Source organism: Acinetobacter sp. SM34 (assembly GCF_022012365.1).
In the GTDB taxonomy this organism is placed as follows: Bacteria; Pseudomonadota; Gammaproteobacteria; order Pseudomonadales; family Moraxellaceae; genus Acinetobacter.
On record NZ_JAKLTP010000003.1, the window covers coordinates 1 to 115,343 of the forward strand.

Consider the following 115,343-nt stretch of genomic DNA (forward strand, 5'->3'; position numbering starts at 1 on the left):
AATGCCTGGTGACAACGTTGAAATGTCAGTAGAATTGATCCACCCAATCGCAATGGACCCAGGTCTACGTTTTGCGATCCGTGAAGGTGGTCGTACAGTTGGTGCTGGTGTAGTTGCTAAAGTAACTGCATAATCGCTGATTGTGTGAAAAAAAAGCGTCCCTTTGGGGCGCTTTTTTTATGCGTGAGGATTTTTATATCTCGATTTCTTAGGTCATAATTGATTTCGCCATTGCAATTTACTTTTGCGTCGTAAAAATGATTTCATTCATCATTTTTCCCTTGCGTTGAAATAAAGCAGTACTTTATTCCCTTGCGTCGAAAAAGCATTGTTATTATTTATTTCTCTTGCGTCAAAAAAATAATTTCACTTATCATTATTTTTTCTCCTCATGTCCTTAACTGATATTTTCCTGACCTTATCTGCACTTATAGCCAATTTTTAAACAAGTAATATAACAATTAAGAAAAACAAAAGTGAATTTAGCAATTTCTTTGCTAGATAGGAGTAAAGCATCATGAATGCAAAGGTCAATATTAGTAATCGTGCAGGTGCAAGTTTTCCAGTTCGCCGGATGAATTTTGATTTTGAAAATGTTCCTGAATATTGGATGGATGGTTCAGCAGGCTTGACCCATTTTATGACTGCACTTTCTGCATTATTTCCAGCCGGTGAAAAGTTCTTTATTGATAGTGTGCGTGCTGTTCGCAATCATCCAGCGATTAAAGACAATCAGGCATTACAAAAAGAAATTAGTGCTTTTATTGGGCAAGAAGCCATGCATACTCAAGAGCATGTGGGCTTTAATGCTTCTGCACAAAAATATGGGCATGATGTTGCAACCTTGGATGCGAAGACTGATACGGTCATTCAAGCAGCACGTAAAGTATTTGCAAAAGTGGCTAAACCATGTGGAATTACTCAGGAAATGGTAGATTTAACCGCCACGACTGCACTGGAACATTTTACTGCCACCATCGCTTCTGAACTTCTGCGTAACCAGCATATTCAAGACTTGATGACAGACAAGACCATGGCAACCCTGTGGGCATGGCATGCAATAGAAGAAAATGAACACAAAGCTGTGGCTTATGATGTTTTTGAAGGCGTTTTTGGGCGCGGCATAAAAGCCTATGCATTACGTACCGGTTCATTAACACTGGCTATGGTCATTTTATTCATCACCCAATCTTATTTTTTGGCACGTTTATTAAATGAAGATAAACAGTTTAATCTTGAATCGTTAAAAGATATTTATAGCTATGCCTATAGTCCATCTAAAGGCATTATCACTGGCATGGGCAAGGAAATGCTGGCCTATTTTAGACCGGGTTTTCATCCTAATGATTTAGATACAGTCAGTTTGTTAGCAACCTGGAAAGACAAATTAGGTTTTTAAAAGCAGTTTGGCTCCTTGAGCAATTTCGATTGCCCATTTTTTTACTCGATTTTTTATGCAGACTTCATATAATGCGAAGTTTCTGTTATTTAAAAGATGAACGAAGATGATTCGTTTGATGCAGCATGCGGATGTGCAAACAGTCGCAAACATTGAAAAATTAGTACAAAGCCATCCGTGGACAGTAAAGCAGTTTGAAGAATCAATCGATTCTTATCACAGTACCGTGATTGAACAACAAGGACAGGTGGTCGGTTTTTGTATCTTGCAACCGGTTCTGGATGAAGCTAATTTATTACTGATGGCGGTTCATCCGAGTCAGCAAGGCAAAGGTTTAGGTTATCAACTGCTTGAAGCCTCAATTGCCCAGCTGAAGAATAATCCGCTACAAATATTTCTGGAAGTGCGAGAAAGTAATCAGGCTGCCATAGCTTTATATGAAAAATCCGGTTTTCATCAAATCGATTTACGCAAAAATTATTATCCCAAAGCCAATGGTTCGCGCGAGCATGCCATTATTATGGTGAAATCTTGTAGTGATGATTTTGCCCAGCTTTTTAAATCATAAGTACAACATTATTTAATAATTGGGTTATTCCATCCTGAGGGCAGAGTCGTCATGAGGGAATTGCCCAATTGCTGAATTTCTTCATGGTTCAGCAAGCGGTTTAAGCGTCGCCATTGCCCATCAATCAACAGTTCCAAAGGTACATATTGCGATTTATAGTTCATTTTATCGGAATGCGGAACCCAATAACCCAAATAGACATAAGGCAAAGCTAAAGCTTTGGCATGTTCAATCTGTTTGAGTACAGCAAATACCCCGAGTGAACGTCGATTCTCATCGGGATCAAAAAAAGTATAAACCGCAGAAACTCCATCATCCAAAGGGTCACAGCTTGAAACGCAAATCAGCTGGTCATCTTTCCAGAATTCAAGAAAAAAACTGTCGGTACAGCTATGCACCAAAAATTTTTCAAATTGATCGACGCTAGGGGGAAACATATCACCATCTGCATGGCGCTCGAAAATATAGCGTTCATACAATGCATAATGAACTGAGGTAGCATCTGCTGTACGGGTAATTTTAACAGTCAAATCCTGATTGCGTTTCCAGGCTTTTTTTTGCGAACTGTTCATCTGGAAGTCAGAAACAGGCACCCGGCAAGACAAACACTGGCGGCAGAGGTGGCATTCAGGGCGATAAACAAAATCGCCACTGCGACGAAATCCCAGACGTGAAAGTTCAGACAGGCTGACTACATCAATGCGATGTGCAGGATCTAAAAAGACCATCCGTGCTGATTTCTGTTCCAGATAACTACAGCTATGCGGCGGCGTAATGTAATACTGTAAATCATTGAGCAGGGACTTTGGGTGATACGAATTCATGGCAAGATCCCTCTTTTATTTTCATTCAATTAACCGCGCTTTTTGCGCTATTGTTTTACTTGAAAATACACCCTCTTGATATTTTTTCCAATCGATAGCAGGCTGTTTTACAACATCTTGTAACGAATTAAGATAGGCTTGGCGAGAAAGTGTACAGGCACCCAGGCTTAAAAGATGATCATTGACCAATTGGCAGTCAATCCAGGGCAGATGATTTTCCTGTCCGATCAGCATTAACGTATAAAATGCCATTTTTGAGACATCGGTTTGCGTGCTAAACATCGACTCACCAAAACAGCCATGTCCAATGGTCACGCCATATAAACCGCCCACCACTTTGCCTGCATCCCATACTTCAATACTATAGCCATAACCAGCTTCAAATAACTGGCAGTATCCATCAATAATGTCTTCAGAAATCCAGGTATCTTCAGCATAACTACGCGGCAGAGCACAAGATCGGATCACCCGTTCAAAGGCCTGGTTGATTGTAATTTTATAATCAAACTTTTTCATGTTGCGAATTAAGGATTTGCTGGGATGATAATCCTGTGGACGGATAATGCAGCGTGGCTCTGGACACCACCAGCAGATCGGCTCACCTTCAGAAAACCAGGGAAACAGACCATGGGTATAGGCTTCAAAAAGTGTGGAGGGGGAGAGGTCAGCACCTATGCAGATCAGCCCTTGCTGATCGGGATCAGCTTCGATGGGATCGGGAAAAATAAATTCTGAAGGTGCTAATGTATGCATAGGATTTAGCCTGAACTGGAAAATAACCGGTAATGAAAAGTTGGGTATTTTTATCATACAAAAAAAACCGCCCTAGATAGGACGGTTTTTATTGCAAGAAATGGATTTATTGCAATTAGTCACCTAAGGCATCAAGATATTTTTCAGCATCCAGTGCAGCCATACAGCCTGAACCTGCCGAAGTAATGGCTTGACGGTAAACACTGTCAGCAATATCACCCGCAGCAAATACACCCGCTACAGAGGCAGCAGTGGCATTACCTGCCGTACCGCTTTGTACTTGAATATAACCATCACGCAGGTTCAATTGACCTTCGAACATGCTGCTATTGGGTTTATGACCAATGGCAACAAATAAGCCAGTGACTTCTACATCTTGTTTAGAACCATCTTGGGTAGACTGCAGACGAACTGAAGTGACGCCTGACTTGCTGTCACCCAGAACTTCATCGACCTGATGATTCCAGATAATACTGATTTTGCCTTCTTTCTCTTTTTCGAACAGATGATCTTGCAAGATTTTTTCTGAACGTAATGAATCACGACGGTGAACCAGAGTCACATGCGAAGCAATATTGGAAAGATAAAGTGCTTCTTCAACCGCTGTGTTACCACCACCCACAACCATGACTTTCTGGTTTTTGTAGAAGAAACCATCACAAGTTGCACATGCACTTACGCCTTGACCCATAAATGCAGCTTCAGATTCAAGACCCAGGTATTGCGCGGTAGCACCAGTTGCAATGATGAGGGCATCACAGCTGAACTCTTCCATATCGCCTTTCAGCACAAATGGGCGAATGCTTAAATCAACTTCGTTGATATGGTCATAGACAATGTCGGTACCAAAACGTTCCGCATGCGCTTGCATGCGTTCCATCAGGGCAGGGCCGGTTAGACCTTCCGGATCACCTGGCCAGTTATCAACTTCAGTTGTGGTGGTCAATTGACCACCGAGCTGTAAACCGGCAATAAGGGTTGGCTTCAAGTTGGCACGTGCAGCATAAACTGCTGCGCTATAACCCGCAGGGCCTGAACCTAGAATAATCAAGCGTGAGTGACGAGCGCTCATTCGCAGCATCCTTTTTTTATTTAGAAATTTGTGGAATTATACGTGAAACTCTATAACAGTTGTGTGAGTTCGATGTCGATATTATTGATCATTCAAATCGATTTGAGCTATATACAACAACGGCGCTGTACTAGATACTCAATCCAGCGGATTTGTTAGCAGCAGCCACTACATAATATTGCATCTTTTTTCTTTTAACAGGTGCATAATACCGAGTTTATTGTGAAACTATTTTGTCTTAGTTTCTTACAAAAAACATGAATGAAAAATTGGTTACAGGACAGTATATGACTGCGGTGTCGAGTGTTTATGCACAGCGCTTAATAAAGACATTATTTTTAGTCTCATTTGGAATTTATTTATTCCTTGCAACAGTGACCTATACGCCTTTTGATCCGGGCTGGATGCACATTTCCAGTGATACCCTGCAGGTGTCGAATGCCAGCGGAGTTGCGGGTGCGTGGATCGCAGATTTACTGTTTGGTTTTCTAGGCTGGGCCAGCTTGCTCATCCCGATTTTTCTATTCGTGGAAGCCATTCAGGTATGGTGGCCTTATAGTTTTCTAAATAAGCCATTTCGCTATGCTGCACAATTCTTTATTTTGCTCGCGACAGCAAGTTTGCTGTATCTGTACTGGCAAGTGCCGGCAGATACCCTAGATAATTCATCTGGCGGTATTATTGGTTATGAATTGGGGCAAAGCCTTTCGCAAATTTTAACCATTTATGGTGCAACCATTTTTCTGCTGCTGTTCTGGTTCGTTTTATTCACATTCGCGTTTGGCGTGAAGTGGAACAAAACCTGGGACACACTCAAAGCAACACCTGCTTATTTACAAGACTTATTTTATAAGAATGTGCCTGAAACCGAGTCTGCATTTGATCGCACCACGCCTGAAGTTAAAAAATCACTTGTCGGTAGCAAACTAAAACCAGCTGCAGAAAAACTCAGCCCGGTCTCCGAACATAAACAAGTAGAATTGTCGCCTATCGTTCGTGATCCGGCAGCAGAACGCCTGTTTGATGATATGGTTGAAAAAGAACTATATGCGCAGCAACAGTTGGTGGATGATCAAGACGAGGCAGAATTCGAACAGGTTTTAGAAAAAGCCCATCGTCTGGAACAGAATACCCAGCGTGTAGTGGCAACAGGTGAAGTCTGGCGTGCACTCAACTCAGATGACAACCAGAACCATAATCAAGATATTGATGCCTTGCTCAAAGCGGCTGAAGAGTCTGAAAAACAGACACCGCATGAACATTTTCAGGCATTTGTTGATGAGCAGCCACCAACATCGACTCCCCAGACGGCTAAACAAAATCTGGATTGGGATGATGATGAAATTTTTGATGAATTGCTTGCCGCTGTGCCGAGTGGAAAAATCGCCACGGATGTGCATACCCCATTTAATCATGTCGATCCGGAACCTGCTGTAGTAAGCTTCCCTGAAGAAAAGATCGTGACGGCGGCATCTGTGAGTATGGCTGCATCACCGCTGCTCAACACTACACCCAAAAATACTGCGTTGGATGACGAGTTTGACGAGCTGGATGATTTGCTGGTAGATGAGTTATTGATAGAGGACATTGAGCCTGCTGCACCAGTACGTAGCACCAGCAGTTATGCCCAATCCTCGGCATTTGTACGTGCAGAAATTAATAGCCAGTTGCAGCAACAACCCAGCATTTCAGACGATGAAAAGGCGTTGATCGCGTCAAATAAAGATGTATTTCGTGAAGTTTGGCAGGAAACAGCAGGCAAGCCTGTTGCTGAAGTTGAGCTTGATGAAGATGATTTTGATCTGGATGCGCCTTTAACCGATGCAATGGGACGACCGATGTCACGTGCCATGCAAGTGGCACAAAAGCGTCGTGACTTACCTACTTTACCCGGATTGGAACTGCTGGATAAGGTTGATCCTAATAAGAAAGTGAATTTCACTGCTGAACAACTGGCACGTTTATCCGAGTTACTTGAAATTAAGCTGCAAGAATTTAATGTCAAAGCGCAAGTGGTTGAAGCACAACCGGGACCTGTGGTGACTCGTTTTGAACTTGATTTGGCACCGGGTGTAAAAGCATCGAAGGTGACTAACATTTCCCGAGATTTGGCACGTTCTATGTCGATGGCATCGGTACGTGTGGTTGAGGTTATTCCGGGCAAGCCCTATATCGGCATTGAAGTACCGAATAGTGCTCGTGAAATGGTGCGTCTAATCGAGTTATTGACCATTCCTGCTTTTACCGATCCAAACAGTATTCTCTCTATGGCAATGGGTAAGGATATTTCGGGAAATCCCGTGATTGCGGATTTGGGTAAAGCACCGCATATGCTGGTTGCAGGTACAACAGGTTCCGGTAAATCGGTTGCGGTAAACTCAATGATTCTATCGATGCTGTTGAAATATACTCCCGATCAATTGCGTTTAATCTTGATTGACCCGAAACAGCTGGAACTGGCCAATTATAATGATATTCCACATTTGCTTACCCCAGTCGTGACAGACATGAAAGATGCTGTCAATGCATTGAACTGGTGTGTCAATGAAATGGAACGCCGCTATAAGCTGATGTCTTATTTAAAGATTCGTAAACTCAGTGACTATAACCGCAAGGTCGAAGAAGCCATGGCCAATGGTGAGGACCTGATTGATCCAACCTGGAAAGCCAGCGATTCAGTGGTAGGAGAGCGTGCACCACGTTTAACGCCTTTACCATCCATTGTGATTGTGGCTGACGAATTTGCCGACATGATTATGCAGGTGGGTAAAAAAGCTGAAGAAATGATTACCCGTTTAGCACAAAAATCACGTGCTGCCGGTATTCACTTGCTGCTTGCGACCCAACGTCCATCGGTGGATGTGATTACCGGTTTGATTAAAGCCAATATTCCAACCCGTGTGGCTTTACGGGTAAACAGTAAAATTGACTCGCGTACCATTTTGGATGCAGGTGGGGCAGAAGACCTGTTGGGTCATGGTGATATGCTGTTCCTTGGGCCTGGCAAGATTGAGCCGGAACGTGTGCATGGCGCATTTATTTCCGATGATGAAGTAAACAATATCTGTGATGCTTGGCGCGAACGTGGTGAGCCTAACTACGTGGATGAAATCCTGACACCTTATGATGAAGAACCCACTTCGCGTGGCTTTGAAGATGGTGATGGCGGCTCAGACCGCGATGCACTTTACGACCAATGCGTATCCTTTGTCTTGGAAACACGCAAAGCATCGACCTCATCGCTACAGCGTAAGTTTAGTCTGGGTTATAACCGGGCTGCACGCATTATTGACCAGATGGAAGAAAATGGCATTGTCAGCGGCATGGGTGCCAATGGTAAGCGAGATATTCTGGTTTAAAGCAAGAAAAAAGCCTGCTTCATGCAGGCTTTTTTTATTTCTTTATTTATTGAAATAAAACATGTCCTGAACCAGTTCAATCAAGGCTTTTGTGGCAGGACTCATAAATTTCTTATTCGCCACAGCCAGCCCAATATGGCGCTGGGTATTGGGTGTAAGCGGTCTTTTTACCACATTGGGATGTAATGCTAACAGCTCGGGGGTAATAGCCATATCCGCGACTATAGACACGCCTTCGTTGATATTGACCATATTTAAAATGGTCAGTAGTTGTGATAACTGGTATTTAATGGTGGGCTGAATTAGATGCAATTTGAAAAAAAGTTCTACATGCGTCTGGCTACCGGCTTTGGTTAATATAAATGGATAATCCGCCAATTCTGCAATACTGACTTTAGTTTTGCAGGCAATTGGATAACTTTTGGGAATAAGGGCAACAAAAATGTCCTGAATCACAGGGAATGTATCTAGCTCTTGTCGTGGTAACACGGCAAAACCGACATCGACCTGTTTAGCCAAAATCCACTGCGAAACCTGTTCATCGGTACCTTCATCCACATAAATTTCAATATTGGGGTAGCGTTGCCGATATGCAGTTAATATTTCCGGTAATAAATGGATGGATGCTGAGGCTCCAAAAGAACCAATTCTTAAAGTGCCTTGATGCACGCCATGAGCAGCCGCAGCTTCCTGTTGCATGCTTTGCGCTGTATTTAAAATACTTTGCGCATGTCGTAACAGCTGTGTGCCAATTGTGGTTAGTTCAATTTTGTGCTGATTGCGTGAAAATAAGCATACTTTCCAATGCTGTTCCAGACTCTTTAGCGCATGTGAAACTGCAGACTGGGTAATGCCGAGTTGTTTGGCAGTTAGGGTAAAACTCTGGTTTTCTGCAACCAAAATAAAAATTTCAAGCTGGCTAAACGTCATGAGCAATATGAGTAAAAACTCATTTTATGATGAGGTTGAATGAGGATTATATTATCAGCCTGATGAAAGTTAAAGTGCAGTTAAGCTGCTGAAAATAGATAGTTATGGATATTCTGATCGCCTTATTTCCACTGATCGTCATGATTGCTATGGGTTATCTACTCAAACGTAGTCAGTATCTTGCAACGGATTTTTGGGCTGGAGCAGAGAAATTCAACTATTTCATTTTATTTCCAACCCTTTTATTTACCAATCTGGCTTATATAGAGCTGGATCTGGATGCGGTCAAACTGGTGTTGGCGACCTTGTTTATCATCATTATTATTGTCAGCCTGTTGCTTTGGTCATTCAAATTATGGCGTTACATTCCTGCAGCACGCTTTGGCGTTTATATGCAAAGTCATATTCGCTTTAATACCTATATGGGCTTGTCACTAATGACCCCATTATTTGGTGCCAAAGGCATGCAGTTATTTGCCATGATTATGGTGGTCTCGATTCCCTTGGTGAATATTATCTCAGTATTGTCTTTTTCACAGGGACAAGGGGTATCTTTTAAGAATACGCTGTTGTCAGTATTCAAAAATCCATTAATTTTAGGCTGTAGTGTAGGCATGCTGTTTAATTTGAGTGGATTAAAACTATTTATTGGAATTGAAAACGCACTGAAACTATTGGCCGGAATGAGTTTGCCTTTGGGCTTGATTTGTGTGGGTGCCGGCTTGCAGTTTTCAGCTTTAGGTCGTTCTTTACCGCGTCTAGCCATCAATACCGTAGGCCGCTTAGTGCTGATGCCACTTCTAGCATATGCCATTTGTTCTATGATGCCCCTAAGTCAGCTGGAAAAGGCTGTATTGGTTGTGTTTTTCGCCTTACCTACCGCAACGGCATCTTATATGTTGACCAAATTTTGTCAGGGTGACAGTGAACTTATGGCGGGGGTGATTAGCCTGCAAACCTTATGCTTTGCCTTAAGTTTTCCTGTGCTGATGTGGCTGTTGTTCTAATGCTCATCCCAGAAATTAAAAAGCCTGCAACAAGCAGGCTTTTTAATTAAATTGACTGCATTAAGCAAACTTGGCAAGAACTTCCAGGAATCCTTCACTTTGACGCGGGTACTGTGCAATCACGTCATGAATGCGTTGACCTTCAGAGTTGGTTGCATTGACATCTCGGCCATCGGCAACAAATTGAGTCAATAAGCGCTCATAATCATTGGGACGCATATGTTTGAATGCATGATAAAGTACGTGAAAATCAGCATTTACACCTGCAGGAGGAAGCTGGGTTAAGTAGGCAAATACACGCTCATCTGACCATTCTTCATTGAACGTTGCTGGCTGAGATAATGCCATCGCAATCTCCTTGATATACTGATTAAAAATAAAAAAGGCAAAATATGAGTGCGCAAGTGACAAAGCATTTTCCATGACTTTGCCAATAGGAAGCATCGCTTCTCGTCTTGCAGCCGGGTCATACGTTGTTGATCCAGTCCACTCGAAGCCTAGCTTCTCATCTTGCGACTGGGCAAAGCAGTGCTTTGCTGATCCAGTCTCATATTTTGCCTTGATTCAATTTGCTTGACTAATCAAAATTCAGATTATCGCTCTTCAGGCAAATTGATATTCATCTCTAACATTTCAATATTGGCTTCAGAACGTACCGACATTTGAATATGTTGTTCATCAACACCGCGGACATAACGGTTAACCACTTGCATGATTTCTTTTTTCATGAGGTCAATTTTGTCCTGGCTTAAGCGTTTACCTAAACCTTGTTCAGAAGCAACAATTACTTTTAAGCGGTCTTTAGCAGTTTGTGCGCTTGAAGGTTTATCCTCGTTGCTGAATAATTTACTCCAGAATCCTGCCATTTGTTACGCTCCAAATAATCGTGCTAACCAGCCCTTAGGTTTTACCGCAATGTGACGGTAAGGACGTTCTTCACCCAGAAAGCGCGCGACAAGGTCATCATAAGCCTGACCCGCTGACTCTTCAGTAAAGAGAATCACAGGTTTACCTTCATTTGATGCTTGCAATACGCTTGGACACTCAGGAATAACACCTAGTGTAGGTACACGTAAAATATCTTTAGAAATATCGTCAATCGTTAACATTTCCTGTTTATCAGCACGTTCTGGATTGAAGCGTGTAATACACAAATGTTTACGGATACGACCTTCGTTTTGTTCTACTTTTTTGGTTTTGCTGTCGAGCATTCCAATAATACGGTCAGAGTCACGTACAGAAGAAATTTCAGGATTGGTCACAATGATTGCTTCATCTGCATGATACATCGCCATGATTGCACCACGTTCGATCCCCGCAGGCGAGTCACAAATAATGTAATCGAATTCTTGCGAAAGTTCATCCATTACACGTGCAACACCTTCATCGGTCAAGGCATCTTTATCACGGGTTTGTGAAGCAGGCAAAATATATAGGTTTTCAATATCTTTATCACGAATGAGCGCTTGTTGAAGACGCGCTTCGTTATTCAATACATTCACAAAATCATAAACAACGCGACGTTCACAACCCATAATTAAATCTAGGTTACGTAAACCCACGTCAAAATCGATCACAACAGTTTTGTGACCGCGAAGGGCTAAACCTGTTGCAAAAGATGCACTAGTCGTAGTTTTACCTACACCACCTTTGCCTGATGTTACGACAACAATTTTCGCCACCGAATCCACTCCTGTTATGGTTCAAACCCCTTTTTAAATATGGGGCTTTTGGTGTTTATTTATACATTAAAATTCGAGAACTTCAAAGACAAGTTCTTGATGATCATTCAAGTAAATATGGACAGCCTTCTTCAGGACATGCGGGGGAATGTCATCCGCCACACAATATGTACCTGCAATTGATACCAATTCTGCTTCCAGAGAATGGCAGAAAATACGTGCTGCACCGTTCCCGCCTGCGCCGGCGATGACTCTACCACGTGCGCTACCATAAATATGTATATTTCCTGAAGCAATAACTTCAGAACCGCTATTAATACCGGCATTGAGAATAATATCGCCGTGATCCTGTACCAGGCATTGGCCAGTACGCAAAATTTCATCGTGATAAGAAGTCACATGACTGATGACCCGAGCTGGTTTTGCTACCACTTCTTCAGCATCTGGAGTTTGGGTGGTATCAACTTCAGGTTTGCTCTCAACCACTTGTTCTTTCGTGGCTTTAATGCGTTGTAAGGGTTTGTTGTCTGCTGGCAGAATAGGAAATTGAATTGCGCGGGCTTCAGCGGAAAGAATGCCGTCAATCACACCCAGAGGCTGTAAATCCAGACTGATCAATAGCTGAATCAGTGCAATCAATTCTTGTTCTACAGTACTGTCAATAATGACCAGCGTGCCATGAGAAGCAGTTTCTTGAAGCATTTGAGTCAATTGCTGGCGGATTGCGTTGTGATCATTGGTGTCAAAGGTTAATCGGGTAAAATTAACCATTCTGCCTGTAATCCGTATATCAGCCATAATTATTCCTTAAGACTTCTGACTCATTCATTTTATGTCGAAGTTATGTTGTAAATAGAGCAAATCCTAGAACAAATTGCAGCTTTTCTCTAGCAGCGATTTCAATATTTTAAATCTTATGTTCATTCTTTAACTTGATCATGCTGTTCCAGAATTTGTTGCCATTGTTTTATTTTCACTTGCTGGTGAATGGCTTCTAAACTTTCAAAAACTGCCGACTCAACCAGTTTTTCCACATGCGTATTATTTTCAAATTGTATTTGGCTGATTTTATTTGAAATTTCTAAATATGCCAGATTTTTTTCATTTTTATGATCGTGTGCAAAAGGTTCAATCAGTCCCAGAGTGATATTTTCTCCCAAGCGTTGGCCAATACTCTGGATCTGTTGCTCTATGCGGCCACCTACAATTGGAATCAGGCGTAACAACTGGGTCAGTTCAGGCGTATCTTCAATGGCGCGATTGACAATATCACCGACATTTTCGGCAATCATGATTTTTTGCGCTTGCAGCTCTTTGCCTAAAGATTCTTGCAAAATATCCGCCAGGGCAGTGGCAAACATTTCACGGTGGTGGGCAACCAGATCTTCAATCAGTTTTTTATGTGTGGTACTGGTGGATAGTTCATGTTTTATGCTGTCTAAAACCGTAATCACAATACGGCTGGTGAGTTCCTCTAATACCAGATGGTAATAAAAGTTCGCCCGTTGATACCAACTGATCGGAATGACTTTATAACCATGCTGATACAGGTTATAGGCGATAGAGCCGGCGCGCAATAGGCGTAAGAAACGCAGTTGCGGAATAATCGATAGAATTTCGTACCAGTGAATAAAAGGAAAGAAAAACCAGCGCTTATGATGTTGTCCAAGGATCGCAATGGCCCAGCGGACCAGCAATTCAATCACCAGAAAACTGGTAAACCAGCTTTCGGTAATGATGACCCAAGGGCGTAATGCGGTACGGTAAAACTGCAACAGTTCCGGAAGATGAATGAAGTTAAATAACCAGCCACCAAAATCACTCATCAGGAGTGCATTGCCACTTAAGCAGATTAAATTGATGATGATCAGAACCATCATGAAAATGTCATAGCCCAGTGCAACTTTCCATCCCCAAGTGCCTTTTTTTACAAAAGAAAAGGTCGGAGGTGTGATCTGGTCATTTTGCTTCATTTTTTTCCTTGCGTATTTTTAAGCTTTGGCAGCCAAATCTTGCTGCATGCGTTCAATCAGTTGGTCTTTTTCAGTCCACAGCTCATGAACCCATTGCTGGAATTTTTCACGATATTCGGCATCATCTTCATAATTACCGTCTAATACCCAGCTTGGAATTTCAATTTTACGCAAATTCACCGCAATGCGATTGACCTCACCTAGCCAGAAATCGCCATAACCGGGTGCACCATCCGGATAAACAATGGTCATATCGACCAGGGCATCAATTTTGTCGCCTAAAATATTTAAGGCTAAAGCTAAACCGCCTGCTTTAGGTTTTAATAAATGCTTATAAGGTGACTTCTGTTGGTCGTGTTTTTCTGGGGTAAAGCGCGTGCCTTCTAGATAGTTTAGCAAGGTAAAAGGTTGACTCAGCAGCTGTTCACAGGCTTTACGTGATTCTTCCATGTCACGGGTTTTCAATTCCGGATTTTTGGCAATCTGTTCTTTGGTATGCCGTTTCATCATCGGGAAACCTAAAATTTTAAAGGCTTGTCCCACGAAAGGAATAAAGATCAGTTCCCACTTGGTAAAGAAACGGGTCAGGGGCATGCGGGTTAAACCAAAATATTGATTTACCGTAGTATCTACCCAACTTTGATGGTTGCAGGTCATCAGGTAACGACCTTGCATACTGAGATCTAAACCTTCCTCAATACTGATATCCCACTTTAAGTTGGGCAATACATGGTCAATCAGCCAATTATTGACACTGAGCCAGCTGTTGGTAATCTGAATGTTGGTTTCATCTACTTTACGTGATTTTTTAATCAGTTTAGTCAATCCCAAGGCAAGTACAGGTGGACCATGAAAAAAAGTACTTCCGGTAATCACCGATCCGACAGTAAGCCCGCGAGATATTTTTTTTAATATCGGTTGCTTGGTATTTTGAGATGACATAATAAAAAACGGCCCTAAAAAGAAAATCATTAAATGTTTTTTTTCAGTATTTAATATAATTGCAGAATTTGAAATAAAAAAGTCTATTCGTACAACTATGAAGAAATTGTGCTTAAGTTATTCTTCACACTCATATAAAATATTACAAAATGTAACTAATGATTGGATTATTTACAAAAAATCAATGGTATGCCCATTTTTTTTAATTCATTATTCCACCATACGATAAAACACAACAAGGAGGCATGCAATGCGTGCATTAGTAATTTCAGCAGCTGTAGCAGGGGCATTGGCACTATCAGGCTGTCAAACAAGTGGCAACAATCTTGGCGGTATGGAATACGATAAAACAGCAATTGGCGCATTGGTTGGCGCAGCTGCTGGTTATGGTATTTCTAAGGGTAGTGCAAACTCAAGTGCACAAAATAACCGTGCAGCAGCAATTGGCGCTGTATTAGGAGGTGCAACTGGTGTGTATCTTGATAATAAAGAGAAAAAATTACGTCAACAAATGGCGGGTACTGGTGTAGACGTTACTCGTAATCCAGATGGTTCTGTTGGTTTGATTATGCCGGGTAACATTACATTTGATACCAACAAATCAAATATCAAACCTAATTTCTACACTACTTTGAATAAAGTTGCGCAAACTTTAACTGAAGATAACAAGAGCGGTATTCTTGTAACTGGTTATACAGACAGCACTGGTAATGACTCTATCAACATTCCATTGTCTCAAGCGCGTGCTCAGTCAGTAGCAAGCTACTTAGCTTCTAAAGGCGTTTCAACTTCACGTATTAATGCTCAAGGTCAAGGCGCTGCTAACCCAATCGCTGACAACAACACAGCGTCTGGTCGTGAACAAAACCGCCGTGTAGAAATCAGCATCTACGCAATTCAATAATTCAGTTATTGAATCAGAGAAAACCACCTTCGGGTGGTTTTTTTTTGAATGTCAAATCTGTATTTTAGGTTATGCAAGTTTGGCACAGATGACTATAATCGAGCTCCAATCAATACGAGGAAATACTATGTCGTCGGCAAGTCAACTCAATGACAAGCAACTTGAAGCCATGAAATACACTCAAGGGCCCTTGTTAGTACTTGCAGGGGCAGGTTCAGGTAAAACCTCGGTAATTACTCGAAAAGTCGCACATCTGGTTAAGAATTGTGGTATTCCGGCACATCGTATTACCGCCATGACCTTTACCAATAAGGCCGCACGTGAGATGAAAGAGCGTGTGGGCAAATTATTATCTCGTGAAGAAGCGAAAGGCTTGTCTGTTTCAACATTCCATACTTTTGGTTTGAATTTGCTGCGACTGGAACTGAAACATACACCGTTAAAGAATAATTTTTCTATTTTGGATGCCGATGATTGTAAGCGCATTCTGATGGATTTAATGCACCGCGATAATTTGTCGGGTGCGGAAAGTAAAGAGCTCATTGCCAAGGCAATGAAAATGATTTCGGACTGGAAAAATGACCTGATTCCACCGGAACAGGCTCACACCACCTGTGAAACAGCCGAAGATGTCCAGTTTGCGCATTTATATCAACTCTATGAGCGCAACTTGCGTGCCTATAATGCGGTGGACTTTGATGACCTGATTGTGATGCCAACCCGTTTACTACAAGAAAATGCCGAAGTCCGGGATAAGTGGCAAAATCGTGTTCGTTATCTGTTGGTCGACGAATATCAAGACACCAATACGGCACAGTATATTTTGGTGAAACTGCTGGTGGGCGTGATGGGACAATTTACGGCCGTAGGTGATGATGACCAATCCATTTATGCATGGCGTGGTGCAAAACCAGAAAACATGGCGCTGTTGAAAGAGGATTTTCCTAATTTAAAAGTGATTAAATTAGAGCAAAATTACCGTTCGACCAGTCGTATTTTGAAAGCTGCAAATACGGTCATTGGCAATAACCCGCATATTTTTGATAAAAAGCTCTGGTCCGATAAAGGCCACGGTGAGGTAATTCGGGTGATTACCTGCCGTAATGATGATGATGAATCAGAACGCGTGGTGAAGGATTTAATTACCCATAAGCTGATGAATGGTAAAAACTGGAAAGATTATGCGATTTTATATCGCGGTAATTTTCAGGCCCGTATTTTAGAAACACAGCTGCGTCAAATGCAGATTCCCTACAAGCTTTCTGGTGGTCAATCTTTCTTTGCTCGCGCAGAAATTAAAGACATCATGAGCTACTTGCGTTTAATTATTAACCCTGAAGATGACAGTGCATTTTTACGGATTATTAATACGCCTAAACGTGCCATTGGTCCGGTGACACTGGAAAAATTGGGCTTGTTCGCTCAAGAAAATCATTTGTCGCTACTATCGGCAGCTGGTGATCAGCGCTTGACCATGGTGATTCCTAAAAAAGCCACCACACAATTGGCTGAATTTGCCGATTTTATTGCCAACTTTACCCGTAATCTACTCGATGATGATGAGCCTGTGCCGATTATTCGCCAGATGATGCATGAAGCGGGCTATATTGATTATCTTAAAGAAAATGCAGCAACACCGGCACAGGAAAAAACCAAGCTGGATAATATTGAAGTGCTGTATAGCAGTATTCAAAGCCTGATTAACCGTGCTGAAGATATTGATGACAAAAATATTGAAAGCGTAATTCGTAAAATGGTGCTGCTGGATATGCTCGAGCAGCAGCAGGAAGCAGAAGATACCGACAAAGTCAATTTATTGACTTTACATGCGTCTAAAGGTCTTGAATTTCCCTATGTGTATTTGATTGGCCTGGAAGAAGAAATGCTTCCCCATAAAAACTCGATTGCAGCTGATACCGTCGAAGAAGAACGCCGTCTGATGTACGTGGGTATTACCCGGGCACGTCAAGGGTTGACCATTACTTTAGCCGAGCAGCGTAAAGCGGGTGGACAGATGAAACAGATGACCCCAAGCCGCTTCCTGGATGAATTGCCGCAAGATGAGCTGGAATGGCTGGGGCGCAAGAAGAAATTAGCGGGCAATATTGATCCAAAACTGCAAGCACAGCATTATCTAGAAAATTTACGTGCGCTGATTAAGCGTTAATTTACGATTTAAACCATGCAACATTTAAACCATGCAATTAGGAAAAAACAAATGAAAGTTCAGGTGAAAGTACTCGATACACGTTTAGGCAGCGAATGGCCTATGCCAACCTATGCGACTTCGGGTTCAGCAGGTTTGGACTTGCGTGCTTGTGTAGATGAAGCGACTGTCATTGAACCAGGACAAACTGTATTGGTTAAAACAGGTTTGGCCATTTATATTGAAGACACAAATTTTGCCGGTTTAATTTTACCGCGTTCAGGTCTGGGGCATAAACATGGGATTGTTCTAGGCAATCTGGTGGGCCTCATTGATTCAGATTATCAAGGTGAATTGATGGTATCGGTTTGGAACCGTAGCCAAACAGCATTTACTTTACAACCGGGTGAACGTTTAGCGCAGTATGTGCTGGTTCCTGTTGTTCAAGCGCAGTTTGATATTGTGAATGAATTCGAAGCGACTGAACGTGGTGCAGGCGGTTTTGGCCATACCGGTAAAGGTTAAGCCCTGATTTAGTTTTAAGATGGAGTACCTGATGAACAAGCAGCTATATTTTGTTTATCAGGTTTCATTTTAGAAATAATCTTATTTAAAATATTAATCACATTTATAATAAAATGAACTGCTTAGAATATTTTTTAATATTGTATTGATGGGGGTATTTCTTATACTTAATGTTATTTTTTCTATGTTTACTTAGGTAATTGGTTTTTAAATAGAATTTATTTTCATTCCTTTCTTTTAATTAATAATATATTTATATTTCAAATATATAGTTTATATTTGTATACGTATTTACTATATTTTTATCATTGATTAAAAAGATGAAATGCTTTTAGAATGTGAATGAACAATCTCCTCCCTGACATGATGGACTGGCAAATTTGGATCCACTTAAACCTTTCATAAATTTTTATTTCATAAATTATTGTAAATAGAAGAAATAATTATGAATTTACAAAATAAAAAATTCCCATCACAAATTTTTCGTGCCTATGATATTCGTGGACACATATCACTTTTGACGCCTGAACTTGTCAAAGCCATTGCCTATGGACTGGTGATGCAATATCAGAAGTTAGGGCAAACTCAACTGGCTATTGGTTACGATGCGCGCTTAACTAGTCCCCAATATGCAGAAATTATCAGACAAGTGTGTCAAGAAAAAGGGCTGCATGCCATAATTATTGGCTGTTGTTCGACTCCCTTACTGTATTTTATTGCACGTCAATTTGAGGGTAATGGCATTATGCTGACTGCCAGTCATAATGCCAAAACAGATAATGGCGTGAAATGGATTATTCAAGGCGAACCGCCGTGTCCGGATCAGATTCAACAGGTAGCTTTAGCGGCTTGCTCGATTTTTGCTCCAGAAGAAAAAATTCTGATTGAACCCATGCAGCATGAAATTGGGGTTAAATATTGTCTTGAATATCAGTATGCGCTATTGAAGGATATTCAGTTAAAAAGACCTTTTAAGGTGGTACTGGATGGTTTGAATGGTTCAGCAGGGCGCTGTGCCGTTTTAGTGCTAAAAAAAATGGGCTGCGACCTGACACTGATTCGTTGTGAAGCCAATGGTCATTTTCCCGATCATGCACCCGATCCTTCACAAGAAAAACATCTTGTTGAATTACGAAAAACCGTACTTGAACAACAAGCCGATATCGGTATTGCTCTGGATGGTGATGGTGATCGTCTGGTATTAATAAACGAAAATGGTACGACAATCTCCGCAGATCGGTTGCTGTCTTTATTTTCAGAAATATGCCTGAAGACCCATCCCGGTCATGAAGTGGTTTTTGATGTCAAATGTTCGACCATGGTGGCTAATACGGTTCGTCATTTAGGTGGACAGGCCAAAATGATCCGTACCGGAAGTTCTTTTTTACGCAGCTATATGGCGAAGTCACAAGGCAAAGCGGTGTTTGGCGGAGAATACGCCGGTCATTATGTGTTTAATGATGGGCGCGGTTTTGGCTATGATGATGGTTTGTATGCAGCCTTACGTGTTCTCGAATATTTAAGTCAACAACCAGATTTAACTCTATCAAAAGCATTGCTGGCTTATCCTGAACGCAGTTGTACTGAAGATCTCTACATTAGTACCCATAGTGAAGAACCAACAGCGGTATTACATGATGTTGAAATGAAAAGTCAGGATTTTGATGCACAATTAAGTAAAATTGATGGGGTACGACTTGATTTTGAAGATGGATTTGGCATTATTCGGGCATCGAATACCGGTGAATATTTTACAGTGCGTTTTGATGCGGATAATCCTGTAAGATTAAACGATATTCGACACACATTTGTTTCCATGTTAAGTGACCGATATCCTCAAATCGCTCAAGACATTTTAGATGCTCAATAAGGAGAGGCGAATGCCACATCAGCATACTGGCATCGACAAAGCACAAATTTTGACAGAAGCTTTGCCGTATATTCAACGTTTTGCAGGTAAGACGCTAGTAGTCAAGTATGGTGGCAACGCAATGACCGATCCGGAGCTTGAAAGCTCGTTCGCACGTGACATTGTATTGTTAAAAACTGTAGGTTTAAATCCAATCGTGGTGCATGGCGGTGGGCCTCAAGTCGATTCATTCTTGAAACAATTGGGACGTGAATCTGACCGTATTGATGGCATGCGCGTGACTGACCCTGCAACCATGGAAGTGGTTGAAATGGTGTTAGGTGGTAGCGTGAATAAATCCATCGTGAATCTGATTAACCAGCATGGTGGTCGTGCTATCGGTTTGACCGGTAAAGATGGCAACTTGCTACGTGCACAAAAGCTATTGATGGAAAAAACAGCTGCAGATGGTACTGTGCAACAGATTGATCTGGGTCTGGTTGGTGAAGTCGTTGGCGTAAAAACCGATGTTCTTGAAATGTTCACCCAAGGTGATTTTATTCCTGTGATTGCACCGTTAGGCGTAGATGAAGAAGGCAATACTTATAATATCAACGCCGATTTGGTAGCAGGTAAAGTCGCTGAAGCTTTAGGCGCAGAAAAACTGATTCTTCTGACCAATATTACCGGTGTACTGGATGAAAATAAAAATCTGCTGACAGGTTTAAGCACCCAGGAAGTCGACCGTTTAATTGAAACCGGTGTGATTTATGGTGGCATGATTCCTAAAGTGGGATGTGCACTGGATGCAGTCAAAGGTGGCGTAGTCAGTGCGCATATTGTGGATGGCCGTGTGCCTCATGCAACTTTGCTGGAAATCTTTACTGATCATGGCGTAGGTACCTTAATTACCAACCGTGCCAAGCATTAAAGCGTGATTTTAAAAAAGCCTCCTTGTGAGGCTTTTTTTGTGGTTGCTATTTAGGGGGATTAAGGAATTCAATAAAAAGGTGATAAGAATATTGTTTTTCAGCCTAATACATAAAATCGTGATAGCTATCGTGAATTGAGATTTACAATGCGCTATTGAGTATGCAAAATAGAAAAATCATGTATTTGTTGTTTGATTAAGATTATGTGCCAGTTGCTCGGAATGAATTGCGCTACGCCCACGGATGTGACTTTTTCGTTTCGGGGTTTTTCTCAACGTGCCGGCATTACCTCCGACCATTGTGATGGTTTTGGCATTGCTTTTTTTGAAGATAAAGCCTGCCGACTTTTTGTCGATAATCAGTCTGCAGTCGAATCACCTATTGCTGAACTGATTCGTAATTATCCGATTAAATCACGCAATGTGATTGCACATATTCGTAAAGCCACGCAAGGCAAAATTAATCTGGAAAATTCACATCCCTTTAGCCGTGAACTTTGGGGACGTCAGTGGATTTTTGCCCATAATGGCGATTTACATGACTTTAACCCGACTTTGTCGGGTCGTTTTACCCCGGTAGGCAATACCGATAGCGAACGTGCTTTTTGTTACTTGCTGGACCAACTGGTACTTAAGTTTGGTTACCATGAACCAAAGCTGGATCAAATTTTTGATTTGTTGGCAGACGTTTCTCCAAAAATTGCAGAACACGGTACATTCAATTTCTGTCTGTCGAATGGTCAGGCACTCTTTAGCTATGCCATCACCAAATTACATTGGCTGGTACGCGAATATCCTTTTAAACCTGCGCAATTGATTGATCTGGATGTAGAGGTTGATTTTAGTCAGGTGACCACGCCGGAAGATCGTGTCGCCGTCATTACTACCGAGCCTTTAACGCAAAATGAAACCTGGACAGCTTTTGTACCGGGAGAGATGATTTTATTTCAGGATGGCCGACCTGTGCGTAAACAGCAGACCCATGTCGAACGTTTAGAACGTGAACGCTTAAATCCGGCATTAAAACGAATCACCAAAGCTGATCAATATTGACTGCACAGTGCTTCAGATGAAACTTTAGTGTCAGATATTTATTAGATAAATATCTGACTTTATTATTTATGATCAGTTGAAATATTTTAAAATTTTATCATCAGATTTTAATTTTCGGGGATTTTTGATATTTTTATATCATCGTACTATATTTATTTAATATAATTAAAAAATGACTTCTAAAAAATATAGTTTATAAAATCATATTAACTCTTGAATAAAGCATGTTTTTTTAATGGGTCTGGTTAAAAAATACTTTATCTTTTTAGTAGGTATTTTATTATAATTAAATATATATCAATGAGTTATATCTATTTTATAAAAAAAACTGAAAGCCGACCGTTTTGGTTTATTTTTATTTGTTTAGAATCAATATATTATGAATTTATGTGATTAATCGTTTATATCTGATAGGTGGTCGTAATGAAAATGAAATGGATTCCAGAATATAATACTGGCATCGATGTGATTGACGATCAGCATAAACGGATTCTTGATTATATTAATGAAATTAATGACTTTTCTGAACATACTGATCGTGCCCGTATTAAACAGATTCTGGATAATATCATTGATTACACCCAGTCGCATTTTACTTTTGAAGAGTCATTGCAGGAAGAAGCAGGTTATAAATATCGGGTGCCGCATAAGCGTGTGCATGATTTATTTATTAAAAAGATTGAATCGTATCGTAGCCGCTTTGAAATGGGACAGACGATTGAAGCGGAATTACATGAAGTGCTTTCAAAATGGCTGATCAATCATATTCAGCATGATGACGCTGATTATGTGGGTGCGGTAAAAGAAAACATGATGGGCATCATTAAAGAGAAAGAACAGAAAAAAGGTAAAAACTGGTTTGCTCGTTTTTTCTCATAAAAGTTAAACGAGATAACAACAATTAAAAAAGATAATAATCTTGCGCGGCAAATCATCAGTTATGATGGTTTGCTTTTTCTTTTTGATTTTCACCTATGACAAAGGCAAAATAGCGACAGACTTTTTTTAGGAACGCATCATGCAGGACAATGCTATGACACGATGGCTATCACCGCTGATGGCATTTTGCTTATCTTTTATCATCATTGCCACCTTGGCACCGATTGTAGGGATTCAGCTTGATCGCCAACTTGATTTTTGGTTGTTGTGGATAGGTACTATGCTTATTTTGGCATTACCGATTTGCTACTTAGAAATTGCTTTGGCAAAACGCTCTAAAACGACAGCCTTAAATGCATTGTCCAGTTTGACACGTGATGCAGATGCTTCACAGAAATGGCGTATTGTCGGCTGGTTGGCAGTGGTCTTTATACCTTTCTTGGCAGGCGGCATGTTGTCTAATGCCAGTCAATTATTGGGACAGTTTGCCTTAAATGGCATTGCGCCCAACCTGCTCTTTATTGGTCTGGCAATTGTTGCTGTTTTACTTTCATTTGCACCGCGAAAAATTATTCTTGCTTTAAGCGTAGTGGGTGTTTTTGCTTCGTTGATTCTTTCAAATATCATGGGCGCAGCTTTACCGACTTGGCACGTGACCCCTGTAGAGTTTAGTGAGTGGGGCAGTGCAACCGTATTAGCACTGGTTGCAAGTGGTTTAGGTATGGGCTTGTATTGGCAAAGTAACTTAGCTGTGGTGAAACAGCAAGATATTGCAACTAAAACCGTATTGCCGATCTGGATTGCACAGTTACTCGCCGTAATTGCTTTTGGTTTCTTTGCTGCCAATGCTCAAATCCCGAGTTTGGCTTTTGTGGTTGCAGTGGTGAGTGCTGCGGCATTGTTATTGCAAATGGCGCGTGAACAGCTGTTACACCGTCAGTTGAATATCGTGATTCAATGGCTGCTTATTTTAGCTGCCGTATTTGTCTGGGCAATTCCAGCCATCACTCCAGTTTTCAATAGCCTGCTGATGCTTTGGGGTTTAGCAATCTGCCTGATCTATGCCATTTTTGCCGGATGGATCATGAAAATTAGCCATCTGCGTAAAGCGATGAATTTCAGCAATGAGTTATTTTATAATCTGTGGCGTATTGCCGTTCGTGTAGTGTTACCTGTTTCGATTATTTTGGCAATGATCGCAATCATTGGACAATTGTTCTAATGAGTGAGTTACAACAGGTTTGGGTCGCCTATGCAGCACCGGAGCAACAGTTTCATATTGCGGTGCCTTTTCAGCAAGGCATGACCGCTTTAGAGGCGATTGAACAAAGTGGTATTCGGGTGCAGGTTGATTTGGCAGAACCGCTTGCTCTGGGAATTTTTGGCGTGCGCCTGAAAGATTTGCACCATATTTTACAAGCCGGTGACCGTGTCGAGATTTATCGACCGCTAACTATCAATCCGAAGGATATTCGACGCAAACGTGCAGCAGCCAACCCGGTTGGGCGATATTGTCGTGGAAATCGCTTTAAACAATTGAAGTGATAAGAAAAACCCCTCAATGAGGGGTTTATTTTTATTTTAAAGCGTCTATAGTGGGGGCGCAGTTAAAATCGCTTCTTTTGAACCTGGTAAGCCGGGTTGAGATTCTGGAATAGTTTCTAGACCTTCAATCTTTTGCACCGTACCGGATTGATCGAAGTAAATTTTTAAATGTTGACCATGTGCTGCAGGAATCTTGGCTTTTTTAGCATAAGTTCCTGGGATGTAGTTGTAGATATAGTCCCAACGTAAAGGATTCATTGGATCTGTGACCGTTGGACTGCCTAGCAAAAAGCGAACTTGTTGGTGGCTCATACCGACTTGAATTTTTGATGCTTGTGCTTGAGTTAATGGTGTTCCTTGAGGAATATCAACTTTATAAACGCCCAAGGTCGAACAGCCTGCGAGCAGTGAAGTGACGAATAACGTCAACATGATTTTTTGCATTTTGCTACACTATCCCAAATTAATTATGATGCATTTGATCCACGGATAGATCATACTGCATCTTAACTTTGTTGCATATTCCAACTTTAAATTTGTTGAGAGACCCTTTTACATGCCTATTTCAAATCAAGATTTACGCAAAGCTGGACTTAAAGTTACGCTTCCACGAATAAAAATATTAGAATTATTAGAAAATTCAAGACAACATCATTTAAGCGCAGAAGATATTTATAAGACTTTACTTGAACAGGGTGAAGATGTCGGTTTAGCAACTGTGTATCGCGTGTTAACACAGTTTGAAGCTGCAGGTATTATCCAGCGTCATCATTTTGAAAATAATCATTCAGTTTTCGAAATTATGCAAGAAGATCATCACGATCATATTGTCTGCCAAAATTGCAATAAAGTGGTTGAATTTACCAACGACGTGATTGAGCATGAACAACATGACGTTGCCGAAAAATTTGGCTTTACTTTAACCGGTCATTCTTTGAATCTGTATGGTTATTGTGATGCAGCGGAATGCCAAGACGCATTACGTAAAAAATAATACTGATCTGGAATCAGTTCAAAGAAGACAGGCTTTATTTGAAGCCTGTTTTTTTTGAATCTTAATCTGAGCCTTAAGCCTGACCATCGAAAGTAATATTCGAACTGGCGCGCATTAAGCGATCGCCGCCTTCTTCCGACAACTTGATTTGCAAGCGCAGATCGTTAGGGGAATCCGCATGTTTCAATGCGTCTTTATAAGTAATCTGTTTGGCTTTGTAGAGGTCAAACAGGGCCTGGTCAAAGGTTTGCATTCCCAGCTCACGTGAACGTTTCATCAGGTCTTTAATTTCATGAACATCACCTTTACGGATCAGGTCTGAAATTAAAGGTGAGTTGATCAGGATTTCAATAGCGGCACGACGTGATTTACCATCTACGGTTGGAATCAGCTGCTGCGCCACGATCGCTCTTAAATTGAGGGATAAGTCCATAAACAGTTGATTGTGACGGTCTGCTTCAAAGAAGTGAATAATACGGTCAATGGCTTGGTTGGCATTGTTGGCGTGTAGGGTAGCAAATACCAGATGGCCGGTTTCAGCAAAGGCGATGGCATAATCCATGGTTTCACGTGAACGGATCTCACCAATCAAAATGACATCGGGTGCCTGACGTAAGGTATTTTTTAACGCGACTTCAAAGGTATCCGTATCAATCCCGACTTCACGCTGGGTAATGATGCAGCCTGCATGTTCATGAATAAATTCAATAGGGTCTTCAATGGTAATGATATGACCCTTTGAATTTTGATTACGGTAACCAATAATTGATGCCAAAGAGGTAGATTTACCAGTACCAGTCGCGCCGACAAAAATGATGATGCCGCGCTTGGTCATCGCCAATTCTTTTAAAATTGGCGGTAACTTGAGGTCATCCATGGTTGGAATCACGGTTTCAATACGACGTAAAACCATACCTGGTTGATCGCGCTGTTGAAATGCGCTGACACGGAAACGTGCGGTTTTGTCTCGGTTGTTGATGGCGAAGTTACATTCGCGTGTTTCGGCAAATTCTTTACGCTGTTTATCACTCATAATCGAGTTTAAAAGCTGTCCCACCACTTCGCCGGTTAGCTTGGTTTTTGCGATGGGCAGAATCTGGCCATTAATTTTCATGGATGGTTCAACATCAGCCGTAATAAACAAGTCAGATGCCTGTTGTTGAATCATCAAATTGAGTAAATCATTAAAATCCATAATAAGAACCCCAATCCGTTTTAAACTTATAGGAATGCTTCTGGCTGTTTCGCCATGGTGCGCGCAGTTTGCGGACTGATGATGCCTTTAGAGACCAAGGTTTTTAAACTTTGATCAAGCGTAGTCATGCCGTAGTTGGCACCGGTTTGAATGGCAGAATACATTTGTGCCACTTTGTTTTCACGGATCAGGTTACGAATTGCAGGAATACCAATCATGATTTCGTGTGCAGCGACACGGCCACCACCATTTTTCTTGAGTAGGGTTTGTGAAATTACAGCCTGTAAGGATTCAGACAACATGGCACGTACCATGTCTTTTTCTTCAGCCGGGAAGACGTCAATCACACGGTCAATGGTTTTTGCTGCAGAGGTGGTATGCAGTGTACCGAATACCAAGTGACCGGTTTCAGCGGCAGTCAATGCCAAACGGATGGTTTCAAGGTCACGCATCTCACCGACCAAAATAATATCCGGGTCTTCACGCAGGGCAGAACGTAATGCTTCGTTAAAGCCATGGGTATCACGATGCACTTCACGCTGGTTGACCAGACATTTTTTAGATTCGTGTACAAATTCGATCGGGTCTTCTACAGTCAGGATATGGTCATAACGCTGGTCGTTAATATAGTCGATCATCGCGGCAAGTGTGGTCGATTTACCCGAACCTGTAGGTCCGGTCACCAGTACAATACCGCGCGGGTAATTACAAATATCTTTAAAGATTTGACCCATGCCTAAATCTTCAATGGTGAGTACTTTTGAAGGAATGGTACGGAACACGGCACCTGCACCACGGTTCTGGTTAAATGCGTTCACACGGAAACGGGCTACGCCTGGCACTTCAAATGAAAAGTCAGTCTCTAACTTTTCTTCAAAATCACGACGCTGTTTATCATTCATAATGTCATACACAAGTTTGTGTACTTCTTTATGTTCCAAAGCCGGCAAGTTAATACGGCGAACTTCGCCATCGACACGGATCAGTGGCGGCATCCCGGCAGATAAGTGTAAATCTGATGCCCCGTTTTTAGCTGAAAATGCTAAAAGTTCAGTGATATCCATAATTTCCCCGAGTTCATTTAAATGTTATTTATTTTGATAGAATAATAAGGCTTTCCCCGAGCTTAACCAACAGTTAGTTGCAGGGGAAGGCAAAAAAAGATGAATGAAATGAGAACCTCGTCAATGAATAGTCTTCAACACCCACGAAATCAAGTTATACAGCAAATTGAAGAGGCCTGTAAACAAGCCCGGTGCAATGCGGGAAGCGTACAGTTACTGGCTGTTTCGAAGACACATCCTAGTGAGTCTTTACGGGAGATGTACCAGACCGGACAACGTGCATTTGGAGAAAATTATTTACAAGAGGCATTGGATAAAATTGAATCTTTAAGTGATCTGGATATTGAGTGGCATTTCATTGGTCATGTGCAACGCAACAAGACTAAACATTTGGCTGAAAAATTTGATTGGGTGCATGGCGTAGACCGTCTGATTATTGCCGAGCGTTTATCCAACCAGCGTGAAACAACACAAGCGCCGTTGAATATCTGTTTGCAAGTGAATATCGATGGACAGGATACTAAAGATGGTTGTCAGCCGAGTGAGGTTGCAGACCTGGTCAGACAAATCAGCCGGCTGCCCAATTTAAAGTTACGTGGTTTGATGGTGATTCCCGCACCGAATAATCATCAGGCATTTTTAGATGCTCGTGCATTATTTGAAAGTGTAAAAGCTGAGCATGCACAGCCTGAAGATTGGGATACCTTAAGTATGGGAATGTCGGGTGATATGCAGCAAGCGATTGCTGCGGGTTCGACCATGGTTCGTGTAGGAACGGCACTGTTTGGTGCACGGGATTATTCAAAATAAATCGCGAAAACATCAATGCTGATGATTTTGAAAACTGAACTTTAGGGTTCAGTTTTTGTTTTAAAAATTGAACTTTCCACTAAATTTGGGTACAAAAATAACAATCTAAAGGAATAATCTCAATAAGAAACCATTTATTCGACAGGAAAAATAGGGAAGTGTATGGCAGCATATTATCAACTGATTGAGCGAAATACGGATGCAACCGGGGAAGTCACCGCCCATTATCGCTCAACAATACTGGCACAAGGTGCATGGAATGAGCATGAGCAACACATGGCACCGGCCACAGGCATTATCTGTGCGGAATTAGACCGTTTCATGCCACGTCAAGATATGCGTATCGGCAGGATCAGTTTAGATATTTTAGGTCTGATTCCTGCCGGAGTGTTCAGTGTCAGCACCAAAGTAATTCGTCCCGGAAAAACCATTGAGTTGATTGAGTCGGAAATGAAGTCTCAGGGTAAAACCTGTATTGTGGCACGGACTTGGCGCATGATGACGCAACAAAGCCGGTCAGTGAAAGGTCTGGAAGATGCACATGCAACCGGGCCTGAAGCTGCACCGATCTGGGAAGGAATCCGCCAGTGGCCGGGTGGCTATATCCAGTCGATAGAAGCAAGAAGCCATGAACGTCGTGCAGGCAAGGGCATCGTTTGGTTACGAACTCAGCATGATATGGTTGAGGATGAGTCCACGAGCGATTTTGTGCGTTTAATGGGGATGGTGGATACCGCCAATGGCATTGTACCGCGCCAGGATTGGCCATTTAGCTGGGGTTTTCCTAATCTGGATTTGCAAATCCATATGCACCGTTTGCCACAGGGCCAGTGGCTGGGTCTGGAAACCATGCAGCAATATGGAGAAGATGGTATTGGCCTGAGCAGTTCTGTACTGCATGATGTGCATGGCCCCTTTGGGCGCAGTGAACAGATTTTGACATTGCGTCCCATCGCCTGACCGATGCTTGCCGGTTAAAAAAGCCTAGACGATGATCTAGGCTTTTTTATGCTTTTTTGGATGAGTTTTTAAATTTATCCCACAATCTCAATGGTACTTGCCCCAGCACCCAAAGGTTTAACCTGAATCTGCACGGGGATTCGTTCATGCATTTCCTGAATATGTGAGATCAGCACCACTTTACGGCCCTGATTTTGCAATTGATCCAGTGCATTCATGACCATGTGTAAAGAAGATGCATCCAGCGTGCCGAAGCCTTCATCAATAAATAAAGATTCAATTTTCATTGAACCTGAGGCCATATTGGCAATGGCAAGTGACAAGGCAAGGGCAGTCAGGAAGGATTCTCCACCTGAAAGTGAAGTAACCGAACGGGTTTCTCCATCCATGTCGTGATCAATAATGGCCAGACTTAATGAGTGCTCCAGGCGTTTGAGCGTATAACGCTGTGACAGCAGGGCCAGTTGCTGGTTGGCATGTTCAATTAAGATATCCAGATTGTATTGCTGGGCATAATCACGGAATTTTTTACCGCTGGCATCACCCATCAGTCCTGAAATTTTGCCCCAACGGTGTTCTTCGGTTTGAATTTGCTGAATACGCTCGGCGAACTGCTGTTGCTTGGCCAAATTGCGCTGATGCAGTTCTAGTTTGATATTGTGTGCATCACGTAAAGCCTGGGCATCTTTCAGTTGTTGCACCAGTTCATTAAGTTTTTGCTGTAATTGCTCAAAGTCAATTTCAGGTTGCTGAACAAGATGTTGCAGTTGCTGCTGCTGTAAGGTGTTGACTGCCGATTGCGCATCTGTCAGGCTGCGTTCAGAGGCCTGAACAACCTGACGGATATGTTGTTCTTGTTCATTGGAAATCTGCTTAAGCTGTTCCAGTACAGTCAGATTAAAATCGCTATGCTGAGCAAGCCAATGCTGGATTTCTAAATTTACAGTGGACTGTTGAGCTTCAAGTTGTGCCAGTTGCGTTTTGAATTGATCGAGCTGGCGTTGTTGTTCAATGAACTGCTGACGCACTTGATCATAACTTTGGCGGACTTGGTTAAATTGCAGCTGTAAATTTTTTCTCTGTGCATCGTATTCACTGAGCCAGTCATGAGGTTTTTCAACCTGTGTATGCGACATGTTGAAAATCAGTTGTAGTGCTTGTTCGGTATTTTCCTGTCCTTTACGTTGCAAATCTGCTTTGAGCACTTCAGTTGCAGCTATTTGCTCAACACTAAAATTGACTTTTTGATCAAGTGCATTGAGATGCTGCTGTTGTTCAGTTATCTGTCTAGCCAAACTTTCCAAGGCTTGTAGCAAATCTGCCCGTTGGCTTAATTGCTGTGCCAGTGCAGAAGCAGTGGCCAGGGTTTGAACTGACCAGGCCAGTTTTTGTTCTGCTGACAGCAAATCAATAATGTACTGAATATTTTGCTCAGCCTGATGCACACTCGAAAGCTGTTGCTGGATGTGCTGAATGTTTTGGATTAAAGCACGCTGCTCTTGTTGAGTGCGTTCTAATAGCAGCAGTTGTTGTTCAATCTTATCCACATTGACTTGTAGCGATTGTGCAGACTGAACAAGCTGTTGCTCAATCAGCTCCGATGATTGAGCAAAATTAAGTGTGATCTGCCCACTCTCCGCCAAGGATTGTAATTGTTGCTGAACATGAAGGGTTTCATGCGCTAATTGTTTTAATCGCTGCTGATGCTGTTCTAAAGCTGAACTTTGCTGCGTCAAACTGTGTTGCACTTTTTGCCATGCCTCAAAGCTTTCCTTTTCCAGCTGTATGGCTTGCTGTTCTTGTTGTTGCTGTAACTGCATTAATTCATCAGACAGGGTTTTATGGTCTTGTTTGTAAGGATGTTCCGTACTGCCACAGACCAGACAAGCTTCGCCGTCAATCAACTGTTCACGCAGCTTTTCGATATTTTCTGCATGCAATAAACGCTGTTGTTGTAGAACGCGTTGTAAAGTTTCGCGTTCTTGCTGTTGAGATTGATACTTCAGTTCAGCTTGCGTTACTTGTGTTTTTAAATCTGCAACTGATTGCGTAAGTTCCGTGTATCTTGCTTGGACTTGTTGCTGTTCCAGGTTGATCTGGACATATTGCTTAAACTGGCTTTGAACGAGACTGAGCTGATGACTCTGTTTGAGCTGGTTTTCACGACTTTGGCGTTGTGCCGAAAGCTGCGCACTGATCTGTTCATCCTGCCCAAATTGTTGTTGCAAGGAAGAGAGTTGTTGCTGCTTTTGCTCAAGTTGAGTGGCCGCAGACTGGACTGAACCATAGGCTTGTTCAAAATTTTGATATTGCTGGATAAAGCGTTGCAATGGGTTTAAATGCGCTTTTAAACCATCGTCCAGAGTTTTGAATTGCTCGGTTTGAATCAGTACATGGGCTTGCTGCTGGTGGTATTGCTTGAGCTGTTCAAGCTGTTGCTTGAGCTGGTTTTGCTGGTCGAGTAAATGCTGTTGCCCCTGTTTAAGCTGCAAAATTTTGCCATGTGCATCTTTGAACTGCTGACCAATATATTCACGTTCCTGAATGCATTGGCGAACCTGATCTATGGTTTGCTGATGGGTCTGTTCAAAAGTTTGCTGTGCTTTGAACTTCTCATCTACAGTTTGAAATTGCGATTTTTCTAGTTCATGGTGTTGTTGAATAGCAGCAAAGTGTTGTTCTGTAGTTTGCAGCTGTGGATGCAGTTTTTGCAGATCAGATTGAACCTTATGCTGTTGAATCACACTCGGGCGAATTGAAGCAAATACTTCAAGTTGTTTGAGTTGTTCGCGTTCACTCGCCAATTGCTGATATTGCTGTTGTTGTGCTGCAAGTTGCTGTTGGCGGGCCTGAATATCTTTTTCAAGTTGCAGCTTACGTTCAAACCATTGCTGTTGCTGATTCAGCTTGTGCTTTTCAGTTTCCAGTTGCGTGAGCTGTTGCTGTGCTGCGGCTAATTGTGCTTGATGATCAGAGACTTGCTCCTCGGAAAGCAGCTCAATATGTCCTAAGATATTTTCCAGTTCTTTACGCTGATTGGCAATTTGCTTGGTTTTTTCATAAGCTAGCTGGCCAATTTTGCCAAAGATATTGGAATTGGTCAGATATTCCAGTAATTCACCGCGTTCATTATCACGGGCTTTTAAAAATACCGTAACTTCCGACTGTGCCAATAATACGGCTCGGGTAAATTGCTCAAAACTGAGTTGGGTAATTTTGAGAATACTGGCATCGACCGCTTTGGCTTTATCGGCAATCACAACGCCGTCGGTCAGGCATGTTAAATAACGCTGTACACTTTGCAGTTTGCCATCGACTTTTTCACGTGAACGTTTCAGCTCCCAGCGCGCAAGATAGCGTTTCTGGTCCTGTGCGACAAAGCAGACTTCGGCAAAGCCATGCGCGGTGCCCCGGCGCAAAACCGTCAAAGGTGAGTTAGTCAATAACTCTGAACCATCTACATCGACCAGTTTTCCGTCGCTGTCTTTTAAACGTGGAATTTTATTAAAGAGTGCCAAACACATGGCATCTAAAATCGTGGATTTTCCGGCACCGGTTTTTCCTACCACGGCAATCAAACCTGCACTGGCTAAAGGTTCACTTTCAAAATCAATAAAATGTTCACCTGAAAGGGAGGCCAAATTTTTTATACGAATGGATAAAACTTTCATGAATTGCCCTTAACGGATCTGTTGTTCTTCTAGTGACTTTTGTGCTTCGTGAAGCAGGCTCATAAAATCTTTAAAAACATCTTCATCGTTGCTGTAGCCTTGCTTTTCCCAGATCTGCTGGAATAGTTTTTCCGGTGTTGGCGGTTCTAGGCAAATTTTGGCAATTGTGGAGCTGCCATTTTCTGCAGACAAATATTGCCGTGAAATGCGCACCAGACGATAACGGTTTTTAGGCAGTGCCTCTTCAAATTGTTGTCTTAAATTGGGCAGTGGAGGCGTCAGGGTATGATATTCGATATCAATATATTCACGTTGATCAATATTTTCAATTTCACCTTCGGGCAAGGCTTTGAGCTTTTGTATCACCTCATTCAATTCACCGCGAATTTTATGCAGCTGAATACTGCGCGGAATAGCAACGGCCTGGAACTGAAAGCGTGACTCATCTTCTAGTGCAGGATCAATATTCACTTCAACAATTTGATGTTTATAGTTGATTTCACTAAAAGAGAGGGGAATCGGGGAGCCACTGTAACGGATATGGGGGTGTTGGACTTTTTGCGGTTTATGCAAATGTCCCAGTGCGACATAATCAATGCTTTCATCAAATAATGCAGTGGATAAAGCTTCTTCATTACCAATAATAATCGGCCGTTCCGAATCAGACGTTTCACCGCCTTGCATATGCGCATGTGACATTAAAATCAGTGCCTGATCCGGTGTTTTGCGTTTTAGTGCTTCTGCAATCAGTTGCTGGTGCAAATAGGCAATCGCATTTTGGCTATTGGTAGTATGTTCATTAAAACCGGTAATTTCTGCTGGACGTAAAAAGGGCAGTGCTAAACACCAAGCCACAATATGTTTTTGTGCATCGTAAATGGGAACCAGTAAGCGCTCTAGGTCAATATGTCCGGCAGCATTTTTATGAATGACCCCGACCGTTTTAGCATTATATTTTTCCAGTAAAGGCTCAACCTGTTCAATACGGTAACCGGAGTCATGGTTCCCTGCAATCATCAGCGTTTGCATATGCGGGGCAATGGCATGTGCATCGGCTAAAAATTGATAGAGCTGCTTTTGCGCACTGGATGCAGGATTGATGACATCAAAAATATCGCCTGAAATTAATAAAGCATGTGGTTGTTTTTGTTTAATTTGTTCAATTAACCATGTTAAAAACTGTTCATGTTCATAATAGCGTGAATGGTTGTAAAAGAACTGTCCTAAATGCCAGTCTGATGTATGCAGAAAATGAACAGCCACGAATGCCCCAAATCACATTGGTTAAAATGAGCCTATAAATTACCATAAATAATGCAGCCTATTCTGCATTTCATCACAAGTGTATTCGCATAATTTATGATAATTCATTTAATTTTAAAGTTTTTTTATTGGGCATTTTCATCCGCTTCTACCAGACCAAAGGTATTGTGATCGAGGTCGAGAAAATATCCCTGCCAGCAACGTCCCGGGATGGCAAATTTGTCCATGGCAATTTGACCACCTGCGTTCAGAATTTTCTGTGCAACTTCATCGAAATTTTCAACCAGAACAGAGCAGGTATAAGCATTGGTACCATAATGTGTCGGCGGTATTTCAGCAGGGCGTTTAAGTAAGCCGCCAGACATGTTTTCAGTTTTGATCTGGTAATATTCAATAGGCAGATCTGCAACTTTGCTAAATTCCCAGCCAAAAACAGACTGGTAAAAATTAATGTCTCTGGTTGGATTGGAAGACTGGATTTCAAAGTAAACGATATTATTCATCATGTTATCTCAAGTGTTGTTTTGAAAATTTTAGAAAAATAGAGGGGTGTTGTTCCAAGTGCAGAACATACGGATTACTTCGAAAATAAATCAAATAGCTAGAAATATATGTTTCTTCTTTGAGAGAAATTGTAGAATAAATAATCATCTTGAAATGTAAAAATGTTCAGTGGTGAAAAAGCAGTTTTTATTGGGGAACCTGCTTCAAGCAGGTTAGTCATCAAGAGCGTATTGAAATGTCGTGTATGCTAAAACCAGAACATGCGAAGACATTTTTTTGCCCATTCAAATTAGAGTAGTTCTATGCCGAAAAATCCGTTTGATGAGCAGCAATTGTCGAATGACATGTTTTATAAAACATTATTAGAGTCGACTTTGGCCATACCTTGGAGCATAGACTGGGCCACCAAACAGTTTAGTTATATTGGTCCTCAAATTGAAAAGTTACTGGGCTGGGAACAGAGTTCCTGGAAGTCGGTGCAGGACTGGGCAGACCGTATGCACCGGGATGATCGTGATCATGTCCTGAATTATTGTGTATCTCAATCCATTGCCGGTATAGATCATGAAGCGGATTATCGTGCCTTAAAGGCAAGCGGTGGATATTGCTGGATTCGTGATGTGGTTCATGTGGTACGTAAGGAAAATGGTGAAGTTGAACGTTTAGTCGGCTTTATGTTTGATATTTCTGAACGTAAGAAAAAGGAAGAGGAATTAAAAGCGTTGCACCGCAAGCTGGAAGAATTTTCCTATAAAGACGGTTTAACTGAAATTGCCAACCGACGCTTATTTGATGATTTTTATTCACGTGAATGGAACAACGCAATACGTGAACAAAAGCCCCTGTCGGTCATTTTGATCGATATCGATTTCTTTAAACAATACAATGATTTTAATGGGCACATTATTGGCGATGCCTGTATCAAGCAGATTGCACAGATGCTGGAAAGCTGCTGTGTACGTCCACGTGACCTGGTGGCACGTTATGGGGGCGAGGAATTTGCGATCGTGTTGCCAGATACCCCTTTAGAGGGGGCAGTTCAAATTGCAGAAGATATACTTCGCATGATGGATCAGGCAAAACTACCCCATCGGGCCTCTCCCATTTCAGAAAATGTCAGTTTAAGTCTGGGGGTAAAATGTATTAGTCCGACAGAGAAAGATGACAAAATACACTTTTTAAATATGGTCGATAAAAACCTGTTTAAAGCTAAACAGACCGGACGTAAACGTTATATTGCCGATGAAACGAAAATCACGGTTTAGGGCACAGCAGTTCATTAAAAAAGTAAAATAATCCCCTTTATGAGGGGATTATTTTTATTTATTTTTTATTAATCCTTAAAATGTACCGGAATCCATTGGTAATGTTTTCCATCTGCTGAATAAATATGCCCAATGCCTGGGAACGGTAAATGTGGTGCAGCAATCTGCTGACCCTCTTTGGCATATTCGGCAAAGTGTTTTAAACGTGTCTGTACCGCTGCTTTGGGATCAGTATCAAACTCAATCGCGGTTTCAGGACGGTCAAACTGCAATGTATGGGAATGCACGATATCGCCAATAAACACGACTTCCTGACCATCAGCTTTGAGTTTAAAGCTGTAATGTCCCGGAGTATGACCAAAGGATGGCTTAAATTCGATGTTACCCAATGCCAATGATTTGTCCGAGAATACCTTCACTTTTTTGGCTTTTTCATATGGGGCTAAAGCTGCTTTAATTTTTTCAACTGTGCCTAAAAATGCAGCCTGTTTGTCTTTTGGCAGTTTCTTCACGGTATTGGGATTTAACCAGTAATCGTATTCTGTTTTGGCAATGTGCAGCGTGGCATTTGGATAATTGGCCACGCCCTTGTTGGAAATACCGCAGACATGATCCGGGTGTAAGTGAGTAAGAAAAATCTCGTTCACTTGCGTAGGTTGATAACCTGAAGCTTTGAGGTTGTTATAGATTGAACCCAGATGTGAGCCAAAGCAGCTGGCTGCACCACTGTCCACCATCAATAGTTGCTTGCCTGTATTAATCAAAAATGCATTCACAGAAGTTTGAATGCCTTGGGCTTGGTCGGCATAGTATTTTTTGAGAATGTCCATTTTTTCTGCATCACTTAAGCTTTTAAACATGGAAGGATTGAGGTAAAGCGTGCCATCAAGTAGGGCAGTGATTTGGGTATTGCCGAATTGGTGGTGGTAATAGCCTGCGACTTGTTTTTGAGCTGGAATGGTAGTGGGTTCAGCAGCTTGGGTGGTGATGGCTGCAGTGCTTAGAGTTAAAGCTAGGAAAAGTGGTTTTAAAGTCTTCATAGGTTTCTTATAAGTTTTAAAAGGATAGAATGTTTTTAGCATGTTTTAGGTGGTTTTGCATGTGCATAGATTATCGTTTAATGTTGTATTAAATAATTATTTTAAAAGTAGGTGCTTATGCCCGAAGAAGAATATTCAGGTAAAGATTTAGCTTATTTGGATCAAAATATTTTAGATAGCTTTTTAGATTGTATTGAAACTGATCCAAATTTTATTGAAGGATTTTTAGATCATGTACAAGTTGTTTATTCAGATGTTTCTTTTCAGGAAATTTATAGAGCCGGTCTGAAAAATAAAAAATATTCTGCTGCATTCTTAGATTTATTAGATAAGCTTAACGCAATTTATATAAAGCCGATTATGGATGAAAATTTTAAATTTACGGGGCAAATGAGGCTTATATCAGGTTCAGCCACTGAACTTTATGAAGAATATATTAGTGAAAGTTTGAAATATGATGAATTTCTAAATCCATTTCAGAAAACTATTTTTGCCATGTATGGCGGTATTAAAGACTATGAAAGTATGGCAGATTTACAAATTGAGGCACAATATAAGTTGTTAGAATTTCTTGAGCAGCAAATAAATATTTTAAAAAATGAGAAAATTAAACATTCACTCTTTGATATGCTTATTAAACAGAAAGAAAATCAACTAGATGGCTTGAGAATGCAAATGCCTGAGTTTGAGGGAACTGTACGAAAAAATGCTGATTTTATGAAGCAAGCTAACAGTGGAACTGATGCTCATTTAGCTTACAGAAAAGAATTAAAACTTAATATTGATGAGATTAATCAACTTCAATTTCCAAATGTTCTAATGAAAATTTGGAACATCCTTAAAGAAAATAATCCTTCATTAGATGAATTGGAGTTAGAGGATTTTTTACGAATTAGGAATGTGGAGCATAAGTTTGAAAAGATACATGCGATTTATAGTAATTTAAATTTAAGTGGATTTAGACCAGAAAAGAAAGTTAAAAATGAAAAAAAATTTGTAAGTGCACAAGCTGATATTTCACATGTAGCTTATGCGAGTTATTGCAATTACTTTATTACGAATGATGAACGGTTAGTAGATAAAAGTAATGTTATTTATGAATATTTAAAAATTAATACTGAGATATTAAGTATTCCACAATTTTTAACAAAGTAGAAATTAGAAAGATGTTTTGGCGACATGGATGTCGCCGTTCGCTTGTGATACATGGACGTATCATCAAGCGGACAAAAGATTTTTGTTACTTTTGATCTTTCAAAAGTAAGGCAATGCCTACGTAAAGAAACAATTTTTTATAAAGTCAAAATGGGGCTGTGATTCAATAAATCCTCTCCCTAACCCTCTCCTTTACAAAAGGAGAGGGAACTTATAAGCATAAAAAAGCCCCTACATCAGTAGAGGCTTTTTTTGATCTTAGATTTTAAATCTTAAGACACTTTATCACCCGGTTTAGCACCAGTTTCAGGTGAAATCACCCAAACACCTTCGCCATTACCAGCCGCAAGTACCATACCGTTTGAAATACCAAAACGCATCTTACGTGGAACAAGGTTCGCAACCATTACCACCAATTTACCTTTTAAGTCTTCAGGTTGGTAAAACTCACGAATACCGCTAAACACGTTACGTGGCTCAGCTTCACCCACATTTAAAGTCAATTGAAGAAGTTTGTCAGAACCTTCAACCGTAGCAGCTTCAAGAACTTCCGCTACACGTAGGTCAACTTTCATAAAGTCTTCGATACCGATGATTTCAGCTTCACCGACTTTAGCTTCAGCTTTCTTCTCTTTGGCTTTCTCTTTTTTCTTTTCCACTTTTGGTGCTTCAGCAGGGGCAGCTAAAGAATCTTTAGATGCATCCACCATTGCAGCAACCGCTTTCGGATCTACACGTTGCATTAACGGTTGGAACAACGCAATTTCGTGAGCAGTTAAAATTTCTGTACGAGAAGCAAAGTCGAAAGATGCCAATTTCAAGAAGTCTTGCACTTGAGCAGCCAATGTTGGAAGTACTGGAGCCAGGTACACAGCCAATTGACGGAACAGGTTAATACCTACAGAACATACATCATGAACTTGTTGTTCTTCGCCTTCAACTTTCGCCAGTGCCCAAGGCTTTTTCTCATCGATATATTGGTTCGCTTTATCTGCAAGTGCCATGATTTCACGAATCGCCGCAGAGAATTCACGCGCTTCATATTGAGATGCAATTGAAGCACCCGCATCAATAAAGCTTTGCACCAGTTCAGGCTCTGCACACGTTGCACTTAACTTGTTGTCAAACTTGGTATTGATGAATTTTGCACAACGACTTGCGATGTTGACCACTTTACCCACAAGGTCTGAATTCACTTTTTGTACAAAGTCATCCAGGTTTAAGTCAGAATCTTCAACTTTATCCGAAAGTTTAGACGCGAAGTAGTAACGCAGGTATTCAGGGTTCAAGTGCTGTAAATAGGTTTCAGCTTTAATGAAGGTACCGCGAGATTTCGACATCTTCTGACCATTTACAGTCAGGAAACCATTCACAAATAAGCCTGATGGCGTGCGGTAATTTGCACCTTCGAGCATTGCGGGCCAGAACAATGCATGGAAATAAACGATGTCTTTACCAATGAAGTGATAGACCTCATTTTTAGAATCTTTTTTCCAGTAATCATCAAAGCTTAGGTCAGGACGTTTGGTCTTGATGTAATTTTCAAAACTCGACATATAGCCAATTGGCGCATCAACCCAAACGTAGAAATATTTGTTCGGTGCATCTGGAATTTCAAAACCAAAATATGGCGCATCACGTGAAATATCCCAATCGTTTAAGCCATTGTCGAACCATTCATCTAACTTGTTCGCAATAGAAACTGGTAAACGACCTTCGTCACGGGTCCATTTTTGCAAGTATTCAGCAAAGTTAGGCAGTTTAAAGAAGTAATGATCTGAAGATTTTTCTACAGGCGCTGCACCGCTTAAAGTCGATTTTGGATTTAATAATTCAGTTGCGTTATAGGTTGTACCGCAAACTTCGCATGAATCGCCGTATTGATCTTCCGCTTTACATTTCGGGCATGTGCCTTTAATGAAACGGTCAGACAGGAACATGCCTTTTTCCGGGTCGAACAATTGAGTCACAGGGCGAACTGCAATATTGCCTGCTTCACGGTTTTTAATGTAGATCTCTTCCGAGCGTGCCTTGTTGGCATCGCTGTTAGTCGAGTCATAATGGTCAAAATGCACGCCGAAACCATCGAAGTCACGGATATGTTCTTTTTGCACATTGGCAATCTGTTGTTCCGGTGCAATACCATTGGCTTCAGCACGCAGCATGATTGCTGTACCGTGAGCATCATCCGCACATACATAAGTCACACTATGACCCATTGCACGCATGGCACGAACCCAGATATCTGCCTGGATATAACCGAGTAGGTGACCCATATGGATCGGGCCATTGGCGTAAGGAAGGGCATTGGTGACTAGGATTTTACGCACGGATTCACTCTCTCATTCGTATTCATTATGCAATGGGCCATAATTTTACATGATGCAGAGGGGATTACAAAGAAATGCTTTAGCTGAAGCGCAACCAATAAAGCGGCCTGAATATTCAAATACAAAATTCGATATCATCTGATGAGCGACGATTCAACAATTGATCGAGTTACGTTAGCGCTACTTCCTGCACTCAATAGCAACAACATGTACAGCCTTTGTTGCAGTTTACTTAATTCACCTACTTCGTTGCATGCTTTGTGCTAAAAAATTGTCTGATCATTTTATGACACCTCAGGAGGGTAATCATGACTCAGAATAACCAGACAAGTACTTCGAAGCAGAACCAAGATACAGAACAACATGCACGAGAACAGAATGATCAAATCGAAAAAGAGCAAAAGCAGAACCAGATCGATAAACAGCATAATCAAGCCTATCAGGAAGATCTAGAAGCCCAGAACAGCAATACTGATGAACAGTCTGAAGCTAAGCAAAGTGCTCAGCCAAATGATCAACATGCAGACCAAAAAGATCATTCTGATAATTCTAAAGAAGCTCAGTCAGGCAAGTCAGATAAAAAAACTGAAACCATTAAGATGGATGACTTAAAAGCGAAGGCAATCGCCATTGGTGAGGAACTACTGAAAAAAGGCGAAAAGATTCTGAATGAGCTAAAAAATAGCAAGTCAGACAGTCAGCAAAATGGTGAACAAAGTTCTGGTGACTCTAAACAGGCTAAAACGGATCAGAAATCTGAAGATAAATTGGCAAATCAGTCAGATCAGCAGGACCTTATAGCAAATTTAAAAGATGAGGCTCTGCATAAGTTTGAAGACACCAAACAGAAGATTACCGAGTTAGTGAGTGAAGCCAGTGTCAAACTGGGTGAGCTGAGACAGATGGCGACTGACACAATGAGTAAAATGAAAGGAGAAGATCAATCTCAGTCAGGTGAGTCGAAAAAGCACGATCAGGATTCTTCGTCCAAGGACAATAAGGACAAAGGCCAGAACTCAGATCAGAGCAATGACAAAGATGCCTCCAAAAAGGATCAAGATAAAACCGATCAATCTGAGCCAAACAAGACTGACCAAAATAAAAATCATAAATAATGCTTTCAACTTAAAAGCTCTTTCAGTCAGAGCATGACTGAAGGAGCTAGAAAGGCCGAAAAATTTAAGATCGTCCCGATACCCTCAAAACATGGGCCATCTGCATTGGGTAATGTCTAAATCAGGTGAACTATTATTCAGTGTTTATGACATCAAGTGAATCTCGATTGGGATTCAGTCATTTGTCATAGTATTTATCTTCTAGCGCTATATGCTGTATTGAATACCTGTGATAATAGCCACTTAAAGCAATGTGCCAAGAGTAAAGACCATGATTGACGAAGATGATTTTGATTATGACCAACCTGTAACGCGTATTCAGCAAAATCAGCATAATAAACCGCAACTTGGTAATCAAATCTTGAAGGAAGCGGAGCAGTATCTGGACGGGATTTCGGCAGGCGAACATGGCTTTCTAATTAAGACCTTACGCAAATTGGCGCAGCAAGAACCGTATTTTGAGGTGCTTGCCGATGAGCTGGATCAGCCGGTAGAAGCCAAGGTTGCCAACGATGCTTTAAACCTGATCTATTTCTGGCAAGCGCTACATCAATTTGAAGATAGGTCCGAGTTCAATTTGCTTGATGTGATTAATAGCGAAGATTTTCAAACCCAAATGCTAAAAGCCTTTGATGCACTTGAAATTGGTGAACATAAAACGCAGCGTCGTCTCGTGCTTCTGGAAGCATTCAAGTTATATAAATTAGGTTTTTATGCGGGTTGTATCCCGATGTTGTATGCACAACTTGAAGGGATCTTGACCGATGTACTGATAGAGGCTGGCTTTTTAAAGCACAGTGGAACCAAGTTTGTTGATGTTTATAAAATTGTTCCGGGCTTAAAGGGAAATGAAATTAAAAGCTTATGGCATAAAGCAAAAATTGCAGCAGAATTGAATCGCTATTTTGCCGAGCTTGCAGCTTATAAGATGGACAGCAGTTCAACCGTGAGCATGACCCGGCATAACATTCTGCATGGTACGGACCTGAATCATTTTAATCAGGAACGCAGCTTTGTGCTGTTTATCTGGCTGTTTTCAGCGTTAAGTTTTATGAGTATGCTTAAATACTAATAAAATTCATTCATCATCATAGGGTTAAATGGATTTTATTTAAGTTGGCTTAATCGTGAATAGATGAGAGAAATAGATGGAATTTTTACATTTAAAATGAATAAAGAATCTATCTGTTTTTTATCGCTTTGATCAGCAGCAGAGGCTTTAAAAGGAATTTTTAATTTCATGCAGGTTATTTAAAGGCTTTGATGTGAGCCAGTGTTATTTTTATCTTATCTATTATTGCGGGCGCATCAGAATTCTCAAACTTGAGTTTGCGGGGAAGTCATACTCAAGTTGAGGTCTCTAAATTACGCGTTTTAATCACTAGAAAAATCTAATGAAATTAGAGTTCACGCCAAACTTTATTTTCATCTTGCAAAGAAACAGTGAAATTGAAGTTTGAATCGTCTGATACAAGCAGACTAGTCGGTGTATGCATAACGACTTTTAAGATAGTCCCTTGTTCAAAAACGAGAGGATCGCAGTTCTCTTTTTGCAAGGTTACTGGTTTTAATAATTCGATGACTAATTTTTCCATGTTACTTCCCCTGTATGTTAGAAATTAGGTTAATAATATCATAAATTGCTAGATATTTAACCAATTTTATCAGTTTTGTTAATTAAATCAAAAACAAACGAATCAAATTTATCGTGTAATTTGTATACTGAATAAAAAATGAGAGGAGATTAAAATTTATATTTTGATTTATATTTTGTTTTTTAATATTTCCCTAAAATTTATACGGGTTTCACTGTTTGGTTATTTTTAAGAACATTTTAATTTACCCAATCTAAGCTGGGTCAAGATTTGACTAAAAGTCATTTGAGCATAACATTTTCGATTGTGGCAAATGCTGTAATGTTCAGAATAACGATTACAAAAGTGCTGTGTTGAATGAGAGTTCTCCAGAACTTTAAGCCAAATTGAAATGACAAAAACTTCATCAAAGGCTGAATAAACAATACAACTGGCTTATTGAAGGGTTACTCAAGGAAAATGATTTCACCTGAAAAAACATTTCACAAACAGTGTATAAGTTGCTACAAAGATGAAAAGACTAGAATAATAGCCGCTTCATCCATCCAGCTTAAATGGGCTGGGTTGTGGTGGATCGGCAAGTTTGAAACTAAAAATAAAGGAATAGCTCTAGCTAATGTTTAAATCTTTTTTTCCGAACCCGAAGTGGTTCTTTTCGTCATTGGTGCTGTGGTTTGTCATCAATATTGCCTTGTGGTATTCCGGTGGCAATACTTGGGGAACCTTTTTGGGCTTTGCACCCGGCTATGCCACGGCGGAATTACCTATTGGCGTAAGTCGCTTTTGGGCACCTTCATTTTTATGGTTTTATCTGTGGTTTCTGATCTCAACCGTTATTTTTGCCCTGTTCTGGCGGTTTAAATCCAGCAATCCATGGCAAGGTTGGTCGGTCTGGGGCTCGGCTTTTATTCTGTTTAATATCTGGTTTGCCGTACAGGTAAATGTGGTGGTCAATGCCTGGTACAGCCCGTTTTATGACCTGATTCAGAAAATGCTGAGCAGTGGTGGTGGCGATGTCAATTTACTTTACAACGAAACCTTAACTTTCCTGTATGTGGCAATGGTGTATGTGACCATTGCCGTGTTTAACCTGTTTTTTGTCAGTCATTATGTATTCCGCTGGCGTACTGCCATGAATGACTATTACACGGCTCATTGGGAACAGTTACGTTATATTGAAGGGGCATCGCAGCGTATTCAGGAAGATACCATGCGTTTTGCCAAAACCACCGAGAGTTTGGGGGTGAGTTTTATTCAAGCCTTAATGACGCTGATGGCATTTTTACCGGTGTTACTCCAGTTGTCATCGCATGTGAAACAGCTGCCTGTGGTGGGTGAAATTCCTTATGCTCTGGTTTGGGCGGCGATCAGTTGGGCTGTATTAGGTACCGTGGTGTTAATGGTCGTCGGTTATAAATTGCCGGGTCTGGAATTTAATAACCAGAAGGTTGAAGCTGCTTACCGTAAGGAATTGGTCTATGGTGAAGACTATGCTGACCGTGCCGATCCGCTGACCTTAAAAGAACTGTTCAGCCGCGTGCGTTTTAATTATTTCCGCCTGTATTTCCATTATGCCTATTTCAACATGGTACGGATCTGGTACATGCAGCTGGATAATCTGTATGGTTTATTTGTGCTGTTCCCAAGTATTGCCGCAGGGGCGATTACACTGGGTCTCATGATGCAGATCGCGAATGTATTTGGTAAGGTGCGCGAGTCATTCCAGTATTTAATTGAATCTTGGCCGACTATTATCGAATTGCTTTCGATTTATAAGCGTTTAAGAGCATTTGAATCGACTTTGCATAAGTAATGAAGATTTAAATTCAGCAATCAAACCCGCATCATGCGGGTTTTTTATGTCGTTTTATTTTAGGTTTATAAAAAATATCGAGATGTGCGCGACCAAATGAATCCAAGCTTATTTGAATGAACTAGCGATCTACGCATGAAAGCTAGGATAAATTTTCATCGGTTCGTGATAGAAATTGTCGAATAGCTTCATGAATTACTGAAGCTTCACCAATCATAAAAAGTTTTAAGATGGTTAAAAAATGTTATCCGGTTCAGATTTTAAGGTTAAAACTTTTAAGAAATTGGCAGTTATTTCCCATTTTTTATGCAAAAACACCTCATTTTCGTTCAAGAGAATTAATAATAAAATCAAAGTACTGTATTTGTGATTTTCCCAATTTTCATATATTTTTCAGTTACAACATCAGTGAGCATTAATACGTGAATTTCAAAACATTCATCTTGATTGGTGGGGTAGGCATCGCTTTACACGGCTGTACGAGTTTTAATGGTTCAAGCTCAGACAATTCTGTTAAAAATTTTGCCTCACCACAGGAAATGATTGCTCAAAAAAATATCAACCAACCCAATGGGCAGGCGAAAGAATATGTCTATTCTTGGGGATCAAATCAGAATGACAAAGAACCTCAATCTTTATATCCAAGAAAATATTTAAACAATTATTGTTCTGCCAAGAATGGCAAGTTTAGCCTGTTATATAAAAGTAGCCTATCACTGGTGAAGAATCAGTCGGATAAAAAGCTGCTTTTGGCATCTGGCAATGTTAAACAGGGCATAGGTGCCTATAAATGTGTGCAAAGTAATGGACATAGCTGGATTGTTTCGATTGAGCCGGTTTCAGAACATAAATCAGGTGATGGAAGCAATGCACGGGTGGTCAGTTTGCAAACCAGACTGATGTCGGCTGATGAAGCAAAACGCTTCTATAAAAATATGGTTGTTGCTTCGAATACAGCTGAAAAAAAATCTACTGCCAGTGAGCAGAACAATAAAAAAGTGCTGAATAAATCGACCTCTCAAAAAGAGCAGGAGCTTAAAAAAGACACTGAGGTGAAAAAAGAGTCCAAGCCTACAGCTGAATTGCCAACAGCACAGCCAGTAAAAGTGGTGGAAAGCCCGCAACAGCAACAGATGAAATTTTACGTCGCTGCACGTCGTGATTTAAATAGTGGTAAAAATCAGATCTCTGCCTGTAATAATGCCCAGCGGGCTTATAACTATGGCAAGTTGCAAGGAACTGAGGGAACCCGGGTCTATACTGAATCTGGGATGCTGGTCGCACGCTGCTTAACCAGTGTACCCAGCTATAGCAACCGCTTTTCTAATTCTAAAGCCCAAGCAACGCGAGTCTTGCAAAATTTAGCCGTGAACTATAATCACAGTGGGGCAAAAAATATGTTGCGGCAGATCAAGTAATTTGACTGCATGCATGTTGGATTTTAAAAAACTTGTCTAATCAGTGGGATGATCCCAATGATTGGACAGGGGATGATATCTAAGCCTTATCCTCTATAAATTCTTTTTGTTGGAGTCGATATTTTACTTGAATGGAAAACAGCATTTTTAGGGTTTGATTCAATTTTCGGTGAGTCCAGTTTACAGAGTCATAACAGGTAAAAACCTGAGCTTTATGATACAAAGACAATGATTTTTCACTGGAGTTCGCTTTATGTCTCGCAATGTTTTAACCACGGCTCGCCACAGCATTTCACGTATCGGTTTTTCTGCTTTAACGGCGGTTGCATTGTTGGGTTCCGCGCAACTGGCGACAGCAGGGCCGACAGTAGATCAATTGAGTGATTGTCTGGTGAAATCGACCACCGAAACCGACAAGAAAACTGTACTGCAATGGACTTTTGTAGCGTTATCGACGCATCCAGATTTAAAAAGTTTTAGTCAAGTAACCGATGTTCAGAAAGAGCAACTGGATCAAAGCCTGGCGACCATTTTACAGCGCATACTGGTAGAGCAATGTTCTGCACAGACCAAAGCCGTGATTCAGGTAGAAGGCTTGCAAGCTGTAGGTGACAGTTTTCAGGAGTTAGGACGCACGACAGGTGAAGCGATTGTGAAAAATCCTGAGGTGAATCAGCAGTTGAAAGGTGTGCTGCGTTATGTCGACCTGAATAAGATGGTGATGACGTTTTTGACGCCTGATGTATGGAATAAGTTGGGTGTGATTCGTTAGTTTAAATCCTCTCCCTAGCGCCCTCACTTGCGCTGCGTTTTAAAGCAGTGCTTTAAAACTTGCTCAGGAGAGGGAATCACGCGTATCAAATTGATTACGTGACAAGTCCCCCTTTGGAAAAGGGGGATTTAGGGGGATTCAGAAGTCTCGCATAAAGAAAGACTTTGAAAGTTGGATACGCCTTAAGTCTTCGATTTTTATGATCTTAAATTTGTCTCCAATTTATAGGGTTAATTGATAGGTAAGATATTGTTAAATATAAAAAACTGTATAATATATTGAATTTTTACTTAATTTAAAATTAGAGGATTTCATGGTAGAACCCTCAGCACTAGCTTTACTTAAAGTTATAAATAAGCCACTTAATGATCTTTATGATTTTATTAAAAAAGAAACGAAATTTCACCTTGAAAAACAAAAGTTAAATGATATTTCGGGGAAATTAGATAATAAAATAGAGAGTATTAAAAAAGTAAAAACTATTTATAAAGGGGATGAAGCAATAGACTTAAATTTATTCTACTATCCTCCTTATATTGATAGTGATCAAGGTTATATAAAAGCTGAAAAGATAGAAAATATTTCATCAAAAAATTTCGTTATTGAGGGTGTTGCTGGTCAAGGAAAATCTATTTTATTAAGATATTTAACTTTTAAAGAATATAAAGAATTAAAAAGAATTCCAATTTTTATCGAATTAAGAAAATTAAATGATAAAGGTGAGATTTTAAGCTTCATCAAAGAGGCGATTAGTTCATGGATATTTTCAGTTAGTGATGAACTTATTAATTGGGTATTAAAATCAGGAAAAATAGTTCTATTACTTGATGGATTTGATGAATTGAAAGCTAAAGATGTAGCGAATGTAATTAAAGATCTTGAAAGTATTAGTCAACAATATCCACAAACACAAATTGTAGTAACTTCAAGACCTGATAATGCAATTCAATCTAGTAATTTTTTTAAGGTTTTAACAATAAGGCCCTATGAAGATGATGAAAGAATAGGACTGATCAGAAAACTTGTAAATGATGACGACTCTTTTGGTAACCTTGTAAAGGCATTGAAAGAAAGTCCGTTAAAAGTCGATGAATTATTAACAACGCCTTTAATGGTTACTCTTTTTGTAATGACATATAGGGCAAAACTAATCATCCCTGATAGTCTATCTAAGTTTTATGAAGAGTTATTTAGCGTATTAATTTATAAACATGATCGTACAAAGCCAGGATATCAAAGAGAATTTAAAAGTAGTCTAAATGAAAGTGAGTTACAAGAATGGTTTGAAATATTATGTTTTATTTCTAAAAATGAGAATAAGCTAGTTTTTAATAGCCGACAAGATCTTTTAGACTGTATCAAAAAATCAATATCAAAAAAATTTCAAAAAGAAGATCCGTCAGCTTTGTTAGAAGATATTAGTAAAAATCTATGCCTAATTATTCGTGATGGTAATAATTATAGTTTTATTCATCGTTCTATACAGGAGTTCTTTGTAGCTTCATTCTTTAAACAAAGACCCCAAGACTTAGCTGAACAAACTTATAAACTTTTGGATACAAAAAGTACAAAATATAAAGCGGAGATAAGATTTTTATCTGAAATTGATAGTTATAGATATAGAAAATATTTGCTAAAACCATCATTAGAAAATTTCTTTCGTATTTTTCCTAATATTCTAAATTTTAAATCAAGCATACATATCGATTTATATGAAAGTTGGGAGCATCCAGATGAAGATGATTCAGATGATGAGTTTGAGGATGGGTTAAAGAAATATGTGCAAGCAAGAATTAATATAGTAGATACAAGCCAAAGCTTGCTAAGTAAACGTAGAAATTATTTATCAAATTTATTGTATGATTACTTTACCTCCAAAAAAGCATCTACTGCCATATTTCGTAATTTAAAAAATTATGAGGTAAATCGATTTGTTCATAGTATTCCTATTTTATTTGAGGACATTCCAGCAAGTAAAGTTACGAAATTTTTTCGTAAAGAGAATAGTGGACTTATTGATGAGGCTTATCAAAATTTCCAAAAAAATCTTGAAGAATGCCTGTTAGAAATTGATCATCAAGAGGATCAAAGTTTTTTAGATTTAATATAAAGAAAACCCGCTCTAAAGCGGGTTTTTTTCCAAAACTGATCAGATTAACCAATCAATTTCTTCATCAATTCATTCACTTGTGCAGGGTTCGCTTTACCCTTAGACACTTTCATCACCTGACCAACCAAACCGTTGAAAGCTTTCTCTTTACCAGATTTATACTCTTCAACCATCTTCTCGTTAGCAGCAAGCACTTCCTTAATAATTGCTTCAATCGCGCCTGTATCAGTTTCCTGCTTCAAGCCTTTTTCAGCAATAATTTCGTCAGCCGTTTTGCCTTCTTCCCACATAAAGCCGAACACTTGCTTCGCAATCTTACCGCTGATGGTGTTGTCCACAATACGCGCGATCATACCGCCAAGTTTCTCAGCAGAAACAGGAGAGTCAGCCAAATCTAAGCTTGCTTTATTTAAAGCACCTGAGAATTCGCCCATCACCCAGTTTGCAGATACTTTACCTTGCGCAGCACCGCCAGCAGCAGCCACAACAGCCTCAAAAAAGTCTGACAATTCACGAGTCAGTGTAAGAACGTGAGCATCGTACTCAGTCACGCCAAAGTCAGCCACGAAACGCTCACGACGTGCTTTTGGTAACTCAGGAAGGGCAGCACGTGCCGCTTCAATTTGCGCATCTGCAATGATCACAGGCAACAAGTCAGGATCTGGGAAGTAGCGGTAATCGTTCGCTTCTTCTTTAGAACGCATTGAACGCGTTTCCATTTTCACAGGGTCGAACAAACGTGTTTCTTGGTCAATCGTGCCGTCCCATTCCAGAATTTCCATTTGACGTTCAATTTCAACATTGATCGCCTGTTCAATGAAACGGAATGAGTTCAAGTTTTTCAATTCACAACGTGTACCAAACGGTTGACCCGGACGGCGTAAAGATACGTTACAGTCACAACGGAACGAACCTTCTGCCATGTTACCGTCAGAAATGCCTAACCAACGTACTAAAGTGTGAATCGCTTTGATGTAAGCAACAGCTTCTTCAACTGAACGCATATCCGGTTCAGATACGATTTCAAGCAGCGGTGTACCGGCACGGTTTAAGTCGATGCCTGACATACCTTCGAACTGGTCGTGAATCGATTTACCTGCATCTTCCTCAAGATGCGCACGGGTCACGCCAATGCGTTTTACTGTGCCATCTTCAAGCTGGATGTCGATATGACCTAAGCCCACAATCGGGTTGTCCATTTGACTAATTTGATAGCCTTTTGGAGAATCCGGGTAGAAATAGTTTTTACGTGCAAACACAGAAGCTTGGTCGATGTACGCATCGATACCCAAACCAAAACGAATCGCAAGATCAACCACTTCCTTGTTCAGTACTGGCAATACGCCCGGCATTGCCAAATCAACAAGGCTAGCTTGTGTGTTTGGATCATTACCAAAAACAGTCGATGAACCCGAGAAAATTTTGGTATTGGTTGCAAGCTGAGTATGAATCTCGATACCAATAACCACTTCCCAACCATCAATCAGGTTAGATTTTGGTTTAGCAGATTTTTGAGCTTGAGCCATTATGCATTCTCCTCAGCAATTGCAGCGCGTTTCGTATGCCAATCCGTTGCTTGTTGATACTGATGGATCACAGACAACAATTGAGATTCTGACCAGTAATTACCAATCAGCTGTAAGCCAACCGGTAAATTGTCTTTGTCAAAACCAACAGGCGCGTTAATCGCAGGAAGACCTGCCAAGTTCACCGCGATGGTGTAGATGTCACCTAAGTACATTTCAACAGGCGAAAGATTCGCACCGATTCTATATGCAGTCGTCGGCGCAGAAGGCGCCGCAATCACGTCAACATTTTCAAAGGCTTTCAAGAAGTCTTGCTGGATGAGACGACGGACTTTTTGTGCTTTTACATAGTAGGCATCGTAGTATCCAGCGGATAACGCATAAGTACCAATCAGGATACGACGCTGTACTTCAGGGCCAAAACCTTCTGAACGTGAACGTTTGTACAAGTCCATCAAGTCCACTGGATTTTCACAGCGGTAACCATAACGAACACCGTCAAAACGTTGTAGGTTAGAAGATGCTTCAGCAGGGGCAATCAGGTAGTAGGTTGGAACATAAGCATCGGTCATGGTGAGATCAATCTCAACCAACGTTGCACCCATTTCTTCCAGTTTTTTCAAAGATTCTTCAACACGTGTTTTTACGTCGGCATCCAAACCTTGAACATTGAAGTACTGTTTAGGAATACCAATACGTAAACCTTTTACCGATGTACCGTTCAGATTTGCAACGTAGTCATCTACATCTTTTTGAACAGAGGTTGAGTCTTTTGCATCATGACCTGCCATCACGTTCATCAAGTAAGCACAGTCTTCAGCCGAGCGTGCCATCGGGCCGCCTTGGTCCAATGATGATGCGTACGCGATCATACCAAAACGCGATACGCGACCGTATGTCGGTTTTAAGCCGGTAAGGCCACAGAATGACGCAGGTTGGCGAATTGAACCACCAGTGTCAGTACCGGTTGCAAACGGAGCCAAGTCAGCAGCTACAGCCGCAGCAGAACCACCTGAAGAACCGCCTGGAACGTGATCCAGTGCCCAAGGGTTTTTGGTTGCACCAAAGTAAGATGACTCGGAAGTAGAACCCATGGCGAATTCGTCCATGTTCACTTTACCAAGAGTGACTAAGCCCGCAGCTTTAGCTTTCGCTACAACGGTGGCGTCGTAAGGAGAGATAAAATTGTCCAGCATTTTAGAACCGGCAGTGGTTTTGATGCCTTGGGTACAGAAAATATCTTTATGCGCAATTGGCACACCGGTTAAAGCGCTTGCATGACCTGCTTTAATGGCTGCATCAGCCGCATCGGCTTGAGCCAGCGCTTGTTCAGGCGTGACAGTGACATAAGATTGTACTTGAGCATCGATTTTTTCAATGCGTTTTAAATAATGTTCTGTTAATTCGCGAGACGAAAATTTAGCCTCAGCCAAACCCTCGGAAAGTTCACGAATCGATAAGCGATGTAAATCTGTCATGAGAAATATTTCTTTACGTTTAATTTAATAAAATGATTTAACTGAATGAAAATTACTCAATCACGCGAGGAACAAGGTACAAGCCATCTTGGATTGCAGGTGCAACAGCTTGATATTCTTCACGATGATTTTCTTCAGAAACCACGTCTTCACGTAAGGGCTGTGGATTGTCAAATGGACTTTTAAGCGGCTCAACACCTTCAGTGTTAATGCCTTTTAAGGTTTCCATCATGCCTAAAATTTTATTTAGACTTTGAGCATATTCAGCAGATTGCGTATCATTTAGCGACAATCGAGCCAGATGTGCGATTGCTGAAACTGTTTTTGCATTTAAATCTGCAGAATGCTGAGCATCCGATGTAGACATAATATTACCTAATCAGTATTAAAAAAATTCAAAATATCGTGCGTTATAATAAGCGATTGACTTGTTCAAATCATCACATTTAGTTAAAGTTGCCACCTTGCGTCCACATAAAGTTTAATCGAGAACGTCTCCGTGATTCTAAAAAGACTAATTGGCTTGTTTTCGCCCGATCTAGCCATTGATTTAGGTACAGCAAATACACTTATTTATGCACCAGGACGAGGCATTATATTAAATGAGCCGACGGTTGTGGCAATTCGTCACAGTGGTTCACAAAAAATCGTTGCCGCTGTTGGTCTTGATGCTAAACAAATGCTTGGTCGTACTCCTGCAAATATCTCTGCAATCCGCCCGATGAAAGATGGCGTGATTGCCGATTTCGAAGTGACCGAAACCATGTTGAACCAATTTATTGGTAAAGTACATGAAAAGCGTTTGTTCCCGCCTGCACCGCGTGTTGTGGTATGTGTACCGTGTAAATCAACGCTGGTTGAGCGCCGTGCCATTCGTGAAGCCGTGTTTAATGCTGGCGCACGCGATGTCCGCTTAATTGAAGAGCCAATGGCTGCTGCAATTGGTGCCGGTATGCCGGTAGAACAGGCATGTGGTTCGATGGTTGTGGACGTTGGTGGTGGTACCACTGAAATCGCAATCATTTCATTACAGGGTTGTGTATACGCAGACTCGCTACGTATTGGCGGTGATGTATTTGATGAACAGATCATTAACTACGTACGTAAAGCGCATGGCTGTGTGATTGGTGAAACCACGGCTGAAGTGATTAAAAAAGAAGTGGGTATGGCATTGCCGGATGAAGGTGCTCCAATACTCGAAATTGAAGTTCGTGGTCGTAACCTTGCTGAAGGTGTGCCTCGTGCAATTACCGTAACTTCGATTGAAATTGCCCAAGCGATTTCTGATCCATTACAAAATATTGTGTCTGCGGTGAAATCTGCCCTTGAACAAACTCCACCTGAACTATCTTCCGACATTGCAGAACGTGGCATTGTGCTGACCGGTGGTGGTGCATTACTTCGCAACCTTGACAAGCTACTTGCACAAGAGACGGGTTTACCTGTGGTTGTGGCTGAAGATCCGTTGACTTGCGTCACTCGTGGCGGTGGTAAAGTTCTGGAATTCTTCGACAATCCAAATCACGACATGCTCTTTGTAGGTTAAGTTAAGGATCAGGCGGTGCAAACACAACTGTTTTCTCGACAACCGCCATCTTTTCGCTCATTTATCATTGCGGTCATCACATGTCTGGTTGTGCTGTTTTTTAACTGGCGCGTGCCCCATGTGATTCAGCCCGCACGTGATGTCTTGTATGCGGCATATAATCCGATTTATGCGGCTGCAAGTTATCCAGTGTTATCGCGAGAATGGCTCAATCAACAAACCAAGTCTGAAGCCCAGTTACGTCGTGAAAATACCGCGATGCAAGCCGAGTTGTTACAGGCTCAGGTTCGTCTGCAAAAATTATCTGAACTTTCTGCTGAAAATACCCGTCTAAGAGGGCTGCTGGATACGCCTTTGATTATTGATGGACGCATGGAAATTGCAGAAGTGATCGGTACCGATGCAGATCCTTTAAGACATATTATTGTGATTAACCGTGGTTCCAGCAGTCAGCTCAAGGTCGGTCAGACCGTGCTGGATGATAAGGGGATTATGGGGCAGATCATTAATGTCAATTCGCATAGTAGCCGGATTATGTTGTTGTCCGACAAAGAACACTCTCTCTCTGTACGTCTAGAATATACCGGGATGCGTGCCATTGTATCGGGGACAGGTGATTTAGGTCATTTGAAGATGGAATATGTTCCGACCAGTGCCAATGTCAAGGTCGGCGAAAAAGTGTATAGCTCAGGTTTAGGCGCACATTTCCCAGCGGGTTATCTGGTTGGCACAGTGTCCAAAGTCAACCGGCATAATACAGGTGAATTTGCCCAGATTGAGGTGGTCCCAGCCGCGCAATTGGCAGGTGGACATCATGTGGTCGTGCTTTTTTCTGATTCATTAGCGATGGAGCAGCCGCATGCCACTCGCTAAATTACGTGCTGAACAAAAACGTGATCCTCTCATTGCCATTATTGTTTCAGTCATACTCTGTTCCGTGCTGATGGTTTATCCATTGTCATATGCCATATCAGGTGCACGTCCCTTATTCATGTTGCTGCTCATGCTGTTTTGGGTGATGTGTCAGCCAACATGGTGCGGAATCTGGTTTGCTTTTGCCACCGGAATTTTTACCGATCTGCTGGTTGATGCCCCTTTAGGCATGAATGCGTTAAGTTTTGTGTTGATCACCTTTATTGTCAGGTTTTTAACCCGTGAACGACGAATCTTGACCTTTGGTAATCTTTGGGTGATTAGTTTCTTGGCGGTGCTGGCACATTTATTTTTGACCTGGGTTTTGCAAATTATGGGTGGCTTGCAGTTCTCTATTGCCAGACACTGGCAGCCTTTATTGACTAGTCTGCTGGTTTTCCCGGTCATGTATTTTATGCTGAAAAAATGGCGCATTTAATTCTGGCTTCGAGTTCTCCGCGCCGTCGGGAACTCCTGCAACAGTTGGGTTTGGATTTCGAGATCTTTAGTCCGGATATCGATGAATCTATTCTTGCAGGGGAAGATGTTGCCGCTTATGTCGAGCGTTTAGCCTGTAGCAAGGCACAAGTGGTTCTGGAGCAATTTCCAGATGCCATCGTCATCGCCGCTGACACCAGTTTAGGGGTGGATGGTCAGATTTTAGGTAAACCTGAATCTAAACAACATGCTTTTGAAATGTGGCAACGTATTTCAGGTCGTAAACATGATGTATTTTCAGGTGTTTGCGTACGTACAAGTACAGAAAAATCAAGTATAGTGGTACGAACGCAGGTTGAGTTTCAAAAATTAAGTCTCAATGATATGGAAGATTATTGGGCGACAGGGGAACCGATAGGCAAAGCGGGTGGTTATGCCATTCAAGGTATCGCATCGCGTTATATTCCCCGTATAGAAGGCAGTTATAGCAATGTCGTGGGCTTGCCTTTACATGAAACCGTACAGTTATTACAGGCAGTTAAGGCACTAAATTAACTGGCCCCAAAAAGAATTTTTATAATGTTTTGAGTTTTATTATGTCTGACGAGTTGTTGATTAACGTCACACCTATGGAATGTCGTGTGGCCTTAATCCAGAACGGCACGGTCAATGAATTATTTGTTGAGCGTACAGTTAAGCGTGGATTGGTAGGCAATATTTATAAAGGCAAAGTGGTGCGCGTGCTGCCGGGCATGCAGGCTGCTTTTGTCGATATCGGGCTTTCTCGCACTGCTTTTCTGCATATCAACGATATGGTCTGGCCTCGCAATCAACCGACCCCCAATGTTTTTGAACTGCTGCAACCCGGTCAGATTCTCACCGTGCAAGTGATGAAAGATATGCTGGGGACCAAAGGGGCGCGTCTTAGTACCGATCTTTCCATTCCTTCACGTTATCTGGTACTGATGCCTTATGGTCATCATATCGGTGTATCACAACGCATTGAATCTGAACAGGAACGTGATCGACTACGTTCAATGATCGAACGGATTCAAACTGAACATAAATTACCCGGCAGCGTTATTGTTCGTACTGCGGCAGAGGGGATTCCTGAATCTGAAATTGCACAAGATATGGCCTATTTGGCCAAGCTGTGGGAATTCATTCAGCGCAAGCAACAAAGCATTGCCGTGCCGTCTCTGATTTTTGAAGAATTGCCGCTGCCTCAGCGGGTCATTCGTGACTTGGCCAATGAAGATACCGCCAAAATCTCCGTAGATTCACGTGAAATACATGCCAAGTTACAAGAATTTGTGCTTGAGTTTGTACCGATTATGCAAGACCGCTTGGTTCACTATCCGGGTGAACGTCCAATTTTCGATTTATATAATGTCGAAGAAGATATTCAGAAGGCGCTGCAAACACGGGTAGCGTTGAAGTCAGGCGGCTATCTGATGATCGACCAGACTGAAGCGATGACCACCATTGATGTGAATACCGGTTCCTATGTCGGCGGTCGAACCTTAGAAGACACCGTATTTAAAACCAATATGGAAGCGACTCAGGTTATTGCCCGTCAGCTGCGCTTACGTAATTTGGGCGGCATTATCATTATTGACTTCATTGATATGCAGGAAGCCCAGCATCGTGAAGAAGTGATGAGTCAGTTTGAGCGTATGCTGGAACGTGATCATGCCAAAACCAAAATCACCCAGGTTTCGGAGTTGGGGCTGGTTGAAATGACCCGAAAACGTACCCGTGAATCTTTAGAGCACTTATTATGTGAATCGTGCCCTACTTGTCAGGGGCGGGGCTATGTGAAAACGGCAGAGACGGTGTGTTACGAAATTTTTCGCGAAATTTTAAGATATGCACGTGCTTTTGAAAGTAAAAGTGGTTTTACCGTGGTTGCACATCCTTTGGTGATTGACCGATTGTTAACAGCGGAAGCACCCGCAGTGGCCGATTTAGAGCACTTTATAGGGCGTGTCATCAAATTTCAGGTGGAAAATCTGTATACGCAAGAGCAATACGATATCATTCTGAGTTGAAATTGTAACAGAATATCGTTAAACACTTGTTACATCTGAAATTTTACTTTTTAAGTGTAATTTTGAATACTAGTCATACACAGTAGCCAAAGCCAAAATCTCCCAGTTTTGGCTTAGCAAAAAAGAGGTATGACATGAGTATGAGCAAAGCAATTATTAAAAAAAGTTTGAATGTTTTAGAAAATAAACCAGCTCACAGTGGTTATATTGTGAATGAGCAGGGTAAAGAAGTTCAAATTACAGCTGCCATGATTCATTCAGTTTGCCATCAACTATTAAATCAATGTCGTGCAATCAAGAATTAATCTCGTATAAGTAAAAAATAAAGGAGCCTTTGAAAGGCTCCTTTATTAATTTACTCTTCACTCTTTTGAAGCTGCGGTTAACTCACCGCTTTTAACTTTTTTGGCGGAGTATCTTGCCCCACAATCTCTTCAAAGCACTGAATTTCATCTTCCAGATGTATGAGCAAGTTTTGCATCTTCGGTAAGGCATTGCGACAACCGGTTAACCCCACTTCCAGTTTGTCTAAATAGCTGGTCATGGTAATATTCAGTGCCTGTCCATCCAGCACAATTGAAGCCGGGTAGAGAGCATCCAGTTTCGCACCATTCCAGTATAGCGGTTCGCGTGGCCCCGGCACGTTAGAAATCACAATATTGAACGCTTGGCGTTTTGGCATCATTCCCGAGACAATATTTAAACCCGCTGCGCCGTAAACCAGCGCGCTATAGTTTAAAATCTGATTTGAATTCATGCGTTTGAACCGCTGCTTGGCATTTAATACACTACGGCGAATAATTTGCAGGCGTTCTAAAGGCGTATCTTTATGCGTACCCAGATTAGCCAAAATCATGGTAATACGATTTGAAACTTCAGAATCATCATCACGAATTGAAGCAGGAACCATAGCAATCAGCGGTTTTTTCGGCAATGCGTCATGACTGAGCAAATATTCACGCAGTGCGCCAGAACAGATGGCCAAGACTACATCATTGATGGTGACACCGAGTGCTTTTGCGATTTTACTTAAACGGCCCAATTCAAAGGATTGTGCGGCAAAACGGCGTGATGAACTGACTCGCTGATTTAAAATACTGCTGGGTGCCTGGAAGCTGGAAACATAGTCCGGATTGCGCCTCATATCTTTGCAGATGGTTTGCGATAGTTCATACATAACTTTAGGGGTAGCTTCAAATTGTGATTTTACTGCTCCCATGATTTTCTTTATACGGCTTGCTTTTGGTTCTTTTAATCGTTTAGCACGAGGACCTTCGACACACCAGAGAGGAACAATACTCTTGGCTTCTGGATCATAGGATAGTGATTTTTCGACTAAACGCATGCCGGCAATACCATCAACCATCGCATGGTGAATTTTAAAGTACATGGCAAAGCGGTTGCCTTCAATACCTTCAATAATATTACAGGTCCACAGTGGTTTAGCACGATCAAGCAGTGCGCTATGCTCTTGTGAAATATAAGTGAGTAATTCACGGATTCGACCTGGATGCGGAAGCGCGATGTGACGGAAATGATGGTCTAAATCAAATTCCTGATCTTCGTCCCAAAATAGGCCATTGAGTTTATTATTAAAAGGTGCAACAGGAAGACACTTGGATTTACGAATATCAGCAACGAGATCTTGAATGAATGTGTCAGGTGCATTGTCAGGAATTTGAAATAGAAACAGTCCACCGACATGCATCGGTTGTTGCCGTTTTTCTAGCGACAAAAAAATAAAATCAATTGGGTGTAATGGACGCATAGCGCGGAATGCCTCACTGCAATTTTTGGCTGTTCTTATATGAACAGGCTTGTTAGAATTATAAAAACCGTTTTTTAGTATATCTTTTTTCAAAAAGAAAAGAACTGCTTTCTGTGTAATGATAAGTTAAAAAAACCACTGAATAACAGTGGTTTTTTTTAAAATTATTTTAAATTTCCTGCGTGCAATCCGCATTCTTTATGGGTAGCTTCTTCCCACCACCAGCGACCTTCACGTTCATGCTGATTTGGCAATACAGGGCGGGTGCAAGGTTCACAGCCAATCGAAATAAAACCACGTTCATGCAAAGGATTATATGGAATTTCCATCATGCGGATATAGTTCCACACGTCGGCACTTGACCAGTTAGCCAAGGGGTTATATTTAATGAGTTGTTTTCCTGGACCTGAAAAACCGGCATCCGCCTGAACTACAGGAATTTCATTCCGAGTACCCGGACTTTGATCTTTACGCTGACCGGTAATCCAACCATCCAGCGTAGCCAGTTTTTTACGTAAGGGCTGAACTTTACGAATTCCGCAACATTCTTTATGCCCATCTTGATAGAAGCTAAAGAAACCTTTTTCAGTGACCAGTTTTTGCATCGTTTCTGTTTCAGGGAAGCAAATTTCGATTTCAATATTATAGTGTTTTCGTACCGTATCGATAAATTGGTAAGTTTCTGCATGTAAGCGGCCGGTATCTAAACTAAAGACACGGAAGGGCTTACCCAGATGGGAGGCCATATCAATCAAAACGACATCTTCAGCACCTGAAAATGAAATGGCAATTTCACCTTGCTGGCTTAATGCAAGTTCCAGAATCTCACTGGGAGATTTATCGGCATATTCAGATGCAAGTGCATCAACAAGGTCAATGGTAGGGATGGTAGTCATGACAGTTCCTGGCTATAGGCTTGGATACTTAAAAACCTATATTAATTTATTTCACAACGATTTTAATAGAATTGAAATAATCTGCTTAGCACTAAAAAATAAATACTTATGAATAAAATAGATTTGAAAAACAGCACCTGAAATATCAGTTTTTAAGCTATGATAGCGCAAAATTTTTTCACTCACATTGGGAGAACCCATGGAAATCGTATGTCTTGATCTTGAGGGTGTGTTAGTTCCAGAAATTTGGATTAACTTTGCCAAAAAAACTGGAATTAAAGCATTGGAAGCCACTACACGTGACATTCCAGACTACGATGTGTTGATGACGCAGCGCCTGAATATTTTAAAAGAGCACGGTTTAGGCTTGAATGATATTCAGGATGTGATTGCAGATATGGGACCTTTCCCGGGTGCTAAAGAATTTGTGAAATGGGTGAGTACGCATTTCCAATTGATTATTCTTTCAGATACTTTCTATGAATTTGCTCATCCGTTAATGAAGCAATTGGACTGGCCAACCATTTTCTGTCACAAGTTAGAAACGGATGAAAATGGCATGATCTCTGCGTATAAACTGCGCCAGCCAGATCAAAAACGTCAGGCAGTTAAAGCATTGCACGGTTTAAACTTTCGTGTGATTGCTGCAGGTGATTCATATAATGACACCACCATGTTGGGCGAAGCAGATCATGGCTTCCTGTTTGATGCTCCTGAAAATGTGATTGCTGAGTTCCCGCAATTTCCAGCTATTCACGGTTATGAAGCATTGAAAGAGGCGATTCGTAATGCTTCTGTACGTGATATTCCAGCTTAAGATCCTAAATCTTTGAAATAAGAAAGGGCACCAATGGCGCCCTTTCTTGTTTAGTCCTAATGTTTAACGCAATTAGAAGCGGTAACCGATTTTCATACCATAGGCAAGTGCTGTGTTGTCTTCAAAATCACCGACCACATTGCCGCCAGTTTGTGCTTTCGCATCACCTAACCAAAGATATTTTACGCCAGCTGCGATAAAGTAGCTTTCTGCTGGACTATACTGAGCACCTAGACCCACATTCCAGTTTCCTTCAACAGGACCTAAAGTGGTTACAGGGTTGCCTGCGCCAGAATCCCAGCCTACAGAAGCTGTGCCAGCCCATTTGTCATTGATTTTTCGAGAAATACCCGTAGTAATAGACCATTGGTCATCCGAGTAATCAATTAAATTCTTGCCACCAGATTTTGCATGTAAATTTTTAGGCGCTACCGCAAATTGATCCCATTGCACCCAGCGAATATTTGCAAATGCTAAAGTATTTTTAGCAATACCTGACTGCAAATCCAAATTTACAGATTGCGGTGTGACCACTTCTGTTTCACTTTGCAAGCCACTTAGTTTGCCAAAAGCAAAGCTTTCGGTTGTATTTAATTCATGTTTGATTTCGGAACGATATGTTACTGCAGCTTTTAATGCGATTTCAGGAATGGAGTAAGCTGCACCCGCAAGCCAACCATAGGCTTCCGCTTCTTTAAAGTTAATGTCATAGCCGCCTAAAGCCGCTGGGCCACCATAAGCTGCACCACGTAAAGAAACTTTACCTTCAACGGTTTGATAGACAGGGCCTGCGTATAAATTCCAGTTTTTATTCGGTTGATAGCCTATTAATGCTGTTACATTATTGGTTTTAACTTCTACACGCGTACCTTGATTTACTGTTTTATCCGCAAATATACTGTTTTCCACAGCATATGTCGCATCAGCACCATAAGGTTGATCATATAATAGACCTAATGAAATTTGATCTGTTGCTTGAATTTTCACAGCTGCAGTAGGGAAATAATAGTCATCACCCATATCGCTGACTTGATTTCCAACAATGTCTTTACCTTCTACAGTTGGATCAATAACTGTAAAACCTGCTTCAGCATAATTTCCTGGCTGTAAAAAAGCAGAAATTGATTGGCCTGAACGGTCTAAACCACCCGCAATTACTGAAGTAAGTGGAAGAGTGCTAATAAAGATAGCCATAGATAAGGTGTTGAGCTTCATAGTTCTTTCCGTGATGCCATTTTGTAACTAAAAGTTAAGGAAAAGTAACATAAATAAAAAAAGAGTAAATGCTCAGCTCTGGGTAGATAATGAACTGTACAATTCAAATAATAGACTTGAATAGAGTAAAGGTACTAATAATACTTTTGTATATTAATGATTTTTAAGTGAAAAATTAGAGTAATTAATTTAATTTTATGTATTGGGGAAAGTACAACTGATTGTTTAAATTAGAAACACTTAGTCATGGATAAGTTTGAATGGATAGTCAATTTTGATTCAAAGGATGTATAAAAGACCATTGCGAACAATGGTCTTTTTATCTTTTAGTTAAATAATATTAGAAGCGGTAACCAATTTTAAGACCATAAGCAAGCGCGTGATTGTCTTCAAATTTAGCTACAGTCGCTGGCGTATTGAATTGAGCACCTGATTGAGCATTAGCATCACCTAACCAGAAGTATTTCACACCACCTGCGATGAAGTAGTTTGGTGCTGGGCTGAATTGTAAACCTAAACCTACATTCCAGTAACCTTCAGTAGGACCAAGAGTAGATACTGGATTACCTGCACCAGTGTCATAACCTACTGATACGTTACCTGCCCATTGATCATTTACTTTACGACCAACACCAACAGTTGCAGAAATTTGATCATCGGAATATGCAACTAAATCAAAGCCATTTGGTTTTCCAGTTGAAGCTACAACCGGTGCTTGTACACTAGCTGTACCAAATTTAGGTGGGCGAATGGAGAAGTTAGACCATTCAACCCAGCGTACATTAGCAAATGCTACTGTATCTGCCATGATGCCGGTTTGGAAATCTAAGTTAACAGATTGTGGTGTCGTGATTGAAGTACTTGAATTTGGTTGTAGGTTAAGGCCTGCAAATAAACCTGTATTAAAGGTTTCAGTGGTTTTTGCATCATGGTCAATTTCAGAACGGTAAGTTAAAGATGCTTTTAGAGCAATATCGGGAATTTGATAAGCAAAACCAGCTAACCAGCCGACTGAACCATCTTCTTTCATCTTGGCATTATAAGAACCAAATGTAGCGTTACCACCATATGCTAGACCACGTAATTGCACGTCACCTTCAACTGTTTGGTAAACTGGACCTGCATAAAAATTTAAATTTTTATTTGGTTGGAAACCAAATAGCATTGATATGTTTTGTGTTTTTACTTCAACTTTGGTTGATTCAGAGCCATTATGGAATAAACCTTGACCTTGAAATGCTGCTAATGCACCTGGTAGTACAGCAGGTGAACTTGCATCTGTGGCTGAATAAGTCGCATCAGCTCCGAAAGGCTGATCGTAAATTAAGCCAAAAGATAAATTATCCGCAATCTGTAATTTTAATGCTGCGCTTGGAAAATAATAATCATCTCCCATATCTGATAAGTTTGTATTTTGAAGCCCAATCACACTTGCTGGAGCTGCAGGGTTTGGAGTATATCCATTATTTACTTTACCTGAAACATTCGGATCTAAAACAGAAATACCCGCTTCGAAATAGTTACCAGGTTGTAGAAATGCTGAAATAGATTGACCTGAACGGTCCAAAGCAGCTGCGAATACGCCTGTCATTGGTACGGTTGCAAGAATTATTGCTGTACTAAGAGTTTTTAATTTCATTCTTTGTCTTTCCTTGAGGTACAAATTTTTTTACTGCGGCTTTATGTTATTTATGGCTCAGTATTCATTTTTGGTAACAGTGGTTTTTTGACCGACTATCATTTGTTACTCCATGTGACAAAAATAGCACAATAAAAAAAAGAGTAAATGCTCTATAAAAAACTATTCAGTCTAAAAAAGCAGCTAAATAGAGTTTTTATACTAATAAATATAAATTTATGAATATAAGTAATTGATTTTTATTGTAATAAAATAATAAGATGAAAAAGTTTTTTTGTTTAAAAAACATCCAAAACAATATGAAAATTAAAATTTTATTATGTGATTTTAGTCACATTTTTATATTTGTGACCTTAAGTATCCTTAATCTCAACTTTTGCATATCGAACTAAAACAGAATAATCGTGAGTACTCTATTAAAGGTCTCATTGTATAGAAATTCTTAATTGATAATAATGTTCAATATTATTTAGCAGTATTATTAATAGTTTTTCCTCACTTAAAATATTAATTATTTATAAGTTGGATTCATATTAAATATCACGTAATTCATATTATTTGCGATGTAAGTCACTTTATTGAATTGGCCTACAAATACCGATTTACTTGAAATCCGAGTAGTTTTATTGCCTTTATTTGCTGTGAAGTGCCTAATTTTATTTAAAAAAGTTATGTACTAGGCTATAAAACAAGCGTATATTTCACGGCTTAGCTTACTTATGAATACTTTTAATTGATTCTTGAGTGAAGTAAATCTTAATACTAAGGTAATTATCATGAAAAATTTTCTGTATGTTTCTCTTCTTGCTTCATCAATTTTAAGCGCTGGTTCTGTCTATGCTGCTGAAAAGACCACCACTTTTGAAGTGAAACTAACAATTAATGAATCATGTGAATTTGGTACCGCATCTGGTATTGATTTTGGAACATTCGATCGTTCAACACAAGCTACTAAAACTGCAAATGGTACCTTAGCAGCGACGTGCACTATGGGCACACCTTATAAGATCGTATTAGATAGTAATCGTGAAATGGCGAATACGAATGATGCTAGCTCAGTCGTGGCTTATGATTTATTTCAGGACTCTGCTAATCAGGTAATTTGGGGTAAAACTGTTGATCAGGCCGTGGCAAAAACCGGTACTGGTTCAGTCGAGAATTTAACCGTTTATGCACAACTTAAAGGCAATACAAACGTCAAAGCTGGTAATTACATAGATACAGTGACAGCCAGAATTAGCTATTAATTTAGAAGTTAAATAAGAGGGAAAGTCGGGATGCTGAAAACTGAGCTGCTCAATACCTGGAATAAAAAAAGCATACATATTTCTGGTATTTTGGCTATTTTAGCATTTCTGCCTTTATCTCAGGTGCAAGCTGCAAGCCTTCAGGTTGCACCTATCCTGATTGAGTTTTCTTCCGCTGATAAGGCTAAAGAACTTTGGCTCACCAATACTGGAAGTACCAATATTCGTGCTCAAGTTCGAGTGCAGCAATGGACCCAACAAAATAGCCAGGATAATTTAGCGGCCACAAAAAATCTAATAGCCAGTCCCTTGATTACTGAAGTTAAGCCAGGACAAAGACAACTCGTACGTCTGATTAAACCTACAGCTACTCCTATCAATCAGGAACAGGCTTTTCGCCTCATTGTAGATGAGTTGCCTGATAATAAGTCGAATAACAATAAAACGGGATTAAATATACTGCTTCAGTATTCAATTCCTGTGTTTTATAAGACAAATCAGAAACCAATGATTAATCAGGGAATAACTTCAATTGATCGAGTACAGTTTAAATATGCCAAGGGGCAATTGACTGCTACTAATTTATCTAATTCATATATTCGCTTGAGTCAGCTTAGTTATGTATCGGGAAATGGGAAAAAATCACCGCTATTTCCAGGATTAGTAGGCTATGTTTTAGTTGGACAAACCATGTCATGGATTTTACCCGCAGCGATCCCTTCGGATTCATCGGGCAAGTTTCAGGCGGTTATTAATTCCGATTTTAAAGAACAAACCTTACCTGTCCAAAAATAAATATATATGATGCAATGAAAAAGCCCATAAGCTGGTGGGGCATAGTCCTCATTATATTTTGCAGTATTCATAAAGTTCAGGCAGAAACGGCTTCTGTCTCCTCATCTCCTAATTTTATAAAGCAAGAATTAATTCTCGATATCATTCTGAATCAATCTCAGCAAGATATTTTAGGACAGTTTCTGCAAGAAAATAATCAGTTGCTGATTTCCCGAGAAACCTTGGAACAGCTCAAGATTCGTCTGCCTAACCGGACTGATAGTACTTCAACGCCTTATGTTCTTTTGGAAGACATTCCTTCTCTAAATTATGAATATGACAGTCTCAACCAGAGAATCTACTTAAATGTAGATGTGGAGGCATTAAACAGCATATCTCGCTATCAAGCCTATACTGCTATAGAGCCGGCAAAAATAGATCCCAATCAGGATAAGCCAGGTACGCTATTAAATTATGATTTTTATGGACAATATTCGGCTGATGCTTTCACTTTAAGTGGGGCAAATGAGTATCGTGTCTTTGGACTGGGGGAGGAAGGCATTTTTAGTTTATCGGTCAACTATAATTATAATCGTTCCGGTAAAGAGTCGAACTTTAATAGCCAAGTATTAGATGTTTTTTGGCAAAAGGATTTTCCTGAAGACATGTTCAGTTTAAAAATCGGAGATGATCAATCTCGACAATTGAACTGGTCTCGATCAACTCGTATCAGCGGATTAAGCTTGGCTAAAAATTTCTCATTACAGCCTTATCGAATTACTACGCCCTTAGAGTCGTTTAAAGGTCAGGTGGCTTTACCATCTACTGTCGATCTATTTATTAATGGTTTAAAACAAACCACCCAGCAGGTTGTTCCGGGACAATTTGAAATTGAAACCTTGCCTGTACTCAGTGGAACAGGAGAGGCGCAATTAATTTTAACCGATATAAATGGTCAACAACGTGTGATCAGCTTTTCCTTGTATGGTACGAATGAGTTGCTACAACAAGGTCTCGATGACTGGTCCCTGAATCTTGGTTATACCCGTTTAGATTATGGACAGCGCTCATTTCAATACGATCGGGATTTGGTCGCAAATGGAACCTATCGTTATGGTTTAACTCATGATTTAACCATTGAAAGTCATATGGAGTTTGCACCTGAACTTACTCTGCTTGGAGGGGGCGTGATTCAGAAATTGGGGAATCGTGCCGGTATGCTCAATGCAGCATATTCATATAGCCAATACCAAAATACAGAAGGCTATATCTATCAGTTGGGTTATAACTGGTCATCCCGATATTTGAATTTCTTTTATAATACCTTGCGTCAGTCGGGGGAATTTTATGACATTGCGCGTATTCATGGGGCCACTTTCCCTGAACGTTCTGATCAGGTTTTTTTAGGATTTAACAATGCTTTAGGCCAGTTTGGTGCCAGTTATGTTCATCAGGAATATCCATCCTCTGTACCCGGTCAATATTTAACTTTTAACTGGTCTTATTCCTTTGCACATAATATTTTCCTGAATTTAAGTGCCAATCATGATTTGAATCAGCAAGATACGCGATATTTTTTAAGTCTTAATATTCCACTGGAAAAACGTCGAACCGCAAATCTGTCCTTGCAGCAAGAACAGAATCAAGAAAAATGGTCATTCAATGCAAACCAGTCTATTCCCAGAGATACAGGCGGGTGGGGATGGCAAGTTCAAGCAGATGCAGGTCAAGATCTCCGAAATTTACAGGCACAAATCGGAAAACTCCACAATTATGGTGAATGGAGTATGGGAATTCAGGACTTTAATTCCGGTCAATCCTCTTCAACCTTCATCACCGGTACTGTTAATGGAAGTGTACTGATGATGAAAAATAGTTTGCTTCCAATGCGCCGAACTTACGATTCATTTGCACTGATTTCAACATCAGCGGTTCCAGATGTGCCGGTGAAATTAGAAAATCGTTATGTAGGTAAAACAAATAAAAAAGGAATTTTAGTAGTAGATGCACTCAATCCCTACCAGCATAACCGGATATCAATAGATCCTTTGGAACTCCCGGTAGATTATCATATTGAAACAACCAAACTGAATGCTGTGCCCCGATATGGAAGTGGCGTTTATGTTGAATTTCCGATTTATCGGGTTAAAACCGTACAGATGACTTTAAAGGATAAGCAAGGTCAGTTTATTGAGGCGGGCAGTAACGTTTGGGCATCGGATGACATGAATTCCGAGACCCAGCAACCTCTGACTATTGTGGCGCATGAAGGTATTGTATATTTGGAAAGTCCAACAGTTTCGAAATTATACATACAGCAAAAAAATAGTGTATGTCATGTTGAATTGCCAGATTTAAGTCAAAAAAGTGGTTTAATTGATTTAGGAGAGTTGCTATGCCAATAAAAAAACAGACAAATCCAGGCAATTTCTTTTGGTCAGCATCTGTTCTTAAAATTGCTTTTGGACTTTGTATTGCAGGTCTATATTCAAATTCAAATGCTGCTGAATGCAACATTTCTTCTTTATCTCTAGATTTTGGGGAGGTCAGCACAGCAGCAAATTTTGCCAGTACCAATGTCACTGTCACTTGTAACCCACCCAATAATGGTAAAACCAATTACACCCTATGTTTAAGCGCAGATAGCTGGGCCTATGCTAATAACTCACGGTATTTATATCGCGGTATTCCCTTACTGTCAGACAGTTTAAGATATGACCTGTTTTACGATGCAGCACGTACCCAATTAATAAAATCAAAAAATGAAACGGGTAGTTTGCAATGCTCAAACTTTACGGTGACTGGAAACCAACAATTAGCCATTCAAATTCCGGTTTACGGATTGGTTTATTCGGGTCAACAACCCGCAATGGGTCAATATACTTCTTCAACATTAAGTTTGGAGCTGTTGTATGCATCGTATAAGGGGGGGAGTCTTTATCCTGCTCTAAATGAGGTACTCACTTCAGGAAAAATTGCCTCAAGTAGTGGTTTGGTAACGGCCTACTATGAAAATAGTTGTGTGCTGCATAATGCGACAGATTTAGTTTTTGGCAGTTTTGATAATTTAAATACCGATAAAACATCATCTGCCCAGATTTCATTGCAATGTCCCAATAGAACTGCGTGGAAGGTCAGTTTAAATCAAGGTAAATATGCTCTAGGCAACGGTCAGCGACGTATGTGGAATGGTCAAGATTATATAAATTATGAATTATATTCTGATCCTAGCTTGAGTCGTGCTTGGGGAGCAGATTCAAATAGTATGGTTCAATCGAGTGGTACCAACCAAATTCAAACTATTGCGGTTTATGGCAAAGTACCTAAACAAAACGTGCAAAGTGCAGGTGATTATCAAGATACCATTACTGTGACCTTGACGTATTGATTAATAAGTTACTGTCGCTACCACAGTGTCGCTATAGGTGCCAGCGGGTACATTGGTTTTGCCATCTTCAATTTTTGCCCACACTTTAAATGGCTGGTCAGTTCCGGTGCCTGATTGGGTGAAACTTTCCTGAGAACTTTCTCCCCATACCACTTTATAAGCTGCATCCTGATATAACTGGTAAGGAATTTGAATCGAGTTATCCTGGGTATTTTTTAAAGCTTTGTCGCTATGCAAGGTAATGGCATAAGGGGTACCTTCAGTACAGACGACATTTAATGACCCGGACGAGGTGAGTGCGCCTGAAGACCTTTGAATTGTACCAAAGTCGACATTTTGAGCTTGACCCGTTTCGATATCACATCGTTCAGTGACAGTCATTTGTACTTTGAAGGTGGTAGAGCTGTTATTCGAGCTTTGAGTATGGGCAAGAGTGGATAAGATGATTATGGCGAATAACGAATAATTTGATTTTTTCATAACCTTCCCTTTTTTAGTATAATTAATACTCTATACGTGAGTACGTTATTAGATGTCTTTCATGAATCATTGCTTGACCAATAACTGCTTATATTGAGCACCAGTAAAACCAGTAATCGTGAATGCTAAGCAATAATATGGTTAGATAGATCAATAAAAATACAATTGTAAATGAATTCTAATATAAGTTACATGAATATTCTATAAATTTTTAAATTAAATTGTTCTAAAATTCACCCATAAAATATCTCAATTTGCACAAGTTTGATGCCCATATAGTATTAGGCAGGCGTTGTTATGCTGACCATTTTATTTGAATGGTTGAGCAACTCAACAATCAGATTTTAGGCCAGCCCTTAATAACATATCAACTGACTGTAAATTTCACTATCGATTTTTTAAATTGTCGCGGCATACAGTGGCTATAGTGCAATTGGCGGGCAATTGACCACAATGACCGAACTGATAACTGGCATATGATTTGCCCAAATTTTGTTTAAAAAATAGTTGAACCTGCATGATGGTTTTATCTAGGTTCATAGAGATAGTGTGCAGCGAATGGCTTCACTGTAACTGTTGTAGGTGGTGTCTTTGCTGTAGGTAATATTGATATAAGGTTTACCATACAGCGATTAGTTCAGCAGGTTCAGGTTGTATGGCTACGCAGAATTCAGAAAAATATCTGAAACAAGAACAGGGGAAAAAGCTTTGAATTATCAACAGACTGAAACTGAGGTAATCATTATTGGTGGCGGACAGGCAGCTTTATCTACGGCTTATTTTTTAAAGCGAAAGAAAATACCATTTATTATTTTAGATGATCAAAATCAAGCGGGCGGAGCCTAGCAGCATACCTGGGAGTCATTGCGCCTTTTTTCTCCCAATACCTGGAGCTCATTGTCAGGCTGGATGATGCCAACCATTGAGCAGACCTATCTGACCAGGAATGAGGCTATCCAGTATTTATCGGCTTATGAACACAGATATCAGTTTCCCGTGGTTCGGCCAGTTCAGGTCGATCGGGTTGAATCTCATGCGGGCTATCTTGATGTGTATGCTAAAGAAAAGTTTTGGAGAGCCAAGGCTGTGGTGAGTGCCACAGGAACATGGAGCCAGCCTTTTATTCCTGATTATGAGGGGCGCGAAAACTTTCAAGGTATCCAGCTTCATTCAGCACACTATATAAATGCCGAATCATTTAAAAATAAAAAAAGTCATCGTTGTTGGAGGGGGAAACTCTGGTGCACAAATACTGGCTGAGGTTTCTCAAGTTGCTCAAACGATTTGGGTAACCCAAACCCCACCCCAGTTTTTATCTGATGATGTAGATGGGCGTGTACTGTTTCTGAGAGCTACGGAGCGTTTAAAAGCACAGCAAGAGGGAAGAGCAATCGATCAGCCTGTGGGCGGCTTGGGTAATATTGTGATGATTGATAGTGTTAAGGAAGCAAGGGAGCGAGGTGTTCTCCATAGTCAGGCTCCTTTTAAATCATTTACAGCAGATGCAGTCGTTTGGCCGGATGGCTCAAAAGAGCAAGTCGATGCCGTAATCTGGTGTACCGGATTTAAAGCTTCATTAGGTCATCTAAGAAGTCTGGGGGTGATAGAGCCAGATAACTTGGTAAGCATTAAGGATGGAAGATCGGTCAAGATACCTCACTTGTGGTTAGTCGGGTATGGAGAATGGACCGGGATGGCTTCAGCCACCATAATTGGGGTATCAAGAACAGCCAGAGCCGCAGTCGATGAAATTGAAAATTATTTGTCTGGGATTTGACCATAAGTGAAGTTAAGAGATTTTTGTGATGAGACCTTTTATTGTAAAAAAACATCTAAATGGTAAGAGGAAACTATAGGCTAATTGCGCTTGTATATATTTTTAATTTATTGATTTTAAATTAAATAGTTTAGAAATGTAACTTTACCTCATAAAGGTGGTGCGCCCTGCGGGAGTCGAACCCGCGTCGGTCACTTAGGAGGCAACTGCTCTATCCAGTTAAGCTAAGGGCACAAAACGCAGCTAATTTAGCGCAAATAGATATAAAAAAAAAGTTATTGTCGAAACAATAACTTTTTAAAGATTTTACTTGAGCGTATTTGCTTAAGATTTACTCTTATTCAATATTTTAAATAAGCCAAACATCACCACCACCCAAATTGGAATCATCAGTACGGATTCTTTAAAACCTTGGGTCCACATAATATAAAGCACGGTTGCAATAAAGATCAGGACTAAATAATTACTGATGGGTGCCCAAAGTGCAGGGAACTTGGTTTGAATTGAGGCTTGTTTAACTGCTTTTCTAAACTTCAAGTGAGTCAGGCTAATCATGGCCCAGTTGAGTACTAATGCACCTACCACTACATACATCAAGTGGCCTAAAGCATCTTCTGGAACAAAGTAGTTAAGTAGTACACAACCGAAAATTAACAGTGCAGAGAATAAAACAGCAGCAATAGGTACACCTTGTTTATTCACACCAAGGAATACTTTCGGTGCATTGCCTTGTTGTGCCAAACCATACAACATACGGCTATTGGCATACATACCGCTGTTATAAACAGACAGTGCAGCAGTCAAGATAATGAAGTTAAGTAAATGCGCTGCCCAGCCAATCCCGAGTTGACTGAAAATCATCACAAATGGACTTTTATCCAGACCGCCAAGTTCCAGCTGGTTCCAAGGCACTAAAGATAAAAGAATCGTGAGTGAACCGATATAGAAAATCAGAATACGGAACACCACCTGGTTAATGGCTTTAGGAATTGTTTTTTCCGGGTCTTTGGCTTCTGCGGCAGCCATACCAATCAGTTCAATCCCACCAAAGGCAAACATGAGGAAGGCAAGCATGTAAAATAGGCCTTCAAAGCCATTCGGGAAGAAACCGCCATGTGACCAAAGATTGCTAAATGAAGAAGTTGATCCTGCATCTGCGGTCAGTAATAAATACAAACCAAAAACAATCATGGAAATAACAGCGGTCACTTTAATAATCGAAAGCCAGAATTCAGATTCGCCATAAAATTTCACATTGCCGAGATTGACCAGGGTAATCACGATGAAGAAGAACAGTACCGAAGCCCATGCCGGAATATGTGGCCACCAATAGTTGATGTATTTAGCCACGGCAGTCAGTTCAGTCATGGCCACTAGAATGTACAAAATCCAGTAATTCCAGCCCGCCAGGAAGCCTGGGAATTTACCCCAATATCTATTGGCAAAGTGACTGAATGATCCTGCTACAGGCTCATGTACAATCATTTCACCCAGTTGGCGCATGATTAAAAAGGCGATTAAACCGCCAATGGCATAACCCAAAATGATGGAAGGACCAGCAGATTGGATGACCTGTGCGGACCCTAAGAATAAGCCCGTCCCAATTGCACCGCCCATGGCGATCAGTTGGATATGACGGTTCTTTAAGCCACGCTGAAGTTGAGAAGACTCTTTATTCAAAGTATTCAGCCCGACAATGTGTAAGGAAAGGATTGTAATAGATTGTAATAGATTGAAATGTATTAGCCTAGTACAGGGCTAGGAGTGAGGTTGTTAAAAAATAATCACAAAAAAAATATTCTATATATTTTGATTTTGAATCAAGCAATTAATTTTATTTTTTATTACATAAAATAAAATAATGGGAATTATAAAAAAAAGTTTAAAGTTTGTTTTTTATACTTAAGTCCAGAGAAGCATATATTTTATAAAAAAATCGCTATGATGCTTTTTAGCATTTTGCTGATGATGTACAACAATGATAAATGAAAGGACTAAAGAGAAATGAGTTTTGCTCCCCAGATTAAAATTGCGGCAACCTATATGCGTGGTGGTACCAGTAAAGGGGTGTTCTTTAAACTGGATGACTTGCCGGAAGCTGCACAGCAGGCTGGAAAAGTACGTGATCAGTTATTGCTGCGTGTGATTGGGAGTCCAGATCCCTACGGCAAGCAAATTGATGGTATGGGTGGAGCAAGTTCAAGTACCAGCAAAACCGTGATTTTGGCCAAAAGTGCCCAACCTGATCATGATGTGGATTATTTATTCGGGCAGGTGGCCATTGATCAGCCCTTTGTTGACTGGAGTGGAAACTGCGGAAACTTAACTGCAGCGGTCGGTTCCTTTGCCATTTCCAATGGTCTGGTCAGCGCAGAACGTATTCCTGAAAATGGCATATGTACGGTACGTATCTGGCAAGCCAATATTCAAAAAACCATTATTGCCCATGTACCTGTCAGCAACGGTCAAGTGCAGGAAACTGGTGACTTTGAACTGGATGGGGTCACTTTTCCGGCAGCAGAAGTTCAAATTGAATTTCTCGACCCGGCAGATGATGGTGAAGAGGGCGGTGCAATGTTCCCGACAGGCAATGTGATCGATACTTTCGACGTTCCGAATATTGGCACTTTTCAAGCCACTTTCATTAATGCCGGTATTCCAACCATCTTTTTAAATGCTGAAGAGATTGGCTATGAGGGCACTGAATTACAGGATGCCATCAATGGAGATGCTCATGCACTGGCACGTTTTGAAACCATCCGCGCTTATGGCGCCAAACAGATGGGCTTGATTCAGGACATTGCCGAAGCGGAAAAGCGCCAGCATACCCCGAAAATTGCCTTTGTATCGAAACCTAAGGCCTACACATCTTCAAGTGGTAAAGATATTCAAACCGATGATATTGATTTACTGGTACGGGCATTGTCGATGGGTAAACTGCACCATGCCATGATGGGCACGGCTGCTGTTGCCATTGGTACAGCCGCGGCAATTCCTGGAACTTTGGTGAATCTGGCAGCTGGCGGCGGCGCGCGTGAAGCGGTACGTTTTGGCCATCCTTCAGGAACTTTACGTGTTGGTGCGCAAGCAGTTCAGGAAAATGGTCAATGGGTGGTCAAAAAGGCGGTGATGAGCCGCAGTGCACGGGTACTGATGGAAGGCTGGGTTCGAATTCCAGAAGATAGCCTGAAATAACAAAGCAGATAGAGAATCTTGCGAGAAAGCAGTATCATGCTGCTTGTCATTGATTGGTAAGTTCGCTTAGCCAAAGCTTAAACGATCATGACTATCTAATTCTCATGCAGATGAGGAATCGCAAGTTCTCTGTCGATGGTGACAAGAGCATTGTATATTAGATCGGGCGCATTCTTAATTTTCCCGATCTATTAACCAAAGCAAAGTATTCGAGGCGAATGTGTCATCTTTAACTGACGTGCAAGCAAATGCATTAACCCAAGCACAACACCGTATCCAGCAGGATTTATTGACTGCATTAGACGCATTTTCCATTCCGGAGCCGCTGAAAGGTGCAGTGCATCATGCTGTTATGCTTGGGGGTAAACGTGTACGTCCGGCACTGTGTTATGCCACTGCAGCCTTAAAACCGAATGCTAATTTTGCAGCCGTTCGCCGTGCAGCCGTCGCCATCGAAATGATTCACTGCTATTCACTGGCGCATGATGATTTACCCTGTATGGATAATGATTTATTGCGTCGTGGCCAACCCACCTGTCATGTGGCTTTTGGTGAAGATACCGCATTACTGGCGGGAGATATCTTGCAGTCGATGGCCTTTGAAATTTTGGGCAGCCGCCTGTTTGATCAGGGGCCTGCGGTGAATCATTCGATTATTTTAAAACAGATGCAAATTTTGGCGACCGCCAGTTCAAAAATGGTCTGTGGCCAGGTGCTGGATTTGCAGGCTGAAGGCAAGCATGTCGATCAGCAGGCATTGGAAAATATTCATCGCAATAAAACCGGTGCCCTGATTTCTGCAGCGGTGATGATGGCAGCTGTTACAGTGTTTGAGGGCACCGATCAAGCGATTCCTAAATTGCGTGAATATGCACAATCCATTGGACTGGCTTTTCAGGTGCAAGATGACATTCTGGATATTATTTCCGATACTGAAGTATTAGGAAAAACAGCCGGTAAAGATCAGCAAGTAGAGAAATCGACTTATCCTGCACTCATGGGGCTAGACAAAGCTCAGGCCTATGCCCAAGAACTGCATGATCAGGCCTTTCAAGCCTTGGCTTTCTTTGGCGAAGATGCTGCTGAACTCAATCAGATTTCACAATTTTTACTGTCACGTAAAAGCTAATTTAATGTGAATCTAAAAAAAGAATTAAAAAATTGAATTAAAAAAAGAGGACATATGACCCTCTTTTTTATGCTTTAAAGATTATTTGGATTCGTTATACAAACGCTGACCTTCATCGAAACGTGCAGTGACTTCCTCTGTAGGTGCTTTACCCATTAAGCTGACCACTACAATCGCAATCATTGAACAAATGAAGCCCGGAATAATTTCATAGACTCCGGCAGGAACAAAACCAAGGCCCGTTTCCCCAATCGTATTTTTCCAGAGTACGACCATAATCGCACCCACCAGCATACCAGCCAGAGCGCCATTTAAGGTCATACGGCGCCAGAACAAGGAAAGAATGATCAGTGGACCAAAGGCCGCACCAAAACCTGCCCAGGCATAAGCCACCAAGCCAAGCACTTTAGATTCAGGATTTCCGGCCATCCAGATTGCAAGCAGGGCAATCATTAACACCATTAAGCGACCAATCCAAACCAGTTCGGTTTGCGTGGCATTTTTACGCAAGAATGATTTGTAGAAATCTTCAGTTAAGGTACTTGAACATACTAAAAGCTGACAACTCAAGGTACTCATCACCGCTGCTAAAATCGCTGCAAGAACAATACCGGCAACCCATGGATTAAACAGAATTTTGGTCAATTCCATAAATACGGTCTCAGGATTGGCTGTCACTGCGCCTGCAAGTTCAGGATGCTGCTGGAAGTAGGCAATACCAAAGAAACCTGCCGCAACTGCGCCGCCCAAGCATAAAGTCATCCATGCCATACCAATACGGCGTGCATTGGGAATCGATTTGACTGAATCTGCCGCCATAAAACGAACCAGAATATGCGGTTGTCCAAAGTAGCCCAAGCCCCAGGCAAGCAGGGACATGATGGCAACAAAGCTTAAATCCCCCATGACATTCATGGCTTGTGGACGTGCAGCTTCAAGTGCCAGGGTCATTTGCGACAGGTCCGAGAAACTCAAAATAGTCACAATTGGAGTAAGCAACAGGGCAAAAATCATCAATGATGCTTGAATGGTATCGGTCCAGCTCACGGCCAGGAAACCACCAATAAATACATAGCTGATGGTGGCAATGGCACTAATCCAAAGCGCCGTGCTATAAGACATCTCAAACATGTTTTCAAACAGACGCGCGCCTGCCACCATGCCTGAAGCACAATAAATAGCAAAGAAAATTAAAATGATGAAAGCAGAGGTAACGCGCAAGATTTTCTTTTGGTCATTAAAACGGTTAGAAAAATAATCCGGCAAGGTTAAAGCATTGTGCTGAACTTCGGTGTGTACGCGTAAACGTCCGGCAACCAGTAGCCAGTTGAGCCATGCGCCAATAATCAGGCCAATGGCAATCCACATTTCAGACAAACCTGAAAGATAAATTGCGCCGGGAAGTCCCATCAGCAACCAGCCACTCATATCTGAAGCACCGGCAGAGAGCGCTGTGACAAAACTACCTAAACGACGCCCTCCCAAAATGTAATCAGAGAAGTTGGCGGTTGCGCGATAAGCCATCAGGCCAATCGCGATCATGGCGACAATATAAAAAAGAAAGGTAATCAGGGTCGGATTTAGGGAGCTCATACGGTATCCAGTTACAAGGTGGACAGTAGATCGAAACACAGGCTTTTAGGAGAGAAGCACAAATAATTTCAAAAAATAACGCGAAATTTAACCATAGATTAAAAAAAATTGCTGATATTTTTCCAGCGCCCAAAAAAATAGACAGCCAGTGCTGTCTATTTTTTAATAAAGAACAGGTGCTTATGGATTACGGCCCATCACCCCACGAATGGTGCTGAGAATATCTGCAGGTAATACCACAGTTTTGGCGTTATTCGATTTCGCCATGTCTTGCATGGCTTTGACATATTGTTCACCCAGCAAATAGGCCACAGGAATTTCTTTATCCCCGACAGCCGAAGTGACCATTTCGATGGCACGTTGTGAGGATTCAGCCAATACCACTTGTGCTTCGGCATCACGACGTGAAGCTTCCAGGCGGCCATCTGCTTCTAAAATGGCGGCCTGTTTTTCACCATCTGCCTTGGTCACTGTTGCACGGCGCTGACGTTCAGCCGCTGCTTGTGCTTCCATGGCTGCCTGCATGGTCGATGACGGTTGAATATCCTGAATTTCAACGGTTTTTAAGGTAATGCCCCAGTCGGAAATATCATCGGAAATGGCAGCTTTCAGTTTAGCCTTAATGTGGTCACGTGAAGACAGTGCATCATCCAGATCCATTTCACCGACAATAGAACGCAGTGAAGTTTGTACCAGGTTTTGAATGGCCCAGGTATAGTTTTCAATACCGTAAACGGCTTTTTCCGGCGTGGTGATATTGATATAGGCCACGGCATTCATTAGCAGTACCGCATTGTCACGGGTAATCACTTCCTGCGAAGGAATATCCAGCACGATATCTTTGGTGGTGACTTTATAAGCCACTTCATCAATATAAGGAATGACAAAACTGAGTCCCGGTCCCAGAGTGGTATGGTATTTACCCAGACGTTGCACGATCCATTTATAACCCTGCGGGACGATACGTACCCCTTTAAAAATGGTCACGCCGGCAAAAACCAGCAGCGCTAAAACAATAATCGTTCCACCAGACATGTTATTTCCTCACTTTATATATTTTCGTTATTTGGATTGTGGGGTTTCACCACAAGATCATTACCCGAAATTTCGATTACGCGTACCCGATCACCCACTTTGACTGGTGACAATGAACGGCAGTTCCATTCATCTGAACCTAAAACCGGCATCGGAAAACGCACGGTAATCAAGTCATGTTGCATATGAATTTGAATGACCATGCCGACTTGACCGATGGTTGCTTCACGCGATAAACCTGCTTTGGTTTTATCAATCGAAAGCGGTTTAATAAATTTAAACCACAGCAAAGTACACAGAACGGACAAGATAATCCAAGTGACCAGTTGGGTGGTAAGGCCCATCATCGGGAACATCCAGTATAAAACGCCCACCATGATGGCTGCGATGCCAAACCACAGTGCAGCGAAAGCGGGGATGACTAATTCAGAAAGCATGAGCAACACACCCAATACAAACCAATGCCAAGGTTCGAAAGCAAATTCCATACATCTACTCGTGTATTGTAAAAATGAATAGAGACCATTTCAGCCTCTATATCAATTTAGCAGATGAATAAGTCTTTGAATATTAAAAAAGCATAATTTTTAAATTCTGGATTTTGCAGCAGGCTTGAATGCAGCAGCTGATTTTTTAAAATCGCTAATCGCCTTGTCAATGGCAATGATTTTGAGCTGGGCTGCTTTCTCACCTTCCAGAATAGACTGATTGCTGGCTTTTAAATCCAGAGTTCCCAAATGCCCCACTTTAGGTTGAATCACCACATTGGCCTGATTGAGTTCTTCATTGATGCTTTGCTGTCCCATAATATTAATGGTCTGATCCAGCAGCCCCCACATATTCAGCGGTTTAGAGCCTTCTGGGCGCGCAGAAATATCCACGGCAATGACGATATCTGCCCCCATGGCTTTGGCTGTTTTTACTGGAATCGGACTTACCAGACCACCATCCACATATTGTTTTCCGCCAATGGTGGCTGGCACAAATACATTGGGGATACTGCATGAGGCACGCACGGCTTGACCGGCATTGCCTTTAATAAATTCCGCTTTAAGCCCGGTGTCCAGACGGGTCGCGACAGCCGCAAAGCGAATCGGAAACTGTTCAATCGGTTTATTGGCAATGTGCTGGTTCACATAATTCTGCAATTTTTGTCCCTGTACAATGCCTTGACTGTTCAGGGTTAGGTCACGAATGTCCGATTCTTTTAAAGTAAGTGCAATTTGTTGTAATTGATACGGTGTTTTGCCACTGGCGTAAATACTGCCGACAAAACTGCCGGCACTGGTGCCAGTGACAATTTTCGGTTTAATCCCATGTGATTCTAAAACTTTCAGCACCCCGATATGGGCAAAGCCTTTGGCACCACCACCGCCTAAAGCGATGGCAATCACAGGTTCACGCGCTTTTATGCTTGTAGTTTGCGGTGGGGTTTGAGTGGCTTTATCACAGCCAATCAGGCTCAGTCCAAGTAAGCCAATACAGGAATAGTGTGCAAGTTTCATGGTTGAAATTGAACATCAAATCGTCAATGTTGCACACATCACAACAAATAAATTTCACTTTGGCTAGTTGTTTTTTAAACGATTTTGTAAAGGCTTGGCCAGCCAGTCCGGATTTTTTGGAGAAAATTTACCGGTATATTGATCCAGAATGTGTTCCAGATCCTGCTCATAATTTCCAGTCGGGTAGAACACGCCCAGGCAGTGAATGGCCTTGTTTTTGTAATCCAGTGAAAACATCACAATCGGGATGTGGGCACCTACTGCAATACGATAAAACCCGCTTCGAATCGACTCGGCCTGTTTGCGTGTTCCTTCCGGTGCCATACCGACCCAGATCTGGTCTTGAGTATTAATGAAGTCAATAATTTGCTGAGTTGTACCTTGTTGAATGCTGCGATTGACCGGAATCACGCCAATCCATTCCAGCAAGGGTTTAAGCGGTGTGTTAAATAAGGTGTGTTTGCCAAAAACGGTAATCTTGATACCCAGCCCAAGCAGGGCAGTAAAGCCATGCCAGGCATCTATATTCGAAGTATGCGGAGAAATAATGGCCACCGCTTTAGGCAGGTTGGGAAATTCGCCATCAAAACTCCAGCCTTGGGCAAGAAATATCTTTTTGAAAATATTTCGGCTTAAATTTCCGCTACGGGCAGGAACTTGAGCAGGCAATGTAGGAAAATGTTTGATCATGGTCGTTGATTGAACTTCCTGACAAAATTTTATAGGCTTAAAAATATGCTAAGCTTTTGTAAAATAAGATGCATTGGCAAAAAGTAAACAACTATCCAGCTGACTTGAGCACAATGATCAATCTGCTTGCAGTTTCACGATACGACTCTAAAGATATAATTTTAAAAGCCTGATTTTAAATGAATAACTTTAAATGAATAGTTTTAAAGGCATGATACTAAGGGAACAGTATGCTGACTTCACCTAAGCTCTATATTTTATTGTTTTCTTTATATTGGGCCCAGGGTTTGCCGGTAGGCTTTATGACCCATGCTTTGCCAGTGATTTTACGTGCCCAAGGGGTATCGCTGGCACATATTGGCGGTTTTGGATTATTGATGTTGCCCTGGTCGATTAAAATTTTCTGGGCAGCCTGGGTCGACCGTTTCGGTCATGCAGCATTTGGACATTACCGTAGCTGGATTGTACCCACCCAGTTACTCAGTGTCGCAGTGTTGCTTGGTCTATCTTTTCTGCCTATACAGGCGCTGAATCAGCCCCAGTATTTACTGGCTTTTTTTGTGACTTTACTCAGCATGAATCTGGTGGGTGCCACGCAAGATATTGCAACGGATGGTTTGGCGGTCAATCTGCTAAACCATGCACAGCAGCATTGGGGCAACACTTTTCAGGTGATCGGCTCACGGCTAGGTTTTATTGTCGGTGGGGGAGCCATTCTGTGGGCACTGGACTGGCTGGATTGGCAAAGCACTTTTTTAATTTTGGCGGCATTGGTACTGCTTAATACATTGCCCATACTTTTTTTTAAAGAACCGCATAGACTGAAGCATAAACCGTCCATGACTGAAGCAGAAAGCTTTAGCTGGCAGAAAGTAAAAAATTATCTGGCTTATTTTTATCAGACTCCGAATCTTGCTGCATGGCTGGCAGTCCTGATCACATTTAAGATTGCCGATGGCTTATCCGGGCCTTTACTGAAACCCTTAATGTTCGATTTAGGCTTGAGCTTTGCGCAAATTGGCCTCTATGTGACCATGCTCGGTGCCATGGCGGCATTAGCGGGAGCGGGGCTGGCTGGTTTTAGCCTCAAGTTTCTTCCTCGTGCTCAAGCACTGCTGGTCTTTTCCATATTCAAAATTTTGAGTTTGGCGGCTTATACCTGGCTGGCTTTTCAATATGAGGCTCAACGGCATATTGAGACCTGGGTGATTTATCTGATTAATGCTGCTGAAGACATGATTTCAGCGATGTTACTGGTGGTCATGCTTACCTTGGTGATGCAATACAGCCGTAAACATTTGGCCGGCACAGATTTCACTTTTCAGGTTTCGCTGATGGCAACCGTAAGTGGGGGATTGTATAGCTTAAGCGGAATTTTTGCCGATATTTTGGGATATGGAAATTATCTCACCATTATTACTTTGATTGCGGTTTTATGTTTATGGGCAATTTCCCGATGGATAAAATACTTTAAATACTGTAATAAAAACTTAATAAATCAATAATTTGATTATTTTTTAAGACTAAATTATTAAAAATTATATATAAATATAAAATTAATCATTTTGTAAAATAAGATGCAGTTGTAACATTTGTTACAAGATAATTTAGGAATCTTAATAAATGAAAACCAAAATTGCAGCAGCGATTGCTTTAAGTGTGTTAGCAGGATCAACTTTTGCAGCGCCAACTTTTTATGGGGAAATTGATGCAAGTATCGACTACTTGCCAGAAGATAATGCATCGCCTGTTTCTGATCGTGACGTTGTTGAAGTCAGTTCAAACAGCTCATTTCTAGGTTTAAAAGGTGAAGAAAAACTTAACGATCGTTTAAGCGCAGTCTATGCCATTGAGTGGGGTCTAAGTGCAGATGGTGATAGCACCGACTGGACTACACGTAACCGTTTTGTCGGTTTAAAAGATGCGCAATTCGGTACTTTAAAAGTGGGTGCACATGACACTCCATTGAAACAGCTTTCAAGCCCAGTTGATACATTCAATAACTATGTAGCGAACAAAGCCGATGTGACTGGTATTTTCACTGGTGAAGCCCGTATATCGAATGCAGTCATTTATGAATCTCCGGCAATTGCCTTGCCTACAGGTGCCATTAAAGTGAATGCATTGTTGGCTTCTGGTGAAGATTCAGGCATTGCAAAAGGCAATGGCGCATCTAAAACTGCCGGTCGTGGCTTAGGTGATGCATGGTCTGCATCTGTAGTATATGACAGCCCGGTGGTTGTGGCAGGAATTGCTTATGACAAAGCAATTCCAAGTACTTTTGCTGGCCGCGGTTTTTTAAATGCAGCTACACCTGAAGTAACTGCTGGGGCTGCCGGAACTGCTTTTGCTGCTGCAAATACACTTCGTGCCATTGGTCGTGTAAACCTGGATGGTGGTTTGGCACTTAAAGCGCTTTATCAAACTTCTGAAGTTGAAGATGCAGCAGGCAATGATCTATTAGTAGCAGATATTGATGAATCACAAGGCTGGTTAGTGGGTGCGGAATATAACCTTCCGACTGCGAAAGCTTGGACTGTAAAAGCGCAATATAGCCAAAATACCACCAGCTTTAAATTAGCAAAATCAGATTTTGATGCGCAGCAAATTTTTGTGGGTGCAGACTACGCATTTAACAAACAAGTAAAAGCGTATGGTTATGCCGGTTATTTAACGCTTGAACAAGGTGATTTGGAAACTAAACAACCTGTATTAGGTACAGGCTTAGAATACAAATTCTAATGAGTTAGATGCTATTATTTAAGAGAAGGCAATGTTTTTATTGCCTTTTTTTATTATTTTTTTATATTAAGTGAGTTTTAAGTTTGATATTTTAGATTAACACATCAGTAAAAAGTTTAGCCAATACTTATGTCCAATATCATCAATCCAATACGTAATAAGATAAAGCCGATTTCATTAAGCCAGTTTAATTTATTGCTGGCAATCTGGCTGGGCGCGATTTTAAATTTTGCATTTTTTCAAAAAATACAAAGTCTAACGCCCTATCAAGGTCCTAAAGCCTATTTGTTTTTAATGGCAACCGTATTGGTGATTGTTGCGGCGTATAACTTTATTTTTCAGCTGATCCAGTGGAAATGGAACGCAAAAATATTTGCTTCAATTCTTTTAGTGGTCGGTGGTTTTACAGCATATTTTGTCAATAGTTTGGGCGTGGTGATTTCACCTGAACAGGTTCAGAATATGATGCAAACCGATGCACGTGAAGTCCGAGGTTTAATGTCTCTGCGCTTTGTGCTTTGGACTGTGTTCCTGGTGATCTGCCCGCTTATTTTTGTGGCTTTGGTGCATATCAAGCCTGAAGCTTTCTTGCCTAAAGCAACAAAAAAACTCATTAATGGCATTGCTTCATTGTTATTGGTGGGCGGATTGTTATTTCTCTTTTATGTGGATTATGCTGCGATCTTTCGGGAGCATCGTGATTTAAAAGGCATGATTTCTCCTCAAAACACCATCGCATCAACACTTTCTTATTATCATAAATCTGCACCGAAACAGAATTTGCCTTTAATTCCTTATGGCGAAGATGCGCATTTGGATCAACCAGTCAGTACCCAGCATAAACCTAAATTGATGGTACTGGTGGTGGGTGAAACTGCACGTGCGGAAAGTTTTTCTTTAAATGGCTATGCTAAAAATACCAACCCTGAACTATCCAAACTGGATATTATCAATTTTAGCAATGTCAGCTCATGTGGTACGGCAACGGCAGTTTCAGTGCCTTGTATGTTCTCGGGCATGCCGCGTAAAGATTATGATGACCAGCTTGCCAGCCATCGTGAAGGATTGCTGGATGTTGCCAAACGAGCTGGCTACAAGGTGACCTGGATTGATAATAATTCCGGCTGTAAAGGGACATGTAACCGGGTGGAACAGTATCAAATTCCACAACAGTTAAAAGATAAATGGTGTGCCAAAGATGGAGACTGTTATGACGAAATTCTGGTGGACAGCCTAAAAGCCTATCTTGCAGGAATTCCGGCAACTGACCAAACGCCACGTTTAATTGTCTTGCATCAAATGGGCAGTCATGGACCGGCTTATTATCAGCGTTCCACTGCTGCATTCCAGCCGTTTAAACCGAGCTGTGATAGCAATGCCATTCAGGGCTGTAGCAGCACAGAATTATTGAACAGTTATGATAATTCGATTGTATATACCGACCATGTGTTAAGTTCGCTTATTCAAGTCTTAAAAACTAATGCCAGTTATCAAACCGGATTTTGGTATTTATCTGATCATGGCGAGTCAACCGGAGAGCATGGCTTATATCTACATGGTTCACCTTATGCGATTGCACCTGCACAGCAAACCCATATTCCCATGCTGATGTGGTTTTCACCTGAGTGGAGCCAACAAAATTCTGCGCAAATTGCTTGCTTGGCAAAGCAAAAAAGCCAAGAATTGAGTCATGATAATTTATTTCCAAGTCTGCTCGGCCTGCTCGATGTTCAAAGCCAGACCATGGATGAGCAATATAATATGTTGCAGCAATGTCAATCAAAAAAGAAACTATGAGTTGAACGCATGACTAAAATATTAATGATTGAAGATGATTTTATGATTGCTGAATCCAGCATGACTTTGTTGAAATATCAGCAAATGGATGCGGAATGGGTCAATAATGGCATTGATGGTTTAAAAAGGCTGACACAAGAAAAATTTGATATTGTTTTACTCGACCTTGGCTTACCGATGATGGATGGTATGCAGGTGTTGAAAAATATTCGCCAGCAATGGCCGACTTTACCAGTACTGATTATCTCTGCCCGTGATCAGTTGCAAAACCGTGTAGATGGATTAAATCAGGGGGCAGATGATTATTTAATCAAGCCCTATGAGTTTGATGAACTGTTGGCGCGTATTCATGCGTTGTTACGTCGTAGTGGTGCGGAATCCAGCCTGCAAGATAGTTTAAGAACCTTGGCTTATGGTGGTTTGGTGCTGGATGTTGAACAGCATATTGCCAAGTTTCAGGGGCAATATATAGACCTGTCCAATCGTGAGTGGGCCATTTTAATTCCTTTGGTCAGCCATCCGAACAAGATTTTTTCTAAAGCCAATTTAGAAGATAAGTTATATGATCTGGACAGTGAGATAAACAGCAATACCATTGAGGTTTATGTACACCATTTACGCGCCAAACTCGGCAAAGATTTTATTCGAACCATTCGCGGGTTGGGCTATCGACTGGGGCAATTATAAGGTTAATCATTGGTGCAACCACAGTATTCATTAAAAAAACGTCTGATTATCTATATTTCAATTTTCAGTATTGCTTTTGGCTGTCTGCTGGTGTTCTCGGCTTACCGGATTGCGCTGGACGAAATAAATGAAATTTTGGATGCCCAGATGCAAAATCTGGCAGAACGCGTCGCGCTACATGATCCTGAACCGATTCAAAGCCAAATCGATCAGTCCAAGCATTATCAGGAAGAAGATTTATTTATTGATGTCTGGTCTTATGCAGATCAGGATTATAAAACCCATGCCTTAAACCTGCTGGTTCAGCCCGTAAAAAAAGCCGGATTTTATACCCATAAAACCACACAGGATATTTGGCATACGTATGTCTTGCCTTTAAAAGATAAACAGATTCAGATTAGCCAGCAGCAATCGACCAGAGAGCACTTGGCTTTAGAACTGGCAGCCGGCATGTTCCTTCCTTATTTGCTGTTTATGTCTGTGGTGATTTTGGGGCTGAGCTGGATTATCAGTCGTAGTTTGCAGCCCTTAGATGACTTTAAGGCAGAGTTGGCACGCCGTGATTCAGATGAATTAACGGCCATTCAAATGAATAATTATCCGGTAGAAATTGTTCCGACTATAGTTGAAATGAATCATCTGTTTGACCGTATTTCACAATCGCAACAGGAACAGCGCCAGTTTATTGCCGATGCTGCACATGAGCTGCGCACACCGATCACTGCCTTGAATTTACAGATCCAGATTTTGTTAAAACAGTCTCCGGAAGATCAGGATTTACAGAATTTAAGTCAGGGCTTAATCCGTATTCAGAATTTGGTCAGCCAGTTACTCAATCTGGCCAAACAGGATGCCTCTATCATGGAGGTTGAAACCAAACAGCAATTTTTGCTCAATCAGGTTGCGGTGAATTGTGTAGAACAACTCATACATTTAGCCATGCAAAAAGAAATTGATTTGGGGATGGAGCGACAAGAAGATCTGCTGCTGCACAGTCAGCAATCGGCTGTACATTCCATCATTTTTAACCTGATCGATAACGCGATTAAATACACTCCTCATCAAGGGGTGATCAATGTATCGGTGTTTAAACAAGCCGGTTTTGCCATGATTCAAGTTGAGGACAGTGGACCAGGTATCGCGCCAGAGATGTATGAAAACATACTTAAGCGCTTTTACCGGATTCACCATCATCTGGAAATAGGCAGTGGTCTGGGCTTGTCTATTGTAGACAAAGCCACTGAGCGTTTAGGTGGCAGCCTGTCTTTTTCCAAGAGTGCCAGTCTGGGCGGTTTACAGGTGAATGTGCAATTACCCCTGTAACAGGGTTTCGCCTTATGTTTAAGATTGAGGTTTTAAGGAAGCCGGTTTAAATTTTTTATAATTGAACAGATAAAAGCCAACATTCACCAGCCAGATCACCCAGGCAGTCCACAGGTTATGGCTAAGAAAATGTGCGCCGCGCATCATTTGTGCCCAGCCCATGGCAAAACCTAAAATCAGGCCAGCAACCAAATAAAAGTAGGCACGTTTTTTATCGGACTGTCTAAAAACAAAATATCCGGTCATTAGTGCAAAGCCAGTAGCAGCATGCCCTCCCGGGAAACAGTGACCCTTGGTGGCAGAAAAATCCCATAAGAAACCTTGAGGGGTGGGAATAGTAATATTCCATGGGCAGGCATGAGCCGATTGTGATTTTAATAGCCCGATAATTGAGGTTGACAGGATCACCAGCCAAAAGAAATAGCCATAGCTCCAACCTAATGGTTTGAGTTTTTCAAGCTTGAATGATGCGAGCCAGAGCATACAGAAAATGACATAGACTAAAATGATCAAATCTTTAACATAGCGGTGATTTAGCTCGGCTAAATACCAGTTGTCACGGAGCAAAAATTTTCCCGACTCACTCACCCAAGGATGAATCAGTGCTAGATCCAGAGAGCCACCGATAGGGAAGCCCACCAAAAGTACACAGAAACTGATAATGAGGAAGCAGCCCTGATAGAGCATGAAGCGTTGCTTATCGTGCATAGTAAAGATGAATGAAGTAAAGTGCTCAGATTACAGCAATAAAAACTTAACTGAGACTTAAGTAATGGTTGAAGGTGAGTTAATTTTTAAATAGAGCAGGAAACCATGCCCCATTTTGCATGCAATACTGATAAGTATATCGAAGAAAGAGCATAATGGAATCAAGCTTCGGTGCTAGATTAGCGGCAAGATTTGTATAGGTATTCAAATGACTATTCGTGCTGTTTTATTCGATCTGGATAATACTTTAACGCATCGTGATCAAAGTATTCTGGCTTATAGTCAATATCTGGCACAAAGGTATCAGCATCAATTACAGCCTGAGCAAATCACGCAAATTCAAGCGATTATCCGCCGCATCGATAACGGAGGATATCCAAAAAAAGAATTTTTGACCCATCCCAGTATTGCCGCTTCTGTGGCTAATGCCTTATTGCAAGAATTAAAATGGCACAGCTTACCCGAGCTGGATGAACTGACCCAATTCTGGTTTCAGCAATTTGGGTTATCGGCAGTGGCCATGCAAGGGGCCAATCAACTGCTGACTGAATTAAAACAGCAAGGTTATAAACTGGCAGTAGTTTCTAACGGTGGTCATGCTACGCGTTTAACCATTTTACAGGGGTTGGGCTTTAGTCATTATTTTGATGAGATTGTCAGTTCGGAATTGGTTGGTATCAGTAAACCGAATCCTGAAATTTTTCTGTATACCAGTCAAAAGTTAGACATTGCGCCAGAGCATTGCCTGTTTATTGGCGATCATCCTGTTAACGATATACAGGGTGCAATTTGTGCAGGAATGAATGCATTATGGTTGCAAGGGTTTCATGACTTGGAGGTATCGCAGGAGATAGCACGCATTCAAGGTCTGGCCGAAATTAAGCAATTTTTATGATGTTAAATTTGATGCCAATGTAGGTTTTATCTCGCTATTGCATGGGGAATGAAGTTTAAAAAATAAAAAAAGCGACCCTTTCGAGTCGCGCTGAAAATCAAGATTCAGTTTAAACAGTCAAGTATTAAAAAATGGTGTCTTCTGAATTGGCTGAAATTTTATGAATCGATAAATCGGCACCACGGAATTCTTCTTCTTGTGATAAACGAATACCCATGATGGCTTTGAGTGAACCGTAAACTATAAAGCCGCCAGCAAGTGCAACAGAGATTGCAAGCAAGGTACCGATGATTTGGGAAATCATGGAAACACCCCCCAAACCGCCTAACCATTGTTGTCCAAAAATCCCCACAGCCAAGCCACCGAAAGTGCCACACACGCCGTGTAAAGGCCATACACCGAGTACATCATCTACTTTAAGTTTGTTCTGGGTATAGGTGAAAAGTTTGACAAAAATGATACCGGCAATAACACCAATAATCAGGGCGCCGACTGGGTGAACCACATCCGAACCTGCACAGATCGCCACCAGACCGGCTAAAGGACCGTTGTGCAAGAAGCCCGGGTCATTTTTACCTATGATATTGGCTGAAATGGTACCGCCAACCATGGCCATGAGTGAGTTAATGGCGACCAGTCCGGAAATCACATCCAGACGTTGTGCACTCATCACGTTAAAACCAAACCAGCCGACAATTAAAATCCAGGAACCGAGGGCAAGAAAAGGAATGGAAGAAGGCGGATGTGCACTCACACGACCATCTTTTTTATAACGACCGTAACGTGCGCCAAGTAAAATCACCGCGACCAGCGCAATCCAGCCGCCCATGGCATGCACAACCACAGAACCGGCAAAGTCATGGAAACTGGCACCAAATGTTTTGCCTAACCATGCTTGTAATCCCAAATTGCCATTCCAGGCGATTCCTTCAAAAAATGGGTAGACCAAGGCAACCAGCAATAAGGTGGCAATCGCTTGTGAACGCATTTTGGCGCGTTCCGCAATACCGCCAGAAATAATGGCCGGGATGGCCGCGGCAAAAGTGAGCAAGAAGAAGCAGCGCATCAGGTTATAGCCATGATCTGCGGCTAGTGTTGCCCCAATATGGAAAAAATGTTGTCCATAAGCAATGTAGTAGCCCACAAAAAAATAGGCGATAGCAGAAATGGAAAAATCTGTCAGGATTTTACTGAGTGCATTGACCTGGTTTTTGTGGCGTACTGTCCCCAGTTCCAAGAACGCAAAACCTGCATGCATAGCCAGAACTAAAATCGCACCAAGAAGGAGAAAGAGTAAATCAATATTTTGCATTTTATGGCTCCATTTTAGTGCTTAAAATCACAAAAAGATGTTCAGTATAACCATGTGATTGTTTTCGTGAAGATGGTCGAAATTGGGAAATTTTGATTAAACCAGCTCAAAAAATCATAAGACTCGATATAAAGCAAAGAGTTATTGGAAGTGTATTTTTCGCACTATAATAGTGCAATAATTTTTAATATAAATTATATATAAATATATGATAATTGTGGGGAATTTACAGTTTTAAAAGAAGTTAATTTTATTGAATTTTTATGGCACTGAATAGTGGCAATATTCTTAAGCGAAGATGTTAAAAAATAATTTAAACAATATTCAGTCAAAATGCATGTTGATAAAGCAAATTTAGATGATTTTATAATCAATTATAGTGCATAAAAAAATCTAATTCAGATTTGAGCTGGGATAAAGAATATGGAATGAAGATAAAAGACAGAAATATTTAACATCCATTTTTGATGAATAATTACTCAATCTAGATACAAATAGCCTAAACAATTGGTAGTTTTAGTTTTGATCTCAAAATAGCAAGCCGACAAGATAAGTGCTCATTTTATATTGTATTTTAAGGATTAATCTATGAAACGGAGTATGGTTGCTTGTTTGGCACTGTTCGGAATTCATTCTACTTTCGCAGCCGAAGGTACAGTTTTTGATTGGGGATATGAAGCACAGTCAGCTGCACAGTGGAGCAAGATCAAACCAGAATATCGGGCCTGTGAGGGCTTGAATCAATCACCGATTAATATTGATCAAACCATAGCTGCTGAACTGCCAGCCTTAAAATTCAATTACAGTTCTAAAGCTGAAACCATCATCAATAATAACCGTACGGTACAGGTCAATTTTCATGAAGGAAGTTCGCTAGAGCTGGATCAACAAAGCTTTCAGTTAAAACAGTTCCATTTACATAGCCCAAGTGAAAATACCATTTATGGGAAAAGCTATGCCATGGAAATGCATTTGGTGCATGCCAACGCACAAGGGGAGTTGGCTGTAGTCGCGGTGATGTTTGAACAGGGACAGGAAAATAAAAAACTGAAAAAATTATGGCAAGAATTGCCGAAAAAAGCGGGTGATACTGTTCAGTTAAAACACCAAGACATGGCCGCTGCCTTTTTGCCTGAGCATTTAGACTATTATCGTTTTAATGGTTCATTGACCACGCCACCTTGTTCTGAAGGGGTACGCTGGATTGTATTGAAAGACATTCAGCAGGCATCAAAACAGCAGATACAGGCCTTTTCCAGTTTAATGGAACATCCGAATAACCGACCTGTACAGGCCACCAATGCACGTTTAGTTCTAGAATAACCAAATAAAAAGCAGATCATCCGATCTGCTTTTTATTAATCTTTCATAATTAAATCTTGCAGGATTAGTGCAAAATTTTATTCAGGAACTGCTGGGCACGTTCACCACGCTGGGTATTAAAAAACTCATCTTTGGTACAGTCTTCGACAATTTTGCCCTGGTCCATAAAAATCACCCGGTTGGCCACCTGACGGGCAAAACCCATTTCATGGGTCACACACATCATGGTCATGCCTTCTTTGGCCAGTTCGACCATCACGTCCAGCACTTCATTGATCATTTCCGGGTCTAGTGCCGAAGTCGGTTCATCGAACAGCATCGCAATCGGGTCCATGCTTAAGGCACGGGCAATGGCGACTCGCTGTTGCTGTCCTCCTGAAAGTTGCGCAGGAAACTTGTTGGCGTGAGCACTGAGCCCAACACGATCCAGATAAGCCAAGCCTTTTTTCTTGGCTTCTGCTTCAGATCGCCCCAGCACTTTAATCTGGGCAATGGTCAGATTTTCCATGATACTTAAATGTGGAAACAGTTCAAAATGCTGAAATACCATGCCGACACGGCTGCGTAGTTGGTTTAAATTGGTTTTCGGGTCTTTAATTGAAATGCCATCGACCAAAATATTGCCTTGCTGAAAAGGCTCCAGACCATTGACTGTTTTAATCAGGGTAGACTTTCCCGAACCGGAAGGGCCACACACCACCACCACTTCGCCTTGGTGAATCTGGGTGGTACAGTCGGTGAGTACCTGAAAATCTTTGTACCATTTACTGACATTTTGCAGATCAATCATCACTTTACCATCAGTCATACAGTTAACTTCCTTTGTAATTTTTTAACGGCATAGGTCGCGATCATACTTACGCTAAAGTACACCAGACCGGCAAATAGGATGTATTGGGTCAATAACGACATCAGGTCGCCGCGTACGTAGTTGGTTCTGAAAAAATCCAGTAAACCAATGGCATAAACCATGGTTGAATCCTGGAACAGAATAATGGTTTGCTGTAACAGTAAAGGGGTCATTTTACGGAAGGCCTGCGGCAAAATAATCAGGTGCATGGACTGACCATAGCTCATGCCAAGCGCATAGGCGGCCGCAGTTTGCCCCTTGGGAATGGACTGAATTCCCGCTCGGACAATTTCCGAAAAGTAAGCTGCTTCAAACAGCATAAAGGCCACGATACTCGATACCAGTGCCGTATCAATGGTCAGGTAATTTCCGGTGACTGCGGTATAGATAAACGGCACTGCAAAATAGAACCACATCAGCACCAGCAGCAATGGAATTGAACGGAACAGATTGACATAGCCTTGCGCAAATAAATTCAGTACTTTAAATGACGATAAGCGCATTAAGGCCAGCAGGGTACCAATCAAAATCCCGCCGATGGTGGCACTAAAGACCACTTTTAAGGTAATGCTGAAACCATGCCATAGGGCAGGAGCCGAGAGTTGCAAGTCATTTAAAAATGCAGTGAGCCATTCCATTATTTATCTCCTGCAATTAGGCCAGGAACACGCAAACGCTTTTCCAGCATGTGCATGGCCTGAATTAAAAAGAAGTTAATCACAATAAAAATGATGGTCACATAGGTATAAATTTCGATGGTGTTCTGGGTGTATTCACTGATGGTTTTCATCTGGGAAATAATTTCGGCCACGCCCACCAATGAAGCGATAGAGGTATTTTTGACACAGTTGGTTAGTTCGGAACTGAGCGGTGGCAAAATCATGCGGAAGGATTGGGGCAAAATCACATAACGGTATAGCTGAGCAGTGCTAAAGCCCATGGCATAACCGGCATTGACCTGACCGACCGGCAAAGCTTCGATGCCAGTACGCACCTGTTCACAGACCCGTGCTGCGGTAAATAGCCCCAAACCGACACTGGCTGAAATCAGTGCTGTGGTATTGGCACCCAGATCATTCATCCACCATAATTTGATGGGCGTGGGTAAAAAATTAGGAACCACATAGAACCAGATAAACAATTGAATCAACAAAGGGACATTACGAAAGATGGTTACGTAAGCCGTACCGATGCCACGCGCGGTTGGACTGGGTAAGGTGCGCATGATTCCCAGTATGCTGCCCAAAACCAGAGCAATGCTCCAAGCAACTACGGCAATGACCAGCAGCCAGCCGAGACCGGTCACAATCCAGTTCAAATAGGTTGTGTCACCCACCCCGGTGGGCTGAAATAAGACTCCCCAGTTCCAACTATAATTCATAGTAACTCCTGAGTAGGATCAGGCAAACAAGTCCTTTTCTGCCTGATATATTAAGTTGTTGTTCTAATATTTATTGGTCACGATCATGTGGATTACTGATTAAAGCTTTTAACTGATCAGACATCTGGAAGTTTAGGTTGATATTTTTCGGTGGAATGGGTTGCTGGAACCATTTTTCATACATCTTGTTGATTTCACCGGAGCTATAGGTGGCTTTAATGGCATCATCAACTACCTGTTTAAAGCCAGTATCGCCTTTACGCAGCATGCAGCCATAAATTTCATGAATGGGTACCGTACCGACAATTTCCCATTTGTTTGGATCAGCCGCCTTGGATTTTTCACCGGCAAGCAGGATGTCATCCATCATAAATGCCGCAGCACGGCCATTTTGCAGCATCAGGAAAGATTCTGCATGGTCTTTGGCCGAAATGATTTCGCCAATACCCAATTCCTGCTGATGCTGGCGGATATAACGTTCCGATGTCGTCCCCGCCGTAGTGACCAGTTTTTTACCTTTAAGGTCGGCAAAATCTTTCACTCCGGAATCTTTAGCGGTAAGCAGGCGAGAACCGACTTCAAAGAAACCGACCGAGAAATCGACCTGTTGCTGACGCTCCTTGTTGTTGGTGGTTGAACCACATTCCAGATCCACCGTACCATTAGCCACCAGCGGAATCCGGTTTTGGCTGGTCACCAAGTTATAGCGAATTTTTAAATCCGGCATATTCAGCTTTTTCTTCACCGCATCTACAACTTTTAACTCTAAATCGTGTGCATAACCCACCGGCTGATTTGGATTATCGGCAATATAAGAGAAGGGAATGGAAGAATCGCGATAGCCCAGAACAATGGTGCCAGACTTTTTAATTTTATCCAGCGTGCCTGAAGCAGAGGCATCTCCGCCGGCAGGCTTTTCAGAGGATGGAGCTTTATTGTCAATACACGCACTCAGACTGAGCATGAGTGTGCTTGCACAAAGTAGGGAAGTGATATTACGTTTATGTGTCATGTATAAAACTCCGTTTTTATTTCATTATCATCAAGTGCCTAGCGGTTAATAAAAGCCGCTTATATTGTTATGCAAAAGATGTTTTTCTTTTCTGTACATAAATAGATCAGATTTCATCTTAAGCGAGTTTTCAATGCTTGCTCAAGCAAGTTTTTTTTACCGTTTTGTTACCAATAAATGATTATCAAACAATCAGTTTTTGAAACAAGACTGCATCAGATGCAATGCTAACTGCTGCAGGAACTATGCCATTTAAAATATGATTGTTACTGCTTCGACTCAGTTTGTAGCCGATAAACTTGAATTAAAGCTAAAACCAGTTGAGCTACTGCTGCTTATCTGAGCATCTGTTCTTTGATAGCCTTGGCCCAGCGGCAACAGCCACAGCGCGCGCAGGACTGCTCGGGCTGGTCAGGATGATCAATATAGCCACAGTACATACAGGCATAATAAGTGTTGGGTTTTATCTGGTTAACTTGCTGATATTGCTTGGGAAATAGTGGTAAACCATAACGGACGTCTTCAGGGTGAAAAAGCAGGATACTAAATTTACCATCGCTTTCGAGCAGCCCGGCACGCACCTGACCCAGATGTTCAATGCCTTGCTGGCGCATTTCGGCAAAGAATTCATCGTGTGACATTTTGCCGCGCTTGATTTTCTCCAGTACCAATACACCATCTTCTACAATGTACAGTGACTTGCCTTCCAGTAAATCTTCAAAGGGTTGATATTTCATCATCAGCCAGGTGGTCAGGCGGTACATCAGGATGATCACGCTCATGATCAGCAGGGCCTGAATTAAGGGCAAGTCTTCGGTAAACATTGGGTCGCCGGCAATAGAGCCGAGGGACAAAATAATGGCCAGTTCAAACACCGAAAGCTGCCGGACTCCGCGTTTACCGGTCAGACGTAAAAACAGAATAATCATGATAAACATGCACACGCAGCGCACCACAATTTCAGCGGCAAATTCCCAGTTGGTGTCGTGTATGAAAATACTGGCCCAATCCATGTGTGCTTCCTTTCTCTGCTTTATTCATCATTCTTTTATACTATGCACGAGTAGAGCAGGAGGTATCTTTATAGTTCGGTAAAGAACTGCAATTATTTTAGTGACTTAGTTAATTTTAAAAATTACCTGATCTGAAGCCATGTAATGCTAAGGCTTACTTGCTCAGTATTTTGCTGTGCTTCAGTTTTATTGAAATGAGTCAAAAAATACTTTCACATAAATCAGGTATAATTTTTCTTTTGCTTTTATCTTCCCTATGTCTTTTGCGCTGAAAACCACGCCACAAACTGTTTTAGAGGTATCGCCACAGCATAAAAAGCTGAATGTGTTGATTGATCAGATTGAACAACAGAAGCGTTTGCTCGCTGCATGGCAAAATGCCAAAGATGAAATTCGTGCTTATAGCCAAAAAGCTCTGATGCCTGCTTATCGGGAGCTGTATAGCACACTGTATGAACAGATGCAGACCTTATGGAATAGCCTAAGTCTTTATAGTTTAAGTAAATCGGATCGTACGGTAGTCGAAGATAAAATTCAGAACTTAGCACGTTTACTGCAAGGCTCACATTTGCTGAATCAAAAGCAGATGGATGAAGTGGAAAAGATGCATGCGTACTATGTGCAGGCGAGTGAATACTCAAAGAAGAAAAAGAAAGTTAAAGATCAAGGTGCTGAGCCTGAAAATGAGGGCTTTGACGCCGTTGATGAGTATGAAGATTGGAACAGTGACCAATATCAACAGGCACGTGAGCAAGCCAAACTCAAACGTCAGCAGGGTAAACAAGTGCAAGCTGAAAAGATGGTGAATCAATCGCTGAAAACGGTGTATTTAAAAATTGCATCCATCATTCACCCTGACCGTGAACCTGATGAATCTAAAAAAGCAGAAAAAACCGAGTTGTTACAACGAGCGAATGAAGCCTATGAGCAAGAAGATTTATTCTTTTTACTCAAACTTCAGTTAGAAGTGGAACAAAGTAAAGCGGGTTCAAATAAAGGTTTAAATACCGAGCAAGTCAAGTTTTACCAACAGGCGCTAGAAGTGCAAAGCCAAGCCTTAAAGCAACAGATTCAGGAGCTGATAGATTCTCTTGTTTGGTCAAATAAAGCCAAAATTGCGGTGCAGAAGTCCAAAGGGCAGTTGAATATTGAGCAGTTGTATAAGCAGATTGATGCGGATGTTTCTACGGTCAAGCAACAGCTTAAAGCGGAGAAGCAAAGGTTAAGTTTTATGGGAAGAGAAGAGGGGTTGGAGATGTTATTGGAGCATGGGGTTTTGTAGTTTTTTAATTTCTTTGAAGAGTTTGAATCTTTTTTAAGTATGGTGTTCAATAAAATTTAAGGGATTACCCACTATAGATGTTAACTATTTTAAGTGTTTAAAAAATAGTGATTTTATATAGAGAAAATAATGTAAATCAAATAAAATGCAAAAAAACTTATAATTTTTAGATGAAGTGAGGGTGTATGAAGTTACAGAAATTCATTATTACGAAATTAAATGGTTATCAGAATGTAGAAATTAATATTGATAATAATGTAAAGATCTTAGTTGCTGAAAATGGTTCTGGTAAAACAACAATATTAAATATTTTATATTGTTGTTTGACTAATAATACTAGTAAGTTAAAGAATTTTATTTTTGAAAAGGCAGAATTAATTTTTTCAAATGAGGAAAAAACAGTTTTTTATAAGGATGATTTAGAGAAAGAATATAATGAGAATTTCGATGGGGTTTGGGAAAATTACTCGAGATTGAGACCAAGTGAACACTTTTTTCTTAATCAAAAGTTAAATAGTTTGTTTGGCTCAATTGGAACAATATTTGAATATTCAGGCTATATTGATGCCCAAATATTTATAAAAAATTATATTTCAATAGTTTTTAAGCTTGATTCTAGAAGTAAATTGTTTAGAAAAAAATATATATCAAAATATTTGATTGATAGTCTTAATTCTGAATTTCCAAGAAGATTTATTGATATAGATGATTTAATTACAGAAAAAGAAGATTTATATAGAGCATATTTTTATTTAAAATCAGGTGGTTTTGATAATTTCTCAGGAAAAAATAGATTTAATACTTATTCGGAAATAACTAAAAAAACTGTATTTTATAAAGAAATTCTGACTATTTTTTTGATGGAGTTGGAGTATCATATAGCTGAGATAAAAAATCTAAAAAGGAGCTCGTATTATAACTCTAAAGTAAGTACTATTTTTTTACCAACATATAGAAGGATTGAGAACGATTCAACAGAAATATTGGAAGATTTTAAAATTAAAGAGGATTCCCATATTTCTTTTGGTATTAAAGATGTAGTAGCACTTTATTCTGATATATTTAAAAAATTAAAGGATCATAGTGTTGAATCATTTTCAAAAATAAATAATAAAATTATTTATCAATATTTGAATGGAAGCAATATTGATACTAATGTATTAATGCATTATAGCCTGGAAGATTTAAATTTAATTTTAGATAGAATTGGTAATGGAATAGATAAGAAAAATAAAGAAAAGATATTGGAGTCAATAGGCACTAATTCAAATAATAGTTATATTAATATTCTACTTATTAATATGATCGAAATTTACGAAGTTCAAAGAAAAGTTGAAAATGAGATCTTAAAATATACTGAAGTCTGTAATAATTATTTAGTAGGTAAGAAAATCGAATACTGTAGAAAAAAAATGCAAATACAATTGCTTCAAAATGGTAGGGAATTGAATTTTAATGTTTTTTCTTCTGGTGAAAAACAAATAATATCTCTTTTTGCAAAATTATACTTATTGCCGTTAAAAGAACTTGATTGGTCTAGTGAAAGCAAAATTTTAGAAAGCCTTCCAAATAAAAAGTTTTGGATGATTTTTGATGAACCTGAACTTTCTCTATCAGTAGAATGGCAGAAAACATTGTTGACCGATATTTTAGAATCTAATAGATGTGATTTCTTGTTTGTAACAACTCACTCACCATTTATTTTTAAAAATAGTCTTAAGTTTCATACTTCAGATATTCGTAACTATATTACTGAGTATTAATAAATGAGTGATAGAGTTAATAGTTTATTAGATGAGCTTGATGAGGCTCCTGAATACATTCTTCATTTTGGTAATGCTAAACATAAGAATTACGATATTTTTGTTGGTATCGAAGGAGATGATCAGCCATATTATGATTCTATTGTAAGATCTAAATTTCCTGATAAAAAAATTGCTTTCATCCGGTGCGGTTTCAAAAAAAATGTTTTAGATTTCGTAGAGTATTTAAAAAAATGTGATTCAGAAGATTATCGAGAGTCTATCTATTTTGGTTTCGTTGATCATGATTATGATGAAGAGTTTATTCCTGAATATAGCGACCGAACCTATGTAACTCCTTGTTACTCTTATGAAAACTTTTATACAACGATTTCAGCATTTCAGAGATTATTAGAAGCTAAATTTCATGTAAAAGACTTCAATGAATTTAGCCAAGATTTTGAAAGTTCGACAACAAATTATTTAAGATGCCGTGATCAATTTTTTAGTTTAATTAAAGATATAGAGGCTATTGTTCGCACTGGTTATCTCATGGAGCAAAAAGGGATTTCAAGTGAGAAAAAAACTCATGTGAGTAAACTTAAGCTAACTCAATCAATAGTATCTGTTAATGGTTTTCAATTTAAATTGACACAAACAATGCAGGATTGGATGGATAATTTGGATAGTTATGTTAAAAGAGAATTATACAATGATGTAAGATTAAAATATGAGGAATTGAACTCTGATGAGCTGAATAATTTTATCAGAGGTAAAATTATTTTTGATTTTTATATACGTTATCTTCATGATTTATTAAGAGATGAAGCAGACGAAAATAGTCTGTGTTTTAATGTAAGAAATCAGACTAGATTGTTCAATGATCAATTAAATGATAGAACTCAGGTAAAGAACTTATTAAATGTAAGGTTAAAATCTACAGACTTGGTAGAGGCCTCCTCTAATTTAGCACCTTTTGCAGACGTACCACCATGTTTGTTGAATTTTTTGGATAACATAATTCAAGAAAAATTACCTATGAGTGCATAAAAAAATCCCCTCAAACGAGGGGATTTTTTGAATCAAACTACAGCATTAAAGCGCTGCAATTTGCTCCATATTCGCTTTAATCTTCGCTAACTGATCAGCAAACTCAGCAAGTTTTACTTTCTCGCCTTCAACCACAGCAGCAGGTGCCTTCGCCACAAAACCTTCATTTGCAAGTTTCGTTGCAATTTGGTCATGCTGTTTTTGAACCTTGTCTAAGTCTTTTTGTAGACGACCCAATTCCGCTTTAGGGTCAATTAAGCCCTTCATTGGAACGAATACAGACACATGACCCACTACAGAAGAAGATGACAATGGCGGTTGTTCAGCGTCGCTAAGGAAAGTAATGCTTTCAACTTTTGCCAACGCTTTGAACAACGGTTCAATACGTGCAATTTGTGCTTTTTCAGCTTCAGTCGTGTTTTGAAGAAGAACAGGCAACAAGCGCGCATTACCTAGACCCATTTCACCACGGATGTTACGTACAGCACCAATCAAACCTTGTAGCCATTGCATATCTGCTTCAGCTTGGTCGTTCATCAATGCTTGGTCAGCAACAGGGTATGGTGCAAGCATAATGGTTTCAGCACCTAGACCAATCATTGGCGCAAGCGTTTGCCAAATTTCTTCAGTCAAGTAAGGCATTAATGGATGCGCAAGACGTAAAGACGCTTCCATCACAGCCAATAACACACGACGAACTTCAGCTTTACGCTCTTCAGATACATTTTCATCATTCAGAACCGGTTTAGTCAGCTCTACATACCAGTCACAGTATTCATTCCAGATGAATTCGTAAATTGCTTGCGCAGCCAAGTCTAAACGGTATGTTGCAAATGCCTGTTGAACCGCAGCTTCTGCTTTTTGCAGACGGCTCACGATCCATTGTTCAGGCAATTCCCAAAGATCAGGACGTGCAGTTTGACCAACCGTTTGGCCTTCCACGTTCATCAATACGAAACGCGTACCGTTCCAGATTTTGTTGGCAAAGTTACGGTAACCTTCCACACGTTTCATGTCGAACTTGATGTCACGACCGGTGTTGGCAAGCGCACAGAACGTGAAACGAACCGCGTCTGTACCGTAAGCCTGAATACCTTCAGGGAATTCTTTACGGGTAGATTTTTCAATCTTCGAAGCCTGTTTAGGGTTCATCAGACCTGTTGTACGTTTTTGTACTAGGGTTTCAAGATCTACACCGTCAATCAAGTCTAATGGGTCAAGCACGTTACCTTTAGATTTAGACATCTTCTGACCTTCGCCATCACGCACCAAACCGTGTACATACACAGTTTTGAACGGCACTTGAGGCGTACCATCTTCATTTTTCATGAAGTGCATGGTCATCATGATCATACGGGCAACCCAGAAGAAGATGATGTCAAAGCCAGTCACTAATACATCAGTCGGGTGGAAAGTATTAAGGAAATAGTTCGCCTTATCTTTCGCTTCATCGCCAGTCCAACCTAAAGTTGAGAATGTCCAAAGACCAGATGAGAACCATGTATCTAACACGTCTTCGTCTTGGTTCAATTCAACATCAGCGGCGATGTTGTTTTTCGCGCGAACTTCTGCTTCGTCACGACCTACATATACGTTGCCTTCCGCATCGTACCAAGCTGGGATACGGTGACCCCACCACAATTGACGCGAGATACACCAGTCTTGAATGTTGTTCATCCACGCCATGTACATGTTGCTGTATTGCTCAGGAACGAATTTAATCTCGCCATCTTTCACGGCTTTAATTGCAGGCTCAGCAAGTGGCGCAATTTTTACGTACCATTGGTCAGTCAATAATGGCTCAACGATCACACCTGAACGGTCACCGCGAGGTGGCTTCAATGTGTACGGTTGGATTTGATCTAACCAGCCTTCAGCTTCAGCTTGTTCAACCAGTTTTTTACGCGCTTCAAAACGCTCTAAACCAATATAGTCTGCTGGAGCAGGGATGGTTTTAGAAATTTGCTCGCCCGCTTTTGCGATGTATTCAAACTCAGCCAACACTTCAGCATTTTTGTTGAAAATGTTGATGATCGGCAATTCGCAGCGTTTACCCACTTCATAGTCATTGAAGTCGTGTGCAGGGGTAATTTTTACACAGCCTGTACCGAATTCTTTGTCTACATATTCGTCTTTAACAATCGCAACTGCACGACCGGTAATTGGCAGGATGATGTTTTTGCCAACGAGGTCTGCATAACGTTCATCATCCAGTGCAACTGCAACAGCGGTATCGCCTAAAAGTGTTTCAGGTCGAGTTGTAGCGACAACGATGTAGTCTTTACCGTCGTAGGTACGCAGTGATTTATCTTCAAAGAAATATTTGAAATGCCACAGCGAACCTGCTTCTTCTTTATCAGACTCTACTTCTAGGTCAGATAGGGCAGTTTGTAGTTTTGGATCCCAGTTAACCAGACGTTTACCGCGGTAGATCAAACCTTGTTCGTGAAGTTTTACGAAAACTTCTTTAACCGCATTCGATAGGCCTTCATCCATGGTGAAGCGTTCACGTGACCAGTCTACAGATGAGCCTAGACGACGAATTTGACGGGTAATGTTACCGCCAGACTGTTCTTTCCATTCCCAGACTTTTTCGATGAACTTTTCACGGCCCAAGTCATGACGGCTTACACCTTGAGCACCCAGCTGACGTTCTACAACCATTTGCGTTGCGATACCGGCATGGTCAGTACCTGGTTGCCATAAGGTGTTTTTGCCAGACATACGGTTGTAGCGCGTCAAGGCATCCATGATGGCATTGTTAAAACCATGACCCATGTGCAAACTACCGGTGACGTTTGGTGGCGGAATCATGATACAGAATGAATCGCCTTTCTGAGATGGCTTGAAGTAGCCGTTCTCTTCCCAAGTCTTGTACCATTTTTTCTCGATCTCGGTAGGATCGTAGGTCGTAGCAATATTTTGCGCAGAATCAGTCATAGTGAAAACAGATCGAAAGTGAATAAAAAATTGCATCTATTGTAGCAAAAAAAAACACAGATTAGGCAGCTAAAGAAAATGCAAAAAATAAGCAATTGGCACATACACAATTAGGTTCTATGATGAGAGTATTATAAAAACAGCGCAGATGATCGCAGAACAATTCTAAAAGGAGATAATTATTATGAGTTATATGATTTCTTTAAAATTAAAGGCCGAAACGCATCAACGGTTCCAGCAAATACACCAGCAACTGAATCAGGGCGAAAACGAAAGTCTGGCCAAACCGCTGGGTGAAGTGCTGGCAGATATCTCCTGTGAAATTGTCGATCAGGTGTTTGGTGAAATTGCCCGTTTATCTACCTCCGGTGATCAAGAATCTGAAAAGGCAGTTCAACAAATTATCGATACCGTCCGTAAATATATGCCGTGGTCGGTTTCATTTTTTGGTAATGACCGCTTGATTCCTATGGTCAATTATTTGATTAAGATGGCACATGAAAAAAATGGTCAAAACTATATTTCCTATCGTGTTGATCATGTGTTGGTGGTGGAACTGCTAGGCTGTGTGGAACAAGTCAAAAGCGGCAATAGCCAATATATTTCGCCTGCTTTGAAAGCTTTTACCGAAATGGTCGATCAGGGCGTGACCCATTTGGTACGTGAGCCTAAAAAAATGTTGAAATTCAATTTTGTGGTTGATAAAACCTTAAATGGTGTTATTAGTTTTACCACGCAAATAGGCTATAAGCGTTTAGAAAAAATCGGGACTTATTACGATGCTCACGAAACCCATCGTTACTTTGACCATTTTCTGATGTTTTTGAATCCAGAGCCTAAAAAAGACAGCTCAAACAATTCTGAATCGTAACTTAAAACAGGAACCATCACATGGCACAGCAGGGCAGTTTAGACAATAAAGTAGTATGGATTACCGGTGCATCTTCAGGCTTGGGTAAGGCACTTGCTCAGGAATGTGCCTTGCAGGGTGCACAGGTGGTTCTGACAGCACGCCGCGTGGAGGAGCTGGAAAATGTCCGTTTAAGTCTTGCCCATCCTGAACAGCATATTTGTATCAGTACAGATATTACCGATGAAAATCAGGTTCGCCATGCCTATGAACAGGTACTAGCCCAGAAAGGTCGTATTGACTGGCTGATTAACAATGCCGGTTTAAGCCAGCGCGCCTTAATTGCCGATACCACCATGCAAACCGAACGCGCGATTATGGAAGTAGATTACTTCTCGCAAGTTTTTCTGACCAAAACCGTACTGCCTACTTTCCTGAAACAGAAGTCGGGCCGGATTATCTTTGTTTCCAGTGTGGCGGGTTTATTGGGTACCCAGTACCGTGCCAGCTATTCGGCGGCAAAAGCCGCGATTCATATGTGGGCCAATAGCTTGCGTGCAGAGGTGGCACAAGATGGCGTGAATGTGAGTGTGGTATTCCCGGGTTTTGTCAAAACCAATGTGTCGTTTAATGCCTTAAATGGTGCCGGAAAACCGCAAGGCCATCAGGATGAAGCCATTGAAAATGGTCTGGAACCGGAAGTGTTTGCCAAAACAGTGGTCACAGCTTTGTTGAACGGTGAAGAATATATTGTAGTGGGTGGCACTAAAGAAAAACTGGGCGTATGGGTATCGCGCTTATCACCAAGCACACTGTATAAAATGATTCGCAAGATGAAGGTGAAATAATTCAAGCGTCCTCCTTTTTTAAGGAAGGAGCTTTAAAGTCCCCCTTTGAAAAAGGGGGATTTAGGGGGATTATCAAAATGGTAAAACTTGGTCAAAGATATAATCTTTCCCTTGCGCACTTAGAATATATTCTGAGGATGCTCACCTCTTAGAAGGAGAGGGATTCCATTATGTAACTCAAACATTTATGAAATAATATGATGCCCCTTTCCCTGAAAAAGTTTAAAGCAGAGCTTTAAACGAAGTGCAAGAGAGGAGTGGGATGAGGATATTTTTTATAAAAACTTAATCCCTCCCAACCTCCCTTTAAAAAGGGAGGAGCTATGCTTTTTGAAAGCCAATGAAATACATGGCAAGTCCCCCTTTGAAAAAGGGGGATTTGAGGAGATTCAAACCTTATTTAATTTACTTAACCCTGAATCGCCGTGCCATAAGCAAACACTTCCACCATGCCGCCTTGCATCCCCATCTCTGTGGTACTTAGGCGTAAGCCCATAATATGGGTGGCACTTATTTTCTCGGCTTCCAGTTTTAAACGGACGATCGCTTCACGGCGGGCACGTTCAACTACACTTTCATAACTGGTCAGACGACCTCCGAAAAAATTCTGGATATTGGCAATCACATATTTAAAGTAGTCATGGGAAATCACCACATTGCTGCTCACCAGTTGCCCCGGATGTGGAGAGGTCTTAAAACGGTTATTGTCCAAGGTGATATAGGCCAAACGCTGTTCTTGTTCATCCAGTTCAGTTAAATGCTTTGTTTCAGTATGGCGACCAAAGCCCCAGCCTATCGCAAATAAAATCACAAAAATGACGACTTTTAAAATAAAGGCATCCATGGCTTAGCCTTGCGTCGGGAAAGGATCAGGCAATTTTTGTGCATTCGTTTCAACCACCACTGCAGTGCCATAAACAAACAGTTCCGAAGCACCTTGAGCAATATTTGAAGTTGAAAAACGCATACCCACCACGGCATTTGCCCCTAGAGATTTCGCTTTCTCAATCATGCGGTTCATGGCTTCCTGACGCGATTCTTCCAACAGTTCGGTATAAGCGGTCAGTTCACCACCGACAATATTTTTTAGACCTGCCAGCAAGTCACGACCCACGTGTTTACTACGCACGGTACTGCCATAGACCACGTCAATTTGACGGAGAATGGTATGTCCCGGAACAGTTTCTAAATTACTCAGCAGCATTTTTTTGATATTCAAATGAAATAGATTCTAGTGAAGATAGAAAATCAGGCTTTAAAAAGCAATAAAAAAGCCTGCATGGCGCAGGCTTTTTTATCACGCTTAAATTATTGAGCGCTGTTTGCAGCTTTACGTTCAGCCGAAGAAGGTGCCTGTTGAACGGCATCACCGGTGTTGGCTTTAAGACCGCCGCCCAGTGTTTTATACAATTCAACCTGGTTATTCATGTTGGCCTGTTCAAGCAACAATAAACCTTGTTCAGCTGCATAAGAGGCACGTTGTGCATCCAGTACCGTCAGGTAACTGTCAATACCGGCACGGAAGCGGGCATTCGACAGTCGATAAGTGGTATTGGTTGCATCCACCAGACGACGCTGTGCTGCTAAACGGTCACCAATATTTTGACGTACTGCCAAGGCATCATTCACTTCGCGGAAAGCGGATTGAATCGATTTTTCATAATCAGACAAGGCAATTTGCTGATCTGTTTCTGAAATCTTGATGTTGGCCTTACGTGTGCCCCAATCGAAGATTGGCAGATCAATGCTAGGACCAATCGACCAGACAAAACCACCCGATTTAAACAGGTCGCTTAAACTGGTTGAAGCATAACCTGCATTACCGGTCAAACTGATGGTCGGGAACATGCGTGCCTTAGCTGCACCGATATTGGCACCTGCTGCAGAAAGTTTATATTCGGCAGCACGCAGGTCAGGACGGTTATTTAGCAAGTCACTCGGTAAGCCTGCAGTTAGGGCACTGCTGCTGGTAATACGTGTTACGCGTTGGCTTGGCAACAGGTTCGCTGGAACCGGCTGGCCGACCAGCAGATTCAACAGGTTTTGTGCCTGTGCAATCTGGGTCTTGTAATTGGCAACGTCGTTACGCGCCGTTTCGACAGAAATCTGTGCCTGACGGACAGGAACTTCACTGTCGATGCCGACATCGAAACGTTTTTTATTGAGGTTATAAGACTCAAGCTGGGCTTTCAGCGTTTGCTCGGCAAGTTTTAAATTTGCATTGGCAAACGAGTAGTTCAACCATGCCTGAGCCACTTGACCAATCAGCGCAATCTGAGTGGCATCACGCGCACTCGACGTTGCCAGGTAAGTATCTAAAGCATTGTCTTTTAAGCTACGAACACGGCCCCAAAAATCCAGCTCATAGGCAGTTACACCTAGACCTACATTGTAGCTGGTCATGGCACCACTGGTGTTGAGCGTGTCTTGACGAAGTACACTACCACTGGCACCAATAGTAGGAAGCTGGTTGTTCTGGGTGATTTGATACTGTTGCTGCGCACGTTGAATGTTTAAGGTCGAAGTACGCAAGTCACGGTTATTGGCTAATGCCAGATCAAGCACTTGAAGCAAGCGTTGATCGGCAAAAAAGTCTTTATAACCTTGCTCAGCAATTGAAGGTCCAGAATTAGCAGTTAGATAACCTTGTTCTGGAATATTTGCTTGAGCTACGGGCTCTGGGCCACGCATGCTTTGACATGCAGTCAAAGCAAGCGCAAGTGCAGATACCGCAATGCTACGACCTGAAATAGACCATACCTTTTGCATCACGATGTTTGCTCCTGATCATTTCGTTTTTTAGGTTTGTATTTAAAGATACTTCGAATCCAGACATAGAACACAGGAATAAAGAAGATACCCAATAAAGTTGAACTGATTACGCCACCCAGTACACCATAACCGACCGAGTGCTGGCTACCTGCACCGGCACCTGAAGCAATGGCCAGTGGAAGTACACCAAAACCGAAGGCAAGGGTGGTCATAATGATTGGACGTAAACGCATTTTTGCAGCATGCAAAGTGGCTTCAAGTAAAGGCTCGCCTTTATCTTCTTGCAGCTCCTTGGCGAATTCTACAATCAGGATCGCATTCTTCGCGGCCAAACCAATGACGGCAATAATCGCGACCTGGAAGTAAATATTATTCGACAAGTTTGGATCTTTCAGTACCACCATGCCGAGGAAAGTTAAGCCAATTGCACCGACAATACCTAAAGGAATCACCAACAGTACCGAGAATGGAATAGACCAGCTTTCATACAATGCAGCAAGACACAGGAATACAATCAGCATAGAAAGTCCGTATAGACCCGCAGTTTGCGAACCTGCTTCACGTTCTTCTAAAGATAAACCTGTCCATTCATAGTCGAATCCTGCCATGCCCATTTGCGGGAGCTTGGCAATGATTTCTTCCATGGCAAGCATCGCATCACCTGAGCTGACGCCCGGTGCAGGAGTACCCTGAATGTTCACCGATGAAATACCGTTATAACGTTCAAGACGTGGCGAACCATATGTCCATTCACCGGTTGCAAAGGCAGAAAACGGCACCATTTGTCCCAGGTTATTACGTACGTACCATTTGTTTAAATCTTCCGGCATCATACGCGCATCAGGTACGGCTTGAACATAGACTTTTTTCACGCGACCGCGGTCAATAAAGTCATTAATGTATGAGCCGCCCCAGGCAATACGCATGGTGTTGTTGATTTCAGCAATGCTTACGCCCATAGAGCTGGCTTTTTCGTTATCCACATACACTTTGTATTGTGGCGTATCTTCCTGACCGTTTGGACGTACACCGGCAAGGCGTTTGTCTTGCGCAGCCATACCCAAGATCATGTTACGTGCAGTAATCAGCTTTTCATGACCGCTACCTGCAGCATCTTTTAATTGCAAGTTAAAGCCGGCAGAAACACCCAGTTCTGGCATTGCAGGAAGCTGCAACGGCATTACATATGATGCATCTTTAGCAATCACGTTTAACGCCATACCACGCTGGATAATGGCACCGATTTGTGATTCAGGCGTAGTACGTTCGCTCCAGTCTTTCAATTTAATGAAGGCTAAACCGGCATTCTGACCAACACCTGTGAAAGAGAAGCCTGCGACACTGAATACAGAATCGACGTTGGCTTTTTCACCTTCCATAAAGAAGCCAGTCATCTGATCAATAACTTTTTCTGTACGGTTAAGTGTCGCATTCGGCGGTAATTGAACCAGAGTCATCACCACACCTTGGTCTTCATTCGGCAGGAATGAGCTTGGCAGGTTCTTGAACAGGAACAATAGACCAGCAATCACCACAGCATAAATAACGCCGGCAATCACTTTATGGATAAGCAGTTTGCCAACCCATTTCTGGTAACCACCCGACATGCGGTCAAAGCTATGGTTAAACCAGCGGAAGAAGCGGGCGAACACACCATTACTTTCCGGCTTGTCTTTATCATGCTGTTTGAGCAAGGTTGCACAAAGGGCAGGGGTAAAGGTCAGGGCAATCGCCAGAGATAAAATCATCGCGGTCACAAGCGTGATCGAGAACTGGCGATAAATTACACCGGTCGTTCCACTAAAGAAGGCCATCGGTACGAATACAGCGGTTAATACTGTGGTAATCCCGATCAGGGCACCCGAAATCTGATGCATCGACTTTTCAGTCGCGCTAACCGGATCGAGATGTTCTTCCTGCATGACACGTTCAACGTTTTCGACCACCACAATCGCATCATCCACCAGCAGACCAATGGCCAGTACCATGGCAAACATGGTGAGCGTGTTAATCGAGAAGCCAAACAGGTTGATGATGGCAAAAGTACCCAATACCACCACAGGAACGGCCATGGTTGGAATCAGGGTTGCACGCCAGTTCTGCAAGAACAGGAACATCACCAGGAATACCAAGATGATCGCTTCAACTAAAGTGTGAACCACACTTTCAATGGAGAGTTTGATAAATGGAGTCGTATCAAATGCCAGTTGGTCTTTCAGATCACTTGGATAGTTTTTGCGAAGTTGTTGCAAGCGTTCTTCAACAGCTGTTGCTGTGTCGAGCGCGTTTGCACCGGTAGCCAATTTAATCGCTACACCACCTGCAGGTTTGCCGTTAAATTTAGAAGTGAACTGATAGTTATCAGAACCCAATTCAACTTTAGCGACATCACCAATCGTCACTTTTGCACCGGAACCGATATTTTTCAAGAAAATGTTACGGAACTGATCAGCTGTTTGTAACAGGCTTTGCGCGTTTACAGTGGCATTCAGTACCTGACCTTCAACAGCAGGCGCACCGCCCAATTGACCTACGGCAACCTGTGCGTTTTGAGTACGCAGGGCAGCCACCACATCACTTGGAGTCAGTTGATAACTGCTGAGTTTTGCAGGATCCAACCAGATACGCATGGCATAAGAGCCACCAAACACCTGCACTTCACCCACACCTGCCACACGGCTCAACGGTTCAGAAATATTGGAGTTTACATAGTCTTTAATGTCGGCGTCAGTCATTGAGCCATTCGGTGAATAGAATGCTAAAACTTGCAGGAAGCTGGCACCTGATTTGGTCACCTTGAGGCCCTGACGCTGTACATCTTCAGGCAGTAGCGCAGTTGCAGACTGCAATTTGTTTTGTACCTGAACTTGGGCAATATCGGGATCGATCCCTTGTTCAAAGTTCAAGGCAATCGATGCCTGACCGTTACCCGCACTATTTGAAGAAATATAGCGTAAACCGTCAAGACCGTTCATTTGCTGTTCAATAATCTGGGTCACTGTATTTTCTACAGTTTCAGCAGATGCACCTGGATAGGTCGCAGCAATGGTCACCGTTGGCGGCGCAATAGTCGGATATTGTGCAATCGGCATTTTGCTGAGGGTTAAAATACCCGCCAGCATAATCACCAATGCAATCACCCATGCAAAAATCGGGCGATGAATAAAAAAGTGAGCCATTTAGTCTACCCCTTATGCATTTGAAGTAGATTTTTGTTCAGTTTTCGGTTGTGCTTGACCGGCTGGCTGGCCTGCTTTATTTGCTTCTGCTGCAGGTTGACCTGCACCTTGAGGCGCAGCGGCTTGAGGTTGGTAAGGCTTCGCAACCACAGTTGCACCTTCTTTCACCTTGGCAATACCATCAACAATCACTTTTTCACCAGTTTGCAAGCCCTTGGTCACAATCCAGTCTTTAGCTTGAACGCCGGCAGTTTCTACCGGACGTGTTTCAACCACACCTTTGGCATTCACGACCATGGCAATGGCTTGACCTGTTGGAGTACGGGTAATCGCTGCCTGAGGAATCAGCATGGCATTCGGAATCACACCTTGCACGATTTGTGCAGTCGCATACATGCCTGGAAGTAATAAATGATTCGGGTTCTGGAACACCGCGCGTAAAGTTACCGTCCCCGTTTCCGGATTTACACTGGCATCCGAAAATGCAAGACGGCCTTCAACCGGGTAATAGCTGCCATCTTCCAGTTTAAGCTTCACTTTAGTGTTGTTGCTGCTACCTAAGCTGCCTTGATTCAACTGCTGGCGCAAACGCAAGAGTTCAGCACTAGACTGGTTAATGTCGACATAAATAGGGTCTAAACGCTGAATAGTCACCAATGGGCTTTCTTGGTTCATTGTTACCAAAGCGCCTGAAGTAACTGTTGAGCGATTAGTTTGACCAGAAATCGGTGCACGTACAGTTGAGTAGCCCAAGTTGATTTCGGCATTTTTCAAGGTTGCACGGCTCGCATTCAAGGTTGCTTCAGCCAGTTTTACTTGCGCAGCGATATCGTCATATTCTTGTTTTGAAATGGCATTTGTACCGACCAATTGGCGGTAACGGCCTTCTTTGACACGTAGAACATTCAGATTTGCTTCAGCGCTGGCAATAGAAGCACGGGCATTATCGACGTTTGCACGGTTTGTGCTGGAATCAATTTGATAAAGCGCCTGACCTTCACGTACATAACTGCCTTCAGTGAATAGACGCTTGAGAATCACACCACTGGTTTGTGGGCGGACTTCAGAAATTTCAAATGCCGTGGTACGGCCTGAAAGTTCTACAGATTGCTCTACGCTTTGTGGTTGGGCAACAATGACACCGACTTCAGTAGGTGGCATTTGTTGGGCTGCTGCAGCTTGCTGCGCATCCTTAGGATCTTTGCTACAACCAACAAGTGCAATACTTGTTGCTAATGCGCAAGCGGTAAGGGCGGGCGCCCAGAGCTTTGCAGACATCATTCTTCCACCTCGATTAGATTATTATCTAAAAACTAATTTGTTTTCGCCCTACTCAATTTGGCATACAGCCGATAAAGTAGTGTGATCCAAATAAAACTTATGCTCCAACCGGCTAAGACATCAGAGAAAAAATGCACGCCAAGGTAAACCCTGGAAATTCCCATGATCAACAACCACATAAAAGCAACAATAACAATGATGTGCTGTTTGGAATGTCGAAGGCTTAGATAAATTGCAAGACAACCCAAGGTAGCGGCATAAACACTATGAGCGCTGGGAAATGCAGCACCATAGCTGTTGACCAGATGATACATTTCGGGTGGGCGAGGTCTTGAAATTACATATTTGAGCAGCCAAACCGTGGCTATACTTCCTATCAGTCCTAAACTAATGAAAATAACATTTGCATATTTTTTATACCAGGCTTGGTGGAAACACCAGACTGTGGTTAAAAATAATACAAATGGCATGCCGCCTATAGTCGAAAGTGTGATGAATATCTTATTCAAAGGCAGGCTACGATGCTGGCTCAGCCATTCCGTGATCACCCAGTCGAAGTGATTCAAGGATGGATTTACTAGCATTAAAATGCTGAAAATAAATAAGAAAAATCCTACACCAAGCAACAAGTAAGGCATGTAAGGAACCCGGGTTATGTTAGCCGATTAAAGTATGACTAATTCATGGTTAAAGTGTACTCATCAGTACACTTTATTTCAAGTGTGTGTAAATTATACTAATTTCTTTTTACCCATTTTTAACCAAGAAGTAAAACAAAAATAATAGATTACTTCTGTGAATATTTTTGTACCGGGCTAAGTTCATCGACTTCCAATGGGGTCTTCGGTGGCCAGAAAAAGTCACTGGGACGGGTCAGGAAGTGCATGAGTACCAGTTTGGCTAAGGGCTTCCATTGTTCAAAGCGAACACGCCGGGCACGTAATGCTACAATAATGGTCAGGCTAAAACTGACAAACAGGTTGGTGAGACCAATCAGCAGTACACCTAAAAATGAAACAATAATTAAACCAATTTCTGGGCTGCCATTCACACAGAGTGTGCCTTGGATAAAGTTGGCCGCAGCAAAGGCAATATGGCGAATATCTAAAGGCAGGCCTAAAATAAAACCAATGGTTCCCATGCTGCCGAGCATAATCCCAAACAGGAAATTCCCTGCCAATGCTCCTAAATTTCGTTCGATATAGGCAGAAAATCTATTCAGGCGTTCTTGTCCCAATAGTTGCTTTAACTTGGCATGTGCTTTTAAACGTGGCCCAACTTTACGGTACACCGCCATATTGTCAAAGTAACCGGCGATCAGTCCCGAAAAGAACAAACACACACCGGCAATGGCAGCATGCGGAATCGCTAAGGATGTAAACGGATTCAGTGAATGTAAGGTCTTGGTGGCTTTGGCATAGCTTAAAAGAGGTTCATCCATGCCGTATTGCCAGAGCAGGGTAATCACTGCAGCAGTCGGAATGGCAATCGAGATATTGCCGAGAATGGCAATAAACTGGGTGCGAATAATATTGATAATCAGCGCAGCCAGTTCAGCAATCTGTGCATTTTTAGAACCTTTTTGCTGCTGTACCGTGGCTGCCAGCGCGGCTGCCGTCATGGCTGGCTGTTTGGTGGCGACGGTGAAATGCAGGACATGAATCAACATGAAACCCAGTGAATAGTTCATGCTAAAAATAAACGCCTGCATCATCGGTGCCATGACCAGACGTGCAGCCAGAATTTTCAGGGTCGCCATGGTGGCAATAATCACACCCGCACCAGCGGCGGATTTGTACATTGACCAAAAGCCTTGCTTGTCGGTACTTACATAATGCTCACCGGTTTTACTGGCATTTTCGGTCACTTGCAAGGCAATTAATTCACTGTTATTTGCCAGTAAAGACCGCACACTCCGTTCACTATAAATGGCAGAGGTGATATCGACCAGCAAGGCACTGAGTGATTGATAACGAATTTTATCTTCTTCAACAATCAAGTTAATGAGCAGTTCGATCCGGTCTAAACACTGTTCCAGCAGTGACAATAAATAAGTCAGACTGATACTTACGCCAATGCGTTTAATGGCACGACGAATTTTTAACACTACATCACGACATTGCTCAATCATCACCAAGGCTTGTGAGGCATCGGGTGAGGCAATAATTGCCAGAGGATCGGTATTTTGATGCAGTGCCTTGTAATGCTGAATGAATTCATTGATTTCCCGGTTCTGTACCAGAAAAGGCGATTCATATTCGGTCAGATCAGGCTGGGCATTAATAAATTCGGGATAAAGCCCAATACCGCTAATCCGGTAAGATAAAACAGTAATGGCTTTAATCAGTTCACTTTTAATTTGAAGTTTTTCTTTTTGGTTGCTATGCCCCTGATTGACTAAGGCAAACAGCTTTTGCCAGTCTTCATCGGCAATACTGTCCAGCCAGTACTTGTCACTGCGTTGATAAAAAACCCGACGGACCAAATCTTGCAGCTGGCTTTCATCATTAATCAGGGGAAGAAAATGAGCACCCAGGCGTTGAGCGAGCTGATTCCAGAAACCATCCAGCGACAAAATACCGGTATCGGCATATAGACTGGTTTGTTTGTAGTGGCTGATTAATTTTAAGATGAAATTTTGCAGTGTGGTGACTGCATGGGGAGTAATCAGTAAGGCTTGAATAAAAGTCTGAAATTTGCGGCTAATTTCTTCAAGATCAGCCGGATCATCTGGCCGAATACGGTTCACTAATTCAATCAGCAGTGAACCATCCAGCACAGCCTGATTAGACTCAAGCTGTTGCTGCATTTTTGAAAATAAATCATTAAAATTGATATGCATAGGCAAGGGGTAAATATCTTCTTTCTAATCCCATCATTGAATTCGGTTTAAAGCCAGCTGGGTCAAGTTAATCAATGCCTGGCGATATTCGCTGTCAGGAAGTGCATCTAGGGCATTCAGCGCAAACTGGGTTTCTTCGGTTGCACGTTGACGGCAATAATCCAGAGAGCCACAGGTTTGCACAATCTCGATCACACGTTCTAATTGGGCTGTACCACCCGTTGCAATACTGCGACGAACAATTTCATGTTCTTCATCGGTGGTTTTTTGCAAGGCAGAGATTAATGGCAAAGTCGGTTTGCCTTCCATTAAATCATCGCCAATATTTTTACCTAATGTTTCAGCATCGGAAGTATAGTCTAAAATATCATCAATAATTTGAAAGGCATTACCAAAGTGACCGGCAAAGACGCGCAAAGGTTCACGGTATTGGGGTGTGCCCGATAAAATCGCAGCGCCTTCGGTGGCCAGTTCGAATAAACGTGAGGTTTTCCCGTGGATAATATCGAGATAAGTCTTTTCCGTGGTTTCTGGCTGATGCTGGGCTTGTAGCTGCAACACTTCACCTTCGGCAATTTCACAGGTGCCGGTAGAAAAGTCTTTCAGTAAGGTCATGTCGTTCAGATCGACCAGCAAATCGAAAGCACGGGAAATCAGGAAATCACCCACGAGAACCGCGGTCTGGTTATTCCATGTGGCATTGGCTGTAGGACGACCACGACGCAAGCCTGATTCATCGACCACATCATCATGGACCAGCGTTGCGGTATGCAGCATTTCAATAATGGCCGCCAGTTTACGCTGACGTTCGATATCTTCTGCACCGCAGGCTTTTGCCGCCAATAAGCACATGATTGGGCGCATACGTTTGCCGCCAGCTTCAACCACGTGTTTACTCACGGCCATCACCAAGGCAACTTTTGAAGTGATCCCTTCATTAATGAAAGTGTCCATCGCAGCAAAGTCTGAAGCAACAGGAGCGAGAATGTCTTGCTTAAAG

98 protein-coding genes, 1 tRNA gene and 2 pseudogenes (1 of these 101 running past the window's edge) are annotated in these 115,343 nt (G+C 41.4%); 51 read left to right on the forward strand and 50 right to left on the reverse strand.

Translation table 11 applies throughout. The annotated features are described in order from the left end of the window. The 3 genes and pseudogenes from LZZ98_RS03110 to rimI all read left to right on the forward strand — a co-directional run. A pseudogene (locus LZZ98_RS03110) lies at positions 1 to 133 on the forward strand (hypothetical protein); the annotation flags it as partial. Between the two features lie 384 nt (positions 134 to 517). Further along, complete coding sequence (locus LZZ98_RS03115; protein ID WP_237786603.1) at positions 518 to 1,399, forward strand: metal-dependent hydrolase; 882 nt, start codon at positions 518 to 520, stop codon at positions 1,397 to 1,399. A gap of 106 nt (positions 1,400 to 1,505) precedes the next feature. Further along, the gene (gene rimI, locus LZZ98_RS03120) at positions 1,506 to 1,967 is read left to right on the forward strand and encodes a ribosomal protein S18-alanine N-acetyltransferase (RefSeq protein WP_237786604.1); all 462 of its coding nucleotides are present in this window, start codon (positions 1,506 to 1,508) and stop codon (positions 1,965 to 1,967) included. A gap of 8 nt (positions 1,968 to 1,975) precedes the next feature. Here the strand turns inward: rimI and LZZ98_RS03125 are convergent, their stop codons facing one another. The 3 genes from LZZ98_RS03125 to trxB all read right to left on the reverse strand — a co-directional run bounded on the left by LZZ98_RS03125 (position 1,976) and on the right by trxB (position 4,616). Further along, positions 1,976 to 2,791: an arginyltransferase gene (locus tag LZZ98_RS03125; protein ID WP_237786605.1), complete on the reverse strand. Its 816-nt coding sequence runs from the start codon at positions 2,789 to 2,791 to the stop codon at positions 1,976 to 1,978. A gap of 21 nt (positions 2,792 to 2,812) precedes the next feature. Further along, positions 2,813 to 3,544: a leucyl/phenylalanyl-tRNA--protein transferase gene (gene aat / locus LZZ98_RS03130; RefSeq protein ID WP_237786606.1), complete on the reverse strand. Its 732-nt coding sequence runs from the start codon at positions 3,542 to 3,544 to the stop codon at positions 2,813 to 2,815. A gap of 115 nt (positions 3,545 to 3,659) precedes the next feature. Continuing rightward, a complete protein-coding gene (gene trxB / locus LZZ98_RS03135; protein ID WP_237786607.1) occupies positions 3,660 to 4,616 on the reverse strand; it encodes a thioredoxin-disulfide reductase in 957 nt (318 codons plus the stop codon). A gap of 287 nt (positions 4,617 to 4,903) precedes the next feature. On the opposite strand from trxB, the gene LZZ98_RS03140 reads away from it, so the two are divergent. Next, the gene (locus LZZ98_RS03140) at positions 4,904 to 7,975 is read left to right on the forward strand and encodes a DNA translocase FtsK (protein WP_237786807.1); all 3,072 of its coding nucleotides are present in this window, start codon (positions 4,904 to 4,906) and stop codon (positions 7,973 to 7,975) included. A gap of 42 nt (positions 7,976 to 8,017) precedes the next feature. On the opposite strand, the gene LZZ98_RS03145 is transcribed toward LZZ98_RS03140, so the two are convergent. Beyond that, positions 8,018 to 8,905, reverse strand: a complete 888-nt coding sequence (locus tag LZZ98_RS03145; protein ID WP_237786608.1) for a LysR family transcriptional regulator — start codon at positions 8,903 to 8,905, stop codon at positions 8,018 to 8,020. 104 nt (positions 8,906 to 9,009) lie between these two features. Here LZZ98_RS03145 and LZZ98_RS03150 point away from each other — a divergent pair, with 104 nt between their 5' ends. Then, entirely contained in the window at positions 9,010 to 9,912 is a 903-nt protein-coding gene (locus LZZ98_RS03150; RefSeq protein ID WP_237786609.1) for an AEC family transporter, read from the forward strand. A gap of 60 nt (positions 9,913 to 9,972) precedes the next feature. Here LZZ98_RS03150 and LZZ98_RS03155 read toward each other — a convergent pair whose 3' ends face one another. The 6 genes from LZZ98_RS03155 to LZZ98_RS03180 all read right to left on the reverse strand — a co-directional run bounded on the left by LZZ98_RS03155 (position 9,973) and on the right by LZZ98_RS03180 (position 14,509). Next, entirely contained in the window at positions 9,973 to 10,260 is a 288-nt protein-coding gene (locus tag LZZ98_RS03155; protein WP_237786610.1) for a PA4642 family protein, read from the reverse strand. 245 nt (positions 10,261 to 10,505) lie between these two features. Further along, on the reverse strand, positions 10,506 to 10,778 hold the full coding sequence (minE, locus tag LZZ98_RS03160) for a cell division topological specificity factor MinE (protein WP_237786611.1): 273 nt from the start codon (positions 10,776 to 10,778) through the stop codon (positions 10,506 to 10,508). 3 nt (positions 10,779 to 10,781) lie between these two features. Next, positions 10,782 to 11,594, reverse strand: a complete 813-nt coding sequence (gene minD, locus LZZ98_RS03165) for a septum site-determining protein MinD (RefSeq protein WP_086175179.1) — start codon at positions 11,592 to 11,594, stop codon at positions 10,782 to 10,784. Positions 11,595 to 11,660: 66 nt separating this feature from the next. Next, entirely contained in the window at positions 11,661 to 12,392 is a 732-nt protein-coding gene (gene minC / locus LZZ98_RS03170; protein ID WP_237786612.1) for a septum site-determining protein MinC, read from the reverse strand. Between the two features lie 122 nt (positions 12,393 to 12,514). After that, complete coding sequence (locus LZZ98_RS03175) at positions 12,515 to 13,567, reverse strand: preprotein translocase subunit SecA (protein ID WP_237786613.1); 1,053 nt, start codon at positions 13,565 to 13,567, stop codon at positions 12,515 to 12,517. An 18-nt stretch (positions 13,568 to 13,585) separates the two neighbouring features. Further along, entirely contained in the window at positions 13,586 to 14,509 is a 924-nt protein-coding gene (locus tag LZZ98_RS03180) for an acyltransferase (RefSeq protein WP_237786614.1), read from the reverse strand. 250 nt (positions 14,510 to 14,759) lie between these two features. On the opposite strand from LZZ98_RS03180, the gene LZZ98_RS03185 reads away from it, so the two are divergent. From LZZ98_RS03185 to LZZ98_RS03225, 9 genes are all read left to right on the forward strand, one after another. Beyond that, the gene (locus tag LZZ98_RS03185) at positions 14,760 to 15,413 is read left to right on the forward strand and encodes an OmpA family protein (RefSeq protein ID WP_086175183.1); all 654 of its coding nucleotides are present in this window, start codon (positions 14,760 to 14,762) and stop codon (positions 15,411 to 15,413) included. 127 nt (positions 15,414 to 15,540) lie between these two features. Then, on the forward strand, positions 15,541 to 17,580 hold the full coding sequence (locus LZZ98_RS03190; protein ID WP_237786615.1) for a UvrD-helicase domain-containing protein: 2,040 nt from the start codon (positions 15,541 to 15,543) through the stop codon (positions 17,578 to 17,580). 51 nt (positions 17,581 to 17,631) lie between these two features. Beyond that, the gene (dut, locus tag LZZ98_RS03195) at positions 17,632 to 18,084 is read left to right on the forward strand and encodes a dUTP diphosphatase (protein WP_237786616.1); all 453 of its coding nucleotides are present in this window, start codon (positions 17,632 to 17,634) and stop codon (positions 18,082 to 18,084) included. 445 nt (positions 18,085 to 18,529) lie between these two features. After that, positions 18,530 to 19,954 carry a phosphomannomutase/phosphoglucomutase gene (locus tag LZZ98_RS03200; protein ID WP_237786617.1) on the forward strand — a complete coding sequence of 475 codons (1,425 nt, stop codon included), beginning with the start codon at positions 18,530 to 18,532 and terminating at the stop codon, positions 19,952 to 19,954. A gap of 10 nt (positions 19,955 to 19,964) precedes the next feature. Next, entirely contained in the window at positions 19,965 to 20,864 is a 900-nt protein-coding gene (gene argB, locus LZZ98_RS03205) for an acetylglutamate kinase (protein WP_237786618.1), read from the forward strand. 204 nt (positions 20,865 to 21,068) lie between these two features. Continuing rightward, positions 21,069 to 21,917 (forward strand): class II glutamine amidotransferase, encoded by an 849-nt coding sequence (locus LZZ98_RS03210; protein ID WP_237786619.1) that lies wholly within the window; start codon positions 21,069 to 21,071, stop codon positions 21,915 to 21,917. A gap of 423 nt (positions 21,918 to 22,340) precedes the next feature. Further along, positions 22,341 to 22,796 (forward strand): bacteriohemerythrin, encoded by a 456-nt coding sequence (locus tag LZZ98_RS03215; protein ID WP_237786620.1) that lies wholly within the window; start codon positions 22,341 to 22,343, stop codon positions 22,794 to 22,796. Positions 22,797 to 22,935: 139 nt separating this feature from the next. Then, positions 22,936 to 24,018 (forward strand): hypothetical protein, encoded by a 1,083-nt coding sequence (locus tag LZZ98_RS03220; RefSeq protein ID WP_237786621.1) that lies wholly within the window; start codon positions 22,936 to 22,938, stop codon positions 24,016 to 24,018. Beyond that, positions 24,018 to 24,341: an RnfH family protein gene (locus LZZ98_RS03225; RefSeq protein ID WP_237786622.1), complete on the forward strand. Its 324-nt coding sequence runs from the start codon at positions 24,018 to 24,020 to the stop codon at positions 24,339 to 24,341. Before LZZ98_RS03220 ends, LZZ98_RS03225 begins: the two co-directional genes overlap by 1 nt. Positions 24,342 to 24,386: 45 nt before the next feature. Here the strand turns inward: LZZ98_RS03225 and LZZ98_RS03230 are convergent, their stop codons facing one another. Continuing rightward, positions 24,387 to 24,785 carry an outer membrane protein assembly factor BamE gene (locus LZZ98_RS03230; RefSeq protein WP_237786623.1) on the reverse strand — a complete coding sequence of 133 codons (399 nt, stop codon included), beginning with the start codon at positions 24,783 to 24,785 and terminating at the stop codon, positions 24,387 to 24,389. 112 nt (positions 24,786 to 24,897) lie between these two features. Between LZZ98_RS03230 and fur the strand changes: the two genes are divergently transcribed. Then, positions 24,898 to 25,335: a ferric iron uptake transcriptional regulator gene (gene fur / locus LZZ98_RS03235; RefSeq protein WP_237786624.1), complete on the forward strand. Its 438-nt coding sequence runs from the start codon at positions 24,898 to 24,900 to the stop codon at positions 25,333 to 25,335. Positions 25,336 to 25,408: 73 nt separating this feature from the next. Here the strand turns inward: fur and LZZ98_RS03240 are convergent, their stop codons facing one another. Both LZZ98_RS03240 and LZZ98_RS03245 read right to left on the reverse strand, forming a co-directional pair. Further along, on the reverse strand, positions 25,409 to 26,530 hold the full coding sequence (locus tag LZZ98_RS03240; RefSeq protein WP_237786625.1) for a PilT/PilU family type 4a pilus ATPase: 1,122 nt from the start codon (positions 26,528 to 26,530) through the stop codon (positions 25,409 to 25,411). A 26-nt stretch (positions 26,531 to 26,556) separates the two neighbouring features. Beyond that, the gene (locus LZZ98_RS03245; RefSeq protein WP_237786626.1) at positions 26,557 to 27,594 is read right to left on the reverse strand and encodes a type IV pilus twitching motility protein PilT; all 1,038 of its coding nucleotides are present in this window, start codon (positions 27,592 to 27,594) and stop codon (positions 26,557 to 26,559) included. Between the two features lie 123 nt (positions 27,595 to 27,717). On the opposite strand from LZZ98_RS03245, the gene LZZ98_RS03250 reads away from it, so the two are divergent. Beyond that, positions 27,718 to 28,404, forward strand: coding sequence for a YggS family pyridoxal phosphate-dependent enzyme (locus LZZ98_RS03250; protein WP_237786627.1), 687 nt, complete (start codon positions 27,718 to 27,720; stop codon positions 28,402 to 28,404). A gap of 162 nt (positions 28,405 to 28,566) precedes the next feature. Then, entirely contained in the window at positions 28,567 to 29,364 is a 798-nt protein-coding gene (locus tag LZZ98_RS03255) for a thioesterase family protein (protein WP_237786628.1), read from the forward strand. Positions 29,365 to 29,438: 74 nt separating this feature from the next. Here LZZ98_RS03255 and LZZ98_RS03260 read toward each other — a convergent pair whose 3' ends face one another. From LZZ98_RS03260 to LZZ98_RS03270, 3 genes are all read right to left on the reverse strand, one after another. After that, positions 29,439 to 33,035: an AAA family ATPase gene (locus tag LZZ98_RS03260; RefSeq protein WP_237786629.1), complete on the reverse strand. Its 3,597-nt coding sequence runs from the start codon at positions 33,033 to 33,035 to the stop codon at positions 29,439 to 29,441. Between the two features lie 9 nt (positions 33,036 to 33,044). Then, entirely contained in the window at positions 33,045 to 34,298 is a 1,254-nt protein-coding gene (locus tag LZZ98_RS03265) for an exonuclease SbcCD subunit D C-terminal domain-containing protein (RefSeq protein ID WP_237786630.1), read from the reverse strand. Between the two features lie 125 nt (positions 34,299 to 34,423). After that, a complete protein-coding gene (locus tag LZZ98_RS03270; protein ID WP_237786808.1) occupies positions 34,424 to 34,801 on the reverse strand; it encodes a VOC family protein in 378 nt (125 codons plus the stop codon). Between the two features lie 303 nt (positions 34,802 to 35,104). Here LZZ98_RS03270 and LZZ98_RS03275 point away from each other — a divergent pair, with 303 nt between their 5' ends. After that, positions 35,105 to 36,067, forward strand: coding sequence for a diguanylate cyclase (locus LZZ98_RS03275; protein WP_237786631.1), 963 nt, complete (start codon positions 35,105 to 35,107; stop codon positions 36,065 to 36,067). Between the two features lie 68 nt (positions 36,068 to 36,135). Here the strand turns inward: LZZ98_RS03275 and LZZ98_RS03280 are convergent, their stop codons facing one another. After that, complete coding sequence (locus LZZ98_RS03280) at positions 36,136 to 37,107, reverse strand: MBL fold metallo-hydrolase (RefSeq protein ID WP_237786632.1); 972 nt, start codon at positions 37,105 to 37,107, stop codon at positions 36,136 to 36,138. A gap of 117 nt (positions 37,108 to 37,224) precedes the next feature. On the opposite strand from LZZ98_RS03280, the gene LZZ98_RS03285 reads away from it, so the two are divergent. Continuing rightward, positions 37,225 to 38,262 carry a hypothetical protein gene (locus tag LZZ98_RS03285; protein WP_237786633.1) on the forward strand — a complete coding sequence of 346 codons (1,038 nt, stop codon included), beginning with the start codon at positions 37,225 to 37,227 and terminating at the stop codon, positions 38,260 to 38,262. Positions 38,263 to 38,534: 272 nt separating this feature from the next. On the opposite strand, the gene metG is transcribed toward LZZ98_RS03285, so the two are convergent. After that, positions 38,535 to 40,592, reverse strand: coding sequence for a methionine--tRNA ligase (metG, locus tag LZZ98_RS03290; protein WP_237786634.1), 2,058 nt, complete (start codon positions 40,590 to 40,592; stop codon positions 38,535 to 38,537). A 308-nt stretch (positions 40,593 to 40,900) separates the two neighbouring features. Between metG and LZZ98_RS03295 the strand changes: the two genes are divergently transcribed. Further along, the gene (locus LZZ98_RS03295; protein ID WP_237786635.1) at positions 40,901 to 41,707 is read left to right on the forward strand and encodes a hypothetical protein; all 807 of its coding nucleotides are present in this window, start codon (positions 40,901 to 40,903) and stop codon (positions 41,705 to 41,707) included. 271 nt (positions 41,708 to 41,978) lie between these two features. Continuing rightward, complete coding sequence (locus tag LZZ98_RS03300) at positions 41,979 to 42,779, forward strand: hypothetical protein (RefSeq protein WP_237786636.1); 801 nt, start codon at positions 41,979 to 41,981, stop codon at positions 42,777 to 42,779. 328 nt (positions 42,780 to 43,107) lie between these two features. On the opposite strand, the gene LZZ98_RS03305 is transcribed toward LZZ98_RS03300, so the two are convergent. Further along, complete coding sequence (locus LZZ98_RS03305; RefSeq protein ID WP_237786637.1) at positions 43,108 to 43,302, reverse strand: hypothetical protein; 195 nt, start codon at positions 43,300 to 43,302, stop codon at positions 43,108 to 43,110. A gap of 616 nt (positions 43,303 to 43,918) precedes the next feature. Between LZZ98_RS03305 and sbmA the strand changes: the two genes are divergently transcribed. The 4 genes from sbmA to LZZ98_RS03325 all read left to right on the forward strand — a co-directional run bounded on the left by sbmA (position 43,919) and on the right by LZZ98_RS03325 (position 49,415). Beyond that, positions 43,919 to 45,115 carry a peptide antibiotic transporter SbmA gene (sbmA, locus tag LZZ98_RS03310; RefSeq protein WP_237786638.1) on the forward strand — a complete coding sequence of 399 codons (1,197 nt, stop codon included), beginning with the start codon at positions 43,919 to 43,921 and terminating at the stop codon, positions 45,113 to 45,115. Positions 45,116 to 45,537: 422 nt separating this feature from the next. Then, a complete protein-coding gene (locus LZZ98_RS03315; RefSeq protein ID WP_237786639.1) occupies positions 45,538 to 46,533 on the forward strand; it encodes a hypothetical protein in 996 nt (331 codons plus the stop codon). A gap of 253 nt (positions 46,534 to 46,786) precedes the next feature. Beyond that, positions 46,787 to 47,305, forward strand: a complete 519-nt coding sequence (locus LZZ98_RS03320; protein ID WP_237786640.1) for a hypothetical protein — start codon at positions 46,787 to 46,789, stop codon at positions 47,303 to 47,305. A 313-nt stretch (positions 47,306 to 47,618) separates the two neighbouring features. Further along, a complete protein-coding gene (locus tag LZZ98_RS03325) occupies positions 47,619 to 49,415 on the forward strand; it encodes an NACHT domain-containing protein (protein ID WP_237786641.1) in 1,797 nt (598 codons plus the stop codon). Positions 49,416 to 49,459: 44 nt separating this feature from the next. Here the strand turns inward: LZZ98_RS03325 and gatB are convergent, their stop codons facing one another. The 3 genes from gatB to gatC are packed head-to-tail and all read right to left on the reverse strand — an operon-like array spanning position 49,460 to position 52,786. Next, on the reverse strand, positions 49,460 to 50,941 hold the full coding sequence (gene gatB / locus LZZ98_RS03330; protein ID WP_237786642.1) for an Asp-tRNA(Asn)/Glu-tRNA(Gln) amidotransferase subunit GatB: 1,482 nt from the start codon (positions 50,939 to 50,941) through the stop codon (positions 49,460 to 49,462). Then, positions 50,941 to 52,419, reverse strand: a complete 1,479-nt coding sequence (gatA, locus tag LZZ98_RS03335; RefSeq protein WP_237786643.1) for an Asp-tRNA(Asn)/Glu-tRNA(Gln) amidotransferase subunit GatA — start codon at positions 52,417 to 52,419, stop codon at positions 50,941 to 50,943. Before gatA ends, gatB begins: the two co-directional genes overlap by 1 nt. A 52-nt stretch (positions 52,420 to 52,471) precedes the next feature. Then, entirely contained in the window at positions 52,472 to 52,786 is a 315-nt protein-coding gene (gatC, locus tag LZZ98_RS03340; RefSeq protein WP_237786644.1) for an Asp-tRNA(Asn)/Glu-tRNA(Gln) amidotransferase subunit GatC, read from the reverse strand. A gap of 132 nt (positions 52,787 to 52,918) precedes the next feature. Here gatC and LZZ98_RS03345 point away from each other — a divergent pair, with 132 nt between their 5' ends. The 6 genes from LZZ98_RS03345 (at position 52,919) to LZZ98_RS03370 (ending at position 57,671) form a co-directional block, all read left to right on the forward strand. After that, positions 52,919 to 53,965 carry a rod shape-determining protein gene (locus LZZ98_RS03345; protein ID WP_330848187.1) on the forward strand — a complete coding sequence of 349 codons (1,047 nt, stop codon included), beginning with the start codon at positions 52,919 to 52,921 and terminating at the stop codon, positions 53,963 to 53,965. A 15-nt stretch (positions 53,966 to 53,980) separates the two neighbouring features. Next, entirely contained in the window at positions 53,981 to 54,838 is an 858-nt protein-coding gene (gene mreC / locus LZZ98_RS03350; protein WP_237786645.1) for a rod shape-determining protein MreC, read from the forward strand. Continuing rightward, positions 54,825 to 55,316 (forward strand): rod shape-determining protein MreD, encoded by a 492-nt coding sequence (mreD, locus tag LZZ98_RS03355; protein WP_237786646.1) that lies wholly within the window; start codon positions 54,825 to 54,827, stop codon positions 55,314 to 55,316. Before mreC ends, mreD begins: the two co-directional genes overlap by 14 nt. Further along, positions 55,304 to 55,870 carry a Maf-like protein gene (locus tag LZZ98_RS03360; RefSeq protein ID WP_237786647.1) on the forward strand — a complete coding sequence of 189 codons (567 nt, stop codon included), beginning with the start codon at positions 55,304 to 55,306 and terminating at the stop codon, positions 55,868 to 55,870. Before mreD ends, LZZ98_RS03360 begins: the two co-directional genes overlap by 13 nt. A 41-nt stretch (positions 55,871 to 55,911) precedes the next feature. Then, positions 55,912 to 57,366, forward strand: a complete 1,455-nt coding sequence (rng, locus tag LZZ98_RS03365; protein ID WP_237786648.1) for a ribonuclease G — start codon at positions 55,912 to 55,914, stop codon at positions 57,364 to 57,366. Positions 57,367 to 57,500: 134 nt separating this feature from the next. Further along, the gene (locus LZZ98_RS03370; RefSeq protein WP_086174766.1) at positions 57,501 to 57,671 is read left to right on the forward strand and encodes a PA1571 family protein; all 171 of its coding nucleotides are present in this window, start codon (positions 57,501 to 57,503) and stop codon (positions 57,669 to 57,671) included. A gap of 77 nt (positions 57,672 to 57,748) precedes the next feature. Here LZZ98_RS03370 and LZZ98_RS03375 read toward each other — a convergent pair whose 3' ends face one another. Further along, a complete protein-coding gene (locus LZZ98_RS03375; RefSeq protein ID WP_237786649.1) occupies positions 57,749 to 59,134 on the reverse strand; it encodes a WS/DGAT/MGAT family O-acyltransferase in 1,386 nt (461 codons plus the stop codon). 164 nt (positions 59,135 to 59,298) lie between these two features. Further along, positions 59,299 to 60,030, reverse strand: a complete 732-nt coding sequence (locus LZZ98_RS03380) for a phosphoadenylyl-sulfate reductase (protein WP_086174764.1) — start codon at positions 60,028 to 60,030, stop codon at positions 59,299 to 59,301. Between the two features lie 199 nt (positions 60,031 to 60,229). On the opposite strand from LZZ98_RS03380, the gene thrH reads away from it, so the two are divergent. Continuing rightward, positions 60,230 to 60,847, forward strand: coding sequence for a bifunctional phosphoserine phosphatase/homoserine phosphotransferase ThrH (gene thrH, locus LZZ98_RS03385; protein WP_086174763.1), 618 nt, complete (start codon positions 60,230 to 60,232; stop codon positions 60,845 to 60,847). A gap of 72 nt (positions 60,848 to 60,919) precedes the next feature. On the opposite strand, the gene LZZ98_RS03390 is transcribed toward thrH, so the two are convergent. Both LZZ98_RS03390 and LZZ98_RS03395 read right to left on the reverse strand, forming a co-directional pair. Beyond that, positions 60,920 to 62,062: an OmpP1/FadL family transporter gene (locus LZZ98_RS03390; RefSeq protein WP_237786650.1), complete on the reverse strand. Its 1,143-nt coding sequence runs from the start codon at positions 62,060 to 62,062 to the stop codon at positions 60,920 to 60,922. Between the two features lie 340 nt (positions 62,063 to 62,402). Then, complete coding sequence (locus tag LZZ98_RS03395; RefSeq protein ID WP_237786651.1) at positions 62,403 to 63,701, reverse strand: OmpP1/FadL family transporter; 1,299 nt, start codon at positions 63,699 to 63,701, stop codon at positions 62,403 to 62,405. Between the two features lie 776 nt (positions 63,702 to 64,477). On the opposite strand from LZZ98_RS03395, the gene LZZ98_RS03400 reads away from it, so the two are divergent. From LZZ98_RS03400 to LZZ98_RS03415, 4 genes are read left to right on the forward strand one after another with little or no spacing between them, the layout of a single operon-like run. Further along, positions 64,478 to 64,948 (forward strand): Csu type fimbrial protein, encoded by a 471-nt coding sequence (locus LZZ98_RS03400; RefSeq protein WP_237786652.1) that lies wholly within the window; start codon positions 64,478 to 64,480, stop codon positions 64,946 to 64,948. A gap of 30 nt (positions 64,949 to 64,978) precedes the next feature. Then, positions 64,979 to 65,743, forward strand: coding sequence for a fimbrial biogenesis chaperone (locus LZZ98_RS03405; protein ID WP_237786653.1), 765 nt, complete (start codon positions 64,979 to 64,981; stop codon positions 65,741 to 65,743). 14 nt (positions 65,744 to 65,757) lie between these two features. Continuing rightward, positions 65,758 to 68,127 (forward strand): fimbria/pilus outer membrane usher protein, encoded by a 2,370-nt coding sequence (locus LZZ98_RS03410; RefSeq protein ID WP_237786654.1) that lies wholly within the window; start codon positions 65,758 to 65,760, stop codon positions 68,125 to 68,127. Further along, the gene (locus tag LZZ98_RS03415) at positions 68,118 to 69,110 is read left to right on the forward strand and encodes a Csu type fimbrial protein (protein ID WP_237786655.1); all 993 of its coding nucleotides are present in this window, start codon (positions 68,118 to 68,120) and stop codon (positions 69,108 to 69,110) included. Before LZZ98_RS03410 ends, LZZ98_RS03415 begins: the two co-directional genes overlap by 10 nt. Here LZZ98_RS03415 and LZZ98_RS03420 read toward each other — a convergent pair whose 3' ends face one another. Then, positions 69,111 to 69,590 (reverse strand): Csu type fimbrial protein, encoded by a 480-nt coding sequence (locus tag LZZ98_RS03420; RefSeq protein WP_237786656.1) that lies wholly within the window; start codon positions 69,588 to 69,590, stop codon positions 69,111 to 69,113. Between the two features lie 708 nt (positions 69,591 to 70,298). Here LZZ98_RS03420 and LZZ98_RS03425 point away from each other — a divergent pair. Continuing rightward, positions 70,299 to 71,367 (forward strand): annotated as a pseudogene (locus tag LZZ98_RS03425) (ArsO family NAD(P)H-dependent flavin-containing monooxygenase). A gap of 158 nt (positions 71,368 to 71,525) precedes the next feature. Here the strand turns inward: LZZ98_RS03425 and LZZ98_RS03430 are convergent. Continuing rightward, positions 71,526 to 71,601: transfer RNA gene (locus LZZ98_RS03430), tRNA-Arg, on the reverse strand. A 90-nt stretch (positions 71,602 to 71,691) separates the two neighbouring features. Further along, a complete protein-coding gene (locus LZZ98_RS03435; RefSeq protein ID WP_237786657.1) occupies positions 71,692 to 73,047 on the reverse strand; it encodes an amino acid permease in 1,356 nt (451 codons plus the stop codon). 324 nt (positions 73,048 to 73,371) lie between these two features. On the opposite strand from LZZ98_RS03435, the gene prpF reads away from it, so the two are divergent. Both prpF and LZZ98_RS03445 read left to right on the forward strand, forming a co-directional pair. Next, on the forward strand, positions 73,372 to 74,562 hold the full coding sequence (gene prpF, locus LZZ98_RS03440) for a 2-methylaconitate cis-trans isomerase PrpF (protein WP_237786658.1): 1,191 nt from the start codon (positions 73,372 to 73,374) through the stop codon (positions 74,560 to 74,562). A 220-nt stretch (positions 74,563 to 74,782) separates the two neighbouring features. Further along, entirely contained in the window at positions 74,783 to 75,691 is a 909-nt protein-coding gene (locus LZZ98_RS03445; RefSeq protein ID WP_237786659.1) for a polyprenyl synthetase family protein, read from the forward strand. Between the two features lie 81 nt (positions 75,692 to 75,772). On the opposite strand, the gene putP is transcribed toward LZZ98_RS03445, so the two are convergent. The 5 genes from putP to LZZ98_RS03470 all read right to left on the reverse strand — a co-directional run bounded on the left by putP (position 75,773) and on the right by LZZ98_RS03470 (position 80,514). Beyond that, a complete protein-coding gene (putP, locus tag LZZ98_RS03450) occupies positions 75,773 to 77,284 on the reverse strand; it encodes a sodium/proline symporter PutP (protein ID WP_237786660.1) in 1,512 nt (503 codons plus the stop codon). 180 nt (positions 77,285 to 77,464) lie between these two features. Continuing rightward, complete coding sequence (locus LZZ98_RS03455; protein ID WP_237786661.1) at positions 77,465 to 78,319, reverse strand: SPFH domain-containing protein; 855 nt, start codon at positions 78,317 to 78,319, stop codon at positions 77,465 to 77,467. A gap of 14 nt (positions 78,320 to 78,333) precedes the next feature. Beyond that, positions 78,334 to 78,807 (reverse strand): NfeD family protein, encoded by a 474-nt coding sequence (locus LZZ98_RS03460; RefSeq protein ID WP_086174728.1) that lies wholly within the window; start codon positions 78,805 to 78,807, stop codon positions 78,334 to 78,336. Between the two features lie 99 nt (positions 78,808 to 78,906). Beyond that, positions 78,907 to 79,824, reverse strand: a complete 918-nt coding sequence (locus LZZ98_RS03465; protein ID WP_237786662.1) for a patatin-like phospholipase family protein — start codon at positions 79,822 to 79,824, stop codon at positions 78,907 to 78,909. A gap of 63 nt (positions 79,825 to 79,887) precedes the next feature. Then, the gene (locus LZZ98_RS03470) at positions 79,888 to 80,514 is read right to left on the reverse strand and encodes a 1-acyl-sn-glycerol-3-phosphate acyltransferase (protein WP_237786663.1); all 627 of its coding nucleotides are present in this window, start codon (positions 80,512 to 80,514) and stop codon (positions 79,888 to 79,890) included. 230 nt (positions 80,515 to 80,744) lie between these two features. Here LZZ98_RS03470 and LZZ98_RS03475 point away from each other — a divergent pair, with 230 nt between their 5' ends. The 5 genes from LZZ98_RS03475 to LZZ98_RS03495 all read left to right on the forward strand — a co-directional run bounded on the left by LZZ98_RS03475 (position 80,745) and on the right by LZZ98_RS03495 (position 87,063). After that, positions 80,745 to 82,019 carry an MFS transporter gene (locus tag LZZ98_RS03475; protein WP_237786664.1) on the forward strand — a complete coding sequence of 425 codons (1,275 nt, stop codon included), beginning with the start codon at positions 80,745 to 80,747 and terminating at the stop codon, positions 82,017 to 82,019. A 118-nt stretch (positions 82,020 to 82,137) separates the two neighbouring features. Next, positions 82,138 to 83,256: a porin gene (locus tag LZZ98_RS03480; protein WP_237786665.1), complete on the forward strand. Its 1,119-nt coding sequence runs from the start codon at positions 82,138 to 82,140 to the stop codon at positions 83,254 to 83,256. A 129-nt stretch (positions 83,257 to 83,385) separates the two neighbouring features. Further along, positions 83,386 to 85,053, forward strand: a complete 1,668-nt coding sequence (locus LZZ98_RS03485) for a phosphoethanolamine transferase (protein WP_237786666.1) — start codon at positions 83,386 to 83,388, stop codon at positions 85,051 to 85,053. Positions 85,054 to 85,062: 9 nt separating this feature from the next. Next, entirely contained in the window at positions 85,063 to 85,740 is a 678-nt protein-coding gene (locus LZZ98_RS03490; RefSeq protein WP_237786667.1) for a response regulator transcription factor, read from the forward strand. Positions 85,741 to 85,752: 12 nt separating this feature from the next. Then, entirely contained in the window at positions 85,753 to 87,063 is a 1,311-nt protein-coding gene (locus tag LZZ98_RS03495) for a sensor histidine kinase (protein ID WP_237786668.1), read from the forward strand. Positions 87,064 to 87,081: 18 nt separating this feature from the next. Here LZZ98_RS03495 and LZZ98_RS03500 read toward each other — a convergent pair whose 3' ends face one another. Continuing rightward, positions 87,082 to 87,771, reverse strand: coding sequence for a phosphatase PAP2 family protein (locus tag LZZ98_RS03500; RefSeq protein ID WP_086174720.1), 690 nt, complete (start codon positions 87,769 to 87,771; stop codon positions 87,082 to 87,084). A 208-nt stretch (positions 87,772 to 87,979) separates the two neighbouring features. On the opposite strand from LZZ98_RS03500, the gene LZZ98_RS03505 reads away from it, so the two are divergent. Beyond that, positions 87,980 to 88,666: an HAD family hydrolase gene (locus LZZ98_RS03505; protein WP_237786669.1), complete on the forward strand. Its 687-nt coding sequence runs from the start codon at positions 87,980 to 87,982 to the stop codon at positions 88,664 to 88,666. A gap of 124 nt (positions 88,667 to 88,790) precedes the next feature. Here the strand turns inward: LZZ98_RS03505 and LZZ98_RS03510 are convergent, their stop codons facing one another. Beyond that, complete coding sequence (locus LZZ98_RS03510) at positions 88,791 to 89,978, reverse strand: ammonium transporter (protein WP_237786670.1); 1,188 nt, start codon at positions 89,976 to 89,978, stop codon at positions 88,791 to 88,793. A 588-nt stretch (positions 89,979 to 90,566) separates the two neighbouring features. Between LZZ98_RS03510 and LZZ98_RS03515 the strand changes: the two genes are divergently transcribed. Next, entirely contained in the window at positions 90,567 to 91,301 is a 735-nt protein-coding gene (locus LZZ98_RS03515) for a carbonic anhydrase (RefSeq protein WP_237786671.1), read from the forward strand. Between the two features lie 64 nt (positions 91,302 to 91,365). Here the strand turns inward: LZZ98_RS03515 and LZZ98_RS03520 are convergent, their stop codons facing one another. The 5 genes from LZZ98_RS03520 to LZZ98_RS03540 all read right to left on the reverse strand — a co-directional run bounded on the left by LZZ98_RS03520 (position 91,366) and on the right by LZZ98_RS03540 (position 95,557). Then, positions 91,366 to 92,091 (reverse strand): amino acid ABC transporter ATP-binding protein, encoded by a 726-nt coding sequence (locus LZZ98_RS03520; protein WP_237786810.1) that lies wholly within the window; start codon positions 92,089 to 92,091, stop codon positions 91,366 to 91,368. Between the two features lie 14 nt (positions 92,092 to 92,105). Next, positions 92,106 to 92,789, reverse strand: a complete 684-nt coding sequence (locus LZZ98_RS03525) for an ABC transporter permease subunit (protein WP_237786672.1) — start codon at positions 92,787 to 92,789, stop codon at positions 92,106 to 92,108. Continuing rightward, positions 92,789 to 93,532 carry an amino acid ABC transporter permease gene (locus tag LZZ98_RS03530; protein ID WP_237786673.1) on the reverse strand — a complete coding sequence of 248 codons (744 nt, stop codon included), beginning with the start codon at positions 93,530 to 93,532 and terminating at the stop codon, positions 92,789 to 92,791. The genes LZZ98_RS03525 and LZZ98_RS03530 overlap by 1 nt, the downstream gene beginning before the upstream one ends. A 70-nt stretch (positions 93,533 to 93,602) precedes the next feature. After that, the gene (locus LZZ98_RS03535; protein WP_237786674.1) at positions 93,603 to 94,544 is read right to left on the reverse strand and encodes a transporter substrate-binding domain-containing protein; all 942 of its coding nucleotides are present in this window, start codon (positions 94,542 to 94,544) and stop codon (positions 93,603 to 93,605) included. Positions 94,545 to 94,879: 335 nt separating this feature from the next. Continuing rightward, entirely contained in the window at positions 94,880 to 95,557 is a 678-nt protein-coding gene (locus LZZ98_RS03540) for a DUF421 domain-containing protein (RefSeq protein ID WP_237786675.1), read from the reverse strand. A gap of 256 nt (positions 95,558 to 95,813) precedes the next feature. On the opposite strand from LZZ98_RS03540, the gene LZZ98_RS03545 reads away from it, so the two are divergent. The 3 genes from LZZ98_RS03545 (at position 95,814) to LZZ98_RS03555 (ending at position 99,631) form a co-directional block, all read left to right on the forward strand. Further along, complete coding sequence (locus LZZ98_RS03545; RefSeq protein WP_237786676.1) at positions 95,814 to 96,839, forward strand: molecular chaperone DnaJ; 1,026 nt, start codon at positions 95,814 to 95,816, stop codon at positions 96,837 to 96,839. Between the two features lie 185 nt (positions 96,840 to 97,024). Further along, positions 97,025 to 98,602 carry an AAA family ATPase gene (locus tag LZZ98_RS03550; RefSeq protein ID WP_237786677.1) on the forward strand — a complete coding sequence of 526 codons (1,578 nt, stop codon included), beginning with the start codon at positions 97,025 to 97,027 and terminating at the stop codon, positions 98,600 to 98,602. A gap of 3 nt (positions 98,603 to 98,605) precedes the next feature. Then, positions 98,606 to 99,631: a DUF4435 domain-containing protein gene (locus LZZ98_RS03555; protein ID WP_237786678.1), complete on the forward strand. Its 1,026-nt coding sequence runs from the start codon at positions 98,606 to 98,608 to the stop codon at positions 99,629 to 99,631. 45 nt (positions 99,632 to 99,676) lie between these two features. On the opposite strand, the gene LZZ98_RS03560 is transcribed toward LZZ98_RS03555, so the two are convergent. Further along, a complete protein-coding gene (locus LZZ98_RS03560; RefSeq protein WP_237786679.1) occupies positions 99,677 to 102,571 on the reverse strand; it encodes a valine--tRNA ligase in 2,895 nt (964 codons plus the stop codon). Positions 102,572 to 102,755: 184 nt separating this feature from the next. On the opposite strand from LZZ98_RS03560, the gene LZZ98_RS03565 reads away from it, so the two are divergent. Further along, entirely contained in the window at positions 102,756 to 103,442 is a 687-nt protein-coding gene (locus LZZ98_RS03565; RefSeq protein ID WP_237786680.1) for a hypothetical protein, read from the forward strand. A gap of 20 nt (positions 103,443 to 103,462) precedes the next feature. Further along, positions 103,463 to 104,269: an SDR family oxidoreductase gene (locus LZZ98_RS03570; protein WP_237786681.1), complete on the forward strand. Its 807-nt coding sequence runs from the start codon at positions 103,463 to 103,465 to the stop codon at positions 104,267 to 104,269. A gap of 409 nt (positions 104,270 to 104,678) precedes the next feature. Here LZZ98_RS03570 and LZZ98_RS03575 read toward each other — a convergent pair whose 3' ends face one another. From LZZ98_RS03575 to sdsA, 8 genes are all read right to left on the reverse strand, one after another. Further along, positions 104,679 to 105,113 (reverse strand): YbjQ family protein, encoded by a 435-nt coding sequence (locus tag LZZ98_RS03575; RefSeq protein ID WP_237786682.1) that lies wholly within the window; start codon positions 105,111 to 105,113, stop codon positions 104,679 to 104,681. 3 nt (positions 105,114 to 105,116) lie between these two features. Continuing rightward, positions 105,117 to 105,473 carry a YbjQ family protein gene (locus LZZ98_RS03580; protein ID WP_237786683.1) on the reverse strand — a complete coding sequence of 119 codons (357 nt, stop codon included), beginning with the start codon at positions 105,471 to 105,473 and terminating at the stop codon, positions 105,117 to 105,119. Positions 105,474 to 105,577: 104 nt separating this feature from the next. Continuing rightward, positions 105,578 to 107,038 carry a multidrug efflux RND transporter AdeIJK outer membrane channel subunit AdeK gene (adeK, locus tag LZZ98_RS03585; RefSeq protein WP_237786811.1) on the reverse strand — a complete coding sequence of 487 codons (1,461 nt, stop codon included), beginning with the start codon at positions 107,036 to 107,038 and terminating at the stop codon, positions 105,578 to 105,580. Further along, positions 107,038 to 110,220, reverse strand: a complete 3,183-nt coding sequence (locus LZZ98_RS03590) for an efflux RND transporter permease subunit (protein WP_237786684.1) — start codon at positions 110,218 to 110,220, stop codon at positions 107,038 to 107,040. Before LZZ98_RS03590 ends, adeK begins: the two co-directional genes overlap by 1 nt. 12 nt (positions 110,221 to 110,232) lie before the next feature. After that, the gene (locus LZZ98_RS03595) at positions 110,233 to 111,501 is read right to left on the reverse strand and encodes an efflux RND transporter periplasmic adaptor subunit (RefSeq protein ID WP_237786685.1); all 1,269 of its coding nucleotides are present in this window, start codon (positions 111,499 to 111,501) and stop codon (positions 110,233 to 110,235) included. Positions 111,502 to 111,533: 32 nt separating this feature from the next. Next, entirely contained in the window at positions 111,534 to 112,139 is a 606-nt protein-coding gene (locus LZZ98_RS03600; protein ID WP_237786686.1) for a phosphatase PAP2 family protein, read from the reverse strand. Between the two features lie 149 nt (positions 112,140 to 112,288). Beyond that, complete coding sequence (locus LZZ98_RS03605; protein ID WP_237786687.1) at positions 112,289 to 114,343, reverse strand: site-specific recombinase; 2,055 nt, start codon at positions 114,341 to 114,343, stop codon at positions 112,289 to 112,291. A gap of 33 nt (positions 114,344 to 114,376) precedes the next feature. Further along, on the reverse strand, positions 114,377 to 115,343 hold the 3' portion of the coding sequence (sdsA, locus tag LZZ98_RS03610) for an All-trans-nonaprenyl-diphosphate synthase (protein WP_237786688.1). Its footprint extends 11 nt past the window's final position; the window shows 967 of its 978 coding nt (coding positions 12-978); its start codon lies off the right edge, out of view; the stop codon is at positions 114,377 to 114,379.

Bases quoted from the DNA above. Each gene is read 5' to 3' on its own strand.
- argB (WP_237786618.1), top strand. From the start codon at position 19,965: ATGCCACATCAGCATACTGGCATCGACAAAGCACAAATTTTGACAGAA.
- LZZ98_RS03295 (WP_237786635.1), top strand. From the start codon at position 40,901: ATGACTCAGAATAACCAGACAAGTACTTCGAAGCAGAACCAAGATACA.
- LZZ98_RS03510 (WP_237786670.1), bottom strand. From the start codon at position 89,978: ATGCAAAATATTGATTTACTCTTTCTCCTTCTTGGTGCGATTTTAGTT.
- LZZ98_RS03540 (WP_237786675.1), bottom strand. From the start codon at position 95,557: ATGGATTGGGCCAGTATTTTCATACACGACACCAACTGGGAATTTGCC.
- gatC (WP_237786644.1), bottom strand. From the start codon at position 52,786: ATGTCTACATCGGATGCTCAGCATTCTGCAGATTTAAATGCAAAAACA.
- LZZ98_RS03180 (WP_237786614.1), bottom strand. From the start codon at position 14,509: ATGTCATCTCAAAATACCAAGCAACCGATATTAAAAAAAATATCTCGC.
- LZZ98_RS03490 (WP_237786667.1), top strand. From the start codon at position 85,063: ATGACTAAAATATTAATGATTGAAGATGATTTTATGATTGCTGAATCC.
- LZZ98_RS03575 (WP_237786682.1), bottom strand. From the start codon at position 105,113: ATGGATGCCTTTATTTTAAAAGTCGTCATTTTTGTGATTTTATTTGCG.
- LZZ98_RS03320 (WP_237786640.1), top strand. From the start codon at position 46,787: ATGTCTCGCAATGTTTTAACCACGGCTCGCCACAGCATTTCACGTATC.
- LZZ98_RS03475 (WP_237786664.1), top strand. From the start codon at position 80,745: ATGCTGACTTCACCTAAGCTCTATATTTTATTGTTTTCTTTATATTGG.
- LZZ98_RS03600 (WP_237786686.1), bottom strand. From the start codon at position 112,139: ATGCCTTACTTGTTGCTTGGTGTAGGATTTTTCTTATTTATTTTCAGC.
- rimI (WP_237786604.1), top strand. From the start codon at position 1,506: ATGATTCGTTTGATGCAGCATGCGGATGTGCAAACAGTCGCAAACATT.
- LZZ98_RS03560 (WP_237786679.1), bottom strand. From the start codon at position 102,571: ATGACTGATTCTGCGCAAAATATTGCTACGACCTACGATCCTACCGAG.
- LZZ98_RS03515 (WP_237786671.1), top strand. From the start codon at position 90,567: ATGAAACGGAGTATGGTTGCTTGTTTGGCACTGTTCGGAATTCATTCT.
- LZZ98_RS03485 (WP_237786666.1), top strand. From the start codon at position 83,386: ATGTCCAATATCATCAATCCAATACGTAATAAGATAAAGCCGATTTCA.
- LZZ98_RS03380 (WP_086174764.1), bottom strand. From the start codon at position 60,030: ATGACTACCATCCCTACCATTGACCTTGTTGATGCACTTGCATCTGAA.
- putP (WP_237786660.1), bottom strand. From the start codon at position 77,284: ATGAGCTCCCTAAATCCGACCCTGATTACCTTTCTTTTTTATATTGTC.
- minC (WP_237786612.1), bottom strand. From the start codon at position 12,392: ATGGCTGATATACGGATTACAGGCAGAATGGTTAATTTTACCCGATTA.
- LZZ98_RS03530 (WP_237786673.1), bottom strand. From the start codon at position 93,532: ATGAATTATAGTTGGAACTGGGGAGTCTTATTTCAGCCCACCGGGGTG.
- LZZ98_RS03240 (WP_237786625.1), bottom strand. From the start codon at position 26,530: ATGGATTTTAATGATTTACTCAATTTGATGATTCAACAACAGGCATCT.
- LZZ98_RS03460 (WP_086174728.1), bottom strand. From the start codon at position 78,807: ATGGAATTTGCTTTCGAACCTTGGCATTGGTTTGTATTGGGTGTGTTG.
- aat (WP_237786606.1), bottom strand. From the start codon at position 3,544: ATGCATACATTAGCACCTTCAGAATTTATTTTTCCCGATCCCATCGAA.
- LZZ98_RS03285 (WP_237786633.1), top strand. From the start codon at position 37,225: ATGCCCGAAGAAGAATATTCAGGTAAAGATTTAGCTTATTTGGATCAA.
- dut (WP_237786616.1), top strand. From the start codon at position 17,632: ATGAAAGTTCAGGTGAAAGTACTCGATACACGTTTAGGCAGCGAATGG.
- LZZ98_RS03565 (WP_237786680.1), top strand. From the start codon at position 102,756: ATGAGTTATATGATTTCTTTAAAATTAAAGGCCGAAACGCATCAACGG.
- LZZ98_RS03375 (WP_237786649.1), bottom strand. From the start codon at position 59,134: ATGCGTCCATTACACCCAATTGATTTTATTTTTTTGTCGCTAGAAAAA.
- LZZ98_RS03250 (WP_237786627.1), top strand. From the start codon at position 27,718: ATGAATAGTCTTCAACACCCACGAAATCAAGTTATACAGCAAATTGAA.
- LZZ98_RS03115 (WP_237786603.1), top strand. From the start codon at position 518: ATGAATGCAAAGGTCAATATTAGTAATCGTGCAGGTGCAAGTTTTCCA.
- trxB (WP_237786607.1), bottom strand. From the start codon at position 4,616: ATGAGCGCTCGTCACTCACGCTTGATTATTCTAGGTTCAGGCCCTGCG.
- gatB (WP_237786642.1), bottom strand. From the start codon at position 50,941: ATGGCTCAAGCTCAAAAATCTGCTAAACCAAAATCTAACCTGATTGAT.
- LZZ98_RS03125 (WP_237786605.1), bottom strand. From the start codon at position 2,791: ATGAATTCGTATCACCCAAAGTCCCTGCTCAATGATTTACAGTATTAC.
- LZZ98_RS03605 (WP_237786687.1), bottom strand. From the start codon at position 114,343: ATGCATATCAATTTTAATGATTTATTTTCAAAAATGCAGCAACAGCTT.
- LZZ98_RS03465 (WP_237786662.1), bottom strand. From the start codon at position 79,824: ATGAAACTTGCACACTATTCCTGTATTGGCTTACTTGGACTGAGCCTG.
- LZZ98_RS03590 (WP_237786684.1), bottom strand. From the start codon at position 110,220: ATGGCTCACTTTTTTATTCATCGCCCGATTTTTGCATGGGTGATTGCA.
- LZZ98_RS03275 (WP_237786631.1), top strand. From the start codon at position 35,105: ATGCCGAAAAATCCGTTTGATGAGCAGCAATTGTCGAATGACATGTTT.
- LZZ98_RS03570 (WP_237786681.1), top strand. From the start codon at position 103,463: ATGGCACAGCAGGGCAGTTTAGACAATAAAGTAGTATGGATTACCGGT.
- LZZ98_RS03255 (WP_237786628.1), top strand. From the start codon at position 28,567: ATGGCAGCATATTATCAACTGATTGAGCGAAATACGGATGCAACCGGG.
- LZZ98_RS03175 (WP_237786613.1), bottom strand. From the start codon at position 13,567: ATGAAGCAAAATGACCAGATCACACCTCCGACCTTTTCTTTTGTAAAA.
- LZZ98_RS03360 (WP_237786647.1), top strand. From the start codon at position 55,304: ATGGCGCATTTAATTCTGGCTTCGAGTTCTCCGCGCCGTCGGGAACTC.
- LZZ98_RS03140 (WP_237786807.1), top strand. From the start codon at position 4,904: ATGACTGCGGTGTCGAGTGTTTATGCACAGCGCTTAATAAAGACATTA.
- gatA (WP_237786643.1), bottom strand. From the start codon at position 52,419: ATGACAGATTTACATCGCTTATCGATTCGTGAACTTTCCGAGGGTTTG.
- LZZ98_RS03480 (WP_237786665.1), top strand. From the start codon at position 82,138: ATGAAAACCAAAATTGCAGCAGCGATTGCTTTAAGTGTGTTAGCAGGA.
- mreD (WP_237786646.1), top strand. From the start codon at position 54,825: ATGCCACTCGCTAAATTACGTGCTGAACAAAAACGTGATCCTCTCATT.
- LZZ98_RS03455 (WP_237786661.1), bottom strand. From the start codon at position 78,319: ATGTCTGGTGGAACGATTATTGTTTTAGCGCTGCTGGTTTTTGCCGGC.
- LZZ98_RS03520 (WP_237786810.1), bottom strand. From the start codon at position 92,091: ATGATTGATCTGCAAAATGTCAGTAAATGGTACAAAGATTTTCAGGTA.
- LZZ98_RS03225 (WP_237786622.1), top strand. From the start codon at position 24,018: ATGAGTGAGTTACAACAGGTTTGGGTCGCCTATGCAGCACCGGAGCAA.
- LZZ98_RS03230 (WP_237786623.1), bottom strand. From the start codon at position 24,785: ATGCAAAAAATCATGTTGACGTTATTCGTCACTTCACTGCTCGCAGGC.
- LZZ98_RS03405 (WP_237786653.1), top strand. From the start codon at position 64,979: ATGCTGAAAACTGAGCTGCTCAATACCTGGAATAAAAAAAGCATACAT.
- LZZ98_RS03420 (WP_237786656.1), bottom strand. From the start codon at position 69,590: ATGAAAAAATCAAATTATTCGTTATTCGCCATAATCATCTTATCCACT.
- LZZ98_RS03555 (WP_237786678.1), top strand. From the start codon at position 98,606: ATGAGTGATAGAGTTAATAGTTTATTAGATGAGCTTGATGAGGCTCCT.
- LZZ98_RS03215 (WP_237786620.1), top strand. From the start codon at position 22,341: ATGAAAATGAAATGGATTCCAGAATATAATACTGGCATCGATGTGATT.
- LZZ98_RS03595 (WP_237786685.1), bottom strand. From the start codon at position 111,501: ATGATGTCTGCAAAGCTCTGGGCGCCCGCCCTTACCGCTTGCGCATTA.
- LZZ98_RS03410 (WP_237786654.1), top strand. From the start codon at position 65,758: ATGAAAAAGCCCATAAGCTGGTGGGGCATAGTCCTCATTATATTTTGC.
- LZZ98_RS03550 (WP_237786677.1), top strand. From the start codon at position 97,025: ATGAAGTTACAGAAATTCATTATTACGAAATTAAATGGTTATCAGAAT.
- LZZ98_RS03535 (WP_237786674.1), bottom strand. From the start codon at position 94,544: ATGACACATAAACGTAATATCACTTCCCTACTTTGTGCAAGCACACTC.
- LZZ98_RS03185 (WP_086175183.1), top strand. From the start codon at position 14,760: ATGCGTGCATTAGTAATTTCAGCAGCTGTAGCAGGGGCATTGGCACTA.
- prpF (WP_237786658.1), top strand. From the start codon at position 73,372: ATGAGTTTTGCTCCCCAGATTAAAATTGCGGCAACCTATATGCGTGGT.
- LZZ98_RS03415 (WP_237786655.1), top strand. From the start codon at position 68,118: ATGCCAATAAAAAAACAGACAAATCCAGGCAATTTCTTTTGGTCAGCA.
- LZZ98_RS03260 (WP_237786629.1), bottom strand. From the start codon at position 33,035: ATGAAAGTTTTATCCATTCGTATAAAAAATTTGGCCTCCCTTTCAGGT.
- LZZ98_RS03270 (WP_237786808.1), bottom strand. From the start codon at position 34,801: ATGAATAATATCGTTTACTTTGAAATCCAGTCTTCCAATCCAACCAGA.
- LZZ98_RS03220 (WP_237786621.1), top strand. From the start codon at position 22,936: ATGCAGGACAATGCTATGACACGATGGCTATCACCGCTGATGGCATTT.
- LZZ98_RS03580 (WP_237786683.1), bottom strand. From the start codon at position 105,473: ATGCTGCTGAGTAATTTAGAAACTGTTCCGGGACATACCATTCTCCGT.
- LZZ98_RS03525 (WP_237786672.1), bottom strand. From the start codon at position 92,789: ATGGAATGGCTCACTGCATTTTTAAATGACTTGCAACTCTCGGCTCCT.
- sbmA (WP_237786638.1), top strand. From the start codon at position 43,919: ATGTTTAAATCTTTTTTTCCGAACCCGAAGTGGTTCTTTTCGTCATTG.
- LZZ98_RS03155 (WP_237786610.1), bottom strand. From the start codon at position 10,260: ATGGCATTATCTCAGCCAGCAACGTTCAATGAAGAATGGTCAGATGAG.
- LZZ98_RS03145 (WP_237786608.1), bottom strand. From the start codon at position 8,905: ATGACGTTTAGCCAGCTTGAAATTTTTATTTTGGTTGCAGAAAACCAG.
- LZZ98_RS03500 (WP_086174720.1), bottom strand. From the start codon at position 87,771: ATGCACGATAAGCAACGCTTCATGCTCTATCAGGGCTGCTTCCTCATT.
- LZZ98_RS03400 (WP_237786652.1), top strand. From the start codon at position 64,478: ATGAAAAATTTTCTGTATGTTTCTCTTCTTGCTTCATCAATTTTAAGC.
- adeK (WP_237786811.1), bottom strand. From the start codon at position 107,038: ATGCAAAAGGTATGGTCTATTTCAGGTCGTAGCATTGCGGTATCTGCA.
- LZZ98_RS03305 (WP_237786637.1), bottom strand. From the start codon at position 43,302: ATGGAAAAATTAGTCATCGAATTATTAAAACCAGTAACCTTGCAAAAA.
- LZZ98_RS03150 (WP_237786609.1), top strand. From the start codon at position 9,010: ATGGATATTCTGATCGCCTTATTTCCACTGATCGTCATGATTGCTATG.
- fur (WP_237786624.1), top strand. From the start codon at position 24,898: ATGCCTATTTCAAATCAAGATTTACGCAAAGCTGGACTTAAAGTTACG.
- LZZ98_RS03390 (WP_237786650.1), bottom strand. From the start codon at position 62,062: ATGAAGCTCAACACCTTATCTATGGCTATCTTTATTAGCACTCTTCCA.
- thrH (WP_086174763.1), top strand. From the start codon at position 60,230: ATGGAAATCGTATGTCTTGATCTTGAGGGTGTGTTAGTTCCAGAAATT.
- LZZ98_RS03280 (WP_237786632.1), bottom strand. From the start codon at position 37,107: ATGAAGACTTTAAAACCACTTTTCCTAGCTTTAACTCTAAGCACTGCA.
- LZZ98_RS03245 (WP_237786626.1), bottom strand. From the start codon at position 27,594: ATGGATATCACTGAACTTTTAGCATTTTCAGCTAAAAACGGGGCATCA.
- LZZ98_RS03470 (WP_237786663.1), bottom strand. From the start codon at position 80,514: ATGATCAAACATTTTCCTACATTGCCTGCTCAAGTTCCTGCCCGTAGC.
- rng (WP_237786648.1), top strand. From the start codon at position 55,912: ATGTCTGACGAGTTGTTGATTAACGTCACACCTATGGAATGTCGTGTG.
- LZZ98_RS03505 (WP_237786669.1), top strand. From the start codon at position 87,980: ATGACTATTCGTGCTGTTTTATTCGATCTGGATAATACTTTAACGCAT.
- LZZ98_RS03210 (WP_237786619.1), top strand. From the start codon at position 21,069: ATGTGCCAGTTGCTCGGAATGAATTGCGCTACGCCCACGGATGTGACT.
- LZZ98_RS03325 (WP_237786641.1), top strand. From the start codon at position 47,619: ATGGTAGAACCCTCAGCACTAGCTTTACTTAAAGTTATAAATAAGCCA.
- LZZ98_RS03370 (WP_086174766.1), top strand. From the start codon at position 57,501: ATGAGTATGAGCAAAGCAATTATTAAAAAAAGTTTGAATGTTTTAGAA.
- LZZ98_RS03300 (WP_237786636.1), top strand. From the start codon at position 41,979: ATGATTGACGAAGATGATTTTGATTATGACCAACCTGTAACGCGTATT.
- LZZ98_RS03190 (WP_237786615.1), top strand. From the start codon at position 15,541: ATGTCGTCGGCAAGTCAACTCAATGACAAGCAACTTGAAGCCATGAAA.
- LZZ98_RS03200 (WP_237786617.1), top strand. From the start codon at position 18,530: ATGAATTTACAAAATAAAAAATTCCCATCACAAATTTTTCGTGCCTAT.
- LZZ98_RS03545 (WP_237786676.1), top strand. From the start codon at position 95,814: ATGTCTTTTGCGCTGAAAACCACGCCACAAACTGTTTTAGAGGTATCG.
- LZZ98_RS03395 (WP_237786651.1), bottom strand. From the start codon at position 63,701: ATGAAATTAAAAACTCTTAGTACAGCAATAATTCTTGCAACCGTACCA.
- minE (WP_237786611.1), bottom strand. From the start codon at position 10,778: ATGGCAGGATTCTGGAGTAAATTATTCAGCAACGAGGATAAACCTTCA.